The sequence below is a fragment of the Pseudidiomarina terrestris genome, from assembly GCF_030466375.1.
GTDB lineage: Bacteria > Pseudomonadota > Gammaproteobacteria > Enterobacterales > Alteromonadaceae > Pseudidiomarina > Pseudidiomarina terrestris.
In genome coordinates, this window is the sequence record NZ_JAGGJE010000006.1 from 1 (window position 1) to 113,149 (window position 113,149).

General features: G+C 53.7%; 110 protein-coding genes, 1 rRNA gene and 2 riboswitches (1 of these 113 cut by a window edge). Of the genes, 56 read left to right on the forward strand and 55 right to left on the reverse strand.

Annotation, left to right across the window (positions count from 1 at the left end; all coding sequences use genetic code 11):
• Positions 1 to 103 (forward strand): 5S ribosomal RNA (gene rrf / locus J6J28_RS11705); the annotation flags it as partial.
• A 68-nt stretch (positions 104 to 171) separates the two neighbouring features.
• Here rrf and J6J28_RS11710 read toward each other — a convergent pair.
• On the reverse strand, positions 172 to 858 hold the full coding sequence (locus J6J28_RS11710; protein ID WP_301721959.1) for a DUF4097 family beta strand repeat-containing protein: 687 nt from the start codon (positions 856 to 858) through the stop codon (positions 172 to 174).
• 153 nt (positions 859 to 1,011) lie between these two features.
• On the opposite strand from J6J28_RS11710, the gene J6J28_RS11715 reads away from it, so the two are divergent.
• Entirely contained in the window at positions 1,012 to 1,554 is a 543-nt protein-coding gene (locus J6J28_RS11715) for a cytochrome b (protein ID WP_301721960.1), read from the forward strand.
• Between the two features lie 18 nt (positions 1,555 to 1,572).
• Complete coding sequence (locus J6J28_RS11720) at positions 1,573 to 2,151, forward strand: YceI family protein (RefSeq protein WP_301721961.1); 579 nt, start codon at positions 1,573 to 1,575, stop codon at positions 2,149 to 2,151.
• Between the two features lie 25 nt (positions 2,152 to 2,176).
• On the opposite strand, the gene J6J28_RS11725 is transcribed toward J6J28_RS11720, so the two are convergent.
• Genes J6J28_RS11725 through cyaY form a run of 5 tightly spaced genes read right to left on the reverse strand, consistent with a single transcriptional unit; the run spans position 2,177 to position 6,511 of the window.
• Positions 2,177 to 3,331 (reverse strand): heme biosynthesis HemY N-terminal domain-containing protein, encoded by a 1,155-nt coding sequence (locus J6J28_RS11725; protein ID WP_301721962.1) that lies wholly within the window; start codon positions 3,329 to 3,331, stop codon positions 2,177 to 2,179.
• Positions 3,328 to 4,467 (reverse strand): uroporphyrinogen-III C-methyltransferase, encoded by a 1,140-nt coding sequence (locus J6J28_RS11730; protein ID WP_301721963.1) that lies wholly within the window; start codon positions 4,465 to 4,467, stop codon positions 3,328 to 3,330. The genes J6J28_RS11725 and J6J28_RS11730 overlap by 4 nt, the downstream gene beginning before the upstream one ends.
• A gap of 3 nt (positions 4,468 to 4,470) precedes the next feature.
• Positions 4,471 to 5,250, reverse strand: coding sequence for a uroporphyrinogen-III synthase (locus tag J6J28_RS11735; protein ID WP_301721964.1), 780 nt, complete (start codon positions 5,248 to 5,250; stop codon positions 4,471 to 4,473).
• On the reverse strand, positions 5,247 to 6,188 hold the full coding sequence (gene hemC, locus J6J28_RS11740) for a hydroxymethylbilane synthase (protein WP_301721965.1): 942 nt from the start codon (positions 6,186 to 6,188) through the stop codon (positions 5,247 to 5,249). Before hemC ends, J6J28_RS11735 begins: the two co-directional genes overlap by 4 nt.
• Positions 6,189 to 6,190: 2 nt before the next feature.
• Positions 6,191 to 6,511, reverse strand: a complete 321-nt coding sequence (cyaY, locus tag J6J28_RS11745; protein ID WP_301721966.1) for an iron donor protein CyaY — start codon at positions 6,509 to 6,511, stop codon at positions 6,191 to 6,193.
• A gap of 104 nt (positions 6,512 to 6,615) precedes the next feature.
• Here cyaY and lptM point away from each other — a divergent pair, with 104 nt between their 5' ends.
• The 7 genes from lptM (at position 6,616) to uvrD (ending at position 13,443) form a co-directional block, all read left to right on the forward strand.
• Positions 6,616 to 6,762, forward strand: coding sequence for an LPS translocon maturation chaperone LptM (gene lptM / locus J6J28_RS12770; protein WP_418055184.1), 147 nt, complete (start codon positions 6,616 to 6,618; stop codon positions 6,760 to 6,762).
• On the forward strand, positions 6,759 to 8,012 hold the full coding sequence (gene lysA, locus J6J28_RS11750; protein ID WP_301721967.1) for a diaminopimelate decarboxylase: 1,254 nt from the start codon (positions 6,759 to 6,761) through the stop codon (positions 8,010 to 8,012). The genes lptM and lysA overlap by 4 nt, the downstream gene beginning before the upstream one ends.
• Positions 8,013 to 8,023: 11 nt before the next feature.
• On the forward strand, positions 8,024 to 8,830 hold the full coding sequence (gene dapF / locus J6J28_RS11755; RefSeq protein ID WP_323125369.1) for a diaminopimelate epimerase: 807 nt from the start codon (positions 8,024 to 8,026) through the stop codon (positions 8,828 to 8,830).
• Positions 8,827 to 9,525, forward strand: a complete 699-nt coding sequence (locus tag J6J28_RS11760; protein WP_301721969.1) for a DUF484 family protein — start codon at positions 8,827 to 8,829, stop codon at positions 9,523 to 9,525. Before dapF ends, J6J28_RS11760 begins: the two co-directional genes overlap by 4 nt.
• Positions 9,512 to 10,411: a tyrosine recombinase XerC gene (locus tag J6J28_RS11765; RefSeq protein WP_301721971.1), complete on the forward strand. Its 900-nt coding sequence runs from the start codon at positions 9,512 to 9,514 to the stop codon at positions 10,409 to 10,411. The genes J6J28_RS11760 and J6J28_RS11765 overlap by 14 nt, the downstream gene beginning before the upstream one ends.
• Positions 10,412 to 10,434: 23 nt before the next feature.
• Complete coding sequence (locus J6J28_RS11770; protein ID WP_301721974.1) at positions 10,435 to 11,151, forward strand: HAD-IA family hydrolase; 717 nt, start codon at positions 10,435 to 10,437, stop codon at positions 11,149 to 11,151.
• Between the two features lie 90 nt (positions 11,152 to 11,241).
• Positions 11,242 to 13,443 (forward strand): DNA helicase II, encoded by a 2,202-nt coding sequence (uvrD, locus tag J6J28_RS11775; protein WP_301721976.1) that lies wholly within the window; start codon positions 11,242 to 11,244, stop codon positions 13,441 to 13,443.
• On the opposite strand, the gene rarD is transcribed toward uvrD, so the two are convergent.
• Positions 13,419 to 14,318 (reverse strand): EamA family transporter RarD, encoded by a 900-nt coding sequence (rarD, locus tag J6J28_RS11780; RefSeq protein ID WP_301721978.1) that lies wholly within the window; start codon positions 14,316 to 14,318, stop codon positions 13,419 to 13,421. The two genes, uvrD and rarD, sit on opposite strands and share 25 nt — an antisense overlap.
• Before the next feature lie 173 nt (positions 14,319 to 14,491).
• Between rarD and recQ the strand changes: the two genes are divergently transcribed.
• From recQ to J6J28_RS11795, 3 genes are all read left to right on the forward strand, one after another.
• Positions 14,492 to 16,309 (forward strand): DNA helicase RecQ, encoded by a 1,818-nt coding sequence (recQ, locus tag J6J28_RS11785; RefSeq protein WP_301721980.1) that lies wholly within the window; start codon positions 14,492 to 14,494, stop codon positions 16,307 to 16,309.
• A gap of 99 nt (positions 16,310 to 16,408) precedes the next feature.
• A complete protein-coding gene (locus J6J28_RS11790; protein WP_301721981.1) occupies positions 16,409 to 17,506 on the forward strand; it encodes a transporter substrate-binding domain-containing protein in 1,098 nt (365 codons plus the stop codon).
• A gap of 29 nt (positions 17,507 to 17,535) precedes the next feature.
• The gene (locus J6J28_RS11795; protein ID WP_301721982.1) at positions 17,536 to 18,504 is read left to right on the forward strand and encodes a Vgb family protein; all 969 of its coding nucleotides are present in this window, start codon (positions 17,536 to 17,538) and stop codon (positions 18,502 to 18,504) included.
• On the opposite strand, the gene J6J28_RS11800 is transcribed toward J6J28_RS11795, so the two are convergent.
• Entirely contained in the window at positions 18,501 to 18,860 is a 360-nt protein-coding gene (locus J6J28_RS11800) for a diacylglycerol kinase (RefSeq protein ID WP_301721985.1), read from the reverse strand. The two genes, J6J28_RS11795 and J6J28_RS11800, sit on opposite strands and share 4 nt — an antisense overlap.
• 73 nt (positions 18,861 to 18,933) lie before the next feature.
• On the opposite strand from J6J28_RS11800, the gene J6J28_RS11805 reads away from it, so the two are divergent.
• Together J6J28_RS11805 and J6J28_RS11810 are read left to right on the forward strand one after the other, a co-directional pair.
• Entirely contained in the window at positions 18,934 to 19,911 is a 978-nt protein-coding gene (locus J6J28_RS11805; protein WP_301721987.1) for a hypothetical protein, read from the forward strand.
• Between the two features lie 12 nt (positions 19,912 to 19,923).
• Complete coding sequence (locus J6J28_RS11810; protein WP_301721988.1) at positions 19,924 to 20,742, forward strand: mechanosensitive ion channel family protein; 819 nt, start codon at positions 19,924 to 19,926, stop codon at positions 20,740 to 20,742.
• Here the strand turns inward: J6J28_RS11810 and J6J28_RS11815 are convergent.
• From J6J28_RS11815 to J6J28_RS11825, 3 genes are read right to left on the reverse strand one after another with little or no spacing between them, the layout of a single operon-like run.
• Positions 20,690 to 21,748: a malonyl CoA-ACP transacylase gene (locus tag J6J28_RS11815; RefSeq protein WP_301721989.1), complete on the reverse strand. Its 1,059-nt coding sequence runs from the start codon at positions 21,746 to 21,748 to the stop codon at positions 20,690 to 20,692. The two genes, J6J28_RS11810 and J6J28_RS11815, sit on opposite strands and share 53 nt — an antisense overlap.
• Positions 21,745 to 23,949, reverse strand: a complete 2,205-nt coding sequence (locus tag J6J28_RS11820; RefSeq protein WP_301721990.1) for a thiamine pyrophosphate-dependent enzyme — start codon at positions 23,947 to 23,949, stop codon at positions 21,745 to 21,747. Before J6J28_RS11820 ends, J6J28_RS11815 begins: the two co-directional genes overlap by 4 nt.
• A 33-nt stretch (positions 23,950 to 23,982) precedes the next feature.
• Entirely contained in the window at positions 23,983 to 25,161 is a 1,179-nt protein-coding gene (locus J6J28_RS11825) for an acyl-CoA dehydrogenase (protein ID WP_301721991.1), read from the reverse strand.
• Between the two features lie 141 nt (positions 25,162 to 25,302).
• Here J6J28_RS11825 and J6J28_RS11830 point away from each other — a divergent pair, with 141 nt between their 5' ends.
• The gene (locus J6J28_RS11830; RefSeq protein ID WP_301721992.1) at positions 25,303 to 26,154 is read left to right on the forward strand and encodes a LysR family transcriptional regulator; all 852 of its coding nucleotides are present in this window, start codon (positions 25,303 to 25,305) and stop codon (positions 26,152 to 26,154) included.
• Here J6J28_RS11830 and J6J28_RS11835 read toward each other — a convergent pair.
• The gene (locus tag J6J28_RS11835) at positions 26,151 to 26,354 is read right to left on the reverse strand and encodes a YfhL family 4Fe-4S dicluster ferredoxin (protein ID WP_418055185.1); all 204 of its coding nucleotides are present in this window, start codon (positions 26,352 to 26,354) and stop codon (positions 26,151 to 26,153) included. The genes J6J28_RS11830 and J6J28_RS11835 overlap by 4 nt on opposite strands.
• Complete coding sequence (gene trhP, locus J6J28_RS11840; protein ID WP_301721994.1) at positions 26,338 to 27,678, reverse strand: prephenate-dependent tRNA uridine(34) hydroxylase TrhP; 1,341 nt, start codon at positions 27,676 to 27,678, stop codon at positions 26,338 to 26,340. Before trhP ends, J6J28_RS11835 begins: the two co-directional genes overlap by 17 nt.
• A gap of 182 nt (positions 27,679 to 27,860) precedes the next feature.
• A riboswitch (molybdenum cofactor riboswitch) is annotated at positions 27,861 to 27,996 on the forward strand.
• Here trhP and moaA point away from each other — a divergent pair.
• The 9 genes from moaA to modC all read left to right on the forward strand — a co-directional run bounded on the left by moaA (position 27,988) and on the right by modC (position 33,682).
• On the forward strand, positions 27,988 to 28,959 hold the full coding sequence (gene moaA, locus J6J28_RS11845) for a GTP 3',8-cyclase MoaA (protein WP_301721995.1): 972 nt from the start codon (positions 27,988 to 27,990) through the stop codon (positions 28,957 to 28,959). It overlaps the preceding riboswitch by 9 nt.
• Positions 28,960 to 28,964: 5 nt before the next feature.
• Positions 28,965 to 29,504, forward strand: coding sequence for a molybdenum cofactor guanylyltransferase (mobA, locus tag J6J28_RS11850; protein WP_301721996.1), 540 nt, complete (start codon positions 28,965 to 28,967; stop codon positions 29,502 to 29,504).
• Positions 29,504 to 30,016 carry a molybdenum cofactor synthesis domain-containing protein gene (locus J6J28_RS11855; protein ID WP_301721998.1) on the forward strand — a complete coding sequence of 171 codons (513 nt, stop codon included), beginning with the start codon at positions 29,504 to 29,506 and terminating at the stop codon, positions 30,014 to 30,016. The genes mobA and J6J28_RS11855 overlap by 1 nt, the downstream gene beginning before the upstream one ends.
• Positions 30,017 to 30,030: 14 nt before the next feature.
• Positions 30,031 to 30,528, forward strand: a complete 498-nt coding sequence (moaC, locus tag J6J28_RS11860; protein ID WP_301722001.1) for a cyclic pyranopterin monophosphate synthase MoaC — start codon at positions 30,031 to 30,033, stop codon at positions 30,526 to 30,528.
• Entirely contained in the window at positions 30,521 to 30,769 is a 249-nt protein-coding gene (locus J6J28_RS11865; protein ID WP_301722003.1) for a MoaD/ThiS family protein, read from the forward strand. The genes moaC and J6J28_RS11865 overlap by 8 nt, the downstream gene beginning before the upstream one ends.
• A 1-nt stretch (position 30,770) precedes the next feature.
• Positions 30,771 to 31,226 carry a molybdopterin synthase catalytic subunit MoaE gene (moaE, locus tag J6J28_RS11870; RefSeq protein ID WP_301722004.1) on the forward strand — a complete coding sequence of 152 codons (456 nt, stop codon included), beginning with the start codon at positions 30,771 to 30,773 and terminating at the stop codon, positions 31,224 to 31,226.
• Entirely contained in the window at positions 31,226 to 31,963 is a 738-nt protein-coding gene (modA, locus tag J6J28_RS11875) for a molybdate ABC transporter substrate-binding protein (protein ID WP_301722005.1), read from the forward strand. Before moaE ends, modA begins: the two co-directional genes overlap by 1 nt.
• On the forward strand, positions 31,947 to 32,594 hold the full coding sequence (modB, locus tag J6J28_RS11880; RefSeq protein ID WP_301722007.1) for a molybdate ABC transporter permease subunit: 648 nt from the start codon (positions 31,947 to 31,949) through the stop codon (positions 32,592 to 32,594). Before modA ends, modB begins: the two co-directional genes overlap by 17 nt.
• On the forward strand, positions 32,591 to 33,682 hold the full coding sequence (gene modC / locus J6J28_RS11885) for a molybdenum ABC transporter ATP-binding protein (protein WP_301722009.1): 1,092 nt from the start codon (positions 32,591 to 32,593) through the stop codon (positions 33,680 to 33,682). Before modB ends, modC begins: the two co-directional genes overlap by 4 nt.
• A gap of 80 nt (positions 33,683 to 33,762) precedes the next feature.
• On the opposite strand, the gene moeA is transcribed toward modC, so the two are convergent.
• Entirely contained in the window at positions 33,763 to 34,983 is a 1,221-nt protein-coding gene (gene moeA, locus J6J28_RS11890) for a molybdopterin molybdotransferase MoeA (RefSeq protein ID WP_301722010.1), read from the reverse strand.
• Positions 34,976 to 35,632: a two-component system response regulator NarL gene (gene narL / locus J6J28_RS11895; RefSeq protein ID WP_301722011.1), complete on the reverse strand. Its 657-nt coding sequence runs from the start codon at positions 35,630 to 35,632 to the stop codon at positions 34,976 to 34,978. The genes moeA and narL overlap by 8 nt, the downstream gene beginning before the upstream one ends.
• Before the next feature lie 282 nt (positions 35,633 to 35,914).
• On the opposite strand from narL, the gene J6J28_RS11900 reads away from it, so the two are divergent.
• On the forward strand, positions 35,915 to 37,255 hold the full coding sequence (locus tag J6J28_RS11900; protein ID WP_301722014.1) for an MFS transporter: 1,341 nt from the start codon (positions 35,915 to 35,917) through the stop codon (positions 37,253 to 37,255).
• Here J6J28_RS11900 and J6J28_RS11905 read toward each other — a convergent pair.
• Positions 37,252 to 39,066: an ATP-binding protein gene (locus J6J28_RS11905; RefSeq protein WP_301722016.1), complete on the reverse strand. Its 1,815-nt coding sequence runs from the start codon at positions 39,064 to 39,066 to the stop codon at positions 37,252 to 37,254. The two genes, J6J28_RS11900 and J6J28_RS11905, sit on opposite strands and share 4 nt — an antisense overlap.
• Before the next feature lie 263 nt (positions 39,067 to 39,329).
• Here J6J28_RS11905 and J6J28_RS11910 point away from each other — a divergent pair, with 263 nt between their 5' ends.
• From J6J28_RS11910 to J6J28_RS11930, 5 genes are read left to right on the forward strand one after another with little or no spacing between them, the layout of a single operon-like run.
• Positions 39,330 to 43,049, forward strand: coding sequence for a nitrate reductase subunit alpha (locus J6J28_RS11910; RefSeq protein WP_301722018.1), 3,720 nt, complete (start codon positions 39,330 to 39,332; stop codon positions 43,047 to 43,049).
• 21 nt (positions 43,050 to 43,070) lie between these two features.
• Positions 43,071 to 44,606, forward strand: coding sequence for a nitrate reductase subunit beta (gene narH, locus J6J28_RS11915; protein WP_301722021.1), 1,536 nt, complete (start codon positions 43,071 to 43,073; stop codon positions 44,604 to 44,606).
• A 4-nt stretch (positions 44,607 to 44,610) separates the two neighbouring features.
• Entirely contained in the window at positions 44,611 to 45,339 is a 729-nt protein-coding gene (narJ, locus tag J6J28_RS11920; protein WP_301722022.1) for a nitrate reductase molybdenum cofactor assembly chaperone, read from the forward strand.
• An 11-nt stretch (positions 45,340 to 45,350) separates the two neighbouring features.
• On the forward strand, positions 45,351 to 46,040 hold the full coding sequence (gene narI, locus J6J28_RS11925) for a respiratory nitrate reductase subunit gamma (protein WP_301722024.1): 690 nt from the start codon (positions 45,351 to 45,353) through the stop codon (positions 46,038 to 46,040).
• Positions 46,041 to 46,050: 10 nt separating this feature from the next.
• Positions 46,051 to 46,818: a peptidylprolyl isomerase gene (locus tag J6J28_RS11930; RefSeq protein ID WP_301722026.1), complete on the forward strand. Its 768-nt coding sequence runs from the start codon at positions 46,051 to 46,053 to the stop codon at positions 46,816 to 46,818.
• Positions 46,819 to 46,915: 97 nt separating this feature from the next.
• On the opposite strand, the gene fic is transcribed toward J6J28_RS11930, so the two are convergent.
• On the reverse strand, positions 46,916 to 47,998 hold the full coding sequence (gene fic / locus J6J28_RS11935; protein ID WP_301722028.1) for a protein adenylyltransferase Fic: 1,083 nt from the start codon (positions 47,996 to 47,998) through the stop codon (positions 46,916 to 46,918).
• Between the two features lie 147 nt (positions 47,999 to 48,145).
• Here fic and J6J28_RS11940 point away from each other — a divergent pair, with 147 nt between their 5' ends.
• On the forward strand, positions 48,146 to 48,784 hold the full coding sequence (locus J6J28_RS11940) for a thiopurine S-methyltransferase (RefSeq protein ID WP_301722030.1): 639 nt from the start codon (positions 48,146 to 48,148) through the stop codon (positions 48,782 to 48,784).
• Here the strand turns inward: J6J28_RS11940 and J6J28_RS11945 are convergent.
• Positions 48,781 to 49,080, reverse strand: a complete 300-nt coding sequence (locus J6J28_RS11945; protein ID WP_301722033.1) for a hypothetical protein — start codon at positions 49,078 to 49,080, stop codon at positions 48,781 to 48,783. The genes J6J28_RS11940 and J6J28_RS11945 overlap by 4 nt on opposite strands.
• A 62-nt stretch (positions 49,081 to 49,142) precedes the next feature.
• A complete protein-coding gene (locus J6J28_RS11950) occupies positions 49,143 to 51,413 on the reverse strand; it encodes a nitric-oxide reductase large subunit (RefSeq protein WP_301722038.1) in 2,271 nt (756 codons plus the stop codon).
• Between the two features lie 264 nt (positions 51,414 to 51,677).
• Between J6J28_RS11950 and nrdG the strand changes: the two genes are divergently transcribed.
• The 3 genes from nrdG to J6J28_RS11965 all read left to right on the forward strand — a co-directional run bounded on the left by nrdG (position 51,678) and on the right by J6J28_RS11965 (position 54,513).
• Entirely contained in the window at positions 51,678 to 52,151 is a 474-nt protein-coding gene (nrdG, locus tag J6J28_RS11955; protein ID WP_301722040.1) for an anaerobic ribonucleoside-triphosphate reductase activating protein, read from the forward strand.
• Positions 52,152 to 52,169: 18 nt separating this feature from the next.
• On the forward strand, positions 52,170 to 53,996 hold the full coding sequence (gene nrdD, locus J6J28_RS11960) for an anaerobic ribonucleoside-triphosphate reductase (protein ID WP_301722042.1): 1,827 nt from the start codon (positions 52,170 to 52,172) through the stop codon (positions 53,994 to 53,996).
• 109 nt (positions 53,997 to 54,105) lie between these two features.
• Positions 54,106 to 54,513: a ribonucleotide reductase subunit alpha gene (locus tag J6J28_RS11965; protein ID WP_301722044.1), complete on the forward strand. Its 408-nt coding sequence runs from the start codon at positions 54,106 to 54,108 to the stop codon at positions 54,511 to 54,513.
• A gap of 5 nt (positions 54,514 to 54,518) precedes the next feature.
• Here J6J28_RS11965 and hemN read toward each other — a convergent pair whose 3' ends face one another.
• Together hemN and ubiT are read right to left on the reverse strand one after the other, a co-directional pair.
• Positions 54,519 to 55,886 carry an oxygen-independent coproporphyrinogen III oxidase gene (hemN, locus tag J6J28_RS11970; RefSeq protein WP_301722045.1) on the reverse strand — a complete coding sequence of 456 codons (1,368 nt, stop codon included), beginning with the start codon at positions 55,884 to 55,886 and terminating at the stop codon, positions 54,519 to 54,521.
• 92 nt (positions 55,887 to 55,978) lie between these two features.
• Entirely contained in the window at positions 55,979 to 56,476 is a 498-nt protein-coding gene (gene ubiT, locus J6J28_RS11975; RefSeq protein ID WP_301722046.1) for a ubiquinone anaerobic biosynthesis accessory factor UbiT, read from the reverse strand.
• Between the two features lie 86 nt (positions 56,477 to 56,562).
• On the opposite strand from ubiT, the gene ubiU reads away from it, so the two are divergent.
• From ubiU to mog, 3 genes are read left to right on the forward strand one after another with little or no spacing between them, the layout of a single operon-like run.
• Entirely contained in the window at positions 56,563 to 57,558 is a 996-nt protein-coding gene (gene ubiU / locus J6J28_RS11980; protein ID WP_301722047.1) for a ubiquinone anaerobic biosynthesis protein UbiU, read from the forward strand.
• A gap of 2 nt (positions 57,559 to 57,560) precedes the next feature.
• On the forward strand, positions 57,561 to 58,457 hold the full coding sequence (locus J6J28_RS11985) for a U32 family peptidase (protein ID WP_301722049.1): 897 nt from the start codon (positions 57,561 to 57,563) through the stop codon (positions 58,455 to 58,457).
• Positions 58,447 to 58,986, forward strand: coding sequence for a molybdopterin adenylyltransferase (gene mog / locus J6J28_RS11990; RefSeq protein ID WP_418055189.1), 540 nt, complete (start codon positions 58,447 to 58,449; stop codon positions 58,984 to 58,986). Before J6J28_RS11985 ends, mog begins: the two co-directional genes overlap by 11 nt.
• Positions 58,987 to 59,035: 49 nt before the next feature.
• On the opposite strand, the gene J6J28_RS11995 is transcribed toward mog, so the two are convergent.
• Entirely contained in the window at positions 59,036 to 61,702 is a 2,667-nt protein-coding gene (locus tag J6J28_RS11995) for a nitrate/nitrite transporter (RefSeq protein WP_301722051.1), read from the reverse strand.
• Positions 61,703 to 62,003: 301 nt separating this feature from the next.
• On the opposite strand from J6J28_RS11995, the gene J6J28_RS12000 reads away from it, so the two are divergent.
• Complete coding sequence (locus J6J28_RS12000) at positions 62,004 to 63,209, forward strand: NnrS family protein (RefSeq protein WP_301722052.1); 1,206 nt, start codon at positions 62,004 to 62,006, stop codon at positions 63,207 to 63,209.
• Here the strand turns inward: J6J28_RS12000 and J6J28_RS12005 are convergent.
• The 3 genes from J6J28_RS12005 to norR are packed head-to-tail and all read right to left on the reverse strand — an operon-like array spanning position 63,206 to position 65,920.
• Positions 63,206 to 63,961, reverse strand: a complete 756-nt coding sequence (locus J6J28_RS12005) for a HesA/MoeB/ThiF family protein (protein ID WP_301722054.1) — start codon at positions 63,959 to 63,961, stop codon at positions 63,206 to 63,208. The genes J6J28_RS12000 and J6J28_RS12005 overlap by 4 nt on opposite strands.
• On the reverse strand, positions 63,948 to 64,367 hold the full coding sequence (locus tag J6J28_RS12010) for a YbaN family protein (protein WP_301722059.1): 420 nt from the start codon (positions 64,365 to 64,367) through the stop codon (positions 63,948 to 63,950). The genes J6J28_RS12005 and J6J28_RS12010 overlap by 14 nt, the downstream gene beginning before the upstream one ends.
• A gap of 17 nt (positions 64,368 to 64,384) precedes the next feature.
• Entirely contained in the window at positions 64,385 to 65,920 is a 1,536-nt protein-coding gene (gene norR / locus J6J28_RS12015) for a nitric oxide reductase transcriptional regulator NorR (protein ID WP_301722061.1), read from the reverse strand.
• A gap of 159 nt (positions 65,921 to 66,079) precedes the next feature.
• Between norR and J6J28_RS12020 the strand changes: the two genes are divergently transcribed.
• Positions 66,080 to 66,598, forward strand: coding sequence for a hemerythrin domain-containing protein (locus J6J28_RS12020; RefSeq protein WP_301722063.1), 519 nt, complete (start codon positions 66,080 to 66,082; stop codon positions 66,596 to 66,598).
• 9 nt (positions 66,599 to 66,607) lie between these two features.
• Here the strand turns inward: J6J28_RS12020 and fnr are convergent, their stop codons facing one another.
• Both fnr and J6J28_RS12030 read right to left on the reverse strand, forming a co-directional pair.
• Complete coding sequence (gene fnr, locus J6J28_RS12025; protein ID WP_301722064.1) at positions 66,608 to 67,303, reverse strand: fumarate/nitrate reduction transcriptional regulator Fnr; 696 nt, start codon at positions 67,301 to 67,303, stop codon at positions 66,608 to 66,610.
• Positions 67,304 to 67,500: 197 nt separating this feature from the next.
• The gene (locus tag J6J28_RS12030) at positions 67,501 to 68,025 is read right to left on the reverse strand and encodes a CC0125/CC1285 family lipoprotein (RefSeq protein WP_301722066.1); all 525 of its coding nucleotides are present in this window, start codon (positions 68,023 to 68,025) and stop codon (positions 67,501 to 67,503) included.
• 118 nt (positions 68,026 to 68,143) lie between these two features.
• Positions 68,144 to 68,340, forward strand: a riboswitch (yybP-ykoY riboswitch).
• Positions 68,341 to 68,345: 5 nt separating this feature from the next.
• On the opposite strand from J6J28_RS12030, the gene J6J28_RS12035 reads away from it, so the two are divergent.
• A complete protein-coding gene (locus J6J28_RS12035) occupies positions 68,346 to 68,906 on the forward strand; it encodes a TMEM165/GDT1 family protein (protein ID WP_301722067.1) in 561 nt (186 codons plus the stop codon).
• Between the two features lie 17 nt (positions 68,907 to 68,923).
• The gene (yjjG, locus tag J6J28_RS12040; protein WP_301722069.1) at positions 68,924 to 69,619 is read left to right on the forward strand and encodes a pyrimidine 5'-nucleotidase; all 696 of its coding nucleotides are present in this window, start codon (positions 68,924 to 68,926) and stop codon (positions 69,617 to 69,619) included.
• On the opposite strand, the gene J6J28_RS12045 is transcribed toward yjjG, so the two are convergent.
• The 14 genes from J6J28_RS12045 to pilM all read right to left on the reverse strand — a co-directional run bounded on the left by J6J28_RS12045 (position 69,602) and on the right by pilM (position 82,074).
• Positions 69,602 to 70,288: a gamma-glutamyl-gamma-aminobutyrate hydrolase family protein gene (locus tag J6J28_RS12045; protein WP_301722071.1), complete on the reverse strand. Its 687-nt coding sequence runs from the start codon at positions 70,286 to 70,288 to the stop codon at positions 69,602 to 69,604. The two genes, yjjG and J6J28_RS12045, sit on opposite strands and share 18 nt — an antisense overlap.
• Positions 70,258 to 71,235, reverse strand: coding sequence for an amidoligase family protein (locus tag J6J28_RS12050; RefSeq protein WP_301722073.1), 978 nt, complete (start codon positions 71,233 to 71,235; stop codon positions 70,258 to 70,260). Before J6J28_RS12050 ends, J6J28_RS12045 begins: the two co-directional genes overlap by 31 nt.
• A gap of 85 nt (positions 71,236 to 71,320) precedes the next feature.
• Complete coding sequence (locus tag J6J28_RS12055) at positions 71,321 to 72,211, reverse strand: cation diffusion facilitator family transporter (RefSeq protein WP_301722075.1); 891 nt, start codon at positions 72,209 to 72,211, stop codon at positions 71,321 to 71,323.
• An 11-nt stretch (positions 72,212 to 72,222) separates the two neighbouring features.
• Positions 72,223 to 73,416 carry a BaiN/RdsA family NAD(P)/FAD-dependent oxidoreductase gene (locus J6J28_RS12060; RefSeq protein WP_301722077.1) on the reverse strand — a complete coding sequence of 398 codons (1,194 nt, stop codon included), beginning with the start codon at positions 73,414 to 73,416 and terminating at the stop codon, positions 72,223 to 72,225.
• Complete coding sequence (locus J6J28_RS12065; protein ID WP_301722079.1) at positions 73,413 to 74,111, reverse strand: class I SAM-dependent methyltransferase; 699 nt, start codon at positions 74,109 to 74,111, stop codon at positions 73,413 to 73,415. Before J6J28_RS12065 ends, J6J28_RS12060 begins: the two co-directional genes overlap by 4 nt.
• Positions 74,108 to 74,566 (reverse strand): GNAT family N-acetyltransferase, encoded by a 459-nt coding sequence (locus tag J6J28_RS12070; RefSeq protein WP_301722080.1) that lies wholly within the window; start codon positions 74,564 to 74,566, stop codon positions 74,108 to 74,110. Before J6J28_RS12070 ends, J6J28_RS12065 begins: the two co-directional genes overlap by 4 nt.
• A complete protein-coding gene (locus J6J28_RS12075; RefSeq protein WP_301722082.1) occupies positions 74,563 to 75,438 on the reverse strand; it encodes a Dam family site-specific DNA-(adenine-N6)-methyltransferase in 876 nt (291 codons plus the stop codon). Before J6J28_RS12075 ends, J6J28_RS12070 begins: the two co-directional genes overlap by 4 nt.
• A gap of 16 nt (positions 75,439 to 75,454) precedes the next feature.
• Positions 75,455 to 76,558: a 3-dehydroquinate synthase gene (gene aroB / locus J6J28_RS12080; protein WP_418055188.1), complete on the reverse strand. Its 1,104-nt coding sequence runs from the start codon at positions 76,556 to 76,558 to the stop codon at positions 75,455 to 75,457.
• A gap of 20 nt (positions 76,559 to 76,578) precedes the next feature.
• Complete coding sequence (gene aroK / locus J6J28_RS12085; protein WP_301722083.1) at positions 76,579 to 77,097, reverse strand: shikimate kinase AroK; 519 nt, start codon at positions 77,095 to 77,097, stop codon at positions 76,579 to 76,581.
• Between the two features lie 124 nt (positions 77,098 to 77,221).
• Complete coding sequence (locus J6J28_RS12090; protein WP_301722084.1) at positions 77,222 to 79,315, reverse strand: type IV pilus secretin PilQ; 2,094 nt, start codon at positions 79,313 to 79,315, stop codon at positions 77,222 to 77,224.
• Positions 79,312 to 79,854, reverse strand: a complete 543-nt coding sequence (locus J6J28_RS12095; RefSeq protein ID WP_301722085.1) for a pilus assembly protein PilP — start codon at positions 79,852 to 79,854, stop codon at positions 79,312 to 79,314. Before J6J28_RS12095 ends, J6J28_RS12090 begins: the two co-directional genes overlap by 4 nt.
• The gene (locus J6J28_RS12100) at positions 79,851 to 80,432 is read right to left on the reverse strand and encodes a type IV pilus inner membrane component PilO (RefSeq protein ID WP_301722087.1); all 582 of its coding nucleotides are present in this window, start codon (positions 80,430 to 80,432) and stop codon (positions 79,851 to 79,853) included. The genes J6J28_RS12095 and J6J28_RS12100 overlap by 4 nt, the downstream gene beginning before the upstream one ends.
• On the reverse strand, positions 80,429 to 81,016 hold the full coding sequence (locus tag J6J28_RS12105) for a PilN domain-containing protein (RefSeq protein WP_301722088.1): 588 nt from the start codon (positions 81,014 to 81,016) through the stop codon (positions 80,429 to 80,431). The genes J6J28_RS12100 and J6J28_RS12105 overlap by 4 nt, the downstream gene beginning before the upstream one ends.
• Positions 81,004 to 82,074, reverse strand: a complete 1,071-nt coding sequence (gene pilM, locus J6J28_RS12110) for a type IV pilus biogenesis protein PilM (protein WP_301722089.1) — start codon at positions 82,072 to 82,074, stop codon at positions 81,004 to 81,006. The genes J6J28_RS12105 and pilM overlap by 13 nt, the downstream gene beginning before the upstream one ends.
• Before the next feature lie 224 nt (positions 82,075 to 82,298).
• Between pilM and J6J28_RS12115 the strand changes: the two genes are divergently transcribed.
• Positions 82,299 to 84,770: a penicillin-binding protein 1A gene (locus J6J28_RS12115; RefSeq protein WP_301722090.1), complete on the forward strand. Its 2,472-nt coding sequence runs from the start codon at positions 82,299 to 82,301 to the stop codon at positions 84,768 to 84,770.
• A 5-nt stretch (positions 84,771 to 84,775) separates the two neighbouring features.
• Here J6J28_RS12115 and metL read toward each other — a convergent pair whose 3' ends face one another.
• Complete coding sequence (gene metL, locus J6J28_RS12120; RefSeq protein ID WP_301722091.1) at positions 84,776 to 87,235, reverse strand: bifunctional aspartate kinase/homoserine dehydrogenase II; 2,460 nt, start codon at positions 87,233 to 87,235, stop codon at positions 84,776 to 84,778.
• Between the two features lie 189 nt (positions 87,236 to 87,424).
• Here metL and metJ point away from each other — a divergent pair, with 189 nt between their 5' ends.
• Positions 87,425 to 87,760 (forward strand): met regulon transcriptional regulator MetJ, encoded by a 336-nt coding sequence (metJ, locus tag J6J28_RS12125; protein WP_301722092.1) that lies wholly within the window; start codon positions 87,425 to 87,427, stop codon positions 87,758 to 87,760.
• A 3-nt stretch (positions 87,761 to 87,763) separates the two neighbouring features.
• On the opposite strand, the gene argH is transcribed toward metJ, so the two are convergent.
• The 8 genes from argH to rpmE form a co-directional block, all read right to left on the reverse strand.
• Entirely contained in the window at positions 87,764 to 89,605 is a 1,842-nt protein-coding gene (gene argH / locus J6J28_RS12130; protein ID WP_301722093.1) for an argininosuccinate lyase, read from the reverse strand.
• Positions 89,602 to 90,840, reverse strand: a complete 1,239-nt coding sequence (locus tag J6J28_RS12135) for an argininosuccinate synthase (protein ID WP_301722094.1) — start codon at positions 90,838 to 90,840, stop codon at positions 89,602 to 89,604. The genes argH and J6J28_RS12135 overlap by 4 nt, the downstream gene beginning before the upstream one ends.
• Positions 90,837 to 91,751, reverse strand: a complete 915-nt coding sequence (gene argF / locus J6J28_RS12140; protein ID WP_301722095.1) for an ornithine carbamoyltransferase — start codon at positions 91,749 to 91,751, stop codon at positions 90,837 to 90,839. Before argF ends, J6J28_RS12135 begins: the two co-directional genes overlap by 4 nt.
• A gap of 52 nt (positions 91,752 to 91,803) precedes the next feature.
• A complete protein-coding gene (gene argB, locus J6J28_RS12145) occupies positions 91,804 to 92,571 on the reverse strand; it encodes an acetylglutamate kinase (RefSeq protein WP_301722097.1) in 768 nt (255 codons plus the stop codon).
• A complete protein-coding gene (gene argC / locus J6J28_RS12150) occupies positions 92,568 to 93,590 on the reverse strand; it encodes an N-acetyl-gamma-glutamyl-phosphate reductase (protein ID WP_301722098.1) in 1,023 nt (340 codons plus the stop codon). Before argC ends, argB begins: the two co-directional genes overlap by 4 nt.
• A 207-nt stretch (positions 93,591 to 93,797) precedes the next feature.
• Positions 93,798 to 94,322: a DNA starvation/stationary phase protection protein Dps gene (gene dps, locus J6J28_RS12155; RefSeq protein ID WP_301722099.1), complete on the reverse strand. Its 525-nt coding sequence runs from the start codon at positions 94,320 to 94,322 to the stop codon at positions 93,798 to 93,800.
• Between the two features lie 100 nt (positions 94,323 to 94,422).
• Positions 94,423 to 95,667, reverse strand: coding sequence for a malic enzyme-like NAD(P)-binding protein (locus tag J6J28_RS12160; RefSeq protein ID WP_301722100.1), 1,245 nt, complete (start codon positions 95,665 to 95,667; stop codon positions 94,423 to 94,425).
• A gap of 269 nt (positions 95,668 to 95,936) precedes the next feature.
• Entirely contained in the window at positions 95,937 to 96,158 is a 222-nt protein-coding gene (gene rpmE, locus J6J28_RS12165; protein WP_301722102.1) for a 50S ribosomal protein L31, read from the reverse strand.
• A 163-nt stretch (positions 96,159 to 96,321) separates the two neighbouring features.
• Here rpmE and priA point away from each other — a divergent pair, with 163 nt between their 5' ends.
• The 7 genes from priA (at position 96,322) to J6J28_RS12200 (ending at position 104,538) form a co-directional block, all read left to right on the forward strand.
• Positions 96,322 to 98,532 carry a primosomal protein N' gene (priA, locus tag J6J28_RS12170; RefSeq protein ID WP_301722103.1) on the forward strand — a complete coding sequence of 737 codons (2,211 nt, stop codon included), beginning with the start codon at positions 96,322 to 96,324 and terminating at the stop codon, positions 98,530 to 98,532.
• A 71-nt stretch (positions 98,533 to 98,603) separates the two neighbouring features.
• On the forward strand, positions 98,604 to 100,346 hold the full coding sequence (gene argS / locus J6J28_RS12175; RefSeq protein WP_301722104.1) for an arginine--tRNA ligase: 1,743 nt from the start codon (positions 98,604 to 98,606) through the stop codon (positions 100,344 to 100,346).
• Between the two features lie 2 nt (positions 100,347 to 100,348).
• Positions 100,349 to 100,924: an SPOR domain-containing protein gene (locus tag J6J28_RS12180; protein ID WP_301722106.1), complete on the forward strand. Its 576-nt coding sequence runs from the start codon at positions 100,349 to 100,351 to the stop codon at positions 100,922 to 100,924.
• 96 nt (positions 100,925 to 101,020) lie between these two features.
• Positions 101,021 to 101,557: an ATP-dependent protease subunit HslV gene (gene hslV / locus J6J28_RS12185; RefSeq protein ID WP_301722107.1), complete on the forward strand. Its 537-nt coding sequence runs from the start codon at positions 101,021 to 101,023 to the stop codon at positions 101,555 to 101,557.
• Positions 101,550 to 102,881, forward strand: a complete 1,332-nt coding sequence (gene hslU, locus J6J28_RS12190) for an HslU--HslV peptidase ATPase subunit (RefSeq protein WP_301722109.1) — start codon at positions 101,550 to 101,552, stop codon at positions 102,879 to 102,881. The genes hslV and hslU overlap by 8 nt, the downstream gene beginning before the upstream one ends.
• 120 nt (positions 102,882 to 103,001) lie before the next feature.
• Positions 103,002 to 103,487: a ribonuclease E activity regulator RraA gene (gene rraA, locus J6J28_RS12195; RefSeq protein ID WP_301722111.1), complete on the forward strand. Its 486-nt coding sequence runs from the start codon at positions 103,002 to 103,004 to the stop codon at positions 103,485 to 103,487.
• 4 nt (positions 103,488 to 103,491) lie between these two features.
• A complete protein-coding gene (locus J6J28_RS12200; RefSeq protein WP_301722112.1) occupies positions 103,492 to 104,538 on the forward strand; it encodes a formimidoylglutamase in 1,047 nt (348 codons plus the stop codon).
• Here J6J28_RS12200 and hutI read toward each other — a convergent pair.
• Positions 104,520 to 105,728: an imidazolonepropionase gene (gene hutI, locus J6J28_RS12205; protein WP_301722114.1), complete on the reverse strand. Its 1,209-nt coding sequence runs from the start codon at positions 105,726 to 105,728 to the stop codon at positions 104,520 to 104,522. The two genes, J6J28_RS12200 and hutI, sit on opposite strands and share 19 nt — an antisense overlap.
• A gap of 93 nt (positions 105,729 to 105,821) precedes the next feature.
• Here hutI and hutC point away from each other — a divergent pair, with 93 nt between their 5' ends.
• Genes hutC through hutH form a run of 3 tightly spaced genes read left to right on the forward strand, consistent with a single transcriptional unit; the run spans position 105,822 to position 109,778 of the window.
• A complete protein-coding gene (gene hutC / locus J6J28_RS12210; protein WP_301722115.1) occupies positions 105,822 to 106,538 on the forward strand; it encodes a histidine utilization repressor in 717 nt (238 codons plus the stop codon).
• A gap of 28 nt (positions 106,539 to 106,566) precedes the next feature.
• Positions 106,567 to 108,243: a urocanate hydratase gene (gene hutU / locus J6J28_RS12215; RefSeq protein WP_301722116.1), complete on the forward strand. Its 1,677-nt coding sequence runs from the start codon at positions 106,567 to 106,569 to the stop codon at positions 108,241 to 108,243.
• The gene (gene hutH / locus J6J28_RS12220; RefSeq protein WP_301722117.1) at positions 108,243 to 109,778 is read left to right on the forward strand and encodes a histidine ammonia-lyase; all 1,536 of its coding nucleotides are present in this window, start codon (positions 108,243 to 108,245) and stop codon (positions 109,776 to 109,778) included. The genes hutU and hutH overlap by 1 nt, the downstream gene beginning before the upstream one ends.
• On the opposite strand, the gene J6J28_RS12225 is transcribed toward hutH, so the two are convergent.
• Genes J6J28_RS12225 through J6J28_RS12240 form a run of 4 tightly spaced genes read right to left on the reverse strand, consistent with a single transcriptional unit; the run spans position 109,775 to position 112,241 of the window.
• Positions 109,775 to 110,023, reverse strand: a complete 249-nt coding sequence (locus tag J6J28_RS12225; RefSeq protein ID WP_301722118.1) for a TraR/DksA family transcriptional regulator — start codon at positions 110,021 to 110,023, stop codon at positions 109,775 to 109,777. The two genes, hutH and J6J28_RS12225, sit on opposite strands and share 4 nt — an antisense overlap.
• A gap of 12 nt (positions 110,024 to 110,035) precedes the next feature.
• The gene (locus J6J28_RS12230; protein WP_301722119.1) at positions 110,036 to 110,938 is read right to left on the reverse strand and encodes a bifunctional GNAT family N-acetyltransferase/hotdog fold thioesterase; all 903 of its coding nucleotides are present in this window, start codon (positions 110,936 to 110,938) and stop codon (positions 110,036 to 110,038) included.
• A gap of 3 nt (positions 110,939 to 110,941) precedes the next feature.
• A complete protein-coding gene (dtd, locus tag J6J28_RS12235) occupies positions 110,942 to 111,388 on the reverse strand; it encodes a D-aminoacyl-tRNA deacylase (protein ID WP_301722120.1) in 447 nt (148 codons plus the stop codon).
• Positions 111,348 to 112,241, reverse strand: coding sequence for a virulence factor BrkB family protein (locus J6J28_RS12240; protein ID WP_301722121.1), 894 nt, complete (start codon positions 112,239 to 112,241; stop codon positions 111,348 to 111,350). The genes dtd and J6J28_RS12240 overlap by 41 nt, the downstream gene beginning before the upstream one ends.
• 111 nt (positions 112,242 to 112,352) lie before the next feature.
• On the opposite strand from J6J28_RS12240, the gene J6J28_RS12245 reads away from it, so the two are divergent.
• Together J6J28_RS12245 and J6J28_RS12250 are read left to right on the forward strand one after the other, a co-directional pair.
• Positions 112,353 to 113,069 (forward strand): SDR family NAD(P)-dependent oxidoreductase, encoded by a 717-nt coding sequence (locus J6J28_RS12245; protein ID WP_301722122.1) that lies wholly within the window; start codon positions 112,353 to 112,355, stop codon positions 113,067 to 113,069.
• Positions 113,070 to 113,080: 11 nt separating this feature from the next.
• Positions 113,081 to 113,149, forward strand: the 5' portion of a protein-coding gene (locus J6J28_RS12250; RefSeq protein WP_301722123.1) for a DUF2959 domain-containing protein. 576 nt of this gene lie beyond the right edge of the window; only the first 69 of its 645 coding nucleotides appear in the window; its start codon is at positions 113,081 to 113,083; its stop codon lies beyond the right edge, outside the window.

Genomic DNA, 113,149 nt, shown 5'->3' on the forward strand with positions numbered 1-113,149 from the left:
AGCGAAGTGGAACCACCTGATCCATTCCGAACTCAGTAGTGAAACGCTTCAGCGCCGATGGTAGTGTGGGGCTTCCCCATGTGAGAGTAGGACACCGCCAGGCTTTAATTATCGAAAAGCCCTCAGCTAACGCTGGGGGCTTTTTTTATGCCCGCCGGTTCGGACTTGGTCTTACTGAATATTCACCCGGCCGGAGCCGCTTTCAATAATTCTTAAACTCCCGACCGTGCCTACTTTTATATCGCCGGAGCCGTCGTCAATAGTGACTGCGCCGGCGATCCGGTCAATTTCCATACTGCCAGAACCGTCTTCGATGTCGAGATTACCGCTTAGATCGCGCACGGTAATACCACCTGAGCCGTCGTCAATCCGCACGTTGCGACCACCGACGATGGTCATGCTTCCGGATCCATCTTCGATCCGCATATCCGCTCTAACTCCCTGAATATCGATGCTGCCCGAACCATCATCAACGTTTAGATGAAAGGATTCAGGAACACGAACTGTGGCATCAATACGGGCATTATTATTGCCATAGGAGGATGAGTCAAAATCGGCCACGAAGACACCTTGCTCACCATTTCTATGCAACGTGAGACGAATGCTTTCGGCCTCGTGGTAATAGACTTCCGCCGTGACCGCGATCTCGGTACGCCCTGCTTCACCGATGATCTCCAAACTTCCTGCTCCCGTATCAACACTAAGTTCGGTAAGATCCGCGCCACTTAAGGTGAGGGTTCGCGTTTCATGGCTTAAGTCACGTTCGCCCCAGCCCACATCACCCCTGGCGCTATCAACATAGATCACGCAGCCACCTAAAAATGAGGCCATGGTGAGTACTAGCACGCTTCGTTTCATTGTTATCGCCTTATTCTCATTGATTGCGAACATAGTAGCTCATCTTGCATGAATGTAACCATTCTATCAAATCGAACGTTCGCTGCGATTTTTAGCACTATTCATTTTATTAAATTGAATTAAACTGACCGCCTGTTAACTCAGGAAAGGCTTATGTTGAGAAATACTTCGTCAAGTTATGGCTGGTTAGCTATCGCCATCCATTGGCTTTCAGCCATCGCGGTTATTGGCTTGTTTGCTTTAGGTTATTGGATGCTAACCCTGAGCTATTACGATCCCTGGTACCGCTTAGGGCCATGGTGGCACAAGTCGATTGGCTTGAGCTTGTTGGCCCTGACACTGCTTCGCATGGGTTGGCGCTGGATGACCGTCCGGCCTGAACTGATAGGTAGCCGCTTCGAGAAGTTTGGGGCTCGGGTCGGGCACGCCCTGCTGTATGCGTTGTTGCTGGTGACTATGGTGAGTGGTTATCTGATTTCGACTGCGGATGGCAGCGCGATATCGGTGTTTGATTGGTTCGACGTACCTGCGGTGATCACGACCTTCCCTGAACAAGAGGAAATCGCTGGCGACATCCATTGGTATGCAGCATTAAGTTTAGTCATTTTGGCCGGCGTACATGCGCTGGCAGCGATACGACATCATTTCTGGAATAAGGATGCGACCTTAAAGCGCATGCTTAAACCGCAAAAGTAAAACCTTAAGGAGGTAAACATGAAAAAATTACTACTCGCAGCGGCCGTTAGCGCAGCATTAAGCGGTGCCTTAGGCCAGGCCCAGGCAGCGGACTACGCCATTGATATTGAAGGTCAGCACGCTTTTATACAGTTTAAGATCAGCCATTTAGGTTACAGCTACCTGTTGGGAGAGTTCACTGATTTTGATGGCAGCTTTAGCTACGATGAAAGCAACCCAGGCGCAGCTTCTGTGCAAGTGACTATCGACACCAGTAGCATCGATAGCAACCATGCAGAGCGCGATAAACACTTACGCAGCGACTACTTCCTGGCAGTGGACGAGTATCCGCAGGCACGCTTTGTGTCGACCAGTTATACGCCAAATGGCGACGGCACAGGGACACTGGCGGGTGACTTAACCTTGCGTGGCGTGACTCAGCCGATTGAAATTGCAGTGAACGAAATTGGCGCGGGCCCGGATCCATGGGGCGGTTTCCGTCGTGGTTTCGAAGGTAAAGTCACGCTGACGCCTGCGAACTTTGGCTTCGACTATGATCTTGGCCCTGCTGCCGAGACCCTGGATATGTACTTGTCCATCGAAGGGATACGTCAGTAACGGTATTGGCGAAACGGCGCTGCGGTTAATCCCGCAGCGCTTTTTCGTAGGCTTCAAGCGCCGCCTGCGAGTTACCTTGCGCCGCGTAAACATGGGCTAAATCAAGCCAGACGCGACGAGACGGTACCAACTCGGCGGAACGGCGTAACGCACGCTCGGCCAGGGACCACTCTTTGGTCAGTAATGCAATTTGCCCCATCGCCTGTAACAACAGGCCATCTTCCGGCTGTTTCTTTAACTGGCTTTGCAGGTAATCACGTAACTCGGGACCTGGCACCAGTAATTGCTTCTCTAACAAATGAGCAAGTTTGAGGTCGCCGCGTTTTAATCCGCGTGCGGCAACTTTGTCTGCTGCATCTAACTGTTGGTAAATCTTAAGTACCGCAAGGTAGGCCCGGCGGATAGGTGCGGTGCGTCGATTATCACGGGTCAGATTGCGCCAGTGCGTTGCCAGGCTTGCCTGACCCTCGCGACCCGCGGCGAGGAAGCGCTCGCGGTAGGCTTTTTCCAGCAGCTCGCTACGCTCGGTTTCGCTGAGCAACTGCAAGCGGTCAGCGTCATTCAGACAGGCGATGACATCATCCCAGCGGTGCAGGTTCTGATATGCATTTAATGCGAGACGAAGTAATTGCGGGTGACGCGGGTAATCGCGACGCAACTGCTGGATTTCACTCATGCGGTTAGCAGCCTGTTGCGGATCCTGCTGCAACGTGAAGAGTGTCTCAGCGAGAGCCAGCTCGCCTGGTCGGGGCGCATGCTGCAACCACTCCCGTGCCTGCGCAAAGTCCTCGTTACGCGCTGCTGCGTAGCTCGCAAACAGTGCGACTGTGCCGTCGTGGCGTAATTGCCAGCTGCGATTAAAAGCACTGGATGCAGTATGTAGATCGCCATTAACGAGAGCCTCAGCACCTTCAGTTAAGGCCGTCTTAGCTTTGCTGGTACGACGCTCACCGAACCACTTAAGGCCCCAACTGGTGCCACGGACCAGGCGCATGATAAAACCGACAAGCACGCGTAACAGGATGATGGCAACCGCCAGCATAATCACCGCGGCCACCAGACTGGTTTCTACGGTGTAGTTACCCAGTGCAATCAGCATGTAACCTGTATTGCCGTCCCACAAAGGGCCGATAAAGAGACCTGCGATCAACAGTAGTACAATAATCCAGGCATATTTCATTGAGAAACTCCCGCGGTGAGTGCACGTGCCAGGCGATTTAACACTGGCAGGCTGCGCAATTGTGCAGGTAAGTCGGGTTCTAAGCTTTGCGTGGCCAGCTCATCAAGTTCGGACTTCAGCGCGGTAAGGTCAAGGTCGCTTTGTGTCTGAACCTCGCTGATAAGGCGCTGTGCCTCGCTGACACTGGCCTGATAGAGCGCGCCCGACTGACTTAGAGCCGCCTGTTGGGCGAGCTGCAGTTGCAGTAACACACGTTGCTTACTGAGCTCAACGAAGGCCATGGACAGCTGTGGCTCAATCGGCTTTTCCCGGTGTTGCACCCGGATCAGCTGGTCAAACAAGGTTTTAGCACTTGCCTGTAAACGCTCGTACCAGGGTGCGTCGGCGCTGACCGCATTACCGGTCAGCGTGCGCGTAGGTGCGCTCAGCTGCCACTGCTGCTCAGCCAGCTGAGTGCGCAAACTACTCAATTCCATAGCCACCTGAACATGGGCATCAGTAGTGAGTGAACGCAGCACTACTTTGTCGTCATTAATTGCCTGCCGTGCGGCTTGATAGGCTGGATTGTTCAGCGCCGCCAGATGGGAATCAGCTAACTCCAGCAGTTGCAGCGCCAATTTAGGTTGTTGGTCGATATAAAGCTTATTACTCGCTTGCTCGACCAGATGACGCGCTTCTAAAACCCGCCATGCGGTCGCCTGCGACACGTCTAACGCAGCGAACTCTGCCTGCACGGATCGCACACTGCGCTGCAAGTCGCCAAGCTCCTGGGCTTGATCGCTGACATTCCGGCGCAAATTATCTGCGACCTGATCCAGTTGCTGGCTGACTTGTTGCGGAAGTTTTTGCTGCTGCTGACTAAGCTGCTGTAACTCGTTTTGCACTTGTTCGAGTTGCTTTTGCTGCTGACCGGCTTGGTGTTCCAACTGTTGATTGGTGCTCAGCAACTCCTGATAAACATAGCGGTAGCCAACCCAACCTGCAGCCGCGATAAGTAGCAACAGAATCAGCACCAGCACCCATGCGAAAGTCCCTTTCGTACGAGACTTTTCAGCGATCGCTTCGTCTGCGTCAGTTTGCTCTGAAGCATCGTTCGGTTGCTCGTTTTCGGGTTCCTGTTTCAAGTCATTCGACATGGTTTAAACTTCCTTCGTTAGTTGAATCGCCTGCTGCCATGCATCTACCATAGCAAAACTTGCGGCACTATCGGCAACTACCACACGCCGACTTAGCCCACTGGGCAGTAATTGCTGTAAGCGAGCGCTTGCTACCACCCAGATACACTCCGCTAGCCAGTCCTTAGAATCATTGGGGACCGCGGCGAGAAATGCGCCCAGCTGCTCGGCGCTGGTGACCATAATTGTATCAATCCCCTGCTGCCATTCACTAAGCTGCGAAGCGGTCGGCGGCTGTGACTGGCGCTGGTAAACTTCCAGATAGGTCACCTCTGCGCCGCGCGCGCGCAAGGTATCAGCGAACAGTTCGCGGCCACCGTGGCCGCGAATGATCAACCAGCGCTGTCCTTCGACCTGCTGCAATTCGGGTAACGCCAGTAACGCATCACTGTTGTGTTGGCGCCAGGGGCAACAGACCGGCCGCTGCACCACGTCCGAGATAGCTTTGGCACTGACCGGGCCTACCGCAAACCAGCGACAGCGCGGCATAGCGGCTTGCGGCGCCCATGCTCGCGCTTGTTTGGCAAAATAATGGGCCGCATTCACACTGACCATCATGGCACCATGCCACTGTTCGGCCAGTATGTTCGCTAAGCTGTAATTGGGGTCGTCGTACTCACTGATCCTCAACATGCTGGCACTTTGCGAGGTAACAGGCACCTGCAACTGCTCAGCACGCTGAGCAAGCAGCTGCTGTAACTCGGCCGCTTGCGCCTGGGGTCGGAGGATCAGGATGTTGTTCATGAGTGTAATTCGTTCTCCGCATACACATCGTTCAGTATGGTACCAGCGCCCCGGGCCAACAGGTACTCAGCGAGCTCGGTGCCAAGTGCTTCAGCATGGTCGCGGTGGCCTTTGATATCACCTTCTATAATCTCACTACCGTCGGGGCGACCGACTAAGCCACGCAGATGAAGTTGGTCACCATGCAGCTCCGCATAGGCGCCGATAGGCACTTGACAGCCCCCTTGTAAGCGGCGGTTCATGGCGCGTTCGGCCAATACACAGCTACTGGTGTCAGGGCACGTCAGTGGTGCCAACAAGGCCTTAGTGGCGGTGTCGTCGGTGCGGCATTCAATCCCCAGCACACCCTGGCCATTTGCCGGTAAACAGATATCCGCTGGCAGCCGCTGGCGAATCCGCTCGCCAAGGTCGAGGCGAATTAAGCCGGACGCCGCCAGAATAATAGCGTCAAACTGGCCATCATCGAGTTTGCCCAGACGCGTTTGCACGTTGCCGCGTAGATCACGGATTTGCACGTGCGGGTAGCGCGCCAGGATCTGGCATTTGCGACGTAAGCTACAGGTACCGACGATGGCGCCTTCCGGTAATTCATCCAAATTATGATACTGGTTGGAAACAAAGGCATCGCGCGGGTCTTCGCGCTCGCAGATGCCAAATAACTCGAGTCCGGGGGGAAACTCCACCGGTAGATCTTTCATTGAATGCACAGCCAAATCGGCACGTTCTTCCAACATCGCGACTTCGAGCTCTTTTACAAACAGGCCTTTACCGCCAATTTTCGCCAGCGGCGTGTCCAGAATGATGTCGCCCTTGGTGCTCATGGGCACCAGTTCGACAGTCACATGCTCATGTAAGGCCTCAAGACGAGCCTTAATATGCTCGGCTTGCCAAAGCGCCAGGAGACTTTTTCGTGTCGCGATGCGTAATGTGGTCGTCATGCTTACTCCGCTTTCAGCGTGATCGGTTGTCCAGCCTGTTTGCTGCCAGCTTCTGATAATAAGCTCCACAGCTCGGCACCGGTGCGGTTATCAATCCATTCACCATCCCGGTATTCAAAATGGTGACCATTAAACTTGGTCGCCACCCATAACTGCTGTAATGGTGGCTGTTTGTTAATCACCATCTTGGTGTCGTTGGGGAAGGTCAACTCAAGAATGTCGCCGCCTGACTCGCAATCAATATCGATTCCGGTCTTTTCGAAAGCTTCTTCTATTGCCAAAATGGTTGCTTCGGCTAGCTCATGATAATCGTGGTCTTGCATGTCGACTCCTGATAATGACATTTGCGCGCTGCAATGCGATGATAAGCGCACGGTTAATTTGCAATTCACAAGGGTACAGTTTACCGATGTTTAAGCTGAAAGTAATGCGTCCAATCATTGTAGCAGCAACCTTGGGCTTGGTCGCCTGTGGCCAGAAGGGACCACTGGAGATGCCACCGCCTGCGGAAAAGAATCAGCCATCGACAAGCGTAGCCTCTGCGCCAGTACAGGAAACTAAAAAAGTATTATGAGCTTTACATACCAAGGAAACGAATTTTTTGCTGAAGATTGCTCGGTCGCAGACCTCGCAGCAAAGCACGGGACGCCATTGTTCGTCTACTCTAAGGCGGCGATCACTGCCAACTGGCAGCAGTTTGCCCGGCACTGGCCGGCACCGCATAAACTTTGCTACGCGGTAAAAGCCAACTCCAATCTGGCGGTTCTTAACCTGTTAGCGCGGCTGGGTGCTGGCTTTGATATCGTCTCTGGCGGTGAGCTTGCACGGGTGCTGGCAGCAGGCGGTAAAGCACAGGACGTGGTGTTCTCTGGTGTTGGTAAAAGCCATGACGAAATTGCCTATGCGTTGGATCAGAATATCGGCTGCTTTAATGTGGAATCCGCTGCCGAGCTTGAACGGATCCAGCAAATTGCCAGTGACAAAGGTGTTATCGCACCGATTTCCCTGCGGGTGAACCCGGATGTTGATGCCCAGACCCACCCTTATATTGCTACGGGGCTGAAGGCGAATAAATTTGGTATTGCAATGAGCGAGGCGCTGGCAGTCTTCCGGCGTGGCGCAACGTTGTCGAATCTGGATATGCGCGGTATCGATTGCCATATTGGCTCGCAAATCCTCAGTCCACAGCCATTTCTTGATGCCTCTGAGCGGATGTTCAGTTTAATTGAAACGCTTCGCGCGGAAGGCATTCATATTACCCATCTGGATATGGGGGGCGGCTTCGGCATTCCTTACCAGCATGAAGAAAAGCTGGAAGTGAGTGGTTACTTACAAACCCTGCAGAGGAAAGCTGAAGCGATCGGAGATCTGACCTTAATGCTGGAGCCAGGTCGTGCCATTGTCGGCAACGCCGGCATCATGGTCACCAAAGTGGAGTACTACAAACCAGGCAGTGAAAAGAACTTCCTGCTGGTCGATGCTGGTATGAATGACCTGCTGCGACCATCACTTTACAATGCCTATCATGCCATCGTGCCGGTGAACCGCCACGAAGGGCTGGATGAGCAGTTAGTGGACGTTGTGGGTCCGGTTTGTGAGACTGGCGACTTTTTTGGCCATGCGCGTCACCTGGCAGCACAGGAAGGTGATTTATTGGCGGTAATGAACGCAGGGGCCTACGGTTTCACTATGGCGTCAAATTACAATACCCGTCCGCGGGCCGCAGAAGTGATGGTACATGGTGATAGTGCCACTTTAATTCGTGAGCGCGAACCGCTTGCCAGTTTGTGGCAGGGTGAACACTTGCTCGGAGATGACGCGTGAACTTCAGCAAGATGCACGGCCTGGGTAACGATTTCATGGTGATTGATAACGTGACCCAGACCATTTTTGTTAACCCGGAGCAAATCCGTCAGTGGGCGGATCGGCATCGGGGGATTGGCTTCGATCAGCTGTTGCTGGTCGAGCCACCGTATGACCCGGATCTCGATTTTCATTACCGTATTTTTAATGCAGATGGTAGCGAGGTCGCTCAGTGTGGTAATGGCGCGCGCTGTTTTGCCCTATTTGTAAAACAACGTGGGCTGAGTAACAAAAATCACCTGCGGGTGAGTACAAAAGCTGGCAATATGGTCTTGCATCATGAGCGTGATGGGCGTATCACAGTAGAGATGGGCGAGCCACGATTTGCGCCTGGCGCGGTGCCTTTTAAAGCAAATAAAGAAGAATTGACCTATGTTCTTAGAGTACAGGAACAGACCGTACTCTGTGGCGTCATGGGGTTGGGTAATCCGCACTGTGTCACCGAAGTAGACGCGATTGAGCAGGCTCCGCTCGCCACACTTGGACAGGCTTTGGCCACGCATGAGCGGTTTCCAGAAGGCGTGAATGCAGGCTTTATGCAAATCATTGATCGCAATCACATCAAGCTGCGCGTCTTCGAGCGCGGCGCTGGTGAAACCCAGGCTTGTGGCAGTGGCGCATGCGCCGCCGCTGTCATCGGTATGCGGTTAGGTAAACTAGATGACACCGTATTGGTTGACTTGCCAGGCGGACAATTAACGATTCGCTGGCAACCGGGGCAAACCGTGCGCATGACCGGGCCCGCACAACATGTTTATGACGGACACATGAAACTATGAGCACCGAAGCAAAAAAACAAGCTCAACAAACACGCGTCGATGACACTTTGATTGCCGCTTATCTTGAAGAAAACCCGGACTTTTTCGATCGGCACCCCGAGCTGTTGCAGCAACTCAGTGTGCGTCATCAGACCAAGGGCGCAGTATCGCTGGTCGAACGCCAGCAGCAGGTACTTCGTCAGCGAGTGCAGCACCTGGAAGAAGAAATTACCGAACTGATGGTGACGGCGCGCCGTAATGAGGAGCTGTTTCGTTACTTTAGCGAGCTTTACCTGAAGCTACTGCAAAGTCAGAGCATTGAGGAAGTCATGGACAGTCTGCAGCAGACGTTCTCAGAACAGTTGCAGATGCCGGCGTTAACTCTGAAGTTTTTTGATAGCCCGCTGGAGCTTGAAACTCAGTTCACGTTCGCCGCAGACACCCATAAACAGTTGTTGAGCAAACGCTTTCGCGACGACAGTATTTACCTGGGCCGCTTGACCACCGATGAACAAAAATTGCTGTTCCCGGATGAATCTATCGCCTCGGTGGTGCTGCTGTTACTCGGTGATAAAGGTGAGTTAGGAATGCTGGCCATTGGCAACCATGATGCCGGGCATTTTGAGCCAGCGATGGATACGCTGCTGGTCAAGCAACTGCAGGTGTTGTTAAGCCAGATCCTGCCACCCCTTTTAAAACACCATGAAGCTCGCTGAGGTCAGACAGAAATTCCTGAACCACCTGGCTGGCGAGCGCGGGCTTGCCGAGCATACCTTATCGAATTACGGCCGCGTATTACGGCATGATATCGACTTCTTTGACAGCGAGGGCATCGATGAGGTCAAAGGCATTGGCGTCAGTCAGTTTGAACGCCTGTTTATGCAATGGCGGCGCCAGGGCCTTGGTGATGCCTCGTTAGCCTTGCGACTGGCAGCGTGGCGGAGTTGTTTCGATTACTGTATACGGCAGGGCTGGCGCGACGATAATCCGGCCCGGCAGACCAAGGCCCCGAAAAGCGCCAAGCGCTTGCCTAAGAATCTCGATGTCGACAGCATCAGTCAATTATTAAAGCTCCCCGAAGATGATGAGCTGGCCATCCGCGACGCCGCTATCATGGAGTTACTTTATGGCAGCGGCCTGCGCTTGGCTGAACTGGTGGCCCTTGATATTGACGCCATTAATCCACGTCACCAGGAGTTACGCGTGCTGGGTAAAGGTGGCAAAACTCGCATCGTACCTTACGGCCGGTGTGCTGCAGAAGCCTTACGTAAATGGTTACCGGTGCGGAATAAATGGTTACACGGTCATTTGACCGAAGTCGCGTTGTTTATCAGTCAGCGGCAGCGGCGGATCAGTCCGCGAACGGTGCAGCAGCGGCTCAACCACTGGGGGCGTCAGCAAGGTCTGAATGGCAGTCTGCACCCACATAAACTGCGCCATTCCTTTGCCTCACATATGTTAGAATCCAGTGGTGATTTACGTGCGGTACAGGAGCTGCTGGGACATGCCAATTTAAGTACCACCCAGGTTTATACCCACCTGGATTTCCAGCACCTGTCAAAAGTCTACGATGCCGCGCACCCGCGCGCACGTAAGAAATAACAACCTCAAGTAAAAAGGACGCTATGCAGTTTTTTCGTCGCTTGCAACCTGTTCAGGCCCTCAGCTTTGACCTCGATGACACCTTGTACGATAACGTGCCGGTCATGCAAAAGGCCGAGGCGGAAAGTTATCGTGCGCTGTGTCAGCGGTATCCGGAAGCAGCTCGCTGGAGCGTGCAGCAATGGGCGCAGCGGCGTTGGCAGTTAATGCAAAATGAACCTGATCTGGCGAGCGATATGACCGCCTTGCGTCTGGCTACGCTCAGCCGCGGCCTGCAGGAACTCGGTGTGGCAGAGGCTGCCGCCCGGCAAGGTGCCGACGATATTTTCGCGACCTTTTTGCACTTTCGCAATCAGGTGCAAATTGCGCCAGATACGCATCAGTTGTTGCAAGCTCTCGCCGAGCGCTATCCGTTAGTGGCGCTCAGCAATGGCAACGTGGATACTGCGGCGATTGGTCTGCGTGATTACTTCAGCGCGGTGGTGCAGCCGGGCAGCGGCCTGCGGGGCAAACCGCATAGCGATATGTTTGCCAAAATCGGGCCACTGTTCCCGCAGATTGCACCCCAGGGCTGGTTGCATGTGGGCGACAGTCCTTATGCCGACATCCTCGGCGCACAGCGCATGGGCTGGCAGACCGCCTGGTACCGCAGCGGTATCTATGTTGCTGATCAGCTGCATGTTCTGCCAGTGTTCGCCTTCGACGAGCTGCGCCAGTTGCAGCAGCTACTGCTGAAATAAACTCAGACCCCGCCTACGGCGCAGTAACTGGTTGCATATACAGTAGTGCGCCTTTAAACTGACCACAGCTTTCAACGAATGGATTTTGCTATGACCTCGCATCCCTTGCTCGAGCAACTTAACGACAAGCAGCGCGCCGCTGTAGGTGCACCAGAACGACACATGCTGGTGCTGGCCGGCGCCGGTAGTGGTAAAACCCGAGTGCTGGTGCATCGGATTGCCTGGCTCATGCAGGAACTTCGGTTATCGCCCTACAGTATTATGGCGGTGACCTTTACCAACAAAGCAGCCGCGGAAATGCGCGGGCGCGTCGAAGAACTTATGGGCAGTTCAACTCGTGCAATGTGGATTGGCACCTTCCATGGGCTGGCGCATCGTTTGTTGCGCGCGCATTACATGGATGTGGACTTACCCCAGAATTTTCAGATCCTCGATAGTGATGATCAGCAGCGCATGCTCAAGCGCATCATGCGCAGCTTGAATCTGGACGAGAAGCGCTGGTCGCCAAAACAGGCGCAGTGGTTTATTAACGCCAAAAAAGACGAAGGTTTACGGCCGCATCATCTGGATGGGCTGGATTTTAACGAGCGCACCTACAAAGAGATCTACGACGCCTATCAGGTCGCCTGTGATCGCGCCGGTTTAGTTGATTTCGCTGAGTTACTGCTACGGGCGCATGAATTATTGCGCGATAACCGCATTGTCCGGGAGCATTATCAGCGCCGGTTTCGCCATATTCTGGTTGATGAGTTTCAGGATACCAACGCAATTCAGTATGCTTGGGTCAAGCTGCTCTCCGGTGCCGGTAGCGATAAAGAGCACGAGAACTTCGTGACCATCGTCGGCGATGATGATCAGTCTATTTATGGCTGGCGCGGTGCGAAAATTGAAAACATTCACCAGTTTACTTTGGATTTTCCTGCGGTTGAGACCATCCGTTTAGAACAGAACTATCGTTCCACAAATACCATTTTAAGCGCTGCCAACAGTGTTATCGCTAACAACAGCGACCGGCTGGGCAAAGAGCTCTGGACCGAGGGCGGCATGGGCGAGCCTATCGACTTGTACGCCGCCTACAACGAGCTGGACGAGGCGCGCTATATTTCCAGTCAGATAGAAGCCTGGCATGAGCAAGGCAATGCCTTACAGGATGTGGCACTGCTGTACCGCAGTAATGCGCAGTCGCGGGTACTCGAAGAAGCCTTGCTACATAGCCGCATCCCCTACCGCATCTACGGTGGCTTACGCTTCTTTGATCGACAAGAAGTCAAAGACGCGCTGGCTTATCTGCGCTTGCTTGCTAACCGTGACGATGACGCGGCATTGGAGCGTGTGATCAATACGCCGACCCGGGGTATCGGTGCGCGGACCCTGGATATCGTGCGCGAAGGCGCGCGCCAGCGCGGCACCTCTTTGTGGCAGGCCGCCAGGCAATTGGCCACGGAAAAAGTACTTACCGGGCGGGCCGCCAATGCGGTGCTGGCGTTTATCGATCTGATTGAACAGCTGGAAGACGAAACCGGTGAATACAGCCTTGGCCGGCAAGTCGACACCGTCATCAAAAGCAGCGGCTTGATGGCCATGTATCAGGCGGAAAAAGGTGAGAAAGCCGAAACCCGCGTGGAAAACTTAAAAGAGCTGGTAAACGCCTGCGATAACTTTGATCAGCTCGAACGGGTTGAGGAAGAAGAGCTGTCGCCGTTGAATGGATTTCTTGCTCATGCCGCACTGGAGTCGGGTGATGAGCAAGCCGATGAACATCAGGATGCGGTCCAGCTGATGACCTTGCACAGCGCAAAAGGTCTGGAGTTTCCACTGGTTTTCATGTGCGGCGTGGAAGAAGGATTGTTCCCTTCCCAGCAATCACTGGATGAGGCTGGCCGGCTCGCAGAAGAGCGGCGGCTGTGCTACGTCGGCATGACGCGGGCGATGCAGAAGCTGGTGATCAGCTATGCCGAGCAGCGCCGGGTGTATGGCCAGGAGAAGCTGCATACGCCGAGTCGCTTCATCGCTGAGATCCCCTCTGAAAATGTGCACCATGTGCGCATGCAAAGTCGTCGTAGCTTTTCCACGGAAACACCGAGTTACGGGCGTTTCCATACTGGCGCCAGTCATGAAGCTTTTGAGGAGAGCGGTTTTCAGCTGGGACAGCGGGTTCGTCATGTGAAATTTGGCGAGGGTACCGTCCTCAACTATGAGGGCTCTGGTCCGCAGAGCCGCATCCAAGTGAACTTTGATGACCTTGGCAGCAAATGGCTGGTGGTTGCTTACGCGCGTCTCGAACGCTGCTGATGCAACAAGGTATCAATGCTGTAAAGGGCTAATGCAGCCCAGATAATCGCAAACGTGACCAGCTTATCGGCCGCCAGTGGCTCGCCGTAAATCCAGACTGCAAGAATAAACATCAGGCTGGGCCCAATGTACTGAAAGAAACCTAAAGTGGCATAGCGAATGCGCTGTGCTGCCGCGGTGAAACAAAGCAGCGGTGCAGTCGTCACTATGCCGGCAGCCATCAGCAACAGATTAAGCTGCCAGGTATTCTGGGTCATGTCACTTGCCGCTGAGTCGGCAAAGAAGAACAGATAGATCAGCATCAAAGGTAACAGAATGGTGGTTTCCAGCCACAGACCCGTCATCGAATCCACCGGTAACCGCTTGCGAATTGCGCCATAAGTCGCAAAGCTGAAGGCCAGCGCCAACGCCACCCAGGGTACCGAGCCAAAGGAAATCACCTGAATTAAGACGCCGGTGACCGCCAGCGCAATGGCGATGAGCTGAAACCGTCGCATCCGCTCGGCAAAAAACACCATGCCAATGGCAACATTCAACAAAGGGTTGATGTAATAGCCCAGGCTGGCATCCAGAATATGATTGTTATTAATCGCCCAGATAAACAGAAACCAGTTTCCGCCGAGCAGGAAGGTTGCCAGAGTCAGCCGCAGCATGTGCGAGCGATTTTTTACCACCGGTTTGATGCGGTGCAGGCGGCGCAGGCCAATAATCAGCACCAATACCAGTACAAATGACCAAACAATACGATGACCCAGAATTTCAAGTGCAGGCACCTGTTGTAGAAACTTGAAGTAAATGGGCGCGATGCCCCACATAGTGTAAGCGGCAATAGCAAAAAGAACGCCGTGGCGACTGCGGGTTGCATCATCGGTCATGAGGTTAAGTTCCGGTGCTCTGGTTGAACTTCTGGCTCGGGTGCTGAAGTTGTACGAAAACTATGCAGTTACCACCAGGTTTCGTCCGAAATGATCGTTTGGCGGTGGTGATGCGTGCTTGGGATGCATACAATAGAGCCTATTGCCTATGAGCGTCAATCGGAGCTGTTGAAATGACTGCGCAACCGCTGTCAAAAGTCCTTGCCGAAGTTTTTGGTTACGCCGAATTCCGGCAGGGCCAGGAGCAAGTGATCGAGGCTGTTCAGCAAGGCCGTGACGCACTGGTGCTGATGCCCACAGGCGGCGGCAAGTCGCTCTGTTATCAGTTACCTGCGATCATGGGCGCAGGAGTGACGCTGGTCATTTCGCCATTGATTTCCCTTATGCAGGATCAGGTGGAAAGCCTGCAGGCGATGGGCGTAGCTGCCGGCGCCTTGCATAACGGGCTGGAGCAGAGCGAGCAGCAACAGCTGTTGCAACAAGCGGCCAGCGGTGAGCTGCGGCTGCTGTACGTCAGCCCTGAACGCGCCATGCAGGGCTATTTTATTCGTCAGCTGCAGCAATGGCAGGTGACCTTAATCGCCATCGATGAAGCGCACTGTATCTCACAATGGGGCCATGATTTCCGGCCTGAGTACGGCCAATTAGGGCAATTGCGTGAAGCTCTGCCCCAACTGCCCTTTATGGCGTTGACCGCCACCGCCGATGCTGCAACGGAAGCGGATATCGTGCAACGCCTGCACCTGCATCAGCCGGTCATCTACAAGAGCTCTTTTGATCGACCTAATATCCGCTACATCGTTGAAGAAAAATTCAAGCCACAGAAGCAATTGCGCGATTATGTCGTCAAGCAAAAAGGCGCGTCAGGCATCGTTTACTGCGGCAGCCGTAAACGTGTCGATGAACTGTCGGAACGGCTGCGGCAGGATGGTATCCGTGCGGCCGGCTATCATGCGGGCATGGACCATGACGAACGCAATCACGTGCTGCGCGGTTTTGTCCGCGATGATATTGACGTCGTAGTGGCGACCGTTGCTTTTGGCATGGGCATTAATAAGCCCAATGTGCGCTTCGTGGTGCATTTTGACATTCCCCGCAGTATCGAAGCTTATTATCAGGAAACCGGCCGGGCAGGCCGCGACGGGCTGCCGGCGGAAGCGGTGTTGCTTTATGACCCAAGCGATGCCGGCTGGATCCGCAGCACCATCAATGATCATCCGGATGAGCAACGGCGCCAGGTCGAGCTGCAAAAATTCAACTCCATGCAGGCCTTAGGTGAGGCGCAAACCTGCCGCCGCCTGGTGCTTTTGAACTACTTCAACGAGTTCCGGGATAAAGCCTGTGGCAACTGTGATATCTGTCTTGATCCGCCGCGTCAGTACGATGGTACGGTGGATGCGCAAAAGGTCTTAAGCTGTATTTATCGGGTGGGCCAACGTTTTGGCGCCAACCATGTCATCGATGTGCTACGCGGCAGCCAGTCGCAGCGTTTAACTGCGCTCGGTCACGAGCAGCTTTCAACCTTTGGCCTTGGCGCTGATAAAAGCCAAACGCACTGGCTGGGCGTGATCCGCCAGCTCATACATCGAGGCCTGGTGGTGCAGAACATTCAGCATTATGGCACCTTGCAGTTGACCGAAGCGGCGCGTCCGGTGTTACGCGGTGAAGTGGCCTTGTCGCTGGCTGAACCGCGGGTCAACCTGGCAGTAAGTAAGCCCAAAGTGACCGACCGCGGCGATTACGACAAGCTGTTATTCCGGCGCTTACGGGCATTGCGAAAAAGCATTGCTGATGCGGAAGAAAAACCACCTTTTGTGGTGTTTAACGACAGCACTCTGGTCGAGATGGCGGTGCACTATCCCATTGATGAGGCCAGTATGCTGCAGATTTCCGGAGTCGGCCAGACCAAGCTCGAGCGTTATGGCGCCGCTTTTATCGATGCCATCAGTGCCTATCTGGATGCCGATGACGAACCTTTATTGCAGCGTTAAGCGCTGGCGCTGAATCGCCTATAGCCATCCAATTTCGTTTCAGGTCTGTATACTAAGGTAAGTGTGCCTTGAGCATAGTCCTAGAAACAAGGAGTTGGAATGAAAATTCAGTTGCGCAAGTTACTCGTGCTCACCCTATTGCTGTTTTCACCCTTCACGCTGGCGCAGATCGCAGCGCCTGAACAGGCGGGTGTCACCACCGGAGAAATCACGGTTGCGGTACGTGTGAGTCCGCCGTTTGTCATGAAAGATGCGAACGGTGACTACCATGGCCTGACGATTGAGCTATGGGAGCATATTGCTGAAGTCAATAATTACAACTTTAGTTACCGGGAAACCGGCCTTGAGCAGTTGATTGACGGTGTCGCCAATGGCGACTTTGCCGTAGGTCTTGGCGCCATCTCGGTAACTGCCGAGCGCGAGCGACGCATTGATTTTACCTTACCCTTTTACAATGCCGGGCTGGGAATCGCCGTACCAGCGGCCGCTGAGCCGGGTTGGTGGACCGTAACCAAGCGCTTTTTCAGCTTTGAATTTTTAACGGTAATGGCGGCGCTAACCTTGATTTTACTGGGCGCCGGTGTGCTGGTGTGGCTGGCTGAGCGCCGCCATAACCCTGAGGAATTCAGTGACAGCAAGGTCAAAGGGCTCGGCGCGGGCTTCTGGTGGGCTGCGGTCACCATGACCACTGTCGGCTACGGTGATAAATCCCCCCGCACGTTGATGGGTCGTGGCGTTGCACTGATCTGGATGTTTACCAGCGTCATTATTATTTCAAGCTTTACCGCTTCAATCACTTCCGCCCTAACCGTGAATAAGCTCTCTACCCGGGTGCAAGGCAAAGACGATCTGGCCAATGTCCGCGTCGCCAGTGTGCCCGCGTCCTACAGTGCGTATTGGCTGGACCGTGAAAATATCGGCTACCAGCATTACAGTGATCTCACTACTGCATTAGAGAATGTGCAAGCTGGTAAAGCAGATGCGGTGGTGTACGATGCGCCGTTGCTTAAATATCAGTTACGCAAAGACTTTTCCGGGCTGACGGTGCTCAAGGATGTGTTCGCGCCGCAGGATTATGCATTAGTGTTGCCGCCGCAGGCGAGCGAACGTGAGGTGATCAACCGTACCTTGCTGCGCTACATTCGCAGTTCTGAGTGGCGGCAGTCGATCCAGCGTTATTTAGGTGATGATCTATAATCAGACAACACTTAATGGTTGGAGGTCTTATGTTAGGTCTTACTTTGGGTTTGTTGCTAAGTGCCGGTGCGGCACCCGCCACTGTCACTATCAATGAGTGGCAGGTTCCCTGGCCGGACTCGCGGCCGCGTGACCCCTATGTGCAGTCAGACGATAAGGTCTGGTTTGTCGGCCAACGTTCCGATTATGCGGCTATTTTAAACCCGCAAACGGGCGATTTTAAACGTATCGATTTGCCCGATGGTGCAGGGCCTCACAACATTATCGTTGATGAGCGCGGGGCCTGGTACGCAGGCAATAAGGCGGCGCATATTGGTAAGATTTCCCATGCTGACTATTCCATTACCCAATACCCCTTACCGGGCGATGGCCGCCGCGACGTGCACACGATGCAGTTTACCAGTGATGGTGATATCTGGTTTACCGCCCAGGGCGCGAATAAGTTTGGCTATTTTGATGTTGCTGAAAACAACATCGAACTCTACTCGATTGAAACCCCGCGGGCGCGGCCCTATGGCCTGATTGTCGTAAACGATCAGCCCTGGCTGACGCTATTTGGTTCGCATAAGTTAGTGACCTATGAAGACGGTCAGGTCCAGGAGATTGAACTGCCGCGACCCGATGCCAACCGACCGCGCCGGATCGCTTTAGGCAGTGATGGTGGCATTTGGTATGTAGACTATGCCGGTGGCTATCTGGGTCGCTACGATCGCGCCACCGAACAGGTCAACGAATGGGCTATGCCGGCAGGAGCAGGTTCATTGCCTTATGGCATGGCTGCCGACAACAAGGGTTATGTCTGGTTCGCGGAAACCGGGCCACAGCCTAACCGCATCGTCGGCTTTCATATTGCCTCGGAAACCTTTACCGACCCGGTTGCGGTGCCAAGCGGTGGCGGTACCATCCGCCATATGGTATTTGATGAAGCGCGGCAGAGCTTATGGTTCGGTACTGACGCCAACACCGTTGGCCAGGCGAAAATCAGTTACAGCGATTAGTTTAATAGCACCAGTAACCAGGTTACTGCAATCGTGATCAAGGAGAACATGACGGCGGTGGAAGCGATGTCCTTCGCTTTGCCGCTGAGTTCATGTAGATCGGGACTAATGCGATCGATGGTGGCCTCGATGGCGGAGTTCAGGAATTCCACAATCAGTAATATCAGCACCGGCAGAATCAGGAGCGCTCGCTCAACCCCGCTCTGACCCAGCCACAAGGCCAGCGGGATGAGCACCAATGCCAGTAAGCAATCCTGCCGCACGGCAGCTTCAGATTGCAGCGCGAAGCGAAAGCCGCGCAGTGAGTTGCGGGTGGCGCGAACAATGCGCATCAGTCCGTGCTGGGGTGGTTTCATTTGTTGCTCTTTTCGTTTCAGCCAGATGGTGTAGAGTGTAGTACAGGACACGATTTAAGGATGGCTTAACTGCATGGCCGAAAGCAATCATTGGCAACTGATTCCACTCGACACCTTTGAGCGCCCGTCGGCGCCCGCGACCACCGCGATTCAGCAGGCCTGGTCACAGCTTCGCAAGCTGTTTATTGCGGAAGAAGATGACGATGTGAACCCTGATGAACAGGACTTCCCGCACTATCGTGAATTCGACTTGGCGCCGGCAGTCGCGGCCATAGATACCTGTTGGGATGCCGACGAGCCTCCGTCCGTGCGGTTCGTGATTAGTGCGCCATTTAGCGGTAGCGGTGCTATTTTCCGTGAGTGGGCCAAACAAAACGGCTATCAACAGCTCGAGCCACCCAGCCTGGAGCAGCTAGGGCAGGCGGACACAGACGCTTGGTGGCAACAACAGGCAAGCGAACGTTGGCTTATTGACGAATTTTCATCCTTCTGGTTACGCACCACCGAACATATGCAGTTTATGCGAGCCCTGTTGCCACGGTTATTGCGCGGCGAACTGGGGAGCGGCGTGGTGGTGATCGATAGCTGGACCTTTGCTTTTTTGCACCGCGCCTGGCTATTGAGCTTACCCCACTGTTATTGCTTTGCCGCGGCTACGCCTGAGTTGCTGAAGGACAGCGGGGTCATCGCCAGTGATAAGCGCCTGCGTAACCTTGCCGCCAAAGCGCGCGGCAACTTAGGCGTTGCGCTGGCGCTGTGGGCGGTCGAGCAGGATGAGGAGCGCAGCTTGCCGCGCTTGCCCAGCGAAGCGGATGACTCCACAGCGTTCATTTTGTACAGCCTGCTCTTACATCACGGTCTTAAAGGCGAATATTTACAGATGGTACTGCCACTGATGGCGGCAAATCAGCTGGATGTGCAGCTGTTACGACTGCAGCAAAATGGCATTATTGATCTAGATGAAAATAAGGTTTGGCGGATCAACGTTTACGCTTACCCTGATGTACGCGAATTTTTGGCCGCGCGTGGCTTTTGGCTTGATGGATTTTAATGAGGACCGAAGGTGGATACGGAAAAGATACTAGGTTTATTTAAAGAGATCACCAGTGCGGTATTGATTGAAATCGGCGTGGTATTCGCTGTTGCGACCTTCATAGTGCTCGCCAGCCAGCGCGTGCTGCCGTGGCTGGCGGGCCATTTGCATGGCAAGCAGCGGTTGTTCGCACTGGCCCTGATCCCGACCATTCGTGTGCTGGTGTTCATTGTCGCCTTCGTCTGGGTTGTGCCGTTGGTGATTGAGCCAAGCATGCAGAACATGGTCGCCATTCTCGGTGCTGCAGGTCTGGCGATTGGGTTTGCCCTGAAAGACTACATCAGCAGTATGGCCGCGGGGATGGTCGCGGTTTATGAACTGCCTTACCGACCCGGGGACTGGATTGAGGTTGAGGGAACCTACGGCGAAGTGAAGCATATCGGCATGCGGGCGGTGGAGATGGTGACTCCTGATGACACCGTGGTGTTTATCCCGCACCTGAAGTTATGGACAAAACTCATTTTTAACGCCAACAATGGCGGGCCGAGTTTAATGTGTGTGGCCGATTTCTATCTGCATCCGGAGCATGATGCCAATGTGGTGAAACACCTATTGGAAGATGTCGGTTTGACCAGCCCTTATGTACAGCTGTCCAAGCCTATAGTGGTGGTTGCTAAAGAAGAGCCCTGGGGAACGCATTACCGGCTGAAAGCCTATCCGATTGACCCTCGTCAGCAATTTCAGTTCATGACCGATTTGACCGCGCGCGGCAAAAATTGCCTGCGCGCGTTACCCGTTAAGTTTGCCCAGTTGTCACCAGAGCACGCTGCTCAGGCAGGCCCATACTAAGCACGTAGGGATGCGCAGCTTTTTGCTGTGCAGTGAAGCTGGCTTTGTCGGTGAGTCCTTGCCAACCTATCGCGATCAATGCTTGTGCAACGGCCCCGCCGAGACCGCTACCAGGACCGAGCAGAATAATATGATCCGGTGCGTAGTCTTTCACCGCCACCTGTACGGCTTTGCTGAAATCGTAGGTTTCGGTGACTTGCTGGCCAAGGGTATAACGCTGCAGTGCGCGCATGTCCGCAGTGGGCGTAAGCCACTGAAAACCGCGACCATCGACCAGCGGAGTTTGTGGTGGGTGAAACGCAGCCACCGGCCAGGTCTCCAACGCCTCGGTTGCGGCATCGCTCATTATTCGGGTGTGGAACGCCGCATGGCCTGGCAGCAACATAGGAAAGCGTTCGTCGGCGGTGGGTAAGGCCTGGATTGCCGCGTTACAGGCAGCTTCGGTACCTGCCAGAACGGCGTAGCCCCCATAGTTAATGGAGTGCATCAATTCACCAGGATGCGCTGCAATTTGCGCTTCAACCAAAGCAATACGTTTCGCGTCCGGGCGCCACTCACTATCAATGATCGGATAAATAAACTGCGCTCCGGCGCCACCCGCGGTTAACTGCGCCATACTGGTGACCAGCTTAATGCTGGTGCTCAACGACCAGGCGTCAGCACAGGCCATTGCCGTATACCATCCCATCGAGTTACCGGTCAGTGCCACCACCTCATACTGCTCGCGGTCGATGCTGAGAAAGTCCAGATAGCCAGCAGCGTAGATAAGGGCAGCCGCATTTTCCGGGCGCTGGTGTAGGGAAGTTTTAAACAACTTCGCCTGATCCAGCTTCGTCACTGTTGGCAGGCCCAGCGCTTCGCGTTCGGCGTCAATGGCATCCAGTTTATCTTGCAAAGTTTCCCTTAACTTCGGCGAAGATGCTGCTATGTTCGCGTAGATCGAGCCAAGTTCTGGTTTATTATAGGTCCCCCGCCCGGGACAGATGACCAGTGCTGTTTTCTTCATGATTGACCTCCACGAAGCATCATCATAGCCTTTTCGGTAATGCCATCGCGCGATGGCAGGACCGTGTAAGCGGCTTTACCCAAAGGAATAAAACTATCCTCTGCGGTCAGTCGCTGAATGCTAAAGTGTCCGGGGTAGTCCTCGTGCAATGCCGTGATCAGCTCTTCACTTAATGAGCCGCGGCGACGGCATTCATCGACAATTAGCAGTTTCTTACTGTTACCCAGGGCGGCGACAATTTTGTCCACGTGCAGTGGCACCAGACAACGAATGTCCAGCACGCGCACCCGATGGCCGGCGTCAGCAAGTTGCTTTTCGGCCTGACGGCTCAGGTAATAGCCATTACCGTATGAAATAATCGCCAACTCTTCGCCATCGCCATACACTGCAGGTTCACCCAGCTCGGGTAACGGGGTCGTGACATCCGGGTAGTGACTCAGCCAGCCGGCATCGCCTTCCTGGTGCAGATCCCGTGCCATATAGAGTGCTATAGGTTCCAGCATAATCACCACTCGCTGTTCCGCCGCAGCCAGTTGTACTGCTTGGCGCATCAACAGAGCGCCGTCTGCGCCATTCGAGGGGCAGAGGACAATGACGCCAGGGATGTCTCGGAACACCGCGAATGAGTTGTCGTTGTGAAAGTGGCCCCCGAAGCCCCGCTGGTAGGCAAGCCCGGCAATGCGGATCACCATCGGGTTGGTGTACTGACCATCCGAAAAGAAAGATAGCGTGGCAGCTTCGCCACGGATCTGATCTTCGGCATTATGCACATACGCCAGGAACTGGATCTCTGGCATGGCAATAAACCCTTGTTGTGCCATTCCTATGGCAAGCCCAAGAATACTTTGTTCATCGAGTACAGTATTGAGTACCCGATTCGGACCAAAGGCCTCCATCAGATGTTGAGTGACGTGGTAAACCCCACCTTTTTTCGCAATATCTTCACCGCACATGACAATCGAGCCATACTGCGCCATCAGATCATGCAACGCCCAGTTCAGTAATTTTGCCAGATGCTGTGGCTTGCCAACATTGTGCTTGTCCCACTTAAAGAGACCTTCACGGCGCGTTGCATCAGGCACTGCCGGTAGTGTGGACGGGTCTTTTTTCGGTGGTACGATGGAACGCATAACATCCGTTGCCGAGGTCAGCTTAGGCTGCTGTGCGGCCTGATTTGCGATGCGTACCATGCGTTGCTGCTGCCGTCTGATGTGCGTCACCAGTGACTCAGAATCAAACAGGCCGCGGGCGATAACTGCTGCACAGCTATGCAATAGCGGGTCGCGCTCGGCATCAAGGGCAATTTCCTGTTTGCTCCGATACGCCACTTCAGCATCGGCGCCGGCGTGACCGAATAAGCGGATGGTGCGCAGATGCAGGATGGCAGGTTTACGTTTCTGGCGGACGTAGTCCGCTGCTTGCTGCGCAACCAGGTAGGTTTCAGCCAGGTTGCTGCCATCGGCAAAGAAGTACTTCAGTGCAGGGCGCTGACTGAGTTGCTGCTGAATCCAGCCTTGCGGCGTGTGCGTCGAAATTCCCAGGCCATTGTCCTCACAAACGAACAGCAAAGGCATCGGGATCTGTTGATAAGCGGCCCAGCTGGCGGAGTTAATCGCACCTAAGGCGGTGGAGTGATTGGCCGAGGCATCGCCAAAGCTGCACATGGCAATGGCATCGTGCGGCCAGGTGCCTTGGTGCTGCAAGCGCTTTGACAAACCAATGGCAAACGCGGTGCCCATAGCTTTTGGTACATGCGAGGCGATGGTACTGGTTTGCGGGGGGATATGTAGCTCAAGGCTACCAAGCACTTTATGACGGCCACCCGAGATGGGGTCGTCGCTCGAGGCAGCAAAGCTCAGCAACATATCGTAAAGCGGCGTGGTGCCGGGTTTCTGTTTCGCCCGCTGCAAAAAGAATGCGCCACTGCGGTAGTGCAGAAACGCAGGGTCGCTGACCCGCATGGCTTTGGCAACGGCGGCATTGGCCTCATGGCCGGAGCTACCTATGGTGTAAAAACTCTGCCCCGCGGCCTGCATCAGTCGTGATTGCAGGTCGAGCAGACGACTGGCCAACTGTGAGTCTAACAGTTCAACCAGGTCGGCGTCGCTAAGGACGCCGCCTGCGGCCTGCGCATGGGGCAGTTCTTGTCGTTCTATACGCTGGATAAATTCGCCCAGCCATGGGTGCATTGCTGCAGCCATAAACGCCTCCGTGGATTCGCGTTGCTGGAAAAATTAACAGCTAAAAGCCTGGATACCCGTTTGTGCACGGCCCAGAATCAACGCATGTACATCATGCGTGCCTTCGTATGTGTTCACCGCTTCCAGGTTCATGACATGACGGATGACATGGTATTCATCGGCAATACCGTTACCGCCATGCATGTCACGCGCCAGGCGGGCAATGTCCAACGCCTTGCCACACGAGTTACGTTTGATCAGTGAGATGGTCTCCGGAGGTAACTGATTGGCATCCATCAGGCGACCCGCCTGGAGACAGGCCAACAGACCAATGCTGATTTCTGTTTGCATATCGGCCAGTTTCTTTTGTACCAGCTGCGTCGCGGCCAGCGGGCGATCAAACTGTTTCCGATCCAGCGTGTACTGACGTGCCGCGTGCCAACAGAATTCTGCCGCGCCAAGTGCGCCCCAGCCGATGCCATAGCGGGCTTTATTCAAACAGCCAAACGGACCCTTAAGACCGCTGACATTAGGCAGTAAGGCGGATTCAGGAACCTCAACGTTATCCATCACGATTTCGCCGGTGATCGAAGCCCGCAACGAGAATTTACCGTCGATTTTCGGGGCCGACAGGCCGGCCATGCCTTTTTCCAGGATAAAACCGCGGATTTCGCCGTCGAGCTTACCCCAGACCACAAATACGTCCGCAATGGGGGAATTGGTGATCCACATTTTGGTGCCTTTGATGACATAGCCACCATCGACTTTTTTCGCTGTGGTGCGCATCGCCGCTGGATCCGAGCCGGCGTCTGGTTCGGTTAAGCCAAAGCAACCGACCCATTCGCCGCTGGCCAGTTTCGGCAGGTACTTTTGCCGTTGCTCTTCGCTGCCATAGGCATGAATCGGATGCATGACCAACGAGGATTGCACGCTCATGGCACTACGATAACCGCTGTCGACGCGTTCGACTTCGCGGGCAATGAGTCCGTAGCAGACATGGTTTACTTCGGCACAACCGTATTTTTCTGGTAGGGTTGCGCCAAGCAGGCCTAATTCACCCAGCTCGTTCATGATTTCACGATCAAAACGCTCTTCGCGGTTGGCGGTCAGTACCCGCGGCATCAGTTTCTCCTGACAGTACTGATGAGCGGTGTCGCGGATCATGCGCTCTTCTTCGGTAAGCATGTCGCTGAGTTGAAAAGGGTCTTGCCAGTCAAAGGGAACGCGTGCCATTTAAAACCTCATGATTCATTGTTTGTAACTTGCGTTGATCAAAGCACATGAATTGACCAGCGCACATGTTTTATTCCACTTTACGCTGAAATGACATAAAGTTAAATTATATAAAAATTAGAACAGGTATAGTTTTTAGCTATGGATTTACGCCAGCTTCAGTATTTTGTTGCCGTTTATGAGCAAGGCAGTATCAGTGGTGCGGCACGTGCCTGTGCAGTGGCGCAGCCAAGTCTCTCCAAAGCCCTGCAGCAACTCGAAGATGAGCTGCGGGTGCGATTATTCGTGCGCCAGTCAAGAGGGGTAACCCCAACGGAGGATGGCGAGCGTCTGTATGGCCACGCCGGACGAATGCTGAGTCAGATGCAGTCATTAAAAGCATCGTTCCGGCATAGCGTTACCCGGGTGCAGTTTCGCCTGGGTCTGATTCGGGCGCTGGGTGTGGAGCGCATGAGTCAGTTGCTACGGGATTTTACTGCGGGAGTCGACGGCCTGGAGTTACACCTGGTGGAGCCTGATGAAGAAGCGGACGCGCGCATTATCTCGCCACGCATGCTAAGAGCTGGCGAGCAGTTTTTACCCATCTGGCATGACCGCTTTGTGCTGGCGCTGCCAGCCGGACACCCGCTGGCATTGCAGAACGAGCTGGGATTATCGCAAATGCAGGGGCAGGCGCTGATTAAGCGCACCCCTTGTGAAGCCTGGTCGACGTTTTACCCTGAGCTCATCCGGCAAGGCATTCAGCCCGATATTCGGGCTGACATTCATACCATTGAGTATGCCCTGGGGCTGGTCTCAGCTGGCGTAGGCTGCGCCCTGGTGCCGGATTTAGAGTCGTTACGTGAACGTCAGGATGTGGTGTTACGTCCCCTTGCTGAGCTTACCCTGGAGCGGACCATCGGCATGGCTTATCCGCGCAGTCATAGCGAAGATACACCACTGCGCTGGCTGCAACAGGTGTGCCGCCAAACGGCTGCCCAAAGTGCGGGCTAGTTGCTGACGTCGGTGACCAGAGTCATGCAGTCGACCGGACACACCGGGATACAGGCCGGTTCGTCGTAGTACCCCTCACATTCGGTGCACTTGTCTGCATCCACCACATAGTGTGCTGAGCCCATCACAATAGCTTCATTAGGGCATTCCGGGACACACATATCACAATTAATACAATCACTATCAATGACCACTGGCATAGCTGACCTCCTTAATGGCAATGGCGGCCGGTGGCGGCGGCAATTCTTTTACCAGCAGGGCAACACTCTGCTCTGCGCGTGCCAGGCCACAGGGCAGCTGCAGGCTGACCTGATGACCGGAGCCAGGTGCACGCGCGACCTGCTCGCCGGCGCGGTTGAACAGCTGTCGGGCACGAAACCGGATATTTCCTGAGGGCTTCATCAGGATCAGGTTATCGTCGCTGGCGAAACTATTTTTGACATCGATGAGGGCGGTAGTGCCGTCGCTGTCCAGCACCGCCCCCACCAGCACTTGCTCACCCTGGCTGTGACTGGTTTGATAATTCTGCAATTCACTTGGTACATGGCGGCGCAGGAAGCCTTCGGTAAACCCACGATTGGCCATGCCATCAAGATCGGCTAGTAATTGTGGATCGAACGGCCGTCCGGCGCAGGCATCAGCAATGGCCTGACGGTAGACTTGCGCCGTACGCGCGACGTAATAGGGCGATTTGGTCCGGCCTTCAATTTTTAACGAGTGAATACCCAGCTCGGCTAAGGCCTGAACGTGCTGCACACCGCGCAGGTCTTTTGAGTTCATGATGTAGGTGCCGTGAATATCTTCGTCCATCAGCATCAACTCGCCCGGTCGTTGCGGCTCTTCCAGAAGTACCGGCCGGTCAATGGGCTGGAACTGGCCGACCGCATCTTCTGCGGCGTCATGTACCTGGTAAGGCCAGCGGCAGGCATTCGTGCAAGCGCCCTGATTCGGATCACGCTTGTTAATGTAACCCGACAACAGGCAGCGACCGGAGTAGGCCATACACAGCGCGCCATGCACGAAAACTTCCAGTTCCATATCCGGACACTGATGCCGGATTTCAGCGATTTCTTTCACCTCCAGCTCGCGAGACAGAATCACCCGACTGACTCCTTGCTGCTGCCAAAACTTGACCGCCGCCCAGTTCACGGTGTTCGCTTGTACCGACAGGTGCAAAGCTTGTTCGGGGTAGTGCTCACGCAACAGCATGACAATTCCCGGATCTGAGACAATCAGCGCATCTGGCTTAAGCGCAATCACCGGCGCCATGTCAGCGACAAAGGTTTTCAGCTTGGCGTTATGAGGCGCAATATTGACCACCACATAAAACTTTTTACCCTGGGCGTGGGCTTCGGCAATGCCAATCGCTAAGTTGGCAAGATCGAAACTGTTATTACGGACCCGCAGACTGTAGCGCGGCTGACCGGCATAAACGGCGTCTGCGCCATAGGCGAATGCCATACGCATGGCTTCCAGACTGCCAGCAGGAGAGAGTAATTCGGGGCTAAAAGTAGGTTTTGACATAGGGCTATTGGGTAAACTTGATCCAGCGCAATAAAGTCTGGAAAGTCTACCTGTATGGTCGATAAAAACCCTGATCCGGATCAATAAATGCGGCACGCCGGTTACCTTGAACTAACCCTTATGGGGTAGTTCCGCCCCCTCTTCATGGCAATTACATTGCGACCTTGCCACCACTACCATAGTCAGCACATTCACGCCGAGCGACTGGCTCTAAAGCATGCTTGCATGTCATGACCAGTGTGCCGTGGCTTCGGCCACCGGGTTGTTTTGGAAACGAGATAACCTCCCGACTTGGAAAGGTGTTGACCCATGTTAATGGACCGCTTTGCCCGCCGCTTTACCTATTTGCGGCTCTCCGTAACGGAAAACTGCAATTTCCGTTGCGACTACTGCTTACCCGACGGCCCGGACTGCACTTCGCGACAGGCCGAGCTGAGTGTGCCTGAGATTCGACGCCTGGTAACAGCGTTTGCCGAGCTGGGTACCCGTAAGGTCCGCATTACCGGCGGTGAACCTTGCCTACGCAAAGACTTACTCGAGATTATCAAAACCATTAAAGCAGTTCCTGGCATTGAAGAAGTCGCCATCACCACCAATGGCTATCGTTTGCAGCGCGATCTCCCTGCCTGGCGAGAGGCCGGCGTTGATGCCATTAACGTCAGTGTCGATAGTCTGGATCCCAGCACTTTCCACCTGGTTACCGGACAAAACCGCTTGCCCGCTATTCTTGCCGGCATCGATCAGGCCATCGCGCTGGGAATACCTAAGGTTAAGGTGAACACCGTTTTATTGCGCGGCTATAACGGCGGCGCCGTCGCCGATTTCCTGGAGTTTATACGCCATCGCCAACTGAGCCTGCGCTTTATCGAGCTAATGCGCACCAATGACAACGTGTCGTATTACCAGCGTCATCACGTGAGTGGGCAAAACATTAAAGAGCAGCTGTTAGGCGATGCCTGGAAACTCTGTTCCAAGAGCACCACTGCGGGCCCCGCGCAGGAATTTGAGCATCCCGATTATCAGGGCAAACTTGGCCTGATTATGCCCTACAGCCGTGATTTTTGTGACGACTGCAATCGCTTGCGGGTGTCCAGTCTCGGTCAGCTGTTTTTGTGCTTGTTCACCGAGCATCACCAGGACATTCGTGCTTATTTACAAAACGATGATTCTACTGACCTTAAACATGCTTTGCAGAGTTTTGTGCTGGACAAAAAAGCCAGTCACGCTCTGCACGAAAATCTGAGCGGTTCCACGCGTCATCTGGCGATGATTGGAGGTTAACAGCTATGGCTATTACTGCAGTGATCTTGGCCGGCGGCGCTTCCCGGCGGATGGGACAGGATAAAGCGTTGATGCAGGTTGCCGGACGCACACAACTGGACCGGATGAGCGCTTTAGCCCATGAGGCAGGCTGCGAGCAAGTTCTAATCAGCCGCAATGGCGAAGGTTTTATTGCCGATGAAATTGCCGATAGAGGGCCGCTGGGTGGTGTATTGAGTGCCTTACCTCACTGTTTGTATGAAACCCTGTTGCTGCTTCCGGTCGATATGCCGCTACTAAGTGCTGACGCATTGCAGCTGTTAGTGGAGCAAGCAGGTCCAGCGTACTTCATCAACAGTGCTATGCCTTGTGTGTTGAAAAACGAACCCGCGCTGAGAGTGTATCTGACCGAACAACTCTGCGATGACGCCGGCGATCGGTCGGTGCGGGGCGTCTTAAACTGGTCAGGTGCGGCGGCGATAGCCTGGCCTTACGACTATCAGTTACAAAATACCAATACCCCGCAGCAATGGCAGCGGGCACTTACGTTTTTAGGAGAGCAGTGATGAAGTCATCCAGTCATCAGGCCTTGCATATCGCACTTGCAACGGTTTCCGATCGGCATACCCCAACCAGCGACAGCACGGGTGACTGGCTCGCCGATGCTATAGTTAAAGCGGGCCATCACATGTATCAGCGGCAGATTATCGGCACCAACAAATACCTGCTGCGCGCCGTTGTCTCGCGCTGGATCGCTGAGCCGCAACTGAGCGTGGTGCTGCTCAACGGCAGCACCGGCTTTGCTGAGCATAACGCTGTACCTGAAGCCCTCGCCCCGTTGCTTGAGCAACAGGTTGAAGGGTTTGGTGAATTGTTTCGACAGTTGAGCTGGCAGCAGATCGGCAGCTCTGCAATGCAGTCCCGGGCCTTTGCGGGCCTGGCCAATAATACTTTGGTGATCGCCGTACCTGGCGCAGAGTCTGCCGCACAGCTGGCATGGGAACAATTGATCCAGCCACAACTGAACAGCGAGCAAGGTCCCTGTAACTTTGTCGGACGGTTGACGCGACACGGCTAATTTGAGGAGTGACTATGACTGACCAGAAGTTTACCCATTTAGATGCAGAGGGTTCGGCTCACATGGTGGATGTGGGCGGCAAATCTTCTTCGGCACGGCAAGCCATCGCTGTTGCGAGCGTACAGACCACACCTGAGGTCGTCGCCAAAATCAGTGCCCAGGCAGTCGCCAAAGGTGACGTGCTTGCGGTAGCGCGGGTGGCGGGGATTATGGCCGCCAAACGCACCAGTGATTTATTGCCATTATGCCACCCCTTAGCACTGACCAAGGTGAGTGTAGACTTTACCTTGCTGCCCGAGCAGGGCCAGATTGAAATTCGTGCGCTCTGCGCTGTGCAGGGGGTTACTGGAGTGGAAATGGAGGCCCTTACTGCGGTTAGTGTGGCGGCGCTGACGATTCATGACATGTGCAAGGCCATCGACCCCAGCCTACAAATTAATGGCATACAGCTGCAGGAAAAAACCGGTGGTAAACACGGGCATTGGCAAAGGAAACATGCAACTCATGGTTAAGGTTAAATTTTTCGCCGCGCTGCGTGAACGCCTGCAATGCGCTGAAATGCAGATTGCCTCGCAACCAGATGATTCAGTTGCTGCGGTGCGGGCACGCTTAATTGAACAGCATCCACATTGGCAACGGGAGCTATTGGACAACGATGTGCTGTGTGCCAAAAACTTCGCCTTCGTGGGGCATCAGGAACCGGTCCGCTCCGGTGACGAGTTAGCCTTCTTTCCACCGGTGACGGGAGGTTGAGATGAGCCAGCGCATTCGGGTTCAAACCGCGGACTTCGACGTCGCAGCTGAGTACCAGCGTCTGGCACAAACCAGCAGTTGCGGAGCCGTCGTTACTTTTTCCGGGTTGGTTCGTGAGCTGGTCGACGCCGAACTTGAGGCGTTGACGCTCGAGCACTATCCCGGCATGACTGAACGCGTACTCGAGCAGCTGGTTGAGCAGGCCTGCAAGCGCTGGCAGTTGGGCGAGGTGACTTTGATCCACCGGGTTGGGCGACTGGCGCTCAATGAACAAATTGTTTTTGTGGGCGTGGCTGCGGCGCACCGTAAAGCGGCTTTTGCTGCTGCGATGTTCATCATGGACTTTTTAAAAACTCAGGCACCGTTCTGGAAGCAGGAGCATAGCAGTACAGGTTCCTACTGGGTGGCGGCAAAAGCGACGGACAAGCAGGCCGCCGAGGCATGGCAGGAAAACTGATGATGCGTCTTGTCATGTTCACGCTGATGCTGTTGATGGGGTCGGCTGCGGCCAGAGAGACGATTCACGTCGCCGCTGCGTCATCGCTGCGCCCGCCTCTTGAAGTTATCGTTAAGGATTTCGAACACCACCATCCTCAGTATCAGGTGCATGTCAGTTATGCGGCTTCAGGAAAGTTAGTTGCGCAAGTCCAGCATGGTGCGCCTTATGCGTTGCTGCTAGTGGCAGAACCAGCCTACTTAACGGAGCTTTGGCAACGTCAGTTATTGCTTTCCGAGCCGCAGCACTTTAGCTATGGCCAACTGGTGTTATGGCATCCGCAGCAGCAAGGGACGACGGTAGATCTCATTCGTAATGCCGAACGCATTGCGCTTGCTCAGCCGCGACATGCTCCATACGGCAAGGCTGCGCAGACGTATCTGAATAATCAATTTCCGGCGACGGACTTTTCTGGCCAGCTGGTGTTTGGGGAGAATGTCGCTCAGGCCGCGCATCGAGTTTACGCTGGTGCTGTGCCCATTGGCTTTGTCGCGCTGAGTCAGCTGCTGCAACTGCAGGTGCCAGCGACAGACTATACCCTGTTGCCCGAGGTCGAACCGTTGCCCCAGGCGATGGCGTTAACCCTAAAGGCTGAAACACTAAGCGGTGCGCGTTTGCTGCAGTCATTCCTGCTGGCGCAACCCGCGCAGGCCGCCTTCAACCAATACGGGTACCTGAGCCATGCTGCAAGCGAGTGATTGGCAAGCCATCTGGGTAACCCTGCAGTTAGCCGCAGTGACGACTGGGGTACTGCTAGTGCTGGCGACCCCGCTGGCCTGGTGGCTGGCATTTAGCCGGTCGCGCTGGCGCGCGGTCGTTCAGGCACTGGTGGCGATGCCTCTAGTGCTACCGCCAACGGTGCTGGGGTTCTATTTACTGCTGATTTTGAGTAACAACTTCGCTTTTACGTTCACCGGAATCGTGATTGGCAGCGTGATTTACTCATTGCCTTTTGCGGTGCAGCCGCTGAGCGAAGCATTCCGTGCTATGGGCCGGCGACCTTTAGACATTGCCGCCAGTCTTGGGGCGGACCGCTGGGATCAGTTCAAAACCGTGGTGGTGCCGCTATGTCGCGGTGGCTTTGTGGTAGCTGCGACCTTGGTGTTTGCCCATACGCTTGGCGAGTTTGGTGTCATTCTCATGATAGGTGGCAGCATCCCCGGTGAGACCCAGGTGCTGTCCGTTCTCATCTACGACCATACCGAAGCCTTGAACTATCAGGCAGCCCATACCCTGTCTCTGGGCATGATTATTGTCTCACTGTTGGTACTGATTGTTATTTACGGACGCTGGTCAAAATCACCGCTCGCACGAGGCAGCAACCTATGACGTTACGCGTGCGCTGCACTCTCCCCCTGCGCCACTTTGCGCTTGCTGTTGATGTAACGATTCCCTCCCAGGGCATTACCGCAATTGTTGGCCCGTCAGGTAGTGGCAAAACCTCCTTGCTGCAGGTTATCGCTGGGGTGCAGTCCGGTGCTGCTGCCGCGGAAGTCAGCTTCAACGGCAGCCTATGGCAGGGGCAAAGATGCGAAGTGCCGTTACATCAACGACGACTGGGATTGGTGCTGCAGCATCCAAGTTTATTTCCGCAGCTAACGGTCGCCGAAAACCTACGCTACGGCTGGCAACGGGCACCAAAACAGCGGCCGCTGCAATGGCACGAAGTGGTGCAAGCTTGCGGCTTACACGACTTATTGCAGCAGTATCCGGCGCAGCTCTCGGGGGGCCAACAGCAACGCGTTGCATTTGCACGCGCGTTACTGGCACAGCCTCAGTTACTGATCCTCGACGAGCCATTCTCGGCATTGGACGACGAGGCGCGTCAGTACTTTGTCAATTACTTGCGGAGGGTCAGCGATCGTTATAATTTGCCGGTGGTCTGGGTCAGTCATCAGCTGACTGATGTGGCGCAAATAAGCGATACGCTGGTACAACTGCACGAGGGCCAGGTCATTGGTTGCGGTCCACTGGTGACTGAGTTACAGCGCGAACCGCTGCGGTCAAAGTTGGCGCTTTCGGTACTCGAAGTGCGTCGCAGCAGCTTGCCACAGCCTCAGGATCACAGTTGGCAATTGCAGTTGGGCGGGCAACAGCTGGTGGTACCCAGGCCGCAATGGCAACAAGAGGATGCTGACGCGACAGTGCGATTGCGGGTCTTTGCGCGTGATGTGAGTCTCACCCGGGAATTGGTCGCAGACTCGAGTGTCCAGAACCAACTTATGGCAGAAGTGATCACCAGTTATCCTGCGCAGCATCCAGCTGAACGGGTAGTTCAGCTGCGCGTCGGCGGGCAGCCACTGCTGGCGTTGATCACCACCTCATCCTGGCAACGTCTCGATCTGCGCGAGGGGACTGCGGTGGTCGTCCATCTGAAGGCGGTTGCGCTGCACGAAACCTTCCGCGAACGCTTGTAAACGAGCACTACGGCGCTGCTGTAAGCGAACCTCAATCACCTGCAAACTCCCAAGAGCAGCGCGTAGTTAGAAGTGTTGATCTAGGTCAGCAAGCAGTCAAAGGGTTGAATGGTAATGGATTCGCCAGCAGCAATCGGGCCCCGTTCTTGCTCAAGCACCAGGAAGCAGTTTGCCTGCGCTACCGAAGTGAGGACAGCGGAACTTTGACTTCCCACAGGTTCGGCCCATAACTCGCCATCACGCTGACTGAAACGACCGCGCTGAAAATCCATGCGACCTGGACGTTTTTTGATTGGCGAGGTGGCTCGCGCTTGCAATTGCACCGGTGGCGTCACGGACTCACCGGCGAGGTGCCGCAGCATTGGCTGAACGATTTGGTCCATGGTGACCAGGGCGGCGACAGGGTTGCCGGGAAGACCACAAAACCAGGCCTGTCCCAGCCGACCGAAGGCAAAAGGTTTGCCGGGTTTCATGGCAATTTTCCAAAAGCCAATCTGGCCGAGACTGGCCATAATATCTTTGGTGTAATCTGCTTCACCGACAGAGACGCCGGCGCTGCTGATAATGATATCGGCACTGCGCATGGCTTGTTGAAAGGCGTTTTCCAGTGCCTCCCGATCATCGGCGATTAAGCCGAGGTCGAGCACATCGACATTGAGTCGCTGCAGCATCGCATGCAAAGTAAAGCGATTGCTGTCGTAAATCTGGCTTGGCGAATGTAACGGTTCACCGGGCAGTACCAGCTCATCACCATTGGAAAATAGTGCCACGCGTAACCGCCGCAGAACCCGAACCTGGTCCATACCGAGCGAGGCGAGCAAACCGATATGGGTCGGCGTTAAGCGCTGTCCTTGCTGCAGGATCATGTCGTTTTGACGAATGTCGCAGCCCTTTAAGCGTACGTTATCGCCGGTGCCGACCGGTGCCTGACAGCGGATCAAGTCACCTTCGCGTTGCACCTGCTCCTGCATAATCACAGCATCACTGGCGACAGGCATTTGTGCACCTGTCATGATGCGAACACAGCTTTGTGCCGGCAACTCGCCATTAAAAGGGTGACCTGCAAGTGCAGTGCCTACGACCGTAAGAGGTTTATCGCTGTCAGCCTCCGCCGCGCGCAAGGCGTAGCCATCCATCGCCGAATTGTCGTAGCCAGGCACATCCATGTTGGCACACACAGGTTCGGCCAGAACGCGGTCGAGAGCGTCTTGCAGGTGAACCTCTTCAGTCTCCTGAACAGGTTGAATTTGGCCTTGCATCGTTGCCAGTGCATCAGCAACGGAGAGCCAGCTATCACTCATGCTTGCCTCCTTGCTGATTGACCATCCATACCGCGGCTTCGACACGCGAGCGCAAACCAAGTTTTTTGAGCAGGTGCTTAACATGCACTTTTACTGTGCCGTCGGAAATATCAAGTTCGCGAGCGATAACTTTGTTACTCATGCCTTTGGCAATATGTTTCAGGATCTCTCGTTCGCGATTGGTCAGGCTGTCGAGCTTTCCTGCTCCCTGAGGCGATGGACGCCGCAAGGCGGTGGCCAACACCTCGGTAATGACTTCGCTCAGTACCATCTTGCCTTCAATGGAGCGTTTAATCTGCTCAATCAGCTGTTCCGGCTCCATATCCTTCAGCAGATAACCGTCGGCACCATTAGTGATGGCAGCCACCACATCTTCATCGGCATCGGAGACCGTCAGCATGACGATACGCGAGGTCACGCCTTCGTCACGCATGCGCTTGAGTGTCTCCAGACCGTCCATGCCCTGCATATTCAAATCGAGAATGATGAGATCCGGATCGAGTTCTACCGCTTTGGGAATGGCGTCTTTGCCGTTATTAAATTCCGCCACGACCTCTAAATCATCCTCAAGCGAGATCAATTGCTTGAGGCCTTTACGCAGTAACGGGTGGTCATCGACCAGCATGATGCTCGAGTTCAGTTCAGACATTAGAAATCTCCTCATTCATTAGGCCTTTATTTTCGCATAATTCTTGCTGTGCCGCATGGCTTTGGGGCGGAACAGCTGTGCCTGATGATTGCTTAAACACAACGGCGAATGCCATTTTAAATACGTGAAAACAATAACATAAGAAACTCATCTACCTAAAAGGTGGTAGTCGGGGTATCTCTTAATAACCCCTGCTTAACTCTTTCGCAAACTTGCCGACAGGCAGTGGCCTAAACGATTCTATAGACAGTATAGTCACGACTCGGGTGTATTGTGTCCCATGTGTTAACTACAGAAACCGTCGATAAAATCACTGCACTACATGTGATCGCCAGCACCGCAATCTGGATGTGTTGGAGCGTGTTGGTGGTGTTACTGTACGCGCTCGATCTCGGCTTTACCATTGCTGAGTTGTTTGGGCTACTGGCATTGACGGGCTTTTCCGCCGCGGGATTTCAACTGCTTTGGTTTGGTCTCGGTGAGCGGGCACTGCAACCGCAATTTATTCGCGTTACCACCAGTTTCCTGCTGATACCGGCATTAGGTTTTATTTATTATTTTGCCCGGGGCGACTACCCATTTTTGTTATTGCAGCTGCTCGCCATAGGTTGCGGACTCGGCGGTGCGCAACTTTATGTCAGGCGCTACCAGCATAGTGCGGGCAATCAAACCATTGGTTGGGACCTGGCGGTCACCGCAAGTATTGGCGGCATTGGCATCGTTTTAGCCCAGATTGGCACGCCTTTGGTGGCGCTCTGGCAAGGCCCCTATGCGGATTCCCTGAATGTTACCGAGACCAGTATTAGTATCGGAACCTTGCTGGGCACCGTACGGCCTGAACATCAGCTGTGGCTGGGCAATCTGGGCTGGTTTACCATGTTCGTGGTGGTCAGTTTAATACTCATCGGCTGGCGGCGCCGGCCACAAAGGTTGTTATGGCATTCAGAGACCGCCACCCGGCGGCACCTGCTGCGCAACCCCCACACTTGGATTATGACGCTGCTTTACGTCATGGCCTTTGGCTCTTTTATCGGTTTTGCCTTGGCATTTCCCCTTATTCTGCAGTTTCTTTTTGGTTTCAGCCGGGAATGGCAGGGCGGAGAACTACTTCGGGTCATGAGTAATGATTATGCGCCCCAGGCGCTGACCTATGCCTGGCTGGGACCGCTTATTGGTGTTGTCGCCAGGCCTTTAGGTGGATGGCTTGCCGATCAATATGGTGGTGCCCGGGTGACTCTGGTTTGTGCGCTGGCGTTAGCTTTGACGAGTCTGGCGGCATCGGTGTTGACCGGGAAGGCGTATCATAGCGGCGCGCCCGAGCAGTACTTTTTACTCTTCTTGCTGACATTTTTTGTGCTGTTTGCGGTGTCTGCATTAGCCAGCAGCGCGATCTACCGCTCCGCCAGCGTTCTCTTTCCAGTGCATCAATTGCCGATTGCGCTACGTTGGCTGGCGGCTTGTGCGACCGCAGGTGCCGGCTATATTCCGTTGATGTGGGGAGTGCAAAGTTATACCGGAACGCCAGCATTGGCTTTAGTTGCCTTTGCGGTGTTCTATGCCCTCTGTGCCTTGGTGGTCGCGCTGGTTTACCTGCGCCGCCACAGTGTGTATTTCAATCCTTAAGCGTCGCTCGACGCCAGCGCCTGACGCTCTTTCAAATAGTCGGGCTGGAAAAAGAAGTACACACCCGTGCCGCCTTCTGGCCTGCGGGTGATGGTGATTTCACCGCCTAAATGCTTGCTCCGCTCCTGCATAATCGCTAACCCATAATGGTTCAGTTTTTCCGCCTGCTCAGGAATGCCCACACCGTCGTCTTCGATGGCGAGACTGATTCCCTGTTCCTTAGTCTCTTGCAAGCGGATGGTCACTTCTGATCCCTGGCTATGGTGAATCGCGTTCTGACAGGCTTCACGGATGATCTGTAATAAATGGATTTCCTCGTGTGGGGCCAGTGGTGCATTCGCTAACTGGTAATCCAGCCGGAACTGCAGCGAAGATTGCTGTTCAAATTGGGCTAAGGTGGTCTGCAAGGCATTCATCAGGCCAGCCCCATCGACTTTTAAACGGAAGGTTGTCAGCAATTCCCGTAACTGTCGGTAAGCTGAGCTCAAGCCCTCGCGGAGTTCATGTGAGACATCATCAATGATTTCTCTATTGTCTTTGGCAATCGCCTTGTCCAGGCGCGTGACCTGAATTTTCAAATACGACAATGCCTGTGCCAGCGAGTCATGCAGCTCCCGTGCGATTACCGTGCGCTCCTGAATCAACGCCAGACGGCGAACCTGCTCTTCTTCCTGTTTCAGACTCAGGGCAATAGCCAGTTGATCGGTGACGGACTGCAGTAATTGCTGTTGCCATTCATCGAGCTGATCGCCGCGGTCGCAACGCGCCACAAGTACCCCGTAGTAATGGCTTTCGCGTTCGAGTGGGAAGCGGTACACCCGCAGGTTGTCGATCACACTGACACCGCCACCCGCGGTCACACACTCGGCGCAATCGACCCCGGCGCAAGGGTCCTCTTCGGTATCCTCAGGCTGAACCTGAAGATAAGGTTTGTCACCTGCTGCGGTGATCAGGCACAGCTCAATATCATCGATTTGTGAGGCGTGCTTAAGGCCATCGATAATATCGGTAAAGTCTTTGTAGCCGGGAGAGCGTTCGATAATGCTACGCGCCATATCGTAAAGAAACTGAAGCTTGGCATTGCTGCGCTGAATGGCGTGGGTCTGCTCATCGACGCGCTTTTCGAGGTTGCCGTACATGTAGCCGATGGCGTCGTTCATTTTATTAAGCGTAGTGGCAAGTACGCCAAGTTCATCTGCCAACGGGTGCTGGACACGGGCCGTAAAATCGCCCTGACCGATACGCCGGGCCGTTTGTGTCAGTAGCTGTAAGGGCTGACGCACACGTGACCGCAGCCAGTACGCGATAAAGCCCGCCAGCGCAATGGTACTGAACAGTGATAAGACCTGGATCAGCCGGATGGCACGGATACGCGATTCAGCTTCGCCTTGCAGGGCACCAACCAGCCGGTCAAGTTCAGCAATTAATGGCGCCAGTTGCTGCTCCAGTTGCACGGCGTCAACCGCGCCGGATGTCAGCTCGTCGCGGACTTCCAACCAGCTTTGCTGGGCTGCCCGGAACTGTGTACCGAGTTTGGAATCACCATTATTCAGGCGGTTAAATACCGGATGCTGCCAAGTATCCTGCAGGGTCGCAGCTAACTCCCGGGTGGTGTCACTCTCCGGATTCACCAGATACTGCCAGGCAAAGCGGTAGCTTTGCATACGCAGGGAGCCTGCTTTGTTGATCGCCAGCGCATCCTGATCGGCGCGCTCCGACAACCAATAGGAGGCGAGCAAGGTACCAACCGTGAGGGCAACCATCAGACTTAGGGCGATCCCGATGCGGGTAACAATAGAAAACTGGCGCATAGCAACTCTACTTAAAAAATGTTCACCGCATAGTTTAACGGCAATTAGGTTTAATGGGCTACCTCCTTTGTGTTTTCGCTCAACGCTTAAAAATCACTCAAAAATTAAAACATATAAAAATCAATGCTTTAATATAAAAACCTGCTACCTAATTGGTGGTAAAAAAACCTATTACCCCCGGTTCTGGCGCGTTTCCGACCTATAGCAAACCCCTCGCGACTTCGCCACACTTAGCGCGTTCGACATCGACCAGGAGTTTTAGGATGAGTCACCTACTCGAAAAATTGCGTTTCTTCAAAACGCGCAAAGAACCCTTTGCAGATGGGCACGGGGTAACAACAGATCAGGATCGTAGCTGGGAAAAGGGTTACCGCCAGCGTTGGCAGCATGACAAAGTCGTGCGTTCGACCCATGGCGTCAATTGCACTGGCTCATGTAGCTGGAAAATTTATGTGAAAGACGGCTTAGTGACTTGGGAGACCCAACAAACGGATTACCCGCGTACCCGCCCGGATTTACCGAATCATGAACCACGTGGTTGTCCACGCGGAGCGAGCTACTCCTGGTATATCTACAGTGCCAACCGCCTGAAGTATCCCAAGATGCGCCAGCAGCTGATGAAACTCTGGCGTGAGGCCAAAGAGCAGCATACCGATCCGGTTGCCGCCTGGGAATCTATCGTCAGCGATCCGGTTAAAGCGAAAAGCTACAAAGAGCGCCGGGGTTTAGGTGGTTTTGTGCGCGCCAGCTGGGATGAAGTTAATGAGCTGATCGCTGCAAGTAACGTCTACACCGCGAAAACTTATGGTCCTGACCGTATCAACGGCTTTTCGCCTATCCCGGCGATGTCGATGGTTTCGTATGCCGCAGGCTCACGTTACCTGTCGCTTATCGGCGGTAACTGCCTGAGTTTCTACGATTGGTATTGTGACTTACCGCCAGCGTCACCGCAGGTCTGGGGAGAGCAAACTGACGTGCCGGAATCGGCCGACTGGTACAACTCAAATTACATTATCGTTTGGGGCTCTAACGTTCCGCAGACGCGTACGCCAGACGCTCACTTCCTCACAGAAGTACGCTACAAAGGCACTAAAACCTGTGTCATTACGTCGGATTATTCAGAAGCCTCGAAGTTTGGCGACACCTGGTTGTCCCCGCGTCAGGGTACCGATTCCGCGTTAGCGATGGCATTCGGTCACGTTATTCTGAAAGAATTCTACGTCAATACGCCAAGCAGCTACTTCAATGATTACGTGCGTCGCTACACCGACATGCCGATGTTAGTCATGCTTGAGCCTGGCGAGAAAGTACTGAATCAGGGCCGCTTCCTGCGTGCTGCGGATTTGGTAGACAATCTGGGCGAAGATAACAATCCGGACTGGAAAACCATTGCTTTCAATGAAGATGATCAGCGTTTAACCAGCCCGAACGGTGCTATTGGCTACCGTTGGGGCCAGAAAGGCAAGTGGAACCTTGAGCAAAAAGATGCAAAAGGTGACCTGAACCTGGCCTTAACCCTAAAAGACAGCCATGACGAAATCGTTGAAGTTGGCTTCCCATACTTTGGCTCGGCACCACACGAGTACGAGTATTTCCAGCACACTCATCACGACGAAGTGCAAATCCGCAAAATTCCGGCCAAGCGTATCGAGCTTGCCAATGGCGAAACGGCACTGGTGGCGACGGTATTCGATTTGATGTTGGCGCAGTATGGCGTCGACAACGGCATGAACGACGAAAACCGCGCGCAAAGCTACGAGGACGACGTGCCTTACACGCCAGCGTGGCAGGAGCAAATTACTGGTGTTAAGCCTGCGGACGTGATTCGTATCGCCACTGAATTTGGCCGCAATGCGGACAAAACCAAAGGTCGTTCGATGATTATCGTTGGGGCTGCGATTAACCATTGGTACCACATGGATATGAGCTACCGTGGCTTGATCAATATGCTGATGATGTGTGGCTGTATCGGCCAAAGCGGTGGCGGCTGGGCGCACTATGTGGGTCAGGAAAAACTGCGTCCACAAACGGGTTGGCAGCCGCTGGCATTTGGCCTGGACTGGCAGCGTCCACCACGGCAGATGAACGGTACCTCATTCTTCTACAACCATTCCAGCCAGTGGCGTTATGAAAAACTGGATATGAGCGAAGTGGTCTCGCCTCTGGCAGACAAGAACAAATGGCAAAGTTCAATTATTGACTACAACACCCGCGCTGAGCGTATGGGTTGGCTGCCGTCTGCGCCGCAGCTGGGCGTTAACCCGCTGACAGTTGCTGAAAAAGCGAAAGCAGCTGGTAAAGAAGTCAAAGATTACCTCGTTGAGCAGCTGAAAACTGGCGATATTCCTTTCGCCTGCACGCAGCCAGATGATCCAAAGAACTTCCCGCGTAACATGTTTATCTGGCGTTCCAACCTGCTTGGCTCATCAGGTAAAGGCCATGAGTACATGCTCAAGCACTTCCTCGGTACGACCCACAAAACCTTCGGTGAAAACCTTGGTGAAATGGGCGCCAAGAAACCAGAAGATGTCGAGTGGGTGGATGATGGCGCGGAAGGCAAAGTTGACCTGTGGGTCACGCTTGATTTCCGTATGTCGACCACCTGCCTTTACTCAGACATCGTGCTGCCAACTGCGACCTGGTATGAAAAAGACGACATGAATACGTCGGACATGCACCCGTTCATTCACCCGCTGACCGCGGCAGTGGATCCGGTCTGGGAAGCACGTAGTGACTGGGAAATCTTTAAGGGCATTGCGAAGGAATTCTCCAAGGTCTGTAAAGGTCACCTGGGTGTGGAGCAGGATGTGGTCACCACGCCAATCATGCATGACTCTGCCGGTGAGATGGCACAGCCTTATGGCGTCAAAGCCTGGTGGAAAGGTGAGTGTGAAGCCATTCCTGGCGTCACTATGCCGAACATCACCGTGGTGGAACGTGACTACCCGAATACTTATCACCGCTTCACCTCGCTTGGGCCAGCATTGGAGAAGTTAGGCAATGGTGGCAAGGGGATCAGTTGGGATACGAAGGAAGAAGTCGATTTCCTCGGCAAGCTGAACCGCGTGCACTACGAAGAAGGCGCGAACAAAGGTCGCCCGGTTATCGATAGTGCTATCGATGCCTGTGAAGTCATCTTGTCACTGGCACCGGAAACCAACGGTCATGTGGCGGTGAAAGCCTGGGCGGCATTAGGCGAGCAAACCGGACGTGATCACACGCACCTGGCGAAGCCCAAAGAAGAAGAGAAGATTCGCTTCCGCGATATCGTCGCGCAACCACGGAAAATTATCTCGTCGCCGACCTGGTCAGGTCTGGAAGATGAGCATGTTTCCTACAACGCGGGTTACACCAACGTCCATGAGCTGATCCCATGGCGGACCATTACCGGGCGCCAACAGTTCTATCAGGATCACGAATGGATGCGCGATTTCGGTGAAACTTTATGTGCCTATAAGCCACCGATTAATCTGAAGACCGTGCAGCCGGTGCTGAACAAAAACCAGAACGGCAACAAAGAGATCGTGTTGAACTGGATTACTCCGCACCAGAAATGGGGGATTCACAGCACCTACTCAGAAAACCTGCTGATGCTGACCTTGTCACGCGGTGGGCCAATTGTCTGGATGAGTGAAATCGACGCTAAGGCCGCCGGAATTGAAGATAACGACTGGATTGAAATCTTCAACGTTAACGGTTCGATCAGTGCGCGGGCCGTGGTTTCCCAGCGGGTCCCGGAAGGCATGAGCATGATGTATCACGCGCAGGAGCGCCTGGTAAATATTCCGGGCTCTGAACTGACCGGTACACGCGGTGGTATCCACAACTCAGTCACACGGGCGGTGATGAAACCGACCCATATGATTGGTGGTTATGCACAACAAGCCTATGGCTTTAACTATTACGGCACAGTTGGCTGCAACCGCGATGAATTCGTGGTTATCCGGAAGATGGATAAAGTCGACTGGCTGGATACTGAATAACGTTGGAGTGAGGACAATACGATGAAAGTAAGAGCTCAAATTGGCATGGTGCTGAATTTGGACAAGTGTATTGGTTGTCATACCTGCTCCATCACTTGTAAAAATGTCTGGACCTCACGCGAAGGCGTGGAGTACGCATGGTTCAACAACGTTGAAACCAAACCCGGTATCGGCTTCCCGAAAGAGTGGGAAAACCAGGACAAGTGGAACGGCGGCTGGGTACGCAATAAAAAGGGCAAACTGGAACTGAAAATTGGTGCGAAGCGCCGCGTGTTGGCGAATATCTTCGCCAACCCGGATTTGCCTGAAATCGACGACTATTACGAGCCGTTTGATTTTGATTACCAACATTTGCACACGGCGAAAGACACCAAGCATCAGCCGATTGCCCGTCCGCGCTCGCTGATCAGCGGTCAGCGCATGGAGAAAATCGAATGGGGTCCGAACTGGGAAGAAATTCTCGGCACGGAATTCGCTAAGCGGAAGAAAGACAAGAACTTCGACGAAGTGGTGCAAAAAGACATCTACGGTCAGTTTGAAAAGACCTTCATGATGTATTTGCCGCGCTTGTGCGAGCACTGTCTGAACCCTGCATGTGTGGCTGCCTGCCCATCAGGCGCAATCTATAAGCGTGAAGAAGACGGTATCGTGCTGATCGATCAGGACAAGTGTCGTGGCTGGCGCATGTGTGTTTCTGGCTGTCCGTACAAGAAAATTTACTACAACTGGAAAACCGGTAAATCAGAAAAATGTACCTTCTGTTACCCGCGTATTGAAGCTGGGCAACCGACCACGTGTTCTGAGACCTGTGTTGGCCGTATTCGTTACCTGGGTGTGCTGCTTTATGATGCCGACCGTATCGAAGAAGCAGCCAATACCCCGCACGAGCAGGATCTTTACCAGGCTCAGCTTGATATCTTCCTGGATCCGCATGATCCGGAAGTGCAGGCGGCAGCGCGCGAAGAAGGTATTGCCGAGAACTGGATTCAGGCCGCCCAACGTTCACCGGTGTACATGATGGCAATGCAATGGAAAGTTGCGCTGCCGCTGCACCCGGAATACCGCACTCTGCCTATGGTTTGGTACGTGCCACCACTGTCGCCAATTCAAAGCGCAGTTGAGGCAGGTCATGTGGGTATGAACGGTGAGATTCCAGATCTGAAATCATTACGCATTCCTTTGCGCTATCTGGCAAACATGCTTACCGCCGGCGACGAGTTCCCGATTGTACGGGCGCTGGAACGCATGATTGCCATGCGTGCTTACAAACGCAGTCAGCACGTCGATGGTGTGGAAGATCTTGACGTACTCAAGCAGGTCGGTTTGACCCAGCAGCAAGTTGAAGAAATGTACCGTTATATGGCGTTGGCCAATTACGAAGATCGCTTCGTGATTCCAACCAGCCACCGTGCTTATGCCGAAAATGCTTACGACATGAAAGGGAGCTGCGGCTTTACCTTTGGCAATGGCTGTAGCGATGGCAACAATGACGTGAACCTGTTTGGTGCGAAGAAACAAAGCGTGCGCCAGGTCATTCCGGTCACGGTGAAGGAGTAATCTGATGCAAGTTTTACAAGTAATTTCGTTACTACTCGACTACCCGAAAGTAGAGCTGCTCGAAGTCGTGCCCGAGTTACGAGCCACGGTGCGTAACTCGGCACTGAGCAGCACCCAACAGCAAGCGCTGGAGGATTTTATTGTGCGTCGCACCAGCGGCGACGTCATGGACTGGCAGTCAGAATACGACAGCTTGTTTGAGCGTGGTCGTGCCTTGTCCTTGTTGTTGTTCGAACACGTTCACGGCGAGTCCCGTGATCGTGGCCAGGCAATGGTCGATTTAATGCAGCAATATCAGCAGGCGGGCTTAGATATCGGCGTCAAGGAACTACCTGACTACATTCCGTTGTATCTGGAGTTTCTGGCGACCCAGGGCGATGACAATGCCCGTGAAGGTTTGGCTGAAGTCGGTCACATCCTTGCGGTGCTGGCAGTGCGCCTGGAGCAAAGGGAAAGTGATTACGCCGAGTTGTTCCGAAGCTTGCTGGAGTTGTCGCAAGTCCAGGTCGATCTGGAAGATGTCCGCGCTCAGGTTGAAAAAGAAAAGCGCGATGACACCCCGAAAGAGCTGGATAAAGTTTGGGAAGAAGAAATGGTGACCTTCACCGGAAATGACGCAACCAGTACTTGTCCGACGGCCCAAAGCCGGCCGGGCGAAGGTCAGCGGCGCGATCAGTATATTCCGTTGAATCTTGACCAGTTAAGTAACGTGAAAAACGCTGCGGATGCCTAAGGAGCATGACCATGAATTATTTAAATACGTTTTTCTTTGGTATCTACCCTTACATCGCGCTGGCGGTAATGGTGATCGGTACCTGGATCCGCTATGACCGGGAGCAATTTACCTGGAAAACCAGTTCCAGTCAGATGCTTGAAAAAAAGCAGCTACGTCGCGGTAGTATCGCTTTCCATATCGGTATTTTGGCGATTTTTGTAGGCCACTTCGTGGGTTTATTGACCCCGTCGGAAGTCTGGTATGTATTGGGCATTAGTACCTCTGCCAAGCAAATTATTGCCATCGTGGCAGGTGGTATAGCAGGTGTGATTTGTTTTTACGGTCTGACGATCTTAATCGTGCGCCGTTTGAAGAATCCCCGTATTCGCGCCAACAGCAGCACTATGGATATCGCGATTCTGTTGTTGCTATACGCGCAACTGATCCTGGGTTTACTGTCGATTTTTGTTTCCCTCGACCACCTCGATGGTTCAACCATGGTGTTGTTGATGAGCTGGGCACAGAATACGCTGACTTTTGATGCTGCAACTGCAGCAGCAGCCATGACCAATGTGCACTGGATCTTTAAGCTCCACGTTACCCTTGGCTTGACGATTTTCCTGGTGTTCCCGTTCACCCGCCTGGTGCATATGCTCAGCGTACCTATGCAGTATCTGCGCCGTCAGCACCAGGTTGTGCGTCAGAAAGCGCCCCGCTAAGGAGTAGAGCATGATTCACGTAAATGAAATTGCCATCGACGAAAAAGCGATTCTCGCGGAAATGCAGTATCATCCTGCGGATAGTCAGCAAGGAGCGATGCTAAAAGCCGCCGAGTCGTTAGTGATCGGCGAGTTATTTCGCCAGCGTGCAGCCGAACTTGGGCTGCACGTTAAGGACGAAATGAATGACGCCAGTGACGATGACTTTCTGGCCGCGCTGATCGACCGCGAAGTTGCGATTCCTGAAGCGGACGAAGCAGCTTGTGCGACATACTACCAACAGAACCCGGAGCGTTTTACCACCTCGCCGTTGTTGGAAGTACGGCACATTTTGCTCGCTGCCGCGCCTGAAGACGAATTGGATCGGGTCAATGGCAAGATGATGGCTGAGCAGATTATAAAGCAGTTGCATGAAGGCGATGACTTTGGCCGTCTGGCACAAAAGCATTCAGCATGCCCTTCAAACGCAACGGCAGGTAGTCTTGGCCAGATTAGCCGTGGCCAAACTGTGGCAGAATTTGAACGTCAGGTATTTACCGCCGAGGTTGGCTTAATGCCGCATCCGGTAGAGACGCGTTATGGTTTGCATGTAGTTTGGGTCGATCGCAAAACCGAAGGCAAACAATTGCCGTTTGCAGCAGTGAAAGACAAAATTGCTGCCTACCTGAACGAAAAAGTAGAACGCAAAGCTGTCGCACAGTACATCCATACCTTGATTCAGGATGCCGAGATCAAAGGCTTTGACTTCGCGGTATCGGATTCACCGTTGTTGCAGTAACGCTGGAATAACGCTTTACTGGCTCATGCCTGTACCCTTCGCTCCTGAAGAACACCGATCAGTGCAATAACTGGTCGGTGGTTTGGTGGTAAATCGTTTAAGCTGAGGTCATGAGTCTCATCAGGCGAGGGTTTACAAATAGCTTCTCCTTGCCTGAAGTTACTTCTTCTAATATGCCAATTTCAACGAGCTGTTTAAGGTAAACAGAAGCGGTTTGACGCTTGGCAATATCGCGTTCCACCAGGTTACTAATTCGACAGTACGGTTGCTCAAAGATGACTTGGACAAGCTCATAACTGTATATTTTCGGTAATTGTTCGCGAATAGTGTGAGCAGTCTGCTCCATTAACGATCGAACAGCGGAGATTTTCTCACATGTCCAAAGAGAAGTTTGCTCAACACCGCGCAACATGAATACAAGCCAGTCTTGCCAGTTTTGCTGCTGAGTCACTTGGTTCAGTAATCGATAGTAATCTTGCTTGTGCGCAACAATGTAGCGGCTAAGGTACAATATCGGCAGTGTTAAAAGCTTTTGCTCAATCAAGTAGAGGACATTTAGGATTCTGCCCGTACGCCCGTTGCCATCATAGAAGGGGTGAATTGCTTCAAACTGGTAGTGGCTCACCGCCATTTTTATGAGCGGATCGATAGAATCGTTATCATGGAGAAACTGCTCCCAGTTACTTAGTAAATCGCGAATGACCTGTTCGCCTACCGGTGGTGTATAAATCACCTCGTTCGTTGTTTGATTACCAATAATGGTGCCTGGTAATTTCCGCAATTCCATCGCATTATTCTTCAATGTGCTACACACTTCGATGGCCGTTGTGGTACATAGAGGTTTGTGCTCTAGTTGCATGAAGCCTTGATAGAGCGCTGTTCGATAACGAAGTGCTTCTTTGGTTGCTTGATCAGCGCCACTGTCTTGTTGTGCATATCGAAAGAGCTGATCCGTTGTGGTGACAATATTTTCAATTTTCGAACTGTCTTTGGCTTCCAGAAGAGGAAGCAAATTGATGAGCATACTTTGATTAGGGAGCAGCGCTCCAGCTTGCTTCAATTCGGCAAGCGCAGCGCGAGCGGAGATGCATGCTTTCAATACATCGTGCGTTTCGATGAGCTCCAATTTTGGTGGTAACTCAGGCAAATTGTTATAGGGTTGGTTAGCTTGCCAAGTCATGTTTAAATACTCCAAAAATTTCGACACGTTGTGATATTGGTTGTAGTGTATGTCGATTCTATCGACACGACAAGTTTATATGTCGATTAAATGGCTTTTTATCGACATGGAGGGTACTGCAGTCGTACCTAGTTACGGAGGTTTTTTATGGACCACAACTTCTGGCATCAACGCTGGCAACAGCAGCAAATTGGCTTTCACCGCGACGCTTTTCACGAATTGTTAACGGCTTACTTTCCCAAAGCATTAGCAAGCGGACGGGTTTTAGTTCCCTTATGCGGTAAGTCGAACGACATGCTCTGGTTGCTTGATGAGGGCTATCAAGTTTTTGGTATTGAGCTAAGCGAGCTCGCTGTACAGGCTTTCTTCCAGGAGAACCAGCTGCAGCCAGTAGTGCAACAGCGTGGCAAATTTACCGAATACGCGATAGATGAACTGGTGATTTGGGTCGGTGATGTCTTCGATCTCTCGGTGGAAGACCTTGCCGATGTCGATGGTTGGTACGATCGCGCTGCGCTGGTGGCACTGCCTGAGAGTTTACGGTCGGATTATGTGGAGTTACTAAAACATAAGCTGCCGCGCGGCAGTAAAGGGCTGCTGATAACGGTGGAGTACCCGCAGGGGTTTCGCCAGGGGCCACCCTTTTCGATACCAGAAGATGAGGTCGTTGCTGGCTTTGAGAGCCGTTTCAGGATCAAACCTCTGGCGCGGGTACCGGGCATGGTCAATAATGAAACGCCAGCTGATAATCCGGTCACCGAGCAGGCCTATCTACTCTATGACTAGTCATCTTTAATCAGGTCATTGCGTTTCAAAACCTTGAGGGTGCGGCGCGCGAGCTTTTCCAGAAAGGCTAAATCGGAAAGGGTTGGCACTGCGGTTTCGTTATCGAGATCGACTTGCCATTGGCTGACTTCAGTGTCGAGCATCTCCATCATTTTCTTGGAGCAGCCACGGCAGATACCCTGACACATATCAGCTTCTTTCAGACCGAAAGGAATGTTGCTGCGGATGGTATCGAGGAGTGTCTGCATTGCGACAAGAGTGTTGGGCTTGCATTGACCGCGAATGACTTCAGACATAGTTACCTCCATAAAAAAGGGAGGGCACCTGGAGAACGTGCACCTCCCTACAACGAGAAATCTTAGTTTTGTTCGGCAACAACCCCTTCTGGTTGTCCCTGTTTACCCCATAGGCCAGCGACAACTTGCCAGCTGATGGACAGCGCCCCCACGATGAAGACCACGTCGCCGACCGTACGCACCCAGCGCAGTCCTTCTAGCAGTGGCTGCTGCATAAAGGCTTCACTGCGGGCATACCAGAGTCCTTCTGATGCTGCAGCATGAAACTGAATGAAGCCGATGGGGAGCAAGCTGGTAAAGAGCATGAGACCCAGGCCGATGTTCATCCACCAAAAGGCTGTACTCATCAGTTTGTCGTTGAGTACCAGATGAGGGCGAATGTAGCGCAAGATTAGCATGACGAAACCGAGCGCAAGGAAGCCATAGACGCCAAACAGTGCTGCATGAGCGTGCGTTGGTGTGGTATTCAGACCTTGCACGTAGTAGAGCGAGATGGGCGGGTTGATCATAAAGCCAAGTACACCAGCGCCTAACATATTCCAAAAGGCGACCGCGACAAAACACATCAGGGGCCACTTCAGGCGTTGCATCCAAACCGCTTTCTTCTGCAGGCTCCAGTTTTCCCAGGCTTCATAACCAAGCACGATAAGTGGAACCACTTCCAACGCACTGAAGGTTGCGCCGACGGCCATGACCGGCGTGGTGGTGCCTGAAAAATACAAGTGGTGGAAAGTACCCGGAACACCACCGAGCATAAACAATGATGCTGAGGCGAGTGCGGCAGCCGTGGCCATGCGCCGGGACACCAGCCCCATGCTATGGAAAATAAATGCTAGTGCGGCGGTGGCAAAGACCTCAAAGAAACCTTCAACCCAAAGGTGGACAATCCACCAGCGCCAGTATTCCATGATGGAGATGTGGGTGCGCTCACCGTACGCGAAGCCGGCCCCATAAAACAAACCAATGGCGACCACAGAGGCAGTAAATAACGCCAGTAAGTTCTTATCACCTTCTTGTTTAAAGGCGCCTGCGACACAACGCATCATCAGGACCAGCCAGAATACGATGCCAACAAACTTACCAATCTGCCAGAGACGACCAAGGTCGACGTATTCGTACCCCTGATGGCCGAGCCAGAAATTTAGATGCTCGGGCATGATTTGGGCGATGGCAAGGAAGCTACCAACGAAGGTACCCGCAACCACTACAACCAGGGCCCAAAACAGAATATCGACGCCAAGTTTCTGATATTTTGGATCTTTACCACCGTTGATAATGGGCGCCAGAAACAGGCCGGCGGCCAGGAAGCCTGTGGCAATCCAGAACAGCGATGCCTGAATATGCCAGGTACGCACCAAGCTGTAAGGGAACCACTTGGAGATTTCGATACCGTAAAATTCTTGTCCCTCAACCGTATAATGTGCAGTGACACCACCGAGCAGGACTTGCACGGTGAACAGCGCCACCACGATAAATAGGTACTTGCCGAGCGATTTCTGTGACGGGGTAAGTTTTACCCGGCTGATCGGATCCTGTTGTGGCACTTCGATGTCTTCCTCATCATGTTGACGAAGGAAGGCCCAGGCCCAAATCAGACCACCGACGCCGGCAATCAGCAGGATCACGCTGACAATGGACCAGATAATATTTTCTGGGCTTGGAGTATTGTCAATCAATGGCTCGTGCGGCCAGTTGTTGGTATAGGTGATGTCAGCTCCGGGACGTTCAGTCGAGGCTGCCCACGCGGTCCAAAAGAAAAACTCGGCCATGCGCTCGCGCCGCTCAAGCTTGGGCAGAGTATTCTCTTTCATGGCATAACTTTCGCGGGTACTTCGCAGTTCCGCATCATCGCTGAATAAACGTATGTAATAATCGGCGGTCTGTTGAATCGCTTGCACACGACGGGGATCCAACACTGCTTCATCCAGCAGCGCATCGTAGGTATTGGTACGATAAGCCTGTTTCAGCTCGAATTGCAGCTGATTCTGCTGCGCGGGAGTTAAGTCGGCATAATCAGCCGCAAATACTTCAGCTGCAGCGATATTTAGCCACGCGACAAGTTCACGGTGCAACCAATCTGCAGTCCAGTCTGGTGCCTGATAAGCACCATGCCCCCAAATTGAGCCTAACTGCATACCACCCACAGATTGCCAGGCCGTTTGCCCATCAAGAATAGAGTCCTCCGTCATTAAGGTCTGTCCGTTCGTGGTAACGAACTTCCCTGGAATGGGCGGAGCCTCTCGATACACTTCGTTGCCGAAGTACCCCAAAATACCGAACGTAATGGCAAGCACTGCAATCAGCGTCCACCATAGTTTTTTGTAACCGGCCATACATCACCTATTTGTTATTGAGTCATCACAGGTCATATTGCAATTCCCTTGCCAACTTATTAAGGCACTGTTTTTGCAGGAATATAGTTGCTGGATGGGTGAAAAAGACCCAGCCTATTTCCGGGTGAATCGGCCCTCCGGGGTCGTAACTACCCAGCCCGCCATTTTATTGATCCTGATCAACGCAAATCCAGTGTCTTGCTCTAGGCTAAAACACAATATCTAGTGCCTTACATTCGTTCATAACACCATATAGGCGATACGATGCGATTCAGTGCGAAAGACATTGTGTTTCAGGAGGTTCCCGGCGAAGTCGCGCTGGCCTATACCATCACCGGTTGTACCGTGGGTTGTAAGGGCTGTCATAGCGTCGATAGCTGGCCTGCGGAGCGGGGACAGCAGTTAACACTGCAAAGCTTTACGAATGAACTCGATCGCTACGCTGGACTTATCACTGCGGTGTTGTTCTTAGGCGGTGAATGGCATCAGGACGCCTTAATAGAACTGTTAGATGAGGCAATTAGCAGGGGCCTGCGCACCTGTCTCTACACTGGATTAGAAACGGTACCGGCGCTGGTGCAACGGCGCCTTACTTATTTGAAAACCGGCCCATGGCGGGCTGAATGTGGCGGTTTAACAAGTGCCACAACGAATCAGAGGTTTTACGACCTGCGCTCGGGGAAAGTTCTTAACGCTCTATTCTGCCCCGACTTTATTGACTGCGAATTAGTGAACTAAAACAGAAGGACAACAACAATGCTGCGCTTACAACCTGAACAAATCGATCACAAAATGAACTTCATCCAGGAGTATCTGCACGCACAGAATGCCGCGGATGGATCGAAAATGGATGCCAATGCCAATGTCACGCAAAAGAACATTGCGACTCTGGAAGCGGAATTGATGAAAGACTTTTTCGTGCAAGTGAATCGCAAGCAAGTCAGTAGCAAGATCGCTGAGTTGTTTGATGAGCAACTCGCGCAAGAATACGTTCGGCAAATTGAAGACCATGAGATTTACGTGCATGACGAAACCAGTTTGAAGCCCTACTGTGTGTCGGTCACCATGTACCCGTTTCTGCGTGACGGTCTTACCAAGTTGGGCGGCGAATCGCTGGCGCCAAAGCACCTTGAGAGCTTCTGTGGCTGTTTCGTGAACTTTGTCTTTGCTGTCAGTTCGCAGTTTGCCGGCGCTGTGGCGACCGTAGAGTTTTTAACCTATTTCGATTACTTTGCGCGAAAAGATTACGGTGATGACTACTTGAACACCCATCGTCATCAAATCCAAAACCATCTGCAACACGTCGTTTATGCGTTAAATCAACCGGCTGCTGCGCGTGGTTATCAGAGCGTGTTCTGGAACATTTCAGTGTACGATAAATTCTATTTCGATAGCATGTTTGGTGAGTTTGTCTTCCCTGACTTCAGTAAACCCGAATGGGGCTCGGTCAGTGCTTTGCAGAACTTCTTCATGCACTGGTTCAATGAAGAGCGGAAAAAGACCATTCTTACCTTCCCGGTCGTCACTGTGGCCATGCTCACCGAGGACGGTAAGTGTAAAGATCAGGAATTTGCCGAATCCATGGCAAGTGAACTTGCTGATGGCAACTCCTTTTTTGTGTATTTATCCGATAATGCCGACTCATTAGCTTCATGTTGCCGACTACGCAGCGAAATTAGCGACAATACCTTCTCTTATACTCTGGGGGCGGGAGGCGTTGCAACCGGCTCAATTAATGTTATTACCATCAATATGAATCGGTTGGTACAGGATGGCCGCGACCTGGCGACGGAAATCGAAAAAATCCAGAAATATCAGGTTGCATACCGGCGGTTAATGGAAGAGTACAAGGCAGCTGGTTTGTTGACCGTGTATGACGCCGGCTTTATCTCCTTGGATAAACAGTTTCTGACCATCGGCATCAATGGCATGGTTGAGGCGGCGGAGTCCCAAGGCATTGAAGCCAGCAATAACCCTGACTACATTGCCTTTGTCCGCGACCGCCTGAAAGTGATTTATGATGCGAATAAAGCCGCAAAAGCGGAGTACGGCTACATGTTCAATACGGAGTTTGTGCCGGCGGAAAACCTCGGCGTAAAAAATGCCAAATGGGACCGGGCAGACGGCTACTTTGTGCCACGGGATTGCTACAACTCCTACTTTTACGTGGTCGAAGACCAGCAATCTAATGCGCTGGATAAGTTCGTGTTACACGGTGATGAATTAATTCAATACCTCGATGGTGGTTCGGCACTGCATTTGAACCTTGATGAGAAGCTCAACCCATCCGGTTATCTGGCGTTGCTCAATACTGCGGCCCAGACCGGCTGCAACTACTTCTGCATCAATGTCAAAATCACCATTTGCAATGCCTGTGAGCATATCGACAAGCGCACCCTCAGCGCATGTTCGTCGTGTGGCTCTGCAGATATCGATTACGGGACCCGGGTGATCGGTTACCTGAAACGGGTTTCGGCCTTTAGTTCGGGGCGTCAACAAGAACATAACCGGCGTTATTACGAACGTGCTGAATCTGAACATGTTGAGGCGTCAGCGCAGCGCGCCTGGCGCCAGGCCAGTTAAGCAAAAACTACTCCAAAAGAGGGAGCTCAGCTCCCTTTTTTGTTGTATGGGTAATACTGACCAGACACGTTATGATCTCAGGTCGAATCACCCCAACGAGATTGACGCTATGGTAATTGAAAGTTATTCCGACCTTATTCAGGCTGCACAGCAGCAAGACGAGCCGCAACGGTTACTGTTTGTGCTGGCAAAGGCTGAACTCCCCGACGATGCGACGGAAAGTCAGAAATCCCGCTATGCTGAGCAGCAAGGCGGCGCCCTCGACCCGGTTTTATGTGTCGACAAATTACCACAGGACGTTGCTGAGTTTTCCACCTTGTTAGCTGAATCGGAGCGAACCGGAGTGGATTGGGATATCGCGTTTATTGCGAGCATGTCGGGTCGCGCCGGGCAGGCGCCTTCCAGTGATGAAGCTGATCAGCCGTTAACTTTGATGGTCAATAAAGTCAAAGCCGGCAGCATTGCCGACTTTGTCACAGTAAATAAACAAGGCGAACTTATTCAGCTATTCGCCTGAGCAGTTTAGACCACTTTAGAGTAGCGAGGCGCAGTTGCCTCGCTATCCAGGTAGGCATCAAAGCAGGCACAGATACTGCGGACCCAGAGACGACCGCGCTCGGTTACCTGAATCAAACCCTCACTGATCACCACTAAACCATCCTCAATGAAAGGTTGTAACTTGGCTAATGCTGCCGCGAAATAGTGCCAAAAGTCGTCGATCTGCCAGGTCTCGCTGAAGGTTTTGGTATCCAGTTCAAAATGGCAGATCAGCTGCGCAATGAGGGCTGCACGTAAGCTATCATCTGCATTCAGACTGAAGCCTTTCACGACCGGAAGCTCATCGCCTTCCAAGGCACGATAGTAGTCCGGAAGATCTTTACTGTTCTGCCAGAGGACGCCATTGATTTGGCTGATCGATGAGGCGCCAAGACCCAGCATGCAATCCTGCCCGGCGGTGGTATAGCCCTGAAAATTGCGCTGTAAACGGCCCTGTTGCTGGGCAATGGCCAGCTCATCATCCGCCTTGGCAAAGTGATCCATACCGATAAACTGATAGCCTGCAGCGCTAAAGCGAGTAATCCCCAGTTGCAGAAGTTCGAGTTTTATCGGCGCAGATGGCAGCGAACTATCCGGAATTTTGCGCTGTCCGGCAAACCGCTGTGGCAAATGCGCGTAGCTAAACAATGAGACGCGATCGGGCGCCAGTTCAATGACTTGATCAATGGATGCCGCGAAACTGGTCGGTTGTTGATAGGGCAAGCCGTAAATCAAATCCAGATTGATAGAGCTAAAACCTAACTCCCGACTGAGTTGCACCTGATGTTTAATCAGGTCGGTGTCCTGCACCCGATTAATGGCGATTTGTACTTTTTCGTCGAAATCCTGGACACCGTAACTGACACGATTAAAGCCCAGTGCGCGCAAATGCCGCAGTTTGTCATCGCTGCAGCTGCGCGGGTCAATCTCAATACTGAGTTCCGCACTTTCAGCGATCAGGAAATAACGGTTAAGCAAGGTATACAAACGCGTCAGCTGTACCTCAGTAAGAAAGGTCGGCGTGCCGCCACCAAGATGAATTTGAGTGATAACACGGTCACCAAGATGCTCAGCATACATGGCCATTTCCTGGGCCAGCATATCCAGATAGCGGTCGGCTTTGTGCTGATGACGGGTGATGACCTTGTTACAGCCGCAGTAGTAACACAGCTTATGACAAAACGGCAGATGCAGATAGAGACTGAGCTCTTGCGGCGCAGAAGCCAGGGTCTCAAAAACCTTCTGGTGTGGAAAGTTTGGCTGCAACGCCAATGCGGTCGGGTAGGACGTATAACGCGGCCCATTAATATTGTATTTGTCGATCAATTGCTGATCCCAGGTTACCGCTGTCATTTTTCTACTCCAAGCCAGACTGCATGTGATGACCTGAATTTTACGTGATTTAGATCAGAAAATTGATACTCCTGAAGGGTTACTTCTTTGATCTAGGTCAAAGATTTCACGGTCGCTGTTCGTTCCGCCAGGTTAGCCAGAAGGCGATAACATGGACCTGGCAGGCGTTGTCGTAATTCAATGGTATCCAGCAGGTTCTTAACCTGCAGTCCGAGCTCAGTGTCGCCGGTGAGCAAAAGCTTGCGGCGGAAAAACAGCGTGTCGGGATCCACTTGCTGAGTACTTAGCTGCAGAAGTGCTGACCAGTCCACACGCATAAAAACATCCGGGTGCGCGGTGCTGGATACCACCTTAAAGTGGGCACCTTGCGGCAGTTGCTGAACTGAAATAGCGAACTTCAGACTAATATCCCGCACCTCAATACGTACCCAGCGGTTGCTCAGAAAGTCGAACGCTCCGGCCGCCAGATCGGCTTTGAAAATCTGCTGGAACAGACGCTCAATGAGCGCATTGGTGATGGGCGCCGGCGCCCTTGCTAACATTGCTTTCAGAGCCCCTGGAGCAAGCTCTACTACTTTGGTGATAACCATTCATTGCCTCTTTTTTGCGCGCTATCAAAGATGCCAGCCATTATAATACTCATTATCAATGTATGTTTACGGCAAGGATCAACAAAATGGAACTTCTCTGTCCGGCTGGCAGTATGCCCGCTCTTAAAGCTGCCCTGGAAAACGGTGCGGATGCGGTTTATGTGGGATTCAAAGGTGAAACCAACGCGCGTCACTTCGCCGGTTTGAATCTCGATGCGGACGGCTTACGTGAGGCTGTCCGTTTGGTGCATAGCTACGGTAAAAAGATTCATGTCGCGATTAATACCTTTGCCCATGTGCGAACCTGGGATCACTGGCGACAAGCCGTCGATGACGCCGCTGCTGCTGGTGTTGATGTGCTCATCGTCGCAGATATTGCGGTGCTGGCGTATGCCGCTGAGCGCTATCCACGACTGGAACTTCACCTCAGTGTGCAAGCCTCGGCAACTAACGCTGCGGCGATTGATTTCTACAAGCAATTTCGGGTTAAACGCGTGGTATTGCCACGGGTTTTATCTATGCAGCAGGTACGGGCGTTAGCGCGGACCACAGACATTGAGCTGGAGGTCTTCGCATTTGGCAGTCTCTGCATCATGGCCGAAGGCCGTTGCTACCTTAGTTCATACATGACGGGGCAGTCGCCGAACACCGCTGGCGCCTGCTCACCGGCACAGTTTGTACGCTGGGATGAGACCGACGATGGCGGTCTCGAATCACGCCTGAACGGCATTATGATTGATCGCTTTGCGCCTGACGAAACGGCCGGCTATCCAACACTTTGTAAAGGCCGGTTTCAGGTCGGCGATGACACCTACCATGCGCTTGAGGAGCCGACCAGCCTGAACACCCTGGACCTGTTGCCAGAGTTATACCGTGAAGGGATAGCCAGCTTAAAAATCGAAGGTCGGCAGCGCAGCCCCGCGTATGTTGCACAAATTACGCGGGTGTGGCGCCAGGCCATTGATCGGGTCATGGCAGATCCCGAGCAGTTTACCGTGCAAGGTGAGTGGAACACTGTCCTGGCGGGCCTTTCAGAAGGCAGCCAAACCACCCTTGGTGCTTATCATCGGAAATGGAAATGACTATGCAATTTTCTTTTGGACCTATTCTTTATTTCTGGCCGCGTACTGAGGTCGAAGCCTTCTACCGAAAGGTTGCCGATTCCAGGGTGGATTGTGTCTACCTGGGAGAAACCGTTTGCAGTAAGCGGCGTGAGTTAAAATTCGAGGATTATTTCCGCATCGCACAAGAGTTGCGCGAAGCAGGCAAACAAGTTTGTCTGTCGACCATGACTCTGCTCGAAGCGCCTTCCGAACTTCGTGAGCTCCGTAAATATTGTGACAACGGCGATTTCCTGGTCGAAGCCAATGATGTGGGTGCGATTAGCTTGTTACAGGAAAAGAAACTGCCCTTCGTGGGCGGTGCGGCCCTACAGATCTATAATCAACACAGTCTGCGCCGCTTCATCGGTATGGGAATGAAGCGCTGGGTTGTGCCCGTTGAGCTGTCCCGCGACTGGCTCGCCGAACTGCTGGCGGAGCCGATGATCGACAGTGTCCGCGACTGCTTTGAAACAGAGTTGCTGAGCTTCGGTCACCTGCCTTTGGCCTGGTCCGGGCGTTGCTTTACAGCGCGGTCTGAAAATCGTGCGAAAGACCAGTGTGAGCTGTGCTGTATCAAGTATCCGCAAGGGCGAACGGTGACCAGTCAGGATGGCACCGAAGTCTTTGTCCTGAACGGTATCCAGACGCAGTCTGGCGCGCGCTATAATCTGATCAACCAACTCAAGGGCATGCATGGTCTGGTGGATATGGTACGCTTAAGTCCCGAGCCGGAAGACAGTTTTACCTGGCTGCAACGGTTCCGTATGAACCAGGACGGCCAACGACCCTATGGTTTGGCAAAGAACGAAAGCAACGGCTATTGGTTGAAGCTTGCAGGAATGACCCAGATGAACGAAGGGATGAATGATGACGGATGAGATGACCGCCCGGATCGGTATTGTCACTGTGAGCGACCGTGCCAGTGCCGGTGTATACGAAGATATTTCTGGTAAAGCCATTGAGAGCACACTGAATGAGTATCTGAGTTCAGCATGGCAGTCGGTGTATCGGCTGATTCCCGATGAGCCGGATCAGATCGAGGCCGCCTTGATTGAGTTGGTCGATAAAGAACAATGTTGCCTGGTGGTGACGACTGGCGGTACCGGACCAGCGAAACGAGATGTTACTCCTGAGGCCACAGAAGCCGTGTGCGACCGCATGATGCCGGGGTTCGGCGAATTGATGCGCATGGAATCACTGAAGTATGTGCCGACGGCAATCTTATCGCGGCAAACCGCTGGTCTGCGCGGTAGCAGCTTGATTATCAACTTACCCGGCAAACCTAAGGCTATTCGACAATGTCTGGACGCGGTTTTCCCTGCGGTACCTTATTGTATTGACCTCATGGAAGGCCCCTTCCTTGAGTGCGACGAAACCGTCATCAAACCTTTCCGACCCAAAAAATAAGCCCGCGCCAATTGGCGCGGGCCATCTTACTCTATCCTTATTCTATTCTTTAGCAGGGGTTTGCTGCGCCCCGGCGTGAGTAGAACCACCAGGTCATTAGCGTACAGACCGCGTAGAATCCGATAAAGGCATACAACGCACCTGAGACACTCCCGGTAAGTGCGATTGACGTGCCGTAGGACTTCGGAATGAAGAAGCCACCATAGGCTGCAAAGGCTGAGATGAAGCCAATTACCGCAGCAGACTCTTTATTACCTTCTTTGACAGCTTTTTCAGTATCGCCGTGCACGCGTTTGCGCTGGTTCAGGAAGATAACTGGAACCATACGGAAGGTGGAGCCGTTGCCAATACCTGTTGCAATAAACAGGATTAAGAACGAGACAAAGAAGCCGACAAAACTTCCGGCGCTCTCACCTAATGGCAGGAAGTAGATGACGCCCATGACGCCAGCGATCATCAGTAAGAAGTTCCAGAAGGTCACTCGGGCGCCACCCAGTTTATCCGCCAGAATGCCACCGAAGGGACGCGATAGCGCACCGACCAGTGGCCCAAGGAAGGCGTACTTGGTTGGGTCAACGTCGGGGAACAGCATTCCTGAAAGTAGCGGAAAGCCTGCGGCGAAGCCGATAAAGCTGCCGAAAGTTCCCAGATACAAAATACTCATGATCCAGTTGTGCGAGCGCTTAAAAATGACCGCCTGATCGCTAAAGGATGCTTTGGCAGACGAAATATCATTCATGCCAAACCATGCAGCAATCGCTGCGATAACGATGAAAGGTACCCAGATGAACGCGGCATTTTGTAACCAAAGCTCAGTGCCTGCCTGGGCGCCTTGCTGCACCACCAACGGGTCGCCACCAAGGGGACCAAACACGCTGGCGGCAATGACCAGAGGGGCTAGCAGTTGCATGCCAGATACACCCAGATTACCCAGCCCCGCATTCATACCCAGAGCTGCACCTTTTTCTTTCTGTGGGTAGAAGAAACTGATGTTGGCCATGGAACTCGAGAAGTTACCGCCACCGAAGCCACACAACAGTGCCAGTATCAGCATGATGATGTAGGGAGTGTCCGGACTTTGCACGGCAAAGCCAATCCAGACACAAGGTATCAGCAGTGACGCGGTAGACAACGCCGTCCAGCGCCGGCCGCCAAAGATCGGCACCATGAAACTGTAGAAGATCCTCAGCGTGGCGCCTGATAGCGCCGGTAGTGCCGCCAGCCAAAAGAGTTGATTGGATGAATAGGTAAAGCCAAGTTGCGGCATTTTTACCACCAAAATACTCCAGATGGTCCAGACAGCGAAGGCCAGGAATAAATTAGGAATCGAAATCCACAAATTACGGCTGGCGATTTTCTTGCCTTTGCTTTCCCAGAAGTCTTTATCTTCGGGACGCCAGTCATCAAGGGTGTAGTAGTCGGGCGTTGAAAATTCAGGCAAGTCGGTCTGTTCCACATCGCCACGGAATTCGATACGTTCTGCACGGCGTATAGAAAAGTGCATCCACAGTAGCGAAATAATGGTGATGCCAAACAGCAACATAAACACACTTTGCCAAACGCCAATTACGTCGTTGAGCATACCGAAGGTCAGCGGCAGCAAGAAACCACCCAGGCCGCCGATCATACCGACAACACCGCCTACCGCACCGACGCTTTTCGGGTAATAAACCGGAATGTGTTTAAACACCGCGGCTTTACCCAGTGACATAAAAAAGCCCAGCACAAAGGTGAGGAGTACAAAGGCAACCAATGTGACTTCAAACTGGAAGCGGATGGGGCCGTGAACACCTTCGACAATGTACTCGGTTGGCGGATAGCTCAGCATAAAGGTACAAATTGCCGAGGCGATAAAGGTCCAGTACATCACCCGGCGAGCGCCGTATTTGTCCGACATCCAACCGCCAAGTACACGGAAGAGCGAGGCTGGTATGGTGTAGAGGGCAGCGATCAGGCCGGCTTCTGTGATGCTGAGATCGTAGACTTCCATCAAATAATGGGGCAGCCAAAGAGCCAATGCCACGAAAGCACCAAAAACAAAGAAGTAGTACAGACTAAAGCGCCAGACCCGCAACTCGGCTAGCGGCGCCATTTGCTCCAGGAAGGTTTTCGGCGCCTGCGCGCGACGTTGCTGAGTCAGCGGATCCTCTTTGGCGAGTACGATAAAGGCGATGCCCATAATACCGATAACGGTGGCATAGACTTGCGCCGCACCCTGCCAACCCAAGGCTACCAGCAAAAAAGGCGCGCCAAAGTTGGTTACGGCTGAGCCAACGTTACCCGCGCCAAAAATTCCCAGTGCGGTACCTTGCTGCTTGCTGTCAAACCAGGCAGAGGTATAGGTGACACCAACGATAAAGGCACCACCGGCCAGGCCGACACCCAGAGCACCCACCAGCAGCATGGCGTAACTGTTGGCAAAGGTCAGCAAGTAAACACAGAGAGCGGTGGTGAGCATGAGCACACCAAAAACCCAGCGACCGCCGAGTCGATCGGTCCAGATGCCGAGGAACAGGCGACTAATGGAACCGGTCAGGATGGGCGTTGCCATCAACAGGCCCAGCTGTGTATCCGTAAGAGCAAAATCCTCTTTTATCTGAATACCGATAATGGAAAAAATGGTCCACACTGCAAAGCACAGGGTGAACGCAAAGGTTGAGAGTCCGAGCGCGCGGTAGCGGTCGAACTTACTCACTTGCGATTGTGGTGTAGGCATAATCATGCTCCTTTGGCACGAGATTCATGTTCTGCCTCAAGTCTACTGAAATAATCGGTCACTGATAGCGGTCAAACTGGCTTTGAATCAGTCGCTTAACTGCCCTCTACCGCTTTGTGGTTAGGTCTTCGCCCGGGCGCAGGGGCGGCAAAATCAAGGCCATTTACCACCAATGCAGTAGTGGCTTTGCCAGCAGTAAAGTACAGATGTTTTAAAGAGGTATCTCCAGGAAATCCTACTGGAATTTAGTGGTTCCTGTGGTATAAACATAGATACAAAATGTATGTTTAATGGTGAGCTCATGCTGCAAATTACCGACCTGCAAGTAGAAGAAAAAATGTGGCCGCTGCTGCGGCAAGCCTTCCGTCCGATGTTCTTACTCGGCGCCACCTTTAGTGCTTTGGCGATGATGCTATGGCTATGGGTACTCAGTGGCTCAATTCAGTTGCCGGTATTTGGTGATGTCATGTTCTGGCACAGTCATGAAATGATATTCGGCTTTGTTGCCGCCATCATTGTCGGCTTTTTACTGACCGCCGTACAGAATTGGACGGGGTTGCGTGCCACCCATGGAAAAGCCCTTGGGATACTGACACTGGTCTGGTTATTAGGGCGACTGGGTCTGTTATTTGGGGCGTTCTTGCCGCCTATTGTGCCGATCGTCATCGATCTCGCGTTTTTACCCCTGGCTGCAGTGCTGCTGGCGATGCCGTTAATCTCGGTGAAGCAACAACGGAATTTGTTCTTTGTTCCGGTGTTACTGCTGCTCGCGCTTTGTAACGCGCTCATGTACTACGGGCACATGACCGGGCGCTTCGACTTGCAACAGGTGGGCAGCCAAAATGCGGTTATTCTGATCACCCTCCTGATGGCAATCGTTGGTGGCCGGGTGTTACCTATGTTCACTGCAAACGGCACCATGACCGAAAAAGTACAGCCCATAGTCTGGCTTGACCGACTGAGCTTAGGCAGCCTGTGGCTTATCTTCGCTCTGCAAATTACCCAAATAAGCAGTTTGCTCAGTGGTACGGTGATGGCAGCCTTGTATGCTGTAGCAGCGGTATTGCTGGCAATCCGCTGTGCGCGCTGGAAGATCTGGATCACCTGGCGAGTGCCCCTGTTGTGGTCGTTTCATCTGGCCTACTGGTTCCTGCCGGTTGGTCTGGGGTTATTTGCTCTGCATCATGCGACCGGCGAGGTTAGTGTAAGCACTGCCATCCACGCGCTGACCGTGGGTGCCATGGGCAATATGATTCTGAGTATGCTGGCGCGCGTATCGCTTGGGCACAGTGGGCGTCCTCTGCAGCCGAAGAAGATCATGTCAGTGGCGTTTTTGCTGGTCTTTGTGGCAGCACTGTTGCGGGTCTTTGCTGCCTGGCTGTGGCCGCAGGACACCTATCATTGGTACCTCTACGCTGGCGGAGCCTGGGTGCTCGCCTACCTGATTTATGTCGTGGTCTACCTACCGATTCTTACCCTGCCGCGCGCCGATGGCCGCCCTGGCTAACAGCTGCACACCGGGCAATCCGGATGGCGACTGAGCTGGAAGCTTTGCCAGTCGCCATGCAGCCCATCGTACAGTAACACGCGTCCGGCAATAGGTTCGCCGACGCCAGCCAACAGCTTCAGTGTTTCCACACTTTGCATGGCACCGATGACCCCTACGACGGGCGCCAGAATACCAGACTCCATACAGCTGAGCTGCTGCTCACCAAAGAGTAAGCTTAAACAGCGGTAGCAAGGCCCCTTACCTTGGTTTAGAAACACGCTGAGCTGGCCTTCGTAACGAATAGCTGCGCCAGACACCAGCGGTACCTGAGCCTCGACACAGACGGCGTTTATGGCGTTCCGGGTGGCCAGGTTGTCGCAGCAATCCACCACGCAATCGTAATTGCCGATAAGCTCCGTTAAGCTTGCCTGGTCAAGGCGTTGCTCCAGAACTTCAATGCTGGTATCGGGGTTGAGTGACTGCAGACGCTGGCGCGCGGCAATCACTTTGCTCTGGCCAATGTCGTCCTGTTGGTAGAGCAGTTGTCGCGGCAGGTTATGGTGGTCGACACTGTCGTTATCGACCAGGGTGAGCTGGCCGACACCGCTGCCCACCAGATAGGGCGACAGCGCGCAGCCGAGACCGCCCATACCAACGACCAGTACGCGGCTGGCCAGCAGACGTTCCTGACCGGCCATATCGAAACTAGGCAGCATGACATGACGGCTGTAGCGAAGTAACTGTTCACGGGTAAGCTCAGGGAGTGTCATCGTCAGAAACCTTCTCGGCTGGGATCGGCTGTGCCGGCGTATGTTCGGGGCGCAAACTGAGCCACACGGCAACGATCAGCATAATACCAATGACAGTAAGCTTGACGGCCAGATGCGCGGGACTAAAGCTCAACATGATGGCGCTACCTGTCATCATCACAATGGCAATGACCTTGGCTTGTCGTTTCACCACGCCATAGCGACGCCAGGCAATAATTTGCGGCCCGTACTTGGGGTGCGCCAACAGTTTCGCTTCTAAAACAGGCCAGCCTTTGCCGCCAGCCCAAGCCGCCACGAGTAGAAAAGGCACCGTCGGCATAATGGGCAATAACAGGCCAATAACACCTAACAACAGACTTAAAACGGCTAGTGTTCGCCACAGCAAAATTTGCAGTATGACCGTCATTCCTCTCCCTACCTGAACTATTTCAAACCCAGTCGCTGTGCGAGTTTATGTAAATTACTTGGATCGACCTCTAGTATACGTGCGGCCTGCGTCCATTTATAGTCCGCTTGTTTTAACGCGCGCTCTATCAGCTGCGTCTGCAACTGTTGTACAGCATCGCGCAGGTTTAAGCTGGTGGTGGTTAGGGTTTCACTATCGACTTGATAGCTGGCGGTGGGTGCGTTCGGCAAATCCAGAAGCTCCGGAGCGATACTGACAATATCAGTCCGCTCTGCCCCCTGGCTTAAGGCCTTGATGGCCGCGCGACTGACCGTGTGCTCGAGCTCCCGTACGTTGCCCGGCCATTGGTACTGGACCAGGGCATGTTCCGCCGCAGAACTTAAGCGCAACGCCCGCAACCCAAGTCGCGCCCGGTTGAGCTCAAGAAAGTGACCCACCAGCAGCGGAATATCCTCGCGCCGCTCACGCAACGGCGGGATGGGCAGTGGGTATACGCTCAAACGATGGTACAGATCCGCGCGGAAGTCGCCGCTTTTTACCTGTTGCTGTAAATCCCTGTTGGTTGCTGCAACGATGCGAACATCGACTTTATGCGCGGTATCGCTGCCAAGGCGCTGGATCTCGCCATTCTGCAAAGCCCTTAGCAACTTCGCCTGGATCGCCGCAGGTAACTCACCGACTTCGTCCAGAAATAAGGTTCCGCCGTCAGCGCTATCGAACTTACCAGCGCGCTCGGTGGCCGCTCCGGAAAAGGCGCCGCGGGTATGCCCAAACAATTCACTTTCGGCCAGCGATTCAGGTAACGCCGCACAATTGACGTAGACCAGAGGTTGTTTACTGCGGCTGGACCAGCGGTGCAGTTGCCGTGCAAACAACTCTTTACCAACGCCGGTTTCACCCAGCAGCAAAACCGGTAGATCAGCACTCGCCACCACTTTCAGCTCTTGTAAAACTTGCTGCAATGCCGTGCTGTGGCCGATGATCTCCGAGCCCGTACTGGCTTCATTCTGCAACGCAGTTTCGCCATCGCGCCGGCTACTGCGCAGGGCGCGGATACTTTGTTCAATCTGGCCCATGCGAATGGCAGCTTCGACCAGCAAACTGGCACGTTGCAGCTCGCGCATGGCGTCGGCATCAAAGGTTCCCGGTTGCAGGGCATCCAGTGTCAGCGCGCCCCAGCACTTCCCTTCCACGTACAAGGCAATGCCCATGCAATCGTGCACGGCAAGATGGCCATCAGGACTGTCCTCAATCAGACCGTCATAAGGGTCAGAAAGCTGACTGTCGGGCTCAAAGCGGACGGTATCCCGGGCTGCCAGGATAGCGGTCAGCCGTGGATGTTGCTCGGTAATAAATCTACGGCCCAAAGCTTCGCGCACCAGCCCGATGCTGGCGATAGGACGCAAAACCTGCTGATCTTGTTGCAACAGGACTACGGCACCGCAATGAAAATGACGACGCAGCGTGGTAACGAGCTTTTGCAGACGTACCACGGCGGGTAATTCAGTGACCAGGTCGGCGACTAAGGTCTCAAGTAACGACGTTTCATGCATGGTGAAATCAACCCAATTAGGCGGGAAAGACCCGCTCAAGAATGGGTTTAATTTACCATCGCTGATTAAAAGTCTATATAAATCAGAGTGGGTAGATCTGGCATTTAAATTGCACTCATTAAGTGAAATACCATTATTCATTTGCATGAGGAAGCCACTATGCACCAGCAACTTATCGACCAATGGCGTTCAGCGCCAACCCAGGAATTGATTCAACACATACTTGCGAATTTCCATGAAAAACACCGGCGGCAGCTTCCTGAGCTGATCCAGTTGGCGCGTAAGATTGAAGATGTCCACAACGACCACCCGCAGTGCCCAACGGGGTTGGCGGACTTACTCACTGAGATGAGTAATGAACTGGAAAGCCACATGATGAAAGAAGAGCAAATCCTGTTTCCCATGTTAGCTGGCGGGATTTATCCCAGCGGACCTATTGCCGTCATGGAAGAAGAACACGGTGAGCACGATGTCATGCTCGGTAAGCTGTCACAACTGACTAACCTGGGCATGACACCACGGGGCGCTTGCGGCAGCTGGATCATGCTGTATGAGGGAACTCAGGAGTTGATTGCCGATCTGCAGCAACACATTGCGTTGGAAAACGAAGTGCTGTTTCGCGAACCTCAGGCAGCGCCGCAGCATGGCACAGATTTTTGCTGCGGCTCTTGCCAGTAACCGGGTTCGTTAAGACGCCAGGGCGCGAAGGCGCTCTGGTTCGGTGATGGCCACCAGTTTGTTTTGCACTGCGACCACACCGTCATTTTGCAGTTGGGTCAGAATTCGACTGATGGTCTCTACGGACAAGCCTAAATAATTACCAATATCAGCCCGGGTCATGCTCAGACGGAATTCACGACTGGAGAGTCCGCGTTGCTGAAAGCGAGATGACAATGTCACAAGAAAATTCGCCAGACGCTGCTGCGCAGTGTGGTGGTTTAAGGTTCCTAGCAAGGTCTTGCTGGCGTGCAGTTCGCCGCTCATTACCCGCAGCAGCTGTTTACGTAGCCCCGGCAGCTCCGCCGACAGCTGATCCAGCGATTGAATCGGAATCTCACACAGCATGGTGGTTTCCAGAGCTTGAGTGTAACTGCGGTGTTGACCGTCGATAAGACCGTCAAAGCCGATCAGGTCACCGGGCAAATGGAAATCAATGATTTGTTCACTGCCCTGACTGTCCAGGGTGTAGGACTTTAATGAACCGGAGCGGACCGCGTACAGGAACTTTAACGGTTCACCGCTGTTGATCAGGATGTTCCGTTTCTGCAGCGGGCGGTGCCGTTGAATCACCGTATCCAGCTTTTCTGTTTGCTCGGGACTGAGTTGATACGGCAAACAAAGTGTCGCCATACTGCAATTTTGACAATGAATGTGAGAGGTCATCGTTTCCACCACCAGGACTTGATTTGCGTCAACGACGCGTGAGGTTTCACAGTATACGTCAGTTAGTTAAAAATTGAACGCATCACTAGGGAGTAGGGGTATATTTCCTCTTTAGGGGTAGCTCAGTGCTTGCTAAGAAAAAGGGCGCGCAAAGCAGAACTTTGGCGCCCTTCGACAAATTACCTTCGGTAACAGAACTAGCTGTCTGATTTTTTCGGTTGCAGGTTCGTCACCACCTCAGAAGCATCGTAGCTGTAATTGGTATCCGGTTGCTCGCCGTTACCCATTTTAATATCGAGCGTTACGACGATGTCGCTGTCGGTTCGGCCACCGACATGAATCCCGGCTGTGTAGGCCGTGCGTGGATAGTAGCGAGTCTCACAGCGAATCGCATTACAGTACGTGACCATGTCGCCTGACATAGGATATGCGAAATCTGCGTTATGCACGGTCTCTTTATCGACTTCGGTCTCACGATGGGTAATAACAAACCAGTCGTAATCGTTCTGCAAGGTGACTTCTGCTGCGCGCAGCAATGCATAGTTGTTTGCCGCACCTTTATCGGTGCCTCGCGCTTTAAACTTCACCTTGTACTGAGTGTCGGTGAGTTGGGTTTCCGTGTACCCGTAGCCACCATCTTCAGCAGCCCGGTAGTCAGGCTGGCTTGAGCAGGCAGCGAGCGAGGCGACTGTACTTATCAATAGCAATTGCTTCAAAGTCATAAACAGATCCTTTTGTTGCCATTCGAAGTTTATTCACAATAAGCTTAGTAAAAGCATTCGGATTTTTCATATTTCAAAACGAAAAGTTTGCGTAAGTGCGTATCGGTTAGTTAAAATGGCGGCCGTCTTAGGGGAGTAGTCGACTTTTACCTGCAGCACTGCAGGTAAACAGTGAGTGCGTCAACATAATTGAGCCCGCATTGGCTCATGGTGTATTCGTTCCGGGCCACCGGAACTGGCAAGACCTAAGGTAAAGAGCAACCGCTAACATGGCGGGGGTTGCTGTTTGCCTTAGTGAAATTGGCCCGCCGGAGTACATCATGGAAGCTTTCCTTACCTCGACACTAACGGTGGCACTGGCAGAGATTGGTGATAAAACCCAATTACTAAGTTTAGTCCTGGTCGCCCGCTACCGACAAAAATGGCCGATTATCATCGGCATCATCGCTGCTACCCTTATTAATCACTTCGTTTCTGCATGGTTTGGCCAGTGGTCCGTATCCTGGTTGCCCGCTGATTATGCTGGCATCGTTATTGCTATCAGCTTCATCGCTATTGGCTTGTGGGTGTTAGTGCCCGACAAACTGGCAGACGAAGAAACCCGTTGCTCCTGTTACGGTGCGCTATGCGCCACCTTTGTGCTTTTCTTTCTGGCTGAGATTGGGGATAAAACCCAGATCGCCACTGTAGTTCTGGGCGCCCAGTATGCTAGCGTGGTCTGGGTGACTCTGGGCACCACCTTAGGTATGCTGATCGCAAATGTCCCTGTGGTGTTGCTCGGCGGTAAACTTATGCGCAGAGTGCCGCTAGATACGATGCGTTATGTTGCCGCGGCAGTTTTTGTTCTGTTGGGTCTGGCGACCCTTTGGTGGAATCTTTGATAAGGACCAGGTAATTGATGCCTAGTAAATTACAAAGCTACGACTGGCTATTGTTTGATGCCGATGAGACCTTGTTCTCGTTCGACGCCCACGCGGGGCTGCAACAACTTTTCCAGGGGTACGGGGTCGAATTTACCAGCGAGCATTACCGTGATTATCAGGCGGTAAATAAGCCGTTATGGCAGCAGTATCAGGACGGGGAAATTGACGCTGCAACACTGCAGCGGCGCCGGTTTGAGCGCTGGGCGGCAGAGCTCGAGGTTGACGCGGACGAGCTCAACTCAGGGTTCTTAGACGCCATGGCGATGATTTGCCAGCCGCTTGAAGGGGCCAGAGAGTTGCTTAAAAAGGTGCGGCAGTCGGCTAAAATTGGCATCGTCACCAACGGTTTTACCGCACTGCAAGAAGCGCGACTAGCGCAGACGGGGCTGCGTGATCTGGTCGATTTGGTGGTGATCTCGGAACAGGTGGGCACGGCGAAGCCTGATCCCAACATCTTCAGTCATGCGCTCGATTTGATGGGGCAACGTGACCGGGAACGGGTGCTAATGACTGGCGATAATCCGCACTCTGACGTGCTCGGTGCCCAGCAAAGCGGTTTGCATTCGTGCTGGCTGAATACCCACGGCGTAGCTTATCCCTTAGCAACTCCGCCGCATTACACGGTACGCTCCTTGCCTGAGCTCGATGAGTTGTTAACCGCGCCCGCGTAGTTCTTTCGCTTTGTTCACCAGCCAGCGGAACAGACGCAACTGACTGGGCACATAAAATAAGTATTCAGGATGCCACTGTACGCCAACGATGGGATGATGACCGGTGCTCTCGATGGCTTGTGGGATCTCGTCAAGGTCATGAGCGACGATACGCAGGTCGTTACCCACATCATGAACCGCCTGATGGTGCAGACTGTTGACCCGCAGCTTACGCTTTTTGACTATGCTGGCCAAATCGCTATCGCCGCGAACAAAGGCTTGCTTGGTGGGCAATAGGCCCGGGCGGTTATAAGTATGTTTGCGACGGTCGCGAATGTCATCGAACAAGTTCCCCTTATGGACGACGTTGATCAGTTGGGCACCGCGGCAAATCCCGAGCATGGGAATATCATCGCGCAGTGCTTTTTTGATCCATCGTATTTCCAGGTCATCGCGATCAGGGTCATGCTTTACCTTACCGCTGAGGGTTCCGCCGTAGTGTTCCGGTGAAATATCACTGCCACCGCCGATGACGATGCCATGTAACGGCAACCCCGAAGGACGGTGGCGGACACTGATGCGCTCGACTTCTGCCCCGCAGAGCCAGAGCGCGAAACGAGTTGTCCACCACGAGGGGGACCATTTTTTTCCGGCACCGGTTACTCCGATGCGAGGTTTTCTGTCAGCCATTGGTCTACGTGTTTAATCCAGGGTTGGCGGGCGACGCCGAGCATAGGTCGATCAGCATCCAGAAAATCCGCGGCGAGTTCAGCGAGCGCCTGCGGGCGATTAGCCAGCCGTTCTACGTTGCACCAGAGATTCCACTCTCGAGCTAAAGTCCAGTCGGCATCATCGATGCGGCAATTAGGTAAGCGGTAGTGCAGCGTCGGGCGGGCGTTTATTTTGTCATCCTCGATTTGCGCTCTGACCCGTTCGTCGTCGAGGTGGCTGAACAGCGGCAACATATCGAGGGCGCGGTTACGCGTCGGGTTGGCGTCAATATAATGATCGATAAGATGATTGATGGTGACCGACTCGTAATTCAGCAATTCACGCACATAGGCCTCAGGGTAAAGATCGATAAACGGGCTCAACTTGCGCGTGGTATTCACATGGTGTTGTTCGACCAACCACCACTGTAACAGGGCATAAGCCTGCATGTAACGGCAGATGGTTTCGCTGTCCGTGTCCGGTAGTTCAGGATTAATGTGCGTACCATAGGCCGCTATCATCGATTCGTCTGTGCCTTTGGCTCCTCTTTTGCGCAACGCCACAATCAGCTCGTCAAGTTGATCGAGTTGGTCGCAAGCAATGGGTGGGCAGACAACTTCTACTGGCACCACCAACCCTGCGGCCTGACTTAGGGAGTCGAGAAGGGCGTCGGTATTGGCCTCTGTTCCTTTCTCCGCGGCCAGCCGGTGCAGAAAATTCCAGTCGATCTCGATTTTGAAATCTCCCAAAGGCCCCTCAACCTGCCATTGTGCTGAGCTTTTGGCATAGGGAGAGCCGCCAAGCGCATGAGCGACGGCTTCGGCACTGGTCGCAACATCGATACCAGAAAATTCAAGTTCAAAGCCCACACGCCGAATGTCACCCTGCGAGGTCTTCAGCTTGGGTGGCTGAACAAACTTAACCATAATGCGTTTTCCTGCTTGCAAGCATAGGTAACAGTACGATTCAGAGTAACAATCTGGAAAATTATTACAACTTTATCCAGAAGTCTTACGGACTATCGCGGCAGACTTCGTCGGGGTGTTCGAGTTCAATAGTGGTATGACTGAGCTCATATTTCAGTAATGCTTCGTCGATCTGCTGCTTGAGCTCACCGCTCTCTTCGGCGCTGAGATTGCGCGCTAAGACCAGGTGTGCGGTCAGTACATGTGACTCACCATCGAGAGACCAGAAATGCAGGTGATGGACATCGGCGACTTCCGGCAGCGCCTGCAGTGTTTCGGCGACGTTGCGGTAGGTTTCCTGATCCGGCGTCGCCTGCACGAATAGACGCAGCGTGGCCCACAAATTACGGGCGACATTGATCAGAATAAACAAAGTGAAAGCGATGGATAGCAGCGGGTCGAGAATCGGCCAGTCGACAAATAACAATGCCACACCAACGATCAGTACGGCCACCCAACCTAAGACATCTTCGAGCAAATGCCAGTTAATGACCCGCTCGTTAAGGGTTTTGCCCTTGGAGAGCTTATAGGCGGCAAAGCCGTTTACCGCAATGCCCAGTACTGCAAGTGCAATCATACCGTCTGCCATAGGCATCTGTGGGTCCCACAAACGCGGGACGGCAGTGACCAACACCCAGGCCGAACCAGCAATGAGCACCATCGCATTAATCAGCGCACCGACCAGATTCAGACGCTGGTAGCCATAGGTAAACTGATGGGTGGGTTGCTTATTTCCGAATTTGTTCAGCAGCCAGGCCAGGCCCAGAGACAGAGTATCGCCCAGATCATGTACTGCATCCGCGAGGATCGCGGTACTGTTGGTCAGAACGCCACCAATAAATTCGATAATGGTGAAGCCAAAATTGAGGAAAAAGGCCCAGCCTAGCCGCGATGAGGGCATGTCCTTTGCGTGGTCATGATCGTGATGATGTCCCATCCATACTCCTCTTATTGCGGTGTGAGTGCCTCGGCACAGGCGTAGGCGCTGGCCCAGGCCCACTGAAAATTATAGCCGCCTAACCAACCCGTGACATCAACAACTTCGCCGATAAAAAACAAACCGGGCTGCTGCTTACTGGCCATGGTTTTTGAGCTGAGCTGATCGGTATCAACACCACCTAAGGTGACCTCGGCGGTACGATAGCCCTCTGTGCCGTTGGGTTTAACCGGCCAGGCATGGAGGGTGTTTGCCACCGACTCAAGCATCGCGTTACTGCAGTCCGCCAGGTTTTTATCCGGCCACTGATGTTGCTCGGCGACGGTCTGCGCGAAGCGTTTTGGAAACCATTGTTGCAGGACACTGCGAAGGCCGAGTTTAGGGCGCTCGCTGCGAAGTCGCTGCAGCTCAGCAAGACTATCAAGCTGGGGCAGCAAATCGACGCTAAAGCTTTCGCCAGGCCACCAGTACGACGAGATCTGCAGCATTGCCGGACCGCTCAGACCACGATGAGTGAACAGCATCGCCTCTTTAAAGCTAGCGCGCGCATTTTCCGCGGTAACATCCAGAGCTAAACCGGACAGCTCGCTGTAGGCGTCTTTATCGCGTTCGTGCAGGGTAAATGGTACCAGTCCGGCGCGTACGGGAAGTATGCGATGACCAAACTGCTCGGCCAGCTGATAGCCAAATGGCGTCGCGCCAAGTTTAGGCATCGACAGGCCACCGCAGGCCACCACGAGTTGCGGGGCCAGATAGTTGCCCTGCGAGGTGCTCACCAGGTAAAGCTCATCCTGATAATCGACCGAAGTGATCTCAGTGCGCAGTTGTACTCTGGCACCGTGATTATCACATTCGTCCAGCAACATGCGGACAATGGCTTTTGCCGAGTCATCACAAAACAGCTGGCCGAGCGTTTTTTCGTGATAGGCGATACCATGTTTTTCCACTAGACCGATAAAGTCCCACTGGGTGTAACGACTCAGCGCGGACTTACAAAAGTGCGGGTTTTCCGACAGGTAATTCTCCGGACTTGCATACAAGTTGGTGAAGTTACAACGACCGCCACCGGAGATCAGGATTTTTTTACCGGCTTGCTTGGCGTGATCGAGCAGTAACACGCGCAAGCCCCGGGCGGCCGCCTGCCAGGCACAGTGCAAACCAGCTGCGCCGGCGCCAATGATGATCGCATCATACTTCTGAGTCATGATGAGGTACCAGCGGCCAACGCATCGTTCGGTGGCGTTGGATTCAAATAAACATCAAAGCGGTGTTTTTTACTCACCACCTGCAGGTCTGGTTTTGTCTGGGCCAGAAAAGCTGCGTGCTGGGGACGTTTGACCACCACTCTGCGGCGCGCCACGCGGCGGGCGGGCGCCAGTAACTGATCGGCATCGCTGTCGCTACCCACCAGCTGTTGAAACATTTGCATGTCCTTTTTGACTGCCGCTTTTTGTTTACGGTCGCCCTTTGGATACATGGGATCCAGGTAAACCACATCTGCACTGCCGGTCGCAGCTTCATTCAGTGACGCGTAGTCGGCCAGGAAAAAGCGCTCGCGATACTCGGGCTGCTGTGCATAGAGGCGCGCAAGAGCGTCCTGTAACAGTGCGTAAACCTCTGGCTGGCGCTCGAGCATGGTTACGGTGGCGCCAAGATTCACCAGCACCCAGGCATCGCGACCCAAGCCGGCGGTCGCATCTATGATACTGCTGTGCGGATGCTTAACAAGGCCACAGGCACGACCAATGGCTTCGTCTCTGGTGGTCGCCTGCTGTGCGCGATGTGCCTGTCTGCCGGCCAGGAAGTCTATCACCAGCGGTTTCATTTGCTCTTGCTCGTGCCAGACCAGTCCTAGTCCTGCTGGCGTGCTGCGCAGAGAAAAGGTCTCGCCTGCGCTCATGGTGCGCGTTCCATATCAACGTGAGGAATGCCATCTTCCAGGTAATCGTCGCCGATTTCACGAAATTTAAAACTCTGATAAAACGCTCGCAGATAGACCTGCGCGCCAAGCCGGATCGGTGCCTGCGGATGCTGCTGACGGCACCACTCAATCGCGCGGCGCATCAGTTCCCGGCCCAGCCCCTGACGACGCACGTTGCCGGCGCTGATGACCCGGCCAATACGTGTGTAGGGGACCGAGTCACTAGCTGCAAATAAGCGCGCGTAGGCAACCATCTCACCTTCTGCGTCGAGGGCATAAAGATGGGTGGCCTGGTCATCCAGGCCATCGGCATCCAGGTAAGGGCAGGTTTGCTCCACCACAAACACCTCCTGACGCAGTTGCAGCAACTGATAGAGTTCCCGGGTGCTAAGTTCGGCGAAGGATTTTGTTATCCAGGTTAGCTGTTGGCTCATGGTGCTACCTTGCGTTTTGCTTGTGTCAGCGGAATAACGTTAGCCGCTCGCGGTTTAGAACTGTAGAGCGCCAGCAATTCGGCGACTTTAGTGCGGCCATCGGCTTTTGGACTGATAAAGCGCGCTACCTGCAGGCTTTTTAAGTCGGCATCGGCATAGAGTAAACGGGTGAGCTCGGTATCATGATTGCTGATCAGCACGGGTATTCCCCTTTTGTGCGCCGCATTAGCTGCACGTCGCGCCAGCTCATGCTGCTGGTCCAAACTAAATCCGGCCGTTGCATAGGCGGTAAAGTTGGCGGTCGCGGTGAGCGGTGCGTAAGGTGGATCGCAATAAATGACATCGCCTTTGCGGGCGCGGCGAAACACCTTTTCAAAGCTCATGCAGGTGAATACCGCGCGCTGTGCTTTACTGGCAAAGAACTCGATTTCGGGCTCGGGGAAGTACGGCTTACGATAGCTGCCGAACGGCACATTGAACTGCCCGGAGCGATTGTAGCGGCAGAGGCCGTTGTAGCCATGCCGGTTCAGATAGAGAAACAGCAACGAACGGCGGTACGGGTCTGTGGTGGCGTTAAATTCACGCCGCAGGGCGTAATACGCCTCATCATTATTGGTGTTGGCGTGAAACAGCTTGCGGGCATCATGGATGAAAGTCTGCGGCCGGCGTTTGATGGTTTTAAACAGCGCGATTAAATCCGGATTGACGTCATTGAGCACATAATTTGGATAGTCGGTATTCAGAAATACCGATCCAGCACCCACAAACGGCTCGACCAACTTGTTCCCGTCCGGCAATAAAGCGGTAATAGGCTCAATCAGATTGTATTTACCGCCCGCCCATTTGAGAAAGGCTCGATTTTTCTTATTCACGACTGTTGGTCCAAGCTTAACGAGTTTCGGTGACGGCGCTAATCGCCTGCCAAACGCCCGACCAATCGGTGACAGTGCGCAGCTCGGCGCGGCCAATGGCGGTCGGCAGAATAAAACGTAACCGTCCTGCCTGTACTTTTTTATCACGTTGCATACGTTGTTGCCACTGCAACTCGCTTAGGTGTGGGGCGCGCACGGGCAGGTGAAATGCCTGCAATAAAGCTTCGATGCGTTGGTAATCAACAGCGGCCAGCTCGCCCTGCTGCAGCATGTAGTGGGCGGCGATAACGGTACCTGCGGCAACCGCTTCACCATGGTGCCAGCTGTTGTAATATTCAGCTTCAATAGCATGGCCAAAGGTATGTCCCAGATTAAGCAGCGCCCGCAAGCCTTGTTCGCGCTCGTCTGCGGCGACGATCTCAGCCTTAATTTCACAGGAGCGCCGAATGGCATGGGCCAGCGCTTCCGGCTCCCGTGCATTGAGGCCGGCTACATTGTCCTCGAGCCAGGCAAAGAAGTCAGCATCGTAGATGATCCCGTATTTGACAACCTCAGCAAGCCCACAGGCATAGTCCCGTTCGCTCAGGGTGTTGAGGCAGTCGGTGCTGATCACAACGGCCTGGGGCTGATAGAAGGCACCTACGAGGTTTTTGCCGCCCGGGTGGTTGATCGCGGTTTTACCACCCACGGAAGAATCGACCTGAGCCAGTAATGTCGTAGGCAACTGGTAGAAATGGACACCACGTTGATAAGTGGCGGCGACAAAGCCAGCGAGATCGCCTACGACACCGCCGCCAAGTGCCAGAATGGCGCAATCACGGTTGAAACTGGCGGCAATAAGGGTATCCATGACGTCACCGTAGCTGCTGAGACTTTTTGCATGCTCACCGTCCGCAATCTCGTGCACCAGCACCGTCGCGTCATCAGGCAGTGCGGCTCGCAACGCTGGCAGATAATGCGCGGCAATCGTGGGATTGGTAATAATACAAAGTTGCGTTGGAAGCGATGTCAGGAGCGTCGGCAACTCTGAGAAAAGTTGCCGACCGATATGAATAGGGTAGCTGCGTTCAGCAAGTCCGACGTCGATACGATGAATCAAGGCCTGAGAGTCGACTTGCATGCGTTGCTCCGTTGCTGGGGCTATAACCCCACTTGTTCAATAATTTTATCAACGACAAATTTAGCGCTTTGTTCGTCAGTACGCACCACTACATCAGCGATTTCTTCGTACAGAGGGTCGCGCTCGGAAGCCAGTCCTTCGAGCACCGCTCGCGGGTCTTCCGCCTCAGCGATCAGAGGACGGCGCTTGTCGCGCTGGGTGCGAGCGAGCTGCTTTTCGATCGGCGTTTGCAAGTACACAACAATACCGCGTGCGGAAAGTCGATTACGGCTTTCTTTACTAAGGATCGAGCCGCCGCCGGTGGCTAAGACAATACCGGTTGCTTCAGTTAACTCTTCGATAACCTTCTCTTCGCGCGCGCGAAAACCTTCCTCACCTTCCAGTTCGAAGACCCACGCGATATCGGCACCAGTGCGGCGCTCGATTTCAGAATCAGAGTCGAAGAATTCAAGGTGAAGTTGCCGAGCGAGTTGCCGGCCAATCGTGCTTTTACCAGCCCCCATGGGGCCTACCAAGAAAATGTTACGTTTTTCAGCCATATCTTTGCTTTACATCACTCGTTTAATAGCTGTGACTCACGGAATCCGGAGTGTCTGTCTGACCTTCCTTTACCCAATCCAAAAGAGGCGGGATTATCGCAAGTCACAGCCATTTAAGCAAGGATTACGGCTTCGTCATTACAATTCTTGGCGTGACAAAGATAAGCAGTTCACGTTTTTCGTGGATCTGGCTATCGTTGCGGAATAACACGCCTACGTACGGAATATCGCCCAGTATCGGTACCTTGGTAATGTCGTTCAGGATTTGTTGCTGGTAGATACCACCGAGCACAATGGTTTCGCCATTTTCAACCAGCACCTGAGTACCGATTTCCTGGGTATCAATGGAAACCGCCGGACCCGTAGGGGTGGAAACTGTTTCACCACGAGTATTCTGGGTGATGACCAGATCCATGATGACGCGGTTATCCGGGGTGATTTGTGGTGTCACCTCAAGACCTAACACCGCTTTCTTAAACTGTACCGAAGTCGCGCCCGATGATGCACTTTCGACATAGGGGATTTCTGTACCCTGTTCGATATAGGCTTTCTTCTGGTTGGCGGTGGTAATGCGTGGACTGGCGATAACTTCACCTTTGTTCTCACGTTCCAGTGCCGACAGCTCAAGGTCTAACAAGCGACCATCCGCAAGTTTGGCGACCTGGAAGCCGATAGTAGCAGCAGGATTCGACACCGGCAGATTGACGTTAAAGTCACCGCTGTTTTCTGTACCGGAACCGAAGAAGTCAGGGCCACCCATGCTAGGGTTGGTGATACCCCAGTTTATACCCAGCTCATCGCTGATATTATCGCGCACCGTGACCATGCGTGCTTCGATAACGACCTGCTTCACCGCGACATCAAGCACTTCGACCATGTCTTCAACTTCTTCGATCTGGCGTGGTGTATCACGAACGAGCAAGGTATTGGTACGCTCATCAACAGTGACGGCACCGCGCTCAGACAATAAGTCAGAACTTTCGGTACGCAGAATTGCTGCGATGTCGGCCGCTTTAGCGTAGTTAATCTGGATGTAGGTGCTTTCCAGCGGAGCCAGTTGCGACAGACGCTGACGCGCTTCTAATTCTTGCGCTTCACGCTCGGCAAGCTCATCCGCCGGTGCAACGATAAGGATATTGCTGTCCATGCGACTGGATAGGCCTTTCACCCGCAAAATGGTATTCAAGGCGCGCTGCCAGGGCACATTTTCCAGCCGTAAGGTGATATTACCGGTCACCGACTCGCTGGCCACCAGGTTAAGATCATTCTCGTTGGCAAGTATTTGCAGTAACTGGCGCACCGGAACATTCTGGAAATTCAGTGATATTGGACGTTGCGAACCATCATTCTCAACCACCTCAATAGGTTTGCTGAATTTCAGATTCAGTGAGTCGTCGATCTGTTCCAGCTGATGGCGGAAATCGTCTTTACCGGTGATGGTAATCACGGCATCGTCGCCCTCACGGAAGGTTTCGATATGCGCGATTGGAGTCGCGAACTGGCTGACGTCGAGCACATAAAGTAAATCATCGCTGATTTCTGTGTCATACAGGGTTAGCTCGAGACGGTTACCCCGCACACGCGCCTCATGTTCAATGCTCTGGTCAGTCAGTTGCAAACGCAATAGGGCAACATCGTCAGGTAACCGGGTAAAGTTGATATCAGTGACGCTGGGTTCATCCAGATTCGGAGCTGCCGCGGAGGTAACAACCTTGGCTGGCTCTTGCGGCGCGGCTCGACGTTCGGGCGCCGGCTCGGTGGCAGCAACGGGCTCAGGTTCGGCAGCCATCTGCTCGGGCTCTGTGGTGGTGACCGCGGCAGTCTGTCCGGCATCTCCCGGCTCGTCAGACTCGACAAACACGAGCACCATCACGCTTTCGTAACGGCTCAACAAATGGTCGAGCGGCTCGGTCGTGGTAACTCGTAACAAAGTATCTTCGCGCAGCTGTTCCAACTGCACATTTTCAAGTAGTGGGTGGTCTGCTAAATTCTGAATGCCGGAGGACAGCTCATTGGCTGTGCCGAGCAAAAGAAATTCGTGTACCAACGGGTTCTCACTGCGTCGAACAACAGGTGCCTTAACCGCATCAGCGAAGTGCACTTCAAGATTGAAGCGGTCATTCGCTAATGGAATTTGTTCGATACGTACTAGCTCGTTGGCGCCAACCGCAGCTGGCAGCAGCATGATGAGCATCATGAAACGGATAACGTACGTCATAGATCAGAACTCCCTTGTGAACCCGGTAAGCGCAGTGCGGTGTCGCGTCGTTGCCAACAACCATCACCGGCTGGAACCCATTCAGCTATCATTATGTAGTCCGAGGTGATTTCAGTAATCTGCCCCAGATTAAGACCCATATAATCGCCCATCGCAACACGATAGAGGCGTCCCTGGTTGGTACTCACAAGCGCGACCTGACCTTCACTGTTGGTGCGCATGGTGCCAACTAAAGTAAACTGGTCAAGTCCCAGTGACTCGAGCTCCTCTCGCTCACGTTCAAGGTTCGGTTGTGGACAACCCTTCGTATTTTCGCCTACCGAAGGAGCATTAAGAGGTGCTGGCTCAAACGGATTGCGAAACGTACGGCCGTTATAATCAATACGTTGTAACTCGGGCATCTCGGGTAAAGGCTCGGCATTTGGCACAGAGCTGCTGCGGACTTGTTCAGTATAGGCGACAAGATCCTGATGGCCACCCTGACTGCAGGCAGTAAGAAGCAACGCTGAGGTAAGGACAAAGCTGAAGCGCTTGATCATGGTTGCGCCCTCAAGGTTTGTTGCCGATAGGTTTCAGCAGTGACATTCAGCTGTAAATCGTCAGTTAAGTCTGAGCGTTGCAGGGTAAAGTCTTTGACGCTGATAATACGATGCAATCCAGCAATCTGGCCGACGAACTCGCCGATCTGATGGTACTCACCCTGCAAGTCAATACGCATTGGCAGTGCGGTATAGAATTCACGCGGTTGGGCATCAAGCCACTCGATGCGGTCGAAGTCGAGACCGCTACGGGTGCCCACCAGGGTAATATCATCGAGTAAACGCGCAGTTTCATCATCGTTAGGCAGCATGTCGAGTAAAACTTCTAAATCTTCATTGAGCTGCGCCAGTTGACTGCGATATACGGGCAGGTTCACGGCAGTCCGGTACTTCACTTGATAATCTTGTTTAAGCTGAGTTTCACGTGCTTGCTCTTGCTTGTAGCGATTCCACTCGTCAGATAGCAGGAAATGGTAGGCGAGACCTAAACAGATAATAATCAGCAGGACCAGGGCGCCAAAGCGGAAGGGCGCGGGCCAAAAAGGCATTTCATTTATGTCGAGTTCACGTAAATTCATGATCCACCCTCCGTTGTGCCAGGCGCTATAGTCTGGGGTCTGGCAACAGTCACGCTCAGCGAGAAAGCGCTGTAACGCGTCGGACCTTCAGTCTCTTCGACGTCAGAGGAAATTTCGCGAAGCTCAGGATTGTTGAAGACGCTCGATTCGGTAATGGCTCTGAGGAACTCTGATACGCGGTTATTGGAAACACTCCGACCGCGCAGGCTCATGCGATCGCCGCGTTTCTCGACACTGACGATGTGAACGCCATCAGGAGTACGCTTGGAAAGCTCGTTGAGCATATGAATGGCGGTGTTGCGATCCTGATGCAGGGACTGAATCAACTCCATGCGATTGACGATCTGGTCTTTCTTTTTGTTAATTTCCTGAATTTCAGCGATCTGAGCATCTAAGATCGTGATCTGCGACGTGAGAAACTGATTGCGCTCAATTTGTTGCTGCTGAAAATCCTGAATAACTTTGTAGGCAATAAAGACCAGCGCTGCCGCGATCAATAGCGCAATAAAGGCATGGATACCGAATCTTTGTTTTGCGCGTTGGCGCGCAATCTCGCGCCAGGGGAGCAGGTTTACGTGTGCCATGGTGTAAAGCTCCGTAACGCCAGTCCTAGCGCTTCAACGAAACGTGGACCGTGGGATTGTAAGTGTTGGTATTTATCGGGCAGTGTGAAATGCTCAAACGGGTTGAGACTCACCACAGGGTACTTGACCTGATCACGAATGTGATCGACGACCAAAGGTACCATTGCGCCACGGTTAATTAACAACACACCAGCGAAGTCTTTTTTTGTCGCGTTACTGCGATAGATTTGCATGCCACGACTGATTTGCGCCCAAAGATTACCAAGGAAGTCCTGTAGAATAAGGGGCGAAATGTCTTCTGTTTCTTCTGCTCTGAGCTTGGCAAAGATTTCCCCGTGGTCAGCGTTGTCTTCTGTTTCTAACGCTTTAAACAACTGGTTCAGACCGCCACTTTGATAACGGGTAAACATCACTTCGCCATGGCCAATGACAATGGTTTGCACAGCGGCACTGCTGATATCGAGAACCAACAGGGGTAACTTGTTGTCATAAAGGTCTGGATGCATATGCGGCATGACATGGTCGCAAGCACGTAATATCGCCTGGTTGTCGACATCCATGATGCGAACTTTGAAGCCGGCTTCTTCCATGGCTTGCACGCGGGTATCGACACTGACGGTACGGGTGGCGGTAACGATGACCCGCTGCTGTCCGGGCATGGTTGGATGCTCGCCAAGGCTTTCAAAATCATAGCGGACTTCAGCTAAGGGGAAGGGAATTAACGCTTCAGCTTCAGTTTCGATTTTCTCTGCGATCGCTTCGTCATCAAGATCAAGGGACATGGCTAGCTGCTTTGAGATGGCCTGGCTGCCAGAGACGGCGCCGACCACGTCAATCGCGCGAGCACTCAAGCTTTTTTTCGTTTGCTTCAGCGCTTTGGAAAGTTTTTCGATGTCAGTAATTTCATCGTCGGTGATGAGGTTCTTAGCTAATTGCGTCTCGGCAACACGGACGATCTCGTACGTGTCTCCTTGTGATACAATTTCTATAGCTTTGATCGCATCTGTTCCGATATCGATGCCTAGACCAGGCTTTTTACCTAGACCAAACAGCCCCATAATGTTCTCCCGATGGGATATGTAAATGGCTTATAATTCGTTTTATATAGTAATTGCCATTCGCTGCGCACGACAGAAATGTAAGATTTCCGCAAAGAGCATAGCAGTTTTTCGAGCTTGCATAGGAATCTTTCCTTATCTTTCTATAATATGCAGCGAGAGATAGCAACTAAGCAACTGTTTCTTTACAAAGATAGCACCAGATCCAAAAAAGGATAAATTTTGTGAAAGTTTTAAAATGGATACTGTACAGCGCACTGCTTGCTTTTGTTGTAGGTGGTCTTAGCGTTGGTGGTATGTACTTATACTACAAGGACGAACTGCCAAGTGTTGCAGAATTGCGAGAAGTTCGCTTACAGACTCCTATGCAGGTTTATTCTTCTGATGGTGAGATGATCGCTCAGTTTGGTGAGATACGGCGTATCCCCGTTGCCTTGGAAGACGTTCCACAAAGCCTTATTGACGGCTTTTTAGCCACTGAAGATCAGCGCTTTTATGAGCACGTCGGGATTGATCCTATTGGTGTTGCCCGGGCCTTTTTTCAGCTTATTGCTACCGGCGAAATCCAAAGTGGGGGTAGTACAATTACCCAGCAGTTGGCGCGAAATTTCTACTTAAGCTTTGAGCAAACCTGGACACGGAAGATCAAAGAAGCCTTTATCGCACTGCACATTGAGAGTCAGCTGGAAAAAAATGAGATTCTCGAGCTCTACCTGAACAAAATTACCTTTGGGCATCGTGCCCATGGCATCGGCGCAGCAGCGCAGGTTTACTACGGTAAAGAGTTAAGCGAGTTGACGTTGGCAGAAATGGCGATGATTGCCGGCTTGCCCAAAGCTCCTTCAACTATGAATCCGATTTCGAATCCCGAGCGCGCCCGCGAACGCCGCGCCGTGGTGCTTGGCCGTATGTTAGCTGAAGACAAAATCACTGAGCAGCAATACCAGACGGCCTTAGCTGAGCCAATCAGGACCCGCGTGCACAGCGCTGAAGTCACCATGAATGCGCCCTATTTAGCGGAAATGGTGCGCGCCGAAATGGTTGCGCGCTATGGCGAGGACTTTGCCTACAACAGTGGCCTGAAAGTTTACACGACCGCAAGCGCCAAGCAGCAGCGTGCGGCACAACGTGCTGTGCAAGCGAACTTGCATGGCTACGACGAGCGGCACGGTTACCGGGGCGTCGAGGCACAATTATGGCGCCCGGCAAAAGAGCAAAACCCCCTACCTGAAGCTGAAGTGCTGGCGCGCCTGCAAGATTTTAAGGCGGTGGGGCTGACGCGTGCGGCCGCAGTGCTGGCCGTTGATTCAGAAGCGCAGCAAGCAACGCTGCTCTTTGCTGACGGCGAGCAGGGTCAGCTCGACTGGTCGCAGGTGGCTTGGGCGCGGCCCTTGATTAACCGTGAACGCCAGGGCCAGGCACCGGAGTCCATTGTCGATGTGTTTACCGCGGGCGCTGTTATTCGGGTTCGCGCAACCGATAACGGCTGGCGTCTTGCGCAAGTGCCAGAGCCGAGTGCGGCGATGGTCGCTTTGCGCCCCAATGATGGCGGTATCGCGGCAGCGGTGGGCGGCTACAGCTTTACACTGAGCCAGTACAATCGAGCGGTACAGGCAGAGCGCCAGGTCGGTTCTAACATCAAGCCCTTTATCTATTCAGCGGCGCTGGACAATGGTTTCACCTTGGCCACCTTAGTGAATGACGCGCCCATCAACCAGTGGAACCCGGGCAGTGGTATCGCCTGGCGGCCGCGCAACTCACCTGATGTGTACGAAGGCCCCATCCGGGTAAGACAAGCGCTGGCAAAGTCAAAAAACGTGGTGTCCGTGCGCCTGTTAAGAGCCATGGGCGTCAATACAGTGGTTGACTACCTGACGCGGTTTGGCTTTGATTACGATGAGCTGCCCCGCAACGAATCTTTATCGCTTGGTTCGGCGTCAATGACACCACTTGAAGTGGCTCGCGGCTATGCTGTGTTCGCCAATGGCGGTTACTTGATTGAGCCGTACTTTATCGAGCGTATCGTCGATAATCAGCAACAGGTGATTTTCCAGGCGCGGCCCAAAGTTGCCTGTGTTGCCTGCGAGCCGGCTGACCGCGAGGTGCTGGAAGCGCCGCAGGTGATTACCGAACAGAATGCGTTCCTGGTTACTCAGGCGATGCAATCGGCGGTTTGGGGCGGCGGCAGCTGGGCCCACAAAACCGGTTGGAACGGCACGGCCTGGCGGATTCAACGCTCGGACCCTATCACCAACCATGTCGGGCGTAATATCGCCGGTAAAACGGGTACCACCAACGATGTCAAAGATACTTGGTTCTCAGGCTTTGTCAGTGGACTGGTTGCGACCGGCTGGGTGGGTTTCGATAACCTCGAAAATGCTCTGGGTAGCACCACGATGAACAGTAACCTTGATAGTAGTGAACAGCCTATTTCGGGTACGGAAGCAGGGGCCAAGACTGCGCTGCCTATGTGGATCGACTTTATGGAAACCGCAGTTGAAGATGTTGAGTCGAAGCCCTTTGATGTACCGCCTGGCCTGGTTTCTGCCCGAATCGACCTGGCCACCGGAAAGCTCAGTCGCGCCAGTGATTACACGACGCGTTTTGAGTACTTTATCCCGGGTACGGCACCCACTGAGTATGTGGATAAGTCATCGTCACCGACAGTCTTTGGTGACGACGACTCGATCTTCTAAGCGGGTCAGACTTTTTTGCTGAGGCGGCTGAGCAATTGATTCAGATCCGATTGCACACCGCCCGCAGTCACTTCTTTTCCGGCTCCGGGGCCACTTATGACCAGCGGCATTTCGTGGTACCAGTCGGTATAAATCACGAAGATATTCTCACCCGGAATCAGGTTGGCGAGCATATCGCCTTCAGGAATATACTCAATCCCGACTCGCGCGATCACGCGGTCGTCATCGCGCACGGCAAAGCTTGCCAAAAGACGTGGAACTTTCCCGGTTTGCTGCGCGTCTTGATACAGATCCTGCATACCATCATCAAGCTCAGGTAAGCGCTGCATGAACTCGTCCAGCGGAATATCAGCCAGATGTTCCGGCAGTAAGCTATCAACATCGATATCTTTCCAGTCCAGTCGTAAGCCAATCTCGCGTGCCAGGATCAGCAGTTTGCGAATAATATCCTGACAGGATAAATCCTCGCGTGGATCAGGTTCACTGAGCCCGCGCTCTTTTGCTTCGCGCACTAAGTCGCTGAATTTCACATCGGCATTAAAATTCTCAAACAGCCACGACATGGTGCCCGAGAAGATCCCTGAAATACTCTGAATGCTATCGCCGGAATTACGTAAGTCGTTCAGCGCGTAATTGAGCGGCAGGCCGGCGCCAACGGTCGTGTTGTAATACCACTCCCGCTGATATTCCTGCTGGATGGTGCGGATTTCGCTGTACTGGCTCTCGGTCGAGGCGCCAGCGCGTTTATTGGCACTGATAATATGCAAACCGTTGGCGAAAAAGCTTGGATACAGCTGCGCGACAGCGGTGGCATCGGTTAAATCGAGCATCACCAGTTCGTCGTAGGGTGCGTTGGGTAACTCCGGGATCAGCTGACTCATTTCATAGGGGCGGGCCAGGCGTTCGAAATTATCCTGCCAGTCGGTTAAGTCCAGACCATTGTAATCCAGCCACATGCGGGTGGAGTTCAACACGCCAATGATACGCACGTCCATCTGCTCGTTAATGCGCTCGCGCAAACGGCGGTAAAGACTTAACCAGGCACTACCGATGTTACCGCGACCGACCACCAGTACACCAAGACTGCGGCGGTGGTTGAAGAGCTGACTGTGGATCCGGTTCAATAGGCGGTTATCCAGTTTTTGCTCAAGAATAGCGACCACCGCATTATTATCGGGTGTCAGCGCCAGCCGACGCAGCGCCTGCTCACTGGTTTCTTGCTTGAATACAGAATACTGTTCGGTCTCCTGAATACGATTGCCGACCAGCGCCAGCATCGCGTAGCCGGTGAGCTTGCTGGCGTTATGCTTGGTGTCGATCTCAGCTAACCATTGCTCCATGTAATCCAGGTGGTTCTGATGGTAAGCATAATAGGCCTGATGTTGCGCAACTTCGTTCCAGCTAATCAAAGGGGTCAGTTCCAGCTCTTCGAACGCCTCAATCAGTTTGGCGTCGCGTAAGTCGACCCGGAACAGCACCACTTCCGAAAGTGCGGTCAGCACTTTACCGGAAGCTTCGGCGTCTTCGTACAAGCCAATTCGGGTTTGCTGATTCTCTACTTTCAGACTCGAGCGTACGGCAATGACCATGCGCTCACGATTGACCGGCTGGAAGGTGCGCGGATGCAACACCGGGCTACCTAAGCGAGCCAGTTCTTCAGCTTCACGCCAATCGAGAATAGGCAGACTCACGACCCGTTCGACTTTGCGCGGATCAGCGGAGTAGACCCCGGCGACATCTTTCCAGATGGTGACCTGCTTGGAGTCAATCAGACTGCCGACCAGGGTGGCCGAGTAGTCACTGCCGTTGCGACCAAGAATCAACGAGCGACCTTCAGGGTCGGCGCAGATGAAACCGGTGACAATAAAGCGGGTACCGGCATAAGGGGCAATCCGGTTCAGCAGCCCCGCGCGCGAGACGTCAACGCGGATGAGAGGCTCTGGCGCATCGTCTGCAACCAGAAAGCTACGGGCATCGATGTGGTCCGCCTGGGTACCTTGTTGCTGTAGCAAGGTGGACAGCAAGCGTGCTGACCAAAGTTCGCCATAGGACAGCAGTTCTGGGCGGTTTTCGATGATTTCTGCGCCGCTGAGCCAGTCCCACCAGCGGGCAAAGTCAATTTCTGAGGCTCTTAACAGGCGCTGCTGATGTTCACCGCTTAACAATTCAGTGATTAAGCCCTGTTGGTACTTCTCTAACTGTTTGAGTAGCACTTCAGCCATGCCGTAATCGCCATCGGCATCGGCATCGGCTTCGTGTTTGGCATCAATAATGGCAAGGATGCGGTTGGTCGTGTCACCTGCTGCAGAAACCACCACCAGGTCACTGGCACCGGCGTACTCTGTGACGATGCGGGCTACCCGTCGGTAACAATAGGCATCGGCAAGACTGCTACCGCCGAATTTGTGAACCTGAACTTGATCTGCAACGGTTTGAATTTGTGCTTCGGAAACCTCAACCTTCATGATGCGTATGCGCTCTCCAGAATAAAGATTAAACAGCGATTATACGGTGCCACTGCCAGGCAATAAAGCACCTTAATTTTAAGTCTGTGCAAAAAGACGTATAGACCGCTAAGCGTATAAAGTTGACTGTACCGCAGACCATTGTACAATTCACCCCATTATGTAAGGTTATTCAGTGGAAGGTGCAGTATGGAGTGGGACGGCGAGTATATTTACCCGTATGTAGAACATGGTAAGAAAAGTGAGCAGGTGAAGAAAATCACCGTGTCCATCCCTACCCGGGTGCTGAAAGTGCTTACCGACGAGCGTACCCGTCGGCAAGTTAAAAATCTGCGTCACGCCACCAACAGTGAATTACTTTGCGAGGCGTTTTTACACGCCTTCACAGGGCAGCCCTTGCCTGAAGATGACGATTTACGCAAAGACAACCCACACAAGATCCCAGCTGAGGTGCGTGCCGAGCTGGAGCGTCGCGGCCTGCCTATCCCGGCCGACGAAGAGCTGGACGCCGACGAACTGGAGTAAGCTCTACAGCAGGTACTCCAGTGCCGTTTCGTCGCAGTCATGTTTGCGCGGACAGATATCGCAGTCTTTCATCACTTTTTCTGGCAGCTTGTCTTTGACTGTCAGACGAAAGTTAAGCTTGCCAAAAAATTCCGGTACCCGCGTCAGTACGATGGTGCGGGAAATACCAAGCTCGCGCGCTTTCCATAATAAAAACGCGACCAGCTCAGCCCCCAGACCTTTGCCCTGCGCCTGCGGAAACAGACCCAGGCTGCGGATCTCTGCCAGGCCTGTGCTGTACACATAAAGCGCCGCACAGCCCACCACTTCATCGTCGATTTCCGCTACAGCAAAGCTCTGAATCGCTTGTAATACATCAGCTTTGTCCCGCGGCAGGTTCTCACCTTGATCAGCCCAGTAAGCGATCAGATCACAGATTTTATTGGCATCGCTCAGGCGCGCCTGACGTACGTGTTTGCTGGCGGCTTCCGCAGCATGCAACCAGTCGTTGGCGTGTTTGATCGCGACCCGTACCGCACTGGGAGCCGTGCCACCTAAGGCGCTGCGCTGCTGCACTCCATAATTCAGCTCAAGAACCTGGTAGACATCGTCGCCGATAGTGTCCGAAAATTCGTGAAATTCGGCTAAAGTTAGCGCCTCCAAGGGCTGCCCTTGCTGCTGGGCATAAAGCACCGCGGCACCGGTGATATGGTGGGCGTCACGGAACGGGATGCCTTTACTGACCAGGTAGTCGGCAAGTTCGGTAGCATTGCTGTAGCCCAGCGCAGCTTGCTGCGCCGCATGGGCTTCGTTTACGCTCAACTCGGGTACCGCGAAGGTCAACATCTGCAGACACTGCAGGTAGGTATGCAGGGCATCGAATAAGCCTTCTTTGTCTTCCTGCATGTCTTTGTTGTAGGCCAGCGGCAAACCTTTCAAGGTGGTTTGCAGCGCATGTTGATGGCCAAACACCCGTCCCGTTTTGCCGCGCAGCAACTCAAACAGATCCGGGTTTTTCTTCTGTGGCATTAATGAAGAGCCGCTGCTGATCTTGTCAGTCATGGCAAAACAACCGGACTCGCCGGAGCAATAGAAGATCACATCTTCCGCTAAGCGTGATAAATGCAGCATACCGGTGCTGGCGCTATGCAGTAAATCCAACGCAAAATCGCGGTCGGACACGCCATCCAGACTGTTTTCACAGGCGTAGCGAAAGCCCAGACTGTGCGCCAGCGCTTCCCGATCCAGCGGAGCTGTGGTACCCGCCAACGCGCCGCTGCCCAGTGGGCATACGTCCAGTCGCTTCTGGGTTTCCTTCAACCGGCTGACATCGCGCTGCAGCATTTGTACGTAGGCCAATGCCCAATGTCCTGCCATGATCGGCTGCGCCCGCTGTAAATGGGTGTAGCCCGGCAACGCCGCAGCCTGATAGCGCTCGGCGAATTTGATCAGCGCCTGCACAGCGGCCAGATTTGCCGTGATCAGCTCGGCACAGACGGCTTTGCAAAACAACCGCAGGTCCGTGGCCACCAGATCGTTACGGCTACGTCCGGTATGCAGTTTCTTCGCTGTCGCACCGATTTTTTCGATCAGCTGTGCTTCGACCCAACTGTGGATATCTTCTTCGTCGCTTTGCAACGGCAACTGCGGGTCGGCTGCGACGCCCTGTTGCAGCTCCTGTAGTGCCTGCTGTAACTGGGCATTTTCGTCCGCCGTCAGTAGCTGCGCCTGCGCTAAGGCATCCGCCCAGGCCCGGGAGGCCTGTAAATCGTAGGTCGCCAGCTGGTAGTCGAACCGCAACGAATCGTTAAACTGTTTGAATTCAGCGGCGCTGGGCTCGCTGAACCGTCCTCCCCATAAACTCATGACGCTGCCTCATCTCCATCGATTGCCGCCGGAGTCTGGTGCAGGGCGCGGATGCGTGATGCCAGACTGTAAAGGCGGATAAAGCCTTCAGCATGCTGTTGATTATAGACGTCGTCTTCGTCAAAGGTAGCGAAGGCATTCGAGTACAAGCTGTTGGGTGAGCGCTTCTGAGTGACGTTGACCTGGCCTTTGTAGAGTTTAACGACGATATCGCCAGTTAAAGGCTCAGCCAGTTTGTTTGCGGCTGCGAGCATGACGTCGCGCAGCGGAGTAAACCAGCGCCCATCGTAAAGTAACTGAGCAAATTCGTTGCCCATGCGAATCCGATAATCCTGTGTGGTGCGATCCAGCACCAGACTCTCAAGTCCTTGCAACGCAGCGTAAAGCACAGCACCAGCAGGGGTTTCGTAGCAGCCACGGGATTTCATGCCGACCAGACGGTTTTCCACCATATCGAGGCGACCCACGCCATGGGCACCCGCCACATGATTCAGCTGAGTAATGGCGCTGACCGGATCGATAGCTTCGCCGTTGAGGGTAACCCACTCGCCGTGCAAAAACGACAAGGTCAGGTATTCCGGCACGTCAGGCGCTTGCAGGGGCTCAGTGGTCCAGCTCCAGACTTGTGCGGTCGGTGCATTCCAGGGATCTTCGAGCTCACCACCTTCGGTCGAAATGTGCCAAAGGTTGGCGTCGCGACTGTAGATTTTAGTTGCTGATGCACTGCAGGGAATATTGCGCTCAGCAAGGTACGCCAGTAGTTGCGGACGGCTGCGCATGTCCCACTCACGCCAGGGAGCAATCACTTGTAAATCAGGCGCCAGCGCGGCAAACGCAGACTCGAAGCGGACCTGATCGTTGCCTTTACCGGTGCAGCCATGCGCGAGGGCATCCGCACCGACTTTACGCGCAATTTCGACCTGTGCGGCAGCAATAATTGGCCGTGCCAACGCGGTACCAAGCAGGTACTGGCCTTCATAAATGGCACCGGTTTTCAGGGTCGGGAAAATCACCTCATTGACCAGCTGCTGTTTGAGGTCGACCACATGGCAACTGCTGGCGCCGGAGGCGATAGCTTTTTCTTCCACGCCGGCAAGCTCTTCATCACCCTGACCTACGTCAGCGACAAAGGCGACCACTTCGCAGTCATAGTTTTCCTTGAGCCAAGGCACGATCGCGGACGTATCCAGACCACCTGAATAGGCTAACACCACTTTATCGATCGACTTTTTCATGCCTGAGCTCCTGCAAATAACTGAACTAAAATTGCGTTTTGTGCGTGTAAACGATTTTCGGCCTGATGTAAGACCAGCGACTGCGGGCCATCAATTACCTCGGCAGTAACCTCGCGGCCGCGGTACGCAGGAAGGCAATGCATAAAATAGCTGGCGCCGAGCTGCTGCATCAGATCGTTATTGACCTGAAAAGGGGCAAAGTCATGCATCACCTGATTACTGTCCCGCTCCTGCCCCATTGAGAACCAGGTGTCGGTATAAATCGCATCGGTTTGTTGTAGATTGCTGAAGTCGTGGTGCAGGGAAATACTCCCGCCATTTTCCTGCGCCGTTTGCTGTGCCAAAGCAAGGGCATCAGCATTGGGCTCATACCCTTCCGGCGTCACGATTTGTAAGTCCATTCCAACCAGCGCTGCACCTGACATCAGCGCCTGGCAAACATTGTTACCATCGCCAATATAGGTCAGCGTGACCTTACTCAAATCGCCCAGCTGTTCAGTCAGGGTGAGCAAGTCAGCCATTGCCTGACACGGATGACAGACATCACTCAGTGCATTGATGACGGGTTTGTCTGAGGCTTGTGCAAGTTCCTCCAGGGTCGCCTGCGAGAACACCCGCGCGACAATGGCGTCGTGCCATAGCGCCAGATTCGCACCAACATCGGTCGCGGGCTCGCGACTGCCCATCAGATTCGCAGCATCAAGGTAAATACTGTGGCCGCCCAAGCGGTGGATACCTGCCGCAAAACTCGCGCGGGTGCGCAGCGAGGGCTTCTCAAATACCAGCGCGATGCTTTTGCCCTGCAGATGGTTTTGCCAGGTCGTGGGGCGTTGTTTGATGGTCTGGGCCAGGTCCAGTAATTGTGCCACTTGCGCGCTTGATAAGTCCCGCAGTGCTAGTAAATCTTGCATGATGATTCCAACTTAATAACTGATTCTAAAAAATGAATAGGGTAATAGCTGCTTAGAAACGAATGCGGGTTCCGGCCGCCTCACCCTTTGCCAGTCGGGTCAGTGCGTTGGCGTCTTGCCAGCCGGCCACCGCGATACTTCGTCGCGAATGTTGTGCGGCTTGTAAAGCGGCGTTTAATTTCACCACCATGCCATCGCGCACGATCCCGTCGCTGATAAGCTGCAGAACCTGCGTGGCATCAATGGAGTCAATGAGGAGGCCATCGCGGTCGAGAATGCCGGCCACGTCGGTTAGTAAAATAAGGTCTGCATGCAGCACTTGCGCGACCGCGCCTGCGGCAAGATCAGCGTTAATATTGAGTCGCTGGCCATCGGCACTTAGGCCAATGGAGCTGAGGATGGGTAAGTAGTTGGCGTCCAATAACAGCTCAAGTAACTTACTGCTGTGCGGTTGCGGAATGCCCACCGCACCCCGTGTGGTATCAACCTCACACCGCACGGTGGACCCTGCCTGCAAGGTCAGCCCCACGCTGGCTAAGCCATGTTGCTGCGCTATAGCGCAAAGCTGTGAATTGAGATCGCCAGCAAGTACGCCGGCGACAATCGGCATCTGTGCAGCAGGGGTGACCCGCTGACCGTCGGTTTTTGTCGAGACTTCGCCCAACCGCTGTAACAGCGCCTGCACCTGATCGCCACCGCCGTGCACCAGCACCAGTGGCCGCAAGGCAGCGAGCTTCTGTACGGTGCTGAAAAGTTGACTTAACGCGGTGGGGTCGGTGAGCACCCGACCGCCTATTTTGATGACCAGTGGCGTCGTCATACCACGGCTCCAAGGTTCAATAAGCCCGCGCTAGCTGGCAGCCGGAAATACTGATTCGCCAGCTGCACCGCTTGTGCTGCTGCGCCTTTGAGTAAGTTATCAATGGCAACACTGAAAATAAGCTGTTGCTCGTGCAACTTAAAGTAAATGTCACAGTAAGGGGTCGCAACAACCTGCGCTAGCTTGGGCGGGGTATCGACGAGCCGTATCAGCGGTTGATCGGCGTAGCATGCTGCCAGACTGTCTTCGATCGTTGCCGCCGAGATACCAGCTTGCACCTGGGCATAAATGGTCGCCAGAATGCCACGCTTAAAATGACCCAGATGCGGCACAAACAGCACCTCACGACCAATGCTCTGAGCCATTTCTGGCTGATGCCGGTGCGACGCAATCCCATAGGCCTGCAAGCTGACTTCCGCGCAACTGGTGTGCAGCTGGGCTTTGCGACCGGCACCGGTGACACCGCTGACCGCGTTGACAATTGGCACAGAGTACTGGGCCAACAAATGACTTATGGGGCGAAGTGCCAGTGCGGCTGCGGTCGGGTAACAGCCGGGCACGGCGATCAAGGGCTCGTCGCCCCGCAACTGCGAGAATTCGGCCAAACCATAAGGCACAGCAGCCTCAAGCTTAGGTTGCTTAAAGCCATACGCCTGCAGGTGTTGATGCGCGTCGCGCAGCCGAAAAGCACCGGACAGATCAAAGACGACCAGGCCAGCGGCAATCAGCTGTGGCGCGAGTTCAGCACTGGTTTCATGGGGAAGCGCTAAAAAAACCACCCGAACCTGTTGCGCCAATTGCGGCAACAGATCCGAGTGCCAAGGTTGCAGAATCTGCTCGCACCGACCACTCAATTGCGGATACAACGCGGAGATGGGCTCTGCTTTCTCACGTGCGCTCGAGGAAAATGCATGAGTCAAGGTAAACTCTGGATGATTATGCAGTAACCAGACGAGCTCAGCGCCACTGTAGCCGCTCGCTCCAAAAACAGCGCATTGTATGGTTTCTTGCTTAGACATTCACAGTAAACTTATGACCCAAAGATGGCGTAAGTATAGTGAATATAAATTCACAAAACAAGCATAAGTATTGATCTTTTGCGGAGGCTTCCGTCGCGCGGCGCGGTTACGTTCTTTCAGATAGTGAGCGGAGCGAATTGCAGGTTGGAAAATAAAAAAGGGCCATCGCCTGCGACGATAGCCCCTGCGGAAAAATCAGGTGTTGGGTTAAGTTTTAAGTTCACCAGTTGCTGACTCAAGATGAGCACGCACGAACCACTGGTATTGCTCAAGCTCAGCCAGTTGGCCCGTTAACATGTCCTCTGAGACTGGGTCCAGGTCGGCGAGTTTTTCCAGCGCGGCTCTGTGATCAGAGTTCACGCCATCGTAAACCTTATCGAGGGCGACCAGATGGTCTTTAACCAAGCCCCGGCCAAGGGAGTAATCTTCCCAGCGACGGCGGTCGACCAAATACTTTGGCGTGCCGTTCGGAACGCCACCGAGGGTCGCGATGCGTTCAGCTATGGTATCTGTCATTTCGCGCACGGAATCGACCTGCGGGTCGAGCATCTCATGCACGCCGATAAAGTTGGGGCCGACGACATTCCAGTGAATGTGCTTCAGTGTCAGCTGCAAATCGATGAGCGCCACCAATCTGTCGTCAAGCAACTTAATGGTTTCGTGAGCGGCCTTATCTTTCAGGCCTGGTGCGGTAAACTCTGCTGTTTTCTTAGTTTGGTCCGTATGAGACATTAATAACCTCCCTAACGTTTGCGTCGTATTTCATTACGCCTCGTCAGCAAGTATAGATCAGTTAAGGTCTTGTCAATCCAGAACGAAAAAGGCGGAGTACTCACTCCGCCATATAATTCTTCGGTAGGTCGATGCGGGCGGCGCCGGAGGCGACGGCTGCTTCAGCGACGGCACGCGAAACGCGGGTTTTCAAACGCGGATCGATGGGTTTGGGAATGATGTAATCCACACCAAACTCAAGTTTATCAACGCCAGCTGCTTTTAAGACGCTTTCCGGAACAGGCTCTTTGGCCAGACTACGGATGGCCTCAACCGCGGCAATCTTCATTTCGTCATTAATCGCCCGGGCGCGGACATCAAGAGCGCCGCGGAACATAAACGGAAAGCAAAGTACGTTATTGACCTGATTCGGATAATCCGAGCGGCCGGTGGCCATGATCAAGTCGTCGCGGACTTTATGGGCCAGTTCCGGCTTAATTTCCGGATCAGGATTGGAGCAAGCAAACACAATAGGCTTTTCGGCCATAAGTTTCAGTGCGTCGGGGCTCAGCAGATCCGGGCCGGACACACCAACAAAGACGTCAGCTTCGCTAATCACTTCTTCTAATGTACGTTTATCCGTGTTGTTGGCGAACAAGGCTTTGTACTGATTCAGGTCTTCGCGACGGGTATGAATGACCCCTTTGGAGTCCAGCATATAGATGTGCTCACGCTGGGCGCCACACTTGATCAGCAGTTCCATGCAGGCAATAGCGGCCGCGCCGGCGCCCAAACAGACAATTTGTGCCTTGCGCAGTTCTTTGCCCTGAATTTCCAATGCATTTAACAGGCCGGCGGCGGTCACAATGGCGGTACCGTGTTGGTCGTCATGAAAAATCGGCACATCACAGCGCTCAATCAGTGCTTCTTCAATTTCAAAACACTCCGGCGCCTTAATATCTTCAAGGTTCACCCCACCGAAACTGTCGGCGATATTCGCAACGGTATTGATAAAGTCCTGCGTGGTGCGATGGGTGACCTCAATGTCGATCGAATCAAGCCCAGCGAAGCGTTTAAACAAGAGTGCCTTACCTTCCATGACCGGCTTCGATGCCATTGGACCTAAATTGCCCAGACCCAGAATCGCAGTACCGTTGGAGATCACCGCGACCATGTTGCCTTTGGCGGTGTACCGGTAAACATCGTCAGGGTTCGCGGCAATAGCGCGCACCGGCTCGGCGACACCCGGACTGTAGGCGAGCGCCAGATCTTTACTGGTCTCCGCCGGTTTGGTCAGCTCAATACTGATTTTGCCGGGAGTCGGTAATGCATGGTAATCGAGCGCTTGTTTGCGAAAGTCAGACATTGAATAGCGTACCTTTTGGTTCCGAAACGATGGCATGCATCGCCATCAGGTGACTGAATAAAGGACATTGTAGAGGCTTACCAGCGAATAACAAATCTTACCTGATGCCAAAGACCGTTGCGCAAGGCCACTTCGGACCACTAAATTGCAAAGGTGCTTAAAAACACACCATGCTAATTTTCAGCCCTTATGCGGGCTGACAGTGAGACGGGCATAAAAAAAGGCGCCTTTTGGCGCCTTTTTCTGAATTCTGTCCAGAAGCTTGTCTTTTACGACGACTTCTTGCCACCCAACACGCTGAAACGCTTGTTGAATTTGTCGATACGACCACCAGTATCCATAATACGCTGCTTACCAGTGTAGAACGGGTGGCACTCTGAACAAACGTCAAGGTGCAATTCGCCACCTTTAGTTGAGCGGGTTACGAAAGTGTTGCCGCATGAGCAAGATACTTTCATGTCTTCATAGTTAGGATGAATACCTGATTTCATAGGGGTTACCTCAATTGGGCCGCATCGCCATCCGATCTGTTGCCGGACACCATACGTGGTTAATGTCGATTAATAGGGCGCGAATTCTACCTCAAGGTCAAGTAATGATCAAGCATCAGGATCGCGCTTGCGCCAATGTGCGCAGCACCGCACAATAGCGGTTATGAACGCCACTTCTGTAAATTCAAATGCAAACACCAGCACCGTCATTCAGGTGGCTGTGCCCGTGCCTCTGGCGCGGGTGTTTGACTACGATTGTGACCAGGCTCCTGCCGTCGGGACACGGGTGCAGGTGCCCTTTGGCGCACGGCAAGTGGTCGGCTTTTGCATGGGTGCGGTGCCAACACCGGCCGCGAGTGAGTTTAAACGCAAAGCGGTGAGCAAGGTGCTCGACGAGCAGCCCGTGCTGAGCGAGCCGGTTTGGGAATTATTGCAGTGGGCGGCGGACTATTACCAGCATCCAGTGGGTGAAGTACTGGCACATGGGTTGCCGGTACTGTTGCGGCAGGGCGAAGCGGCCAGCTATCAGACCACGCAGGCCTATCAGGCGACCCCTGCCGGACAGCAACTGGAACTCAATGAATTGCGTAACGCCCGCCAACAGCAACGCTTGCTGGCCGCGCTGCGCTCTGGCTCGCTGTTGCGACGCGATATCGTCGCGCAGGAGTATTCTTTATCGGCGTTGAAAGCTTTGCAGGAAAAAAAACTGATCGAGGCGTATCAGCACCAACCCAGCGCGGAGCGTGACTGGACCTTTGCCATCGGCAGCGAACCGTTGCAGCTCAACCCTGAGCAGGCGCTGGCGGTGGCGGCGATTGGCGCCGCCCAGCAGCCGCAGCCCTATTTACTTGAGGGGGTGACCGGCAGCGGCAAGACCGAAGTCTACCTGCAGGCGATGGCTGAAGTGTTGCGTAAAGGCAAACAGGTGCTGGTGATTGTGCCAGAGATCGGCTTAACCCCGCAGACGCTGCGACGCTTCCAGAAACGCTTTGCCGTGCCTATCGTGATGTTGCACTCGGCACTTAGTGACCGGGAGCGGCTGGATGCTTGGCTGGATGCGAAGAATGGCGCAGCAGCCATAGTGATCGGCACACGTTCGGCGATTTTCACCCCATTTTCGCAACTCGGCATGATTGTTGTCGATGAGGAGCACGACAGCTCGCTGAAGCAACAGGAAGGTTTCCGTTATCATGCCCGGGATCTGGCTGTGGTGCGCGGACACAAAGAACGGGTACCGGTGATTTTAGGCTCAGCCACGCCGTCGCTGGAGAGTATTAATAACGTCAGCCAAAAACGTTATGCACATCTGCAATTGACCCAGCGCGCAGGACAGGCACGTCCCACCCGCCATATGGTGGTGGACATCAAGCAAATGCCGCTCAAAGCGGGTTTGTCAGTACCCTTGATTGAACGCATGCGCGAAGAGCTTGAGCGTGGCCAACAGGTGCTGGTGTTCATCAACCGGCGCGGTTTCGCGCCGGCACTGCTGTGCCATGAATGCGGCTGGCTGGCGCAGTGCCGGCGTTGCGATGCCTATTACACGGTTCACCAACGCCAGCAGCAGCTGCAGTGTCACCACTGTGGCGATCAGTTGCGCATACCGGCGCAATGCCATGATTGTGGCTCGACCCAGTTAGTCGGACGCGGGGTGGGCACCGAGCAACTGGAACAAACACTGACCGAATTATTCCCGGATTATCCGGTATTACGCATCGATCGCGACAGCACCCGTCGCAAAGGGAGTCTGCAAAAGCACCTGGCCGATGCCACCGAGAATAAGTTTCCGTTGCTGGTCGGCACCCAGATGATTGCCAAGGGGCACCATTTTCCTCATGTGACGCTGGTGGCGATGCTGGACATTGATGGCGCTTTATACAGCTCAGACTTTCGCGCTGCGGAGCGGCTCGGACAACTGATCACGCAGGTGGCTGGGCGGGCCGGACGAGCCAGTGCACCGGGCACTGTGGTACTGCAGACCCACCATCCGGAACATGATCTGCTGCAGGATCTGATCCACAACGGTTACGCAGCCTTTGCCCGCTCTTTGCTGCGCGAACGGGAACTCACCCAGTTGCCGCCCTTTGGTCAGCTGGCGCTGTTTCGTGCCGAGGCGCACGAAGCGCAACATGCGCAGGCAGCCCTGCAGGCTATCGCCGATCAGCTGCCGCGGCATCCGCAATTGATGGTGCTCGGACCCATGCCGGCGGTGATGGAGCGACGTGCCGGGCGCTATCGTTACCAGTTGCTGCTACAATGCCAGCAACGTGGGCTTCGCCAGCAAATACTGCAGCACAGTCTGCCCCAATTGCAGCAGCTTCCCGAGCTGCGGCGTGTGCGCTGGTCACTGGATGTCGATCCGCAAGATTTTAGCTAGGTAGCAAAGGTTTTTTTTCTGCGGCGAAGCAAGTAAAATGCCGCTTCCCGAAATTCATAAGGTTGGATGCAATGAAAGAGCAGTTGGAGCAGTTATTAGCGGCCGCGGTGGCCACCCTGAAAGAGCAAGGTACCCTACCGGCTGACCTAAGCCCGCGCATCCAGCTGGACCGTCCTCGCGATAAGAGCCATGGCGACTTTGCAACGAACCTGGCATTGATGCTGGCCAAACCCGCAGGTATGAATCCGCGCGCGCTGGCGGAAGCGTTACTCGCGGCCCTGCCGGAAAACGATTTAATCGCCGATGCCAACCTTGCCGGCCCGGGTTTTATTAACTTTGTGGTGAGTCAGGACCAGCTGATCCAACAGTTGCAGCAGGCCTATCAGGATCCACGTGTTGGAGTGCAACCGGCAGCGCAAGCCAAACGTATCGTGATCGATTACTCGTCACCCAACCTCGCCAAAGAGATGCATGTGGGCCATTTACGTTCGGCCATTATCGGTGATGCGGTCGCGCGCACCGAAGAATTCCTTGGCCATACCGTGGTCCGGCAAAATCACGTCGGCGACTGGGGCACCCAATTTGGCATGCTGCTGGCGCATATGGAAGAGCTTGAAGGTGCTGAGCTGGCGATGGAGCTGAGCAACCTGGAAACCTTCTACAAAGCTGCGAAGCAGCGCTTTGATGAAAGTCCGGAATTTGCTGACCGTGCCCGTGAACTGGTCGTTGCGCTACAGTCCGGTGATGAAAAGTGTCGCGGTTTGTGGCAACAGTTCATCGACGTGTCCCTTAGTCACTGCCAGGAAGTTTATGACCGCCTGGGCGTACAACTAACCCGCGCCGATGTTATGGCCGAAAGTGCCTACAATGACGATCTTGCCAACGTCGTTGAGGATCTGCGCGAGCAAGGTTTGCTGGTCGAAGATCAAGGCGCGCAATGTGTATTCCTGGAAGAATTTAAGAATAAAGAGGGTGAGTCGTTACCGGTGATCGTGCAGAAATCCGGCGGTGGCTACCTGTATGCAACCACGGATTTAGCTGCTGTACGCTATCGCCAGAATGTACTTAAAGGCGATCATCTGATGTACTTTGTGGATCAGCGTCAGGGCCTGCACTTCCAGCAAATTTTCACCCTGGCGAAAAAAGCTGGTTTTGCCCGTGAAGACCTGGAAATGGACCACTATGGTTTCGGCACGGTTATGGGCAAAGATGGCCGTCCGTACAAGAGTCGTGATGGCGGCGTGACCAAGCTGGCCGACTTGCTGGACCAGGCAGAAGCGCGAGCGCTGGCTTTGTTACAGGAGAAAAACTCAGAACTGAGTACTGCGGAACAAGCTCAAGTCGCCAAGGTGGTCGGTATCAGCTCAGTGAAATATGCCGACTTGTCGAAAAACCGCACCAGTGATTACATTTTCGACTGGGACACCATGCTTAGTTTTGAAGGTAATACTGCACCTTATCTGCTTTATGCCTATACCCGGGTGATGAGCGTATTCGCCAAAGCCGGCGTCGAGCCGACCGGGCTCAGTGGTGAATTCATGCTGCAGGATGAGCGTGAACAAGCGCTGGCCAATACACTGGTACGCTTTAATGAAGTGGTGCACTCGGTGGCCAATAAAGCCATGCCGCACTTCCTGTGTGGCTACCTGTTTGATTTGGCGGGCGCCTTCTCCAGTTTTTACGAAGCTTGTCCGATCCTGCAAGCCGAGGACCCGGCGGTCAAACAAAGTCGTCTTAAACTTGCTGCGCTGACGGCTAAGACTCTGGAGCAAGGCTTAGAACTGCTCGGTATCGAAACTCTGGATAGAATGTAAGTATGGATTACGCTAACCGTAAACAGCCGCCCAAACGCAAGCCAGGACAAACCCGGCGTGGCGGCAAAGCTGCAGCTGCGCAACGCAAAGTGCCATGGGCGATCGTGCTGTTGGCGGTGTTGCTGGTGGCGGCGCTTGTGGGCGGTTTACGCTTCATCGCCGGCGGTAAGGATGCCGGGGACGCCAACAACAGCGAGGTGACGCAGCAGCCGGTAACAGAAACACCCGCCAGTAGTACAGGGCCGGTGGCGGCACCCATGCCGAAAAAGCCCGAAGAACGCTGGCAGTATATTGAAGAGTTAGAGAACCTTGAGGTCGAGGTGGACGTGCCTGAACGTGAGCTGGGGCCACCGAAACTGATGCAGTGTGGCTCTTTCCGTAAGCGTGCAGACGCAGAGCGGCTGCGAGCCGCGATTGCACTGCAGGGGCTGGAAAGTGAAATTTATCCTTCCAACAACAACACCTGGTATCGAGTGGTGTTAGGTCCTTACGAAACCAAACGCGATGCTGAAGCGGAGCGGCACAAGCTGCAGCGCGCCAGTATTCATGGTTGCCAGATCTGGAACTGGAACCTTTAACCGCCAAATGCGGCGACAACCAATTGTCGCCGCACCATTGAAATCAGCGAATTCGCCCTCATAACTGCTGCATAGCGCAACAAAGAGGACGTATTTGTGACCACAATAGTTTCTGTCCGCCGCGGTGATAAAGTTGTCATCGGCGGCGATGGCCAGGTTTCCCTTGGTAACACCGTAATGAAAGGCAACGCCCGTAAGGTGCGTCGTCTCTACAATGATCAGGTACTGGCTGGCTTTGCTGGCGGTACTGCTGATGCTTTTACTTTATTTGAACGTTTTGAAGCCAAACTTGAGCAACATCAGGGTAACCTGATGCGTGCGGCGGTGGAGCTGGCAAAAGACTGGCGCACTGACCGCGCCCTGCGCCGCCTGGAAGCCTTACTGGCGGTCGCCGATAAACACACTTCGCTAATTATTACCGGCAACGGCGATGTGGTGCAGCCTGAGCGTGACCTGATTGCGATTGGCTCTGGTGGCCCTTATGCCCAGGCGGCGGCCACAGCTATGCTCGACACCACTGACTTAGATGCCCGTGAGATCGTTGAGCGCGCGCTCACCATTGCCGGTGACATCTGTGTTTATACCAATACTTTCCAAACCATCGAAGAACAGGAGTCTGTGGCCAATGTCTGATATGACCCCACGTGAAATTGTCGATGAACTGAACCGTCACATCATTGGCCAGGATAACGCGAAGAAAGCGGTTGCCGTCGCCCTGCGTAATCGCTGGCGCCGTATGCAGCTGGACGATGAGCTGCGCCAGGAAGTGACGCCGAAAAATATTCTGATGATCGGTCCCACCGGTGTGGGTAAGACCGAGATCGCCCGGCGTCTGGCGAAACTGGCCAACGCACCTTTTATCAAAGTGGAAGCCACTAAGTTCACCGAAGTTGGCTATGTTGGTAAGGAAATTGAGTCGATCGTTCGCGATTTGACCGATACTGCCGTCAAGCAAACGCGTGAGCAGATGATGAAGAAAGTGCGTTACCGCGCGGAAGAAGCCGCTGAAGATCGGATTCTGGATGCGTTGCTCCCTCCGGCCAAAGGTTGGGCTGACGAAGAAAAGACCGAGCGTGAACAAAGTAATACCCGCCAGGTCTTTCGCAAAAAGCTGCGCGAAGGCCAGCTGGACGATAAGGAAATCGAAATTGATATTTCTATGCCGCAAATGGGCGTAGAAATCATGGCTCCGCCAGGCATGGAAGAAATGACCTCGCAGTTGCAGAATATGTTCCAGAACCTGGGCAACGACAAAAGCAAACCGCGCAAGCTGAAGATCAAAGATGCTTTTAAGCAGCTGGTCGAAGAAGAAGCTGCGAAAATGCTGAATCCGGAAGAGGTGAAAGAGCAAGCGCTGCATTCTGTTGAGCAAAACGGCATCGTCTTTTTGGATGAAATCGACAAAATTTGTAAGCGCTCTGACAGCAGCGGTCCGGATGTGTCGCGTGAAGGTGTGCAACGGGATCTGTTGCCGTTGGTGGAAGGCACTACAGTGTCGACCAAGCATGGCATGGTGAAAACTGACCACATCCTGTTTATTGCCTCCGGCGCGTTTCAAATGACCAAACCGTCGGATCTGATTCCCGAGCTGCAAGGCCGGTTGCCGATCCGGGTTGAGTTAGATGCACTGACCAGTGGCGATTTTGTGCGCATTCTGACGGAGCCGAATGCGTCGTTGACGACCCAATACAAGGCACTGATGAGCACTGAAGAAGTCACCGTGGAATTTACCGAAGACGGCATTCAGCGCATTGCTGAAACGGCCTTCCATGTGAACGAGACGACCGAGAATATCGGTGCCCGGCGCCTGCACACAGTGCTGGAGCGACTGATGGAAGAAGTTTCCTTTGGTGCCAGTGACTTGCACGGACAAACCATTCGCATCGATGCTGACTATGTTGACCAGCATATTGGACAACTTGCACAAGACGAAGATCTCAGTCGCTTCATTCTGTAGTGCTTGCCGGTAGGCCGCGGTTTGTTCCCTGCTAAGTCCTTTTGCATGGGGCAATAAGCGGCTATACTGTGCTGACACAATTCTTGTCGTATTAATGACGTAATCAGCAGGGGAACGGCAATGGAATACAATACTTCGGAACTTTGCGATCTTTACCCCGACATGGTCGATGTGGTCGAGCCTATGTTTGTCCATTTTGGTGGCCGGGTGTCCTTTGGTGGTCAGCTTGTGACCGTGAAGTGTTTTGAAGACAAAGGCGTCATCGAAGAAGTGGTGCAGCAGCCGGGAGTCGGCAAAGTGTTGCTGGTCGATGGTGGCGGTTCCAGTCGTCGCGCTCTGATCGATATCGCGGTCGCCGAAATGGCGCTGGATAACGATTGGGAAGGGATTATCTGTTACGGTGCCGTGCGTGATGTGGATGCTCTTGATGAGCTCGACATGGGCATTATGGCCGTTGCTTCGATCCCGGTAGGCGCTTCTGCCGAAGGGGTAGGTGAGGTTGATGTGCCCGTGAATTTCGGTGGTGTGACCTTCTTGCCGGAAGATCATATTTACGCTGATAATACTGGTGTCATTTTGTCACCTGAGCCGCTCGATATCGAATAAGCCTATGTACCTTTCGAGTTGCGATCCAAGTGCGTGGTGTACACCACGCCAAGGCGAAGTGCGGCTGGGGCAAACTCTGCATGCCCTGCCCGACGTTGCCGACGCTCACGCCTACCGTGAAGCGCTTGCCTCCGCTTATGAACAGGGTGCGCGCATTGCCATTATTGGCGTGCCCGAAAGCATAGGTCCGCGTGGGAATCTTGGCCGCGGTGGTGCTGAATCGGCATGGCCCGCGGCATTAAAAGGCCTGTGCAATTTGCAGGCGACTCCCTTTATTGCCTGCCAGGAACTGCTCATGGTCGGACAGGTGGTCTGCGACGACTTGCAGGAGCAGGCAGCGGCTTTACGTACCAATGATCCAACGCAACTGAACCAGCTGCGTGATCTGTGCGCCCAGCTTGATCAACGTGTCATGCAGGCGTTACTCCCCTTGTTTGAAGCTGACTATGAAGTGATTCTGATCGGCGGTGGCCATAATAATGCCTATCCGTTGTTACGTAGCCTGAGTGAAGCGACGTCGACGGAAGTTGCAGCCATGAACCTTGATCCCCATGCGGATTTTCGCTCCCGCGAGGGCCGGCATAGTGGTAACGGTTTTAGTTACGCCTGCACCGATGGCTTCCTTGGCAACTATCATGTGGTGGGTCTGCACGAGGGCAAGAACAACGCCGAGAGTCTGCGCCAACTTGCCAATGCCGGCTTTACCTACACCAGCGTGCATCAGCTTTATCAAGCGAATTGGACCGAAGAACTGGCGGCCTTGCGTGCTCAGGCTGAGGCCTGGTGCCGTCCGCTGGGTATCGAAGTTGATGTGGATGCGCTGCAGGGAGTGCCAGCCAGTGCCATTAACTTTAACGGCTTAACTGTGGCGCAGGGTTACAGCTTTGTTGCAGAGCTGGCGGCGGTCAAGCAGACCCGCTATCTGCACCTGGCCGAGGCCGCGCCGAGTTTACACCCGGCGGGTCGCGAAGCGGGCGATACAGCTATCGCCCAGTTACTAAGTGAGTTAGTACTTGCTTATCTGCACGGGCATCAGCGACGGACGCCCTGATGCCAACATGCTGCCAGCCGTTGGGTGCCAAATTGATAGGTCAGCTCAGCGGGATCCTGGCAGTCCCACAAACACAGGTCTGCCCGTAAGCCCTCCCGGACCCGACCGCGATCGGTTAATCCCAGCGCTGTTGCAGCATTGCAGGTAACCCCCCTTAAACATTCTTCCGGGGTCATGCGGAACAAGGTGGCGCCCATTTGCAGCATAAGCTGCAAACTGAGGATGGGTGAGGTGCCGGGGTTAGCATCGGTCGCCAACGCCATCGGTACCTGATATTCACGCAGCAGCGCAAGGGGTGGCAGTTTCGTATCCCTTAGAAAATAGAACGCACCGGGCAGGAGTACGGCCACGGTACCGCTGTTCGCCATCGCTTGCACACCCGCTTCATCAAGATGCTCTAAATGATCGCAGGATAATGCCTGATAACGCGCAGCCAAAGCGCTGCCGTTCTGATTACTCAGCTGCTCTGCATGCAGTTTTACCGGCAGGCCTAACTCTTGCGCTTTGGCAAATACCCGTTCGGTTTGTGCCGGACTAAAGCCGACCGATTCACAGAATGCATCCACCGCATCTGCCAGACCTTCGCCCGCTAAAGTTGGCAGGATTTCATCGACCACCAGATCGATATAAGCATCGGCGTTGTCTTTAAATTCAGGAGGTAACGCATGGGCAGCTAATAAAGTGGTCTGCACGCTCACCGGATGCGCGCTCGCCAGTTGCCGGGCGGCGCGTAACTGTTTGCGCTCATCCGCCAGTGACAAGCCATAACCGGACTTAATCTCAACGGTAGTGACACCTTCGGCCATGAGTGCGGCTAAACGCGGCGTGGCAAGCTCAACCAGTTCGGCTTCACTAGCGGCGCGGGTGGCGCGCACGGTCGCGGCAATACCACCGCCCTGGGCGGCAATCTCGGCATAACTGACCCCATGCAGGCGCCGCGCAAATTCGTCTGCGCGTGAGCCGGCCCAGACCAGATGGGTATGGCAATCGATAAGGCCCGGGGTCAGCAACTTGCCCTGACCGTCAATGACATCGCACTCAGCAGGTGCGGTAGGTGCGTTGCTGGCATTGCCAACGTAACTAATGCTGCCGTCCTCAATACAGACCACCGCATCATGCAGTAAGCCGTAGCCTTCACCTTCTAAAGTAGCAACTGTCACATTTTTTATGCGCTGATGTGCCAGAGTCATACAACTTTCTCCCTCAATATGCTTGTATATACAAATGCAGTTGCCTACACTCTAGCACATCCTAATCGAATCCACATAAAGGTAAGCGATCTGATGGCTAAATTTTCATCAATCAAGCAGCATATCTACAGCAAAATCGCCTCAGGCGAGTGGCCAGAGCATCACCCGGTCAGTTCTGAGAATGCGCTGGCGCAGCAGTTCAAAGTCAGCCGCATGACCGCGCGCCGTGCTTTGCAGGAGCTCGCGGATGAAGGCTTAGTGGTGCGTACCAAAGGCTCAGGAACCTTTGTTGCGCCGATAAAATCGCAAACCTCCTTTATGGCGATTCGTAACATTGCCGATGAAATACGCGCCCGCCAACACGACTACCACGCAAAGGTGCATGTGTTGCGCAAAGAAGCTGCCTCAGATCTTATCGCGGAAATGTTGAATCTGAGTCCGGGTAGCACCGTCTTTCACTCAGTAATCAGCCATTACGAAGATGAGCTGCCAGTGCAGGTGGAAGAGCGTTATGTGAACCCCGCATTGGCAAGCGCTTATCTGCAACAGGATTACCATCAGCTGACACCGCATGAATATTTATGTGAGGTGTCGCCGTTAACCGAAGCAAGTCATGAAATTGAGGCCGTGTCGCCGAGCCCACAGATATGCCAGTGGCTGAAATTGGCGCGCCCCGAACCCTGTTTACGTATCCATCGCCGCACCTGGAGTGCGGAGGGTGTGGTGACGTATGCCATTCTGACCCATCCAGGCTCGCGTTTTAGTCTTGGTGGACACCTTCAGTTTGGTGCTGCACCGGCCGCATCTTAAGACTCAGAATAAAAAAGAGGAACTTTTTATGAGCTTTACCCGACTCGATCAGAGCCGTACGATTCGTGCGCCACGCGGTGGCGAACTGACAACCTGCAATTGGCAGGTGGAAGCTGCAAAACGGATGTTAATGAACAATCTGGACGCTGAGGTCGCGGAGCATCCGCATGCGTTGGTTGTGTATGGTGGCATCGGCCGCGCGGCGCGCAGCTGGGAAAGTTACGACAAGATCGTAGAAGTCCTGGATCGTCTGCAACCGACAGAAACCCTGCTCATCCAGTCTGGCAAACCGGTAGGTGTGTTCCCGACCCATGAAGATGCGCCGCGAGTGTTGATTGCTAACTCTAACCTGGTGCCGGAGTGGGCGACCTGGGAGCATTTCAACGAGCTCGATAAAAAAGGTCTGATGATGTACGGCCAGATGACGGCCGGATCTTGGATCTACATTGGTTCCCAGGGCATTGTGCAGGGCACCTATGAAACGTTCGTATCGGTGGCCAAGCAGCACTTTGACGGCAACACCAAAGGCCGCTGGATTATCACCGGTGGTCTGGGTGGCATGGGTGGCGCACAACCACTGGCGGCGACCATGGCAGGCTACAGCATGCTTGCGGTTGAAGTGGACGAGTCACGTATTGATTTCCGCTTGCGTACCCGCTATCTGGATCACAAAGCAACGTCACTGGATGAAGCGTTGCAGTTACTGGAAGAGGCGAAGCAAGAGGGACGGGCGATTTCTGTAGGCTTGCTGGCAAATGCGGCCGACGTTTATGCCGAGCTGGTGGAGCGCAACATCACTCCTGATGTCGTAACCGATCAGACCTCTGCCCATGATCCTCTGCATGGCTACCTGCCGCAGGATTGGACCCTGGAAGACTACAAAGCCAAACAGGAAGCCGAGCCGGAAGCAACCGTCGAAGCGGCCAAACAGTCGATGGCAGTGCAGGTGAAAGCGATGCTGACATTGCAGGAACGCGGTGCAGCAACACTCGACTATGGTAACAACATCCGTCAGATGGCGAAGGATGTTGGCGTCGAGCACGCGTTCGACTTCCCGGGTTTTGTCCCTGCTTACATTCGACCGCTATTTTGTGAAGGGATTGGTCCATTCCGCTGGGTGGCGCTGTCGGGCGATCCGGAAGATATTTACAAGACAGATGCTAAAGTAAAAGAGCTGATCCCGGATGACCCACACTTGCACAACTGGCTGGATATGGCCCGCGAGCGCATCAGTTTCCAGGGTTTGCCCGCACGGATTTGCTGGATTGGTCTGAAGGATCGGGCGCGGATCGCCAAAGCCTTTAATGAGATGGTTGCCAGTGGTGAGCTCAAAGCACCTGTTGTTATTGGTCGTGATCACCTGGATTCCGGCTCAGTGGCAAGTCCGAATCGCGAAACCGAAAGCATGCAGGACGGCTCTGATGCAGTATCTGACTGGCCGCTGCTGAATGCTCTGCTAAATACCGCAGGCGGCGCTACCTGGGTAAGTCTGCACCATGGCGGTGGAGTTGGTATGGGCTACTCGCAGCACGCTGGGGTGGTGATCGTGGCTGACGGTACTCCGGCGGCGGGCGAACGCATTGGCCGCGTGCTCTGGAATGACCCGGGTACAGGCGTGATGCGCCATGCGGATGCAGGCTATGACATTGCAATCAATTGCGCTCGTGAACAAGGTTTGGATTTACCGATGGTGGAGGACAAGTAATGGCAGTATTTACCTTACAACCCGGCACGTTAACACGCAGCCAGTTGCGCCAGTGGTGGCAAGCGCCACAACAGCTGGCGCTGCATGACGACGCTCTGGTCGCCATTAAGCGCTCGTCAGAAACGGTCTCAGAAGTGCTGGCCAAAGGCAAAGTGGTGTACGGCATTAACACCGGCTTTGGCCTGTTAGCCAATACCCGTATTCCGCCCGAAAAGCTGGAAGATCTGCAACGCCGCATCGTGCTCTCCCACGCCGCCGGAACCGGTGAGTTGATGGATGATACTGTAGTACGGCTGATGCTGTTACTGAAAATCAATTCCCTGAGCTGTGGTTTCTCTGGCATTCGTCAGGTCGTCATTGACGCACTGATGAAGCTGCTGAACGAGCAACTCTATCCATGTGTACCCAGTAAAGGCTCAGTAGGTGCTTCAGGCGACTTAGCGCCACTGGCACATATGGTACTGCCTCTGATCGGTGAAGGTCATGTGCGTTATAAAGGCAAGATTTACCCGGCGAAGGAAGGCCTGGCAAAAGTAGGTATGGAGCCACTGGCATTGGCACCCAAAGAAGGTCTGGCGCTGCTGAATGGCACCCAGGCATCGACCGCACTGGCGCTACATGGACTGTTCCAGATCGAACGGGTGTTCCAAAGTGCCATCGTAGCCGGCGCGATGTCGGTCGAAGCGGCGATGGGTTCACGCGCACCTTTTGATGCGCGTATTCATAAAGTACGTAACCAGCCCGGGCAAATTGCGGTCGCCGAGAGCTTCCGTCAATTACTCACCGACAGTTCGGAAATCGCCCGCCACCATGAAGAGTGCGAAAAAGTTCAGGACCCCTATTCCTTGCGCTGTCAGCCGCAGGTGATGGGTGCTGTCTACGACCAGTTGCAACATGCCAGTGCGATTCTGACCCGCGAAGCCAATGGCGTCACCGACAATCCGCTGGTGTTCCACGATAATGGCGACATTATTTCTGGTGGTAACTTCCATGCCGAACCGGTGGCCATGGCGGCAGACATTCTGGCCATCGCGGCAAGTGAAATTGGTGCATTATCCGAGCGTCGCAGTGCGTTGTTAATTGATCATCACCTGAGCAATTTACCGCCGTTTCTGGTCAACGACGGCGGCGTTAATTCAGGCTTTATGCTGGCGCAGGTCACTGCCGCAGCTTTGGCTTCGGAGAATAAGACGTTGGCACATCCGGCCTCGGTCGATAGTCTGCCGACCTCAGCCAATCAGGAGGACCATGTCTCCATGGCAACCTTTGCTGCACGCCGGCTGACCGATATTGCGCAAAACATTCGTGATATTGTCGCAATTGAGCTACTTGAAGCGGCGCAGGGCATCGATTTCCGTCGCCCACTGCATGGTTCAGAGTTGATTGAACAAGCCTATGGTCGGGTGCGTGAAAAAGTGGCCTATTACGATCAGGATCGCTTCTTTGCGCCGGACATTGAAGCCGCGGCGACCTTGATTTATAGCGGTAAGTTGGGTGAGTTGATTACAACTGGAGCAGTGCTGGAGGACGTTTAAACGTCCTCGTCTTCATCCTGTAAAGCCTGGCAGTCGACACACAGAGCGACGTCAGGCTTTGCTGCTAAACGGGCGGCGGAAATCTCGTCCCCACATTCCACACAATAACCATACTCACCACTGCGAAGACGCTGTAAGGCCGCCTGGGCTGCGTCCACGGCGGGACCTTCGGACTGCCCGTTTACCACGGTCTCAAGTTTACTGCGGATGCGTAACAACTGCTGGGCGGATAAGGATTCACTCATGTTCACGTCCTTCTAACTTTTCTTGGCAAGTACCACAAACTGCCCGGTAAACTCGGCCACGGGTCGTTCCCCGTCAAAGACCTGGGATTTGAGATTCACACGCGCATTGTGCCCACTCTCCAGACTGGACAGGTCGCCGTTCATCTCGATTAAGCGCGCCACCGCTCTGGGTTCGCGGGTGATGGGTTTGTGGTAGTGGATGTTACCATCAGCCAGCACCACCGCTCCTTGCAGTTGGCGTTCGCGCAATTGTAAATGCAGTAACCCCCAGCACGTCAAGGTGGCAAGCGAATAAATACTGCCTGCAAACATGGTGCCATGCACATTAATATTGCGCGATAGCAGGGCGTGGGTCTCAAATTCGCGGCCGGTATACTGGCTGATGCGAATGCCCATGGTCTCGGAGATGGGGATGTCCTCATGCCAGGTGGCCTGCAGTTCCTGGCACCAGTCCGGGCGGTAAATGATACGGTTGTGTTCGGTCAAGGTCTTACGCAGCTGATGTTCAGCGACCGGGTTGGCGACGGTGTCGGCTTCTTCTATCAGCTGATAGCCACATTTCTGATAAAACCCCAGTGTGTTGTCACGGGAATTGATGACAATATGCTTAGCGCCCTCATTGCGGGCCAGCTGCTCCAGCGCGTGGACGATGGCCACACCATGTCCTTCGCCGCGATGCTCAGGCGCTGAGGCCATAAAGCGGATCTGGCCTTCGTCAGGGTTGTTAAAGTGCACACGACCCACAGCAACGGCAGTGCCGGCGTCATTGACGACCATGCGATGGTAGCCGACCTGGTCATACTCATCCTGTTCCGAGCCACGCGGGCGCTGGAAAGGTTCACGCAAAACGCGATAACGCAGATCAAAATAGGTTTGCCAGTCGTGCTCGCTGGTCGGCGTGATCACCTTATACATAGGCTAGCTTTTCTCCGTATCAAGTAAAAAGGTGACGGGACCGTCGTTGGTCAGCGACACTTGCATGTCGGCCCCAAACTCACCGGTGGCCACGCTAATCCCTAAGGCTTTAAGCTCCTCCACGAATGCCAGATAAAGCGGTTCTGCCTGGGCCGGCGGAGCAGCACTTGAGAAGCTGGGGCGACGACCGCTATTGGTGTCCGCCGCCAGGGTAAACTGTGACACCACTAAGGCTTCGCCATTATCATCGCTGAGGCTGAGGTTCATTTTATCGTCGGCATCGCTGAACATGCGATATCCGGCGACCCGGGCGGCCAGCTTGCGGGCCACCTGCTCGCTATCAGTCGGGCTGATGCCAAGCAGAATAAGCAATCCGTGTTGAATGCTGCCGACGGTATTTCCATTTATTTCAACTTGTGCTTTCGTCACCCGTTGCAGTAGCGCTTTCATCGCTGTCCTCAAAAAACTCTTCAATACTGGCGGTCAGTTCCGCTCCGATTAAAACAATGGTCCAAGATAAGAAAATCCACAGTAACAGAATCGGTATCGCCGCCAAAGCGCCATAAATTGCCTGATACGAGGGGAAAGCTGCAATGTAGGCGGCAAACCCTGCTTTACTGACTTCGAACAAGATTGCCGCAAGCAAGGCGCCCCAGAAGGCATGGCGGACTTTAACGACGCGATTCGGAAGCATGACATACATCAGCATGAACGCAATCACTGAGGTCACAACGGGAATAAAGCCAAGTAAGGTGGTACGAAATCCGGACACATAAGTATCGGCGAAAGTGGCCAGAGAAATCAGATAAGAGCTCACCGCCATGCCGGAACCGATGAGGAGTGGGCCTAAGGTCAGAATCATCCAGTACACGGCCAGCGCCACTGCCACCCGGCGGCGCTTGGTATTACGCCAGATACGGTTCATGGTGGCATCAATGGTGGAGATCAGGTTAACCGCCACCACGAACACAAACACCACACCAATGGCAGTCATGTCCGAGACGTTACTGACGAACTCGTTCAGGTAACCGGTGATCTCATCGCCGGAGGTCGGTAGCAAGTTGGCAAACAGATAGTCTTCAAGTTCCTGACGCAGAGTATCGAACATCGGAAAGGCCGAAAATACTGAGAACATGACCACCAGCAAGGGTACTAGCGCGAGCATGCTGACAAAGGTCAGATGGCCCGCGATGATGGTGACTTTGTCATCCAGACAGCGTTTTACAAAGTACTTGGCAAACTCGAACGCACAGCCAAGGCGCTTGCGCCAGCGTGGCGGTTTTACAGCAGGTTCCTGACTCATCGGTGTCCCTAATTTGCTTTCATTTGATACTACTATAATCCCAAACCGCTGCTCTTGCGTAAAGCTAGACAAGGTATTTATGTTTTCGCCGCAATGATTTAAGGAGAAAAAATGACCACAGACGAACAGTCGCATGTGCTTATCATTGGCGCTTCCGGAGGTGTGGGAAAGGCACTGGTCGAGCATTACCTCAATCAGGATTGGCGCGTCACCGCCTGGAGCCGCAACCCCATTGAGGTCACACATGATGCGCTGAGCTGCGTGCAAGTACCAGGTTATCAGCCCGCACAGATTAGCGACGCCCTGGCAGAGCTTGACGATGTGCAGGGCGTGATCAGTACCCTGGGGGTGCTGCACAATGACGACTTCATGCCGGAAAAACAACTCGATGCAGTGAATGCTGAGCAGCTTCAGGCCTCGTTTCAGGTGAATGCGATATTACCTATCCTGTTGCTGCAACAGCTGCTGCCGAAGTTGCCGCGCAAACAGCCCGGCTTTTGGGTGCAGCTGAGCGCCAAAGTGGGCAGCATTACCGATAACTACCTGGGCGGCTGGTACAGTTACCGGGCCAGCAAAGCGGCGTTGAATATGTTGCTGAAAACGGCGTCCGTTGAATTGGGCCGGAGTCACAAAAAGCTGGTGATTGCCGCCATCCATCCCGGCACGACGGATACGCAATTATCCAAGCCGTTCCAGGAGCGGCTGCCGCAAGATAAGCTCTATAGCCCGGCCAAGTCCGCGAGTCGCATCGCTGCGGTGATTGCAGATTTAACTACGGACGATAGTGGCAAACTGCTACACTGGGACGGAACCGAATTACCCTATTAGGAGGATCCGCCATGCGATGGTTAGCAGTAGCAGCGATGGTATTGACTGTGGCCGGTTGCCAGAGTGCGTATTACGGCGCA

Excerpts from the sequence above, each read along its gene's own strand:
- J6J28_RS11815 (WP_301721989.1), bottom strand. The coding sequence starts at position 21,748 with ATGAAGAAAACAGCACTGGTCATCTGTCCCGGGCGGGGGACCTATAAT.
- J6J28_RS11790 (WP_301721981.1), top strand. The coding sequence starts at position 16,409 with ATGAAAATTCAGTTGCGCAAGTTACTCGTGCTCACCCTATTGCTGTTT.
- J6J28_RS11730 (WP_301721963.1), bottom strand. The coding sequence starts at position 4,467 with ATGTCGAATGACTTGAAACAGGAACCCGAAAACGAGCAACCGAACGAT.
- J6J28_RS11720 (WP_301721961.1), top strand. The coding sequence starts at position 1,573 with ATGAAAAAATTACTACTCGCAGCGGCCGTTAGCGCAGCATTAAGCGGT.
- J6J28_RS12055 (WP_301722075.1), bottom strand. The coding sequence starts at position 72,211 with ATGGGACATCATCACGATCATGACCACGCAAAGGACATGCCCTCATCG.
- hemN (WP_301722045.1), bottom strand. The coding sequence starts at position 55,886 with ATGACAGCGGTAACCTGGGATCAGCAATTGATCGACAAATACAATATT.
- J6J28_RS11910 (WP_301722018.1), top strand. The coding sequence starts at position 39,330 with ATGAGTCACCTACTCGAAAAATTGCGTTTCTTCAAAACGCGCAAAGAA.
- J6J28_RS11865 (WP_301722003.1), top strand. The coding sequence starts at position 30,521 with ATGGTTAAGGTTAAATTTTTCGCCGCGCTGCGTGAACGCCTGCAATGC.
- mog (WP_418055189.1), top strand. The coding sequence starts at position 58,447 with ATGACGGATGAGATGACCGCCCGGATCGGTATTGTCACTGTGAGCGAC.
- J6J28_RS11710 (WP_301721959.1), bottom strand. The coding sequence starts at position 858 with ATGAAACGAAGCGTGCTAGTACTCACCATGGCCTCATTTTTAGGTGGC.
- hslU (WP_301722109.1), top strand. The coding sequence starts at position 101,550 with ATGTCTGATATGACCCCACGTGAAATTGTCGATGAACTGAACCGTCAC.
- J6J28_RS12070 (WP_301722080.1), bottom strand. The coding sequence starts at position 74,566 with ATGAGCCAACAGCTAACCTGGATAACAAAATCCTTCGCCGAACTTAGC.
- mobA (WP_301721996.1), top strand. The coding sequence starts at position 28,965 with ATGGCTATTACTGCAGTGATCTTGGCCGGCGGCGCTTCCCGGCGGATG.
- trhP (WP_301721994.1), bottom strand. The coding sequence starts at position 27,678 with ATGTCAAAACCTACTTTTAGCCCCGAATTACTCTCTCCTGCTGGCAGT.
- J6J28_RS11965 (WP_301722044.1), top strand. The coding sequence starts at position 54,106 with ATGGTAATTGAAAGTTATTCCGACCTTATTCAGGCTGCACAGCAGCAA.
- J6J28_RS12030 (WP_301722066.1), bottom strand. The coding sequence starts at position 68,025 with ATGACTTTGAAGCAATTGCTATTGATAAGTACAGTCGCCTCGCTCGCT.
- J6J28_RS11800 (WP_301721985.1), bottom strand. The coding sequence starts at position 18,860 with ATGAAACCACCCCAGCACGGACTGATGCGCATTGTTCGCGCCACCCGC.
- hemC (WP_301721965.1), bottom strand. The coding sequence starts at position 6,188 with ATGACGACCACATTACGCATCGCGACACGAAAAAGTCTCCTGGCGCTT.
- J6J28_RS12090 (WP_301722084.1), bottom strand. The coding sequence starts at position 79,315 with ATGACGTACGTTATCCGTTTCATGATGCTCATCATGCTGCTGCCAGCT.
- moaA (WP_301721995.1), top strand. The coding sequence starts at position 27,988 with ATGTTAATGGACCGCTTTGCCCGCCGCTTTACCTATTTGCGGCTCTCC.
- J6J28_RS11830 (WP_301721992.1), top strand. The coding sequence starts at position 25,303 with ATGGATTTACGCCAGCTTCAGTATTTTGTTGCCGTTTATGAGCAAGGC.
- J6J28_RS12180 (WP_301722106.1), top strand. The coding sequence starts at position 100,349 with ATGGATTACGCTAACCGTAAACAGCCGCCCAAACGCAAGCCAGGACAA.
- hutH (WP_301722117.1), top strand. The coding sequence starts at position 108,243 with ATGGCAGTATTTACCTTACAACCCGGCACGTTAACACGCAGCCAGTTG.
- ubiU (WP_301722047.1), top strand. The coding sequence starts at position 56,563 with ATGGAACTTCTCTGTCCGGCTGGCAGTATGCCCGCTCTTAAAGCTGCC.
- J6J28_RS12065 (WP_301722079.1), bottom strand. The coding sequence starts at position 74,111 with ATGAGCGCAGGCGAGACCTTTTCTCTGCGCAGCACGCCAGCAGGACTA.
- J6J28_RS12245 (WP_301722122.1), top strand. The coding sequence starts at position 112,353 with ATGACCACAGACGAACAGTCGCATGTGCTTATCATTGGCGCTTCCGGA.
- J6J28_RS11940 (WP_301722030.1), top strand. The coding sequence starts at position 48,146 with ATGGACCACAACTTCTGGCATCAACGCTGGCAACAGCAGCAAATTGGC.
- modB (WP_301722007.1), top strand. The coding sequence starts at position 31,947 with ATGCTGCAAGCGAGTGATTGGCAAGCCATCTGGGTAACCCTGCAGTTA.
- fic (WP_301722028.1), bottom strand. The coding sequence starts at position 47,998 with ATGACTTGGCAAGCTAACCAACCCTATAACAATTTGCCTGAGTTACCA.
- J6J28_RS11715 (WP_301721960.1), top strand. The coding sequence starts at position 1,012 with ATGTTGAGAAATACTTCGTCAAGTTATGGCTGGTTAGCTATCGCCATC.
- moaC (WP_301722001.1), top strand. The coding sequence starts at position 30,031 with ATGACTGACCAGAAGTTTACCCATTTAGATGCAGAGGGTTCGGCTCAC.
- hutU (WP_301722116.1), top strand. The coding sequence starts at position 106,567 with ATGAGCTTTACCCGACTCGATCAGAGCCGTACGATTCGTGCGCCACGC.
- argH (WP_301722093.1), bottom strand. The coding sequence starts at position 89,605 with ATGAGTTTATGGGGAGGACGGTTCAGCGAGCCCAGCGCCGCTGAATTC.
- modC (WP_301722009.1), top strand. The coding sequence starts at position 32,591 with ATGACGTTACGCGTGCGCTGCACTCTCCCCCTGCGCCACTTTGCGCTT.
- J6J28_RS12160 (WP_301722100.1), bottom strand. The coding sequence starts at position 95,667 with ATGTCTGACTTTCGCAAACAAGCGCTCGATTACCATGCATTACCGACT.
- J6J28_RS12225 (WP_301722118.1), bottom strand. The coding sequence starts at position 110,023 with ATGAGTGAATCCTTATCCGCCCAGCAGTTGTTACGCATCCGCAGTAAA.
- nrdD (WP_301722042.1), top strand. The coding sequence starts at position 52,170 with ATGCTGCGCTTACAACCTGAACAAATCGATCACAAAATGAACTTCATC.
- aroB (WP_418055188.1), bottom strand. The coding sequence starts at position 76,558 with ATGCAAGTCGACTCTCAGGCCTTGATTCATCGTATCGACGTCGGACTT.
- J6J28_RS12240 (WP_301722121.1), bottom strand. The coding sequence starts at position 112,241 with ATGAGTCAGGAACCTGCTGTAAAACCGCCACGCTGGCGCAAGCGCCTT.
- argB (WP_301722097.1), bottom strand. The coding sequence starts at position 92,571 with ATGACGACGCCACTGGTCATCAAAATAGGCGGTCGGGTGCTCACCGAC.
- narJ (WP_301722022.1), top strand. The coding sequence starts at position 44,611 with ATGCAAGTTTTACAAGTAATTTCGTTACTACTCGACTACCCGAAAGTA.
- uvrD (WP_301721976.1), top strand. The coding sequence starts at position 11,242 with ATGACCTCGCATCCCTTGCTCGAGCAACTTAACGACAAGCAGCGCGCC.
- argS (WP_301722104.1), top strand. The coding sequence starts at position 98,604 with ATGAAAGAGCAGTTGGAGCAGTTATTAGCGGCCGCGGTGGCCACCCTG.
- J6J28_RS11930 (WP_301722026.1), top strand. The coding sequence starts at position 46,051 with ATGATTCACGTAAATGAAATTGCCATCGACGAAAAAGCGATTCTCGCG.
- J6J28_RS11805 (WP_301721987.1), top strand. The coding sequence starts at position 18,934 with ATGGCCGAAAGCAATCATTGGCAACTGATTCCACTCGACACCTTTGAG.
- moaE (WP_301722004.1), top strand. The coding sequence starts at position 30,771 with ATGAGCCAGCGCATTCGGGTTCAAACCGCGGACTTCGACGTCGCAGCT.
- J6J28_RS11820 (WP_301721990.1), bottom strand. The coding sequence starts at position 23,949 with ATGGCTGCAGCAATGCACCCATGGCTGGGCGAATTTATCCAGCGTATA.
- narL (WP_301722011.1), bottom strand. The coding sequence starts at position 35,632 with ATGTCTGAACTGAACTCGAGCATCATGCTGGTCGATGACCACCCGTTA.
- J6J28_RS11835 (WP_418055185.1), bottom strand. The coding sequence starts at position 26,354 with ATGCCAGTGGTCATTGATAGTGATTGTATTAATTGTGATATGTGTGTC.
- J6J28_RS12060 (WP_301722077.1), bottom strand. The coding sequence starts at position 73,416 with ATGACTCAGAAGTATGATGCGATCATCATTGGCGCCGGCGCAGCTGGT.
- fnr (WP_301722064.1), bottom strand. The coding sequence starts at position 67,303 with ATGACCTCTCACATTCATTGTCAAAATTGCAGTATGGCGACACTTTGT.
- J6J28_RS12000 (WP_301722052.1), top strand. The coding sequence starts at position 62,004 with ATGCTGCAAATTACCGACCTGCAAGTAGAAGAAAAAATGTGGCCGCTG.
- J6J28_RS12100 (WP_301722087.1), bottom strand. The coding sequence starts at position 80,432 with ATGAATTTACGTGAACTCGACATAAATGAAATGCCTTTTTGGCCCGCG.
- rarD (WP_301721978.1), bottom strand. The coding sequence starts at position 14,318 with ATGACCGATGATGCAACCCGCAGTCGCCACGGCGTTCTTTTTGCTATT.
- J6J28_RS11945 (WP_301722033.1), bottom strand. The coding sequence starts at position 49,080 with ATGTCTGAAGTCATTCGCGGTCAATGCAAGCCCAACACTCTTGTCGCA.
- J6J28_RS11735 (WP_301721964.1), bottom strand. The coding sequence starts at position 5,250 with ATGAACAACATCCTGATCCTCCGACCCCAGGCGCAAGCGGCCGAGTTA.
- J6J28_RS12105 (WP_301722088.1), bottom strand. The coding sequence starts at position 81,016 with ATGGCACACGTAAACCTGCTCCCCTGGCGCGAGATTGCGCGCCAACGC.
- J6J28_RS12135 (WP_301722094.1), bottom strand. The coding sequence starts at position 90,840 with ATGAAAAAGTCGATCGATAAAGTGGTGTTAGCCTATTCAGGTGGTCTG.
- yjjG (WP_301722069.1), top strand. The coding sequence starts at position 68,924 with ATGCCTAGTAAATTACAAAGCTACGACTGGCTATTGTTTGATGCCGAT.
- hutC (WP_301722115.1), top strand. The coding sequence starts at position 105,822 with ATGGCTAAATTTTCATCAATCAAGCAGCATATCTACAGCAAAATCGCC.
- J6J28_RS11905 (WP_301722016.1), bottom strand. The coding sequence starts at position 39,066 with ATGCGCCAGTTTTCTATTGTTACCCGCATCGGGATCGCCCTAAGTCTG.
- J6J28_RS11985 (WP_301722049.1), top strand. The coding sequence starts at position 57,561 with ATGCAATTTTCTTTTGGACCTATTCTTTATTTCTGGCCGCGTACTGAG.
- aroK (WP_301722083.1), bottom strand. The coding sequence starts at position 77,097 with ATGGCTGAAAAACGTAACATTTTCTTGGTAGGCCCCATGGGGGCTGGT.
- J6J28_RS11725 (WP_301721962.1), bottom strand. The coding sequence starts at position 3,331 with ATGAAATATGCCTGGATTATTGTACTACTGTTGATCGCAGGTCTCTTT.
- cyaY (WP_301721966.1), bottom strand. The coding sequence starts at position 6,511 with ATGCAAGACCACGATTATCATGAGCTAGCCGAAGCAACCATTTTGGCA.
- J6J28_RS12095 (WP_301722085.1), bottom strand. The coding sequence starts at position 79,854 with ATGATCAAGCGCTTCAGCTTTGTCCTTACCTCAGCGTTGCTTCTTACT.
- pilM (WP_301722089.1), bottom strand. The coding sequence starts at position 82,074 with ATGGGGCTGTTTGGTCTAGGTAAAAAGCCTGGTCTAGGCATCGATATC.
- lysA (WP_301721967.1), top strand. The coding sequence starts at position 6,759 with ATGAGCTTTACATACCAAGGAAACGAATTTTTTGCTGAAGATTGCTCG.
- J6J28_RS12200 (WP_301722112.1), top strand. The coding sequence starts at position 103,492 with ATGTACCTTTCGAGTTGCGATCCAAGTGCGTGGTGTACACCACGCCAA.
- nrdG (WP_301722040.1), top strand. The coding sequence starts at position 51,678 with ATGCGATTCAGTGCGAAAGACATTGTGTTTCAGGAGGTTCCCGGCGAA.
- priA (WP_301722103.1), top strand. The coding sequence starts at position 96,322 with ATGAACGCCACTTCTGTAAATTCAAATGCAAACACCAGCACCGTCATT.
- argC (WP_301722098.1), bottom strand. The coding sequence starts at position 93,590 with ATGTCTAAGCAAGAAACCATACAATGCGCTGTTTTTGGAGCGAGCGGC.
- J6J28_RS11795 (WP_301721982.1), top strand. The coding sequence starts at position 17,536 with ATGTTAGGTCTTACTTTGGGTTTGTTGCTAAGTGCCGGTGCGGCACCC.
- ubiT (WP_301722046.1), bottom strand. The coding sequence starts at position 56,476 with ATGGTTATCACCAAAGTAGTAGAGCTTGCTCCAGGGGCTCTGAAAGCA.
- modA (WP_301722005.1), top strand. The coding sequence starts at position 31,226 with ATGATGCGTCTTGTCATGTTCACGCTGATGCTGTTGATGGGGTCGGCT.
- J6J28_RS11770 (WP_301721974.1), top strand. The coding sequence starts at position 10,435 with ATGCAGTTTTTTCGTCGCTTGCAACCTGTTCAGGCCCTCAGCTTTGAC.
- argF (WP_301722095.1), bottom strand. The coding sequence starts at position 91,751 with ATGCAAGATTTACTAGCACTGCGGGACTTATCAAGCGCGCAAGTGGCA.
- J6J28_RS12230 (WP_301722119.1), bottom strand. The coding sequence starts at position 110,938 with ATGTATAAGGTGATCACGCCGACCAGCGAGCACGACTGGCAAACCTAT.
- dps (WP_301722099.1), bottom strand. The coding sequence starts at position 94,322 with ATGTCTCATACGGACCAAACTAAGAAAACAGCAGAGTTTACCGCACCA.
- rraA (WP_301722111.1), top strand. The coding sequence starts at position 103,002 with ATGGAATACAATACTTCGGAACTTTGCGATCTTTACCCCGACATGGTC.
- norR (WP_301722061.1), bottom strand. The coding sequence starts at position 65,920 with ATGCATGAAACGTCGTTACTTGAGACCTTAGTCGCCGACCTGGTCACT.
- narI (WP_301722024.1), top strand. The coding sequence starts at position 45,351 with ATGAATTATTTAAATACGTTTTTCTTTGGTATCTACCCTTACATCGCG.
- J6J28_RS12035 (WP_301722067.1), top strand. The coding sequence starts at position 68,346 with ATGGAAGCTTTCCTTACCTCGACACTAACGGTGGCACTGGCAGAGATT.
- recQ (WP_301721980.1), top strand. The coding sequence starts at position 14,492 with ATGACTGCGCAACCGCTGTCAAAAGTCCTTGCCGAAGTTTTTGGTTAC.
- narH (WP_301722021.1), top strand. The coding sequence starts at position 43,071 with ATGAAAGTAAGAGCTCAAATTGGCATGGTGCTGAATTTGGACAAGTGT.
- J6J28_RS12045 (WP_301722071.1), bottom strand. The coding sequence starts at position 70,288 with ATGGCTGACAGAAAACCTCGCATCGGAGTAACCGGTGCCGGAAAAAAA.
- J6J28_RS11825 (WP_301721991.1), bottom strand. The coding sequence starts at position 25,161 with ATGGCACGCGTTCCCTTTGACTGGCAAGACCCTTTTCAACTCAGCGAC.
- J6J28_RS11950 (WP_301722038.1), bottom strand. The coding sequence starts at position 51,413 with ATGGCCGGTTACAAAAAACTATGGTGGACGCTGATTGCAGTGCTTGCC.
- J6J28_RS11765 (WP_301721971.1), top strand. The coding sequence starts at position 9,512 with ATGAAGCTCGCTGAGGTCAGACAGAAATTCCTGAACCACCTGGCTGGC.
- J6J28_RS11995 (WP_301722051.1), bottom strand. The coding sequence starts at position 61,702 with ATGCCTACACCACAATCGCAAGTGAGTAAGTTCGACCGCTACCGCGCG.
- moeA (WP_301722010.1), bottom strand. The coding sequence starts at position 34,983 with ATGAGTGATAGCTGGCTCTCCGTTGCTGATGCACTGGCAACGATGCAA.
- dapF (WP_323125369.1), top strand. The coding sequence starts at position 8,024 with ATGCACGGCCTGGGTAACGATTTCATGGTGATTGATAACGTGACCCAG.
- J6J28_RS11760 (WP_301721969.1), top strand. The coding sequence starts at position 8,827 with ATGAGCACCGAAGCAAAAAAACAAGCTCAACAAACACGCGTCGATGAC.
- J6J28_RS12010 (WP_301722059.1), bottom strand. The coding sequence starts at position 64,367 with ATGACGGTCATACTGCAAATTTTGCTGTGGCGAACACTAGCCGTTTTA.
- metL (WP_301722091.1), bottom strand. The coding sequence starts at position 87,235 with ATGAAGGTTGAGGTTTCCGAAGCACAAATTCAAACCGTTGCAGATCAA.
- dtd (WP_301722120.1), bottom strand. The coding sequence starts at position 111,388 with ATGAAAGCGCTACTGCAACGGGTGACGAAAGCACAAGTTGAAATAAAT.
- J6J28_RS12020 (WP_301722063.1), top strand. The coding sequence starts at position 66,080 with ATGCACCAGCAACTTATCGACCAATGGCGTTCAGCGCCAACCCAGGAA.
- rpmE (WP_301722102.1), bottom strand. The coding sequence starts at position 96,158 with ATGAAATCAGGTATTCATCCTAACTATGAAGACATGAAAGTATCTTGC.
- J6J28_RS12050 (WP_301722073.1), bottom strand. The coding sequence starts at position 71,235 with ATGGTTAAGTTTGTTCAGCCACCCAAGCTGAAGACCTCGCAGGGTGAC.
- J6J28_RS12005 (WP_301722054.1), bottom strand. The coding sequence starts at position 63,961 with ATGACACTCCCTGAGCTTACCCGTGAACAGTTACTTCGCTACAGCCGT.
- lptM (WP_418055184.1), top strand. The coding sequence starts at position 6,616 with ATGCGTCCAATCATTGTAGCAGCAACCTTGGGCTTGGTCGCCTGTGGC.
- J6J28_RS11855 (WP_301721998.1), top strand. The coding sequence starts at position 29,504 with ATGAAGTCATCCAGTCATCAGGCCTTGCATATCGCACTTGCAACGGTT.
- hutI (WP_301722114.1), bottom strand. The coding sequence starts at position 105,728 with ATGACTCTGGCACATCAGCGCATAAAAAATGTGACAGTTGCTACTTTA.
- metJ (WP_301722092.1), top strand. The coding sequence starts at position 87,425 with ATGGAGTGGGACGGCGAGTATATTTACCCGTATGTAGAACATGGTAAG.